Source organism: Pedobacter sp. UYP24, assembly GCF_054057295.1.
The window spans coordinates 57,672-173,014 of the sequence record NZ_JBSRZD010000003.1 but is presented as its reverse complement, the minus strand read 5'-3'; the positions used below and the strand labels follow the sequence as shown (position 1 = coordinate 173,014).

Genomic DNA, 115,343 nt, shown 5'->3' with positions numbered 1-115,343 from the left:
ATCACTAGGCATTTGAATTATAATGTTCAACTTTAGCTGGCGTTACTGGAATTGATGCAGTGGCATAAATTGAGATTGGCTAGAATCGTATCCAGATTACTATGAACAGAATAATGAAATTAAATCTCTTTTACATTGTAGGCGTTTTGCTTTTGTTATCCTGTAAACAGCCCGTTAGTACGACAATAGAAAAACCAACCATAGTATCTGGCACTGCTAAATTAACAGGGACAATAACTGTTCCTGATGGCGTAAACAGGGATAGCGTAATTGTTAAGATTGCTGTAACGCATCAAATTACTGGAGAGTTTGTTAAATACGAAGCTGTTGTTGATCCGTCAGGAAGATTCTCAATTGATGCTGATGTTGAAACCGCCATTACTTTTATACGCTTTGCTACAAGTTTAAATCCAGAGAAGGCCCTTCTTGTTAAATTGAAAAGTGGAGCTGTTACAAACCTCGATGTAACTTACAATTCCAATTCTGATATTGAAAGTATCGACGTAACACCTGCCATGGATCAAAATGATATGACCCAATGCTACGATCTTATTCGTAAAATGATCGAATATCCGGTGCTAAATAGGGTAGGACCGCTGTACGATAGGAGTACGGATGTTTTTTTAAATGATAGTAAATCTCGCCTGGCGGAAATATTAACGGTATTAAAAGATGATAAATCAATATCAAAAGAATTAAAAGGGATATTGTATAAGGATTTTGGTCTGCTTTATTACAAAGGGGCGGTGTTCGATTACGACAAAGCGATGGTAGTCAACTACCGGTTAAGTGATGGCGATAAAGACAAGAAGCCTGTTATTCAAAAGATTGACAGATCTTATTATCGGTTTTTGAAAGATCTAAAGCTTAACGATCCACAATATCTGTATGCTTTTGGATCATTCTGGGAGTTTCAAAGAAAGCTTCTTCAAAATGAAATATTACAAATACCTAAGATTGATGATACTGATATCCCTACCTGGCTGGTAAGTACAAAAGCCATTTTATCGGATTTGGTAGGTTTTAACGATGGGTTGTACTACGATATCCTGGCGGCCAATGCTTATGGCAGACAGCTAACCGAAGAATTGAGGCCATTAAGCGAGAAACAGAAGGCAAATATTTTGAATTATTGGGGAAAGGGTGACATCGCGAAAATACTGTTAAGAAAAAATCAGCAGGTTGCTGAGTTTGACAAATCAAAATCGCCAGTAGTTTTCAATGAGGTGTCTAAAATAGCTCCGGAAAAGATTGTAGAGGGTATTGTCGCCAGGCATCCGGGCAAAGTAATACTGATTGACCTTTGGGCAACGTGGTGCGGTCCTTGCCTGGAAGCGATGAAGCGTTTCAGAAGCACAAAAAATGAATTTCATGATAAGGATGTTGTATTTGTATACCTCTCAAACCGTTCATCACCCCGCAAACTCTGGGAAGAAAAGATAAAGGGGATAGGTAACGAACATTACTATTTGGACGACGCCCAGTGGACATACATTATGACGCAGTTTGATTTTGATGCAATCCCTTCCTATTTATTGTACAACAAAAAGGGGGTGCTTGTCAATAAATTTACAGCTTTCCCTCAAAATGATGATGTGAAAGCAATGATTAACAATTTGTTAAAATAATTATTTTTGGGTTGGTAGCTTAGGGAAGCTTTCGCCCTAGGGTATTAGAAACAAGAAAAACTTAATGGCAATTAAACAAAGGAAACTATGAATACAAAATTACTTATGACAGCGAGTGCAGCGTTAATGGGAGTTTTAGGAATTATCTTTTCTTTTTTACCTGAGGAAGCTTTATTGGCGTTCGGACAAACACCAACAGCAACATTAATTTTAATTCTTCAAATTTTGGGTGCTTTATATTTTGGTTTTGCAGTTATGAATTGGCTGGCTAAAACAGTATTAATGGGAGGAATTTATGCTAAACCATTGAGTACGGGTAATTTTGCCCATTTTGGAATTGCTGGAATCGCGCTTATAAAAGGCGCATTAAATAGCGGCACTACGTCAATATATATCTGGGCTTTGGCTATAATCTATGCGCTGTTTGCTTTATTATTTGGTAGGGTTTGGGTTACAAGTCCAAAGCAAGTTAAAGGGTAATTAAATCATAAACTTCTGAGTAAAACTTATCGTTGCAATAAAATGAAGCTATGGTCTTTTACCCTTTTTTATCTCCACGCGTATCAATATCGCATTGGTTATTTGATAGAGCTAAGTTCGAATGATCAATATTAGACCGTTTAAAAGCAAATGCTGCATTATATAAGCCCAGGCTAACTTAATAGGTTCTGTTTTAGCTTTTTGAATATGGGAAATTACGTGAAACTTTCCGCATCATATGCTCCACTAAATCGTCTGTAGACGTGGCAAGGTTGTCGTTCATTGTTTTGAAAAATCGCCAAAGTAGGTCGCCTGATTGGCCGCTACTTAAAGTGAGCGTCAAAGTACCTGTGCCAGTCTTCCCGCCAAAACCTCCGAAAACGATTGCAGAGGCGATAGCACCCGCTTCACTTTTAGTTTGCTCAGTTTCAAAAGAGCCGCCTAAAATGGCGTCTACTCCTAAGATTTTTGCAATTTCATCTTTTGTCATTTCGTCCATCTTATCTGCAACTCCGGCTTTTTTTAAAAGGATATTTGTTTTATCGGGATCCTGAAATTCAACGGTATAATTGCTTGCTTTCCTAAGTAAAAAGGTATACATGCTTGCCTGAATGGATTTTGACATGGTCTTCTCCTGATCCCTATTGGCTTCCACATTGAAATTTTTCGGCATCTTTTTGTAGGAAATCTTTGTTGCAAATGGTAGGATTGCAATTAGTTTGTGGTTAACTTTTTCTGTGTTGAGTTTTGGACTTTCAAATACCTGCTTTGAGCCTTCGAATTGTGCATTTGCCAAAAGAGTGGTCGTTACGATGAAGAGCGTAATTAAGATTTTTTTCATGTTTATGTTTGTTTGGTGGGACCAAATATATAATAAAAACTAATTCTATATGCAAGTTATGACTTACGACTAACGCAAGTGCTTTTGAAAGTTAGATTTAAGATGTTGTAAATTATATGGACTTTAAGTTGCAGTGTGCTATACTAAATATTTTTACATACATAATATTCTTATGTATGTAATTATATATACATTTGCATTATGGCGATGAATAATGAATTGTTTAAAGGCACGCTGCAAACCATCATTTTAAATCTTCTTTCTCAAAATGAAAAGATGTATGGTTATGAGATTACACAGAAGGTAAAGCTAATTACCCAGGGAGAGCTGATGTTAAAAGAAGGGGCACTTTACCCGGCATTGCATAAACTGGAAGCAGAAGGTTTGTTGGAAACCTCTACTGAAGTGGTTGATAACAGATTAAGGAAATATTATTCCTTATCTGAAAATGGGGAATTGGAGGTGGTGAGCAAATTACAGGAAGCAAAAGACTTTATTCAAAACTTGCAATTATTGTTAAATCTTAAACCTGCATTATAATGGTATTACAGGAAGAACAAAGGGCAGAAATAAGAATACATATCTACAGTAAGCCTACCTATCGTGAAACTTATTACGAAGTGTATGACCATATTTTGAATGCTCTTGAGGAGTATGAAGGTGAATTTAATATTAAGCTGGTGGAAGAGATTGTTAATTCTGATTTTGGTGGCTTTGGTCAGATTTTAGAAGATGAAAAGGAGTGCCAGAGGCAAGTTACTTTAAAGTATTGGAGGTTATTGCTTGCTGAAATGCTTTACACTTTTAAATTTCCCGCAATCTTTCAAAACCTTGCTGTACTATTTTTCTGCTATTTGTTTTATGATCATAGTATTCATCATTATGTAGAATTGAAACCTACCCAGCAAGCTGTAATTATTATTCTAACATTACCAGGTATTATTTACCTGATAAAGCGATTTGTCATAGATCGGAATCGGTCTAAAGTTTCAATAAAGTATGATTTTTTACACCAGTCATGGCTTGTAGGAATAATTTTATGGAGTACTATTTTGGCTTTATTTTTCAGCAAAATCAGCCAGGTTGAAATCAGCAATCATCAAAAGGTATTCATCATGATGATTTGCTATTTCCTAACTAATATTTATATAAGATCGTTAATTAAGCTTTATAAAAGAGATATTAAGGTACTCGCATTTTAATTTCATCCTGATCTTTTTTAACTTTCTTGTTTGCGCTAACAATATTAATCTCCATATTTGATAGTATCATATGATACTATCATGAAATACGATAAACCCTCCTATCAAATTACCGCAGAGGTATTAAACTTACTCGCATCAGTGTCAGAAAGGATAGGTGAGGTAAACGCCATACAACTTAATAGACCAGCCGCAGAACTGCGTAAAAGTAACCGAATCAAGACTATTCAATCTTCTCTTGCAATAGAAGGCAATACCATTACAGAGGAACAAATTACTGCGTTGCTAAATAACAAACATATCCTTGCGCCAAAAAAGGATATTCTTGAGGTCCAAAATGCAATTGCAGTATACGATCAGTTAGAAGAACTGAAACCTTATAAATTAACATCATTGCTAAAGGCACACAAGCAACTCATGACAGGATTAGTTAATAGCGCCGGACAGTTGCGTAGTGGTAATGTTGGTATTGTAAAGGGCTCTAAAATCACTCATGTTGCGCCGCCGGGAAATATGGTAAAACACCTCCTGAGTAATCTTATATTATATGCTCAGCACGATCCGGATCCTGTAATGATCAAAAGCTGTGTATTTCATTATGAATTTGAATTTATACATCCTTTTGCTGATGGCAATGGTAGGATGGGCAGGTTATGGCAAACAATTTTGCTAATGAACTCATACCCTGTTTTTCAATTTTTACCCATCGAAAGTATTATCAAAGCAGATCAGGATCAGTATTACCATGCCTTAAATCATTCAGATAGCATTGGACATTGTAGTCCTTTTTTAGTATTTATGCTAAAAAGCATGATCAAAGCTTTTGATGTATTGCTAGACGCTCGCGTTAAACCACTCACAACCGAAAGCAGGGTTGAGATCTATAAAGCTGTTGCGGCAAACAAGGAGTTCACCAGAAAGGAATACCTTAGTCACTTCAAAGTGATTTCCCAGGCAACAGCCAGTCGCGACCTTAAAGATGCTACGGAAAGGTCAATTCTCGTGAAAAAAGGAGATAAAAGGTTAGCGACTTACAAGTTTAGAATATAAGATGCGAACAAACTATTTGGCCTGAAAGCTCATATGTGCTTTCTTATTCTCTGTGATTTGCTATTTTTGACGTTTAAATAATAAAAAGAGATCAATGAAGCACTGGTTGGTAAAGTCTGAACCGTTTAAATATAGCTGGGATAAATTTAATGAAGATGGGCGTACTTTTTGGGACGGTGTTCGGAATTACCAGGCGCGCAATAACCTGAGGGAAATGCAGGAAGGCGATCTGGTTCTTTTTTATCATAGTAATGAAGGAAAGAATGTAGTAGGCATTGCAAAGGTGGTAAAAGAAGCTTATCAAGATCCTACAACGGAAGATACCAACTGGGTAGTAGTAGATTTATCGCCGGTTGAGGCTTTGAAGAATCCTGTTTCTTTGGAACAGATAAAGGCAGAGGAAAGCTTGAAAGATATCTCGCTGGTAAGACAGGGGAGGTTATCTGTGATGCCATTAAGGGCTACAGATTTTGATAAAATTCTGGAAATGGGTAGCTAACTGGCTGTCTTTATTCTGGATAGAATAGTGCTTTTAATTCCAACGCCTCATGTGCTTTCATTTTGCCGCTAAGTACTAATCTCAATTGTCTTCTGCGCAAAGCACCGGCAAATAATTCTTGCTCTTCATCAGACTCTGGAATCAATTCTGGAACAGGGATAGTGTTGCCAGCTTGCCCCACTGCAACAAAAGTATAGTAGGCCTCGTTGGATTTTACACGGGCACCTGATGGAATGTTTTCAGCCCATACATCCAATCGCACTTCTACAGAGGTATTAAAAGCACGTGTTACTTTAGCCTCTATTGTAATCACGTCGCCAAGTTTAATAGGGTGTTTAAATGATACATTATCTACAGATGCAGTAACCACTATATTGTTGCAATGTTTTTGTGCAGAAATAGCTGCCGCAATATCCATCCAGTGTAATAACCGGCCGCCCATTAAATTATTTAGTGTATTTGTATCATTTGGCAGCACCAATTCATTCATTATGGTGAAAGAATGGCTTGGGTTCTTTACTTTTAACGTCATACTGCAAAAATAAACAATTTGTAACACTTCATGTTATAGGACTATGACCAATCAACTACTTATCCAGTATTTTCACTGGTATTATAATGACGATCAAAAACTATGGGTTAAAGTTGCTGAGGAAGCAGGCCATATATCTGAACTTGGCGTAACTGGTGTATGGCTGCCTCCTGCGTATAAAGCTACATCTGGAGAGGCATCAGTAGGTTACGATTGTTATGATCTTTACGATTTAGGCGAGTTTGATCAAAAGGGTTCTGTAGGAGTAAGGTATGGTAGTAAAGATGAATATATAGCCGCTATTAATACACTGAAAGAAAAAGGAATATCTGTAATTGCAGATATCGTTTTTAATCATAAAGCCGGCGCTGATGAGCTGGAAAGGATAACTGTTAGAAAGGTTGATCCGGAAAACAGAAAGGAGTTTATTTCTGATGAGATGGAAATTGACGCCTGGACTAAATTTACTTTTCCGGGCAGGAAGGGTAAATACTCTGAATTTATATGGGATCACCAGTGTTTTAGCGGTATCGATTATGCAGATGATTTACACGAAGAAGGGATATTCTCCATTCAGAATGAATATGGTGATGCCTGGGAGGATGTACCTTCTCATGAATTGGGGAATTATGATTACCTCATGTTCAATGATATTGATTCCAGAAATCCTGCGGTAAGACAAGAGTTGAAGAATTGGGGAGAGTGGTATTATAAAACCTGTGGCATGGATGGTTTTAGGCTGGATGCCGTTAAACATATTTCTGCAGATTTTCTGAACGAGTGGTTGGATCACATGAAGAATACTTTTAACAGGGAATTTTTCATAGTGGCAGAAAACTGGGTAGTGAATGATGTGGAACAGCTATTAAACTATATCCAAGTTACGGAAGGCAGGATGCAGCTTTTTGATACCATGTTGCACCATAACCTATATCAGGCGGCACAAAATCATGAAGATTTTGACCTGAGCAAGATCTTTGACAATACGCTTGTACAATCTCACCCTACACTAGCTGTTACTTTTGTCGACAATCACGATTCTCAGCCCTTACAGGCTTTGGAGTCTTACGTGGATTTTTGGTTCCGTCCGTTGGCTTATAGTTTGATTTTATTAAGGGAACAGGGTATACCATGTTTATTTTTTCCAGATTTATATGGCTGTAAATACACAGATGTAGGTGCACATGGTGTAGAAACCGAAATAGAGATTATTGGTGTGCAGGAGTTGCACGAGTTGTGTAGGTTAAGAAAGGATTGTTCAACCGGACTGCAGCGCGACTATTTGAATCATCGAAATTGCATTGGCTGGACCAGAGAGGGCACTGATGACATTTCTTGTTCTGGTTTTGCTGTAATTATGTGCAATGGGGGAGATGGCTTTAAGGATATGGAAATTGGGATAAGGCATGCTGGCAAGATATTTATTGATGCATTGGGCCATTGTAAAGAGGAGATAGAAATTAACGAAATAGGTTGGGCAACCTTTAAATGTGAACACAAGAGTGTTTCTGTTTGGATAGCTAAGACTGAAGAGGAGAACTAACGTTTAACGTTGTTGATGTTGGTATAACCAATTAATTCCTCCCAACGGGAGCCCGGTTTTCGGTAGTATACATACACCTGATAAGTATTGTCGGTTTCAAAGAAAGATCCTTCAAAAACTGTTTGATCGGTTTTTTGTGAGTCTTTATCCAGCCAGACGTATTTGTAATCGTACAAGCCTTGTTTTAAGAAGATGTTCGTATAAAATTTTTTTCTGGAAGGCTCAAAGGTGAGTCGGCTGTTCTCGTTTAACACATAATTGTTAAACCGGCCAACTACATAAGCATCTCCATTTTTAGTTGGGGGTGTGGCATTGAGTGTAAATGCTATACCGGCATAGTCACTATCAGTTTCAGGTTCTCTGCCTTCGTTGTTACGGATAAAGAAATCTCCATTTTCATCTACCAGGTTGCTGTATTTTACTTTGCTGGTAACCGGATCATTGAACAGGATAACGTTGACTATTGAATCTTTAATGATATCTCTTACGTTCTCTGCTTTATAACGTAAGCTGCGGATGTCAAATTTCCTGAATTCGTTCCCGCCTGGGAAATCATTGGTATTTAGATCGTTATATACCAATGAGCCTTGCTTTATAAAGGAGGGTTTGGTGTTTACAATTGCGGTTTCTGGATTACCATTTTGCATAACTACTGCCTTTAAATCTGTGTAGGGATTTTGTATGGCTATTTTATGGAATATGGTAAAGTTGATTTTTTGGTTGGAAAATCTGAGTGATACCTGCTGACTAGGTACTACATCAACCGCTATGTTGACGATGTTTTCTACTACATAGAAACGTTGAGAGATTACCGGTTTCTTTAGATCGCCATCTTCATATACTTTTAAAAGGTAATTGCCTGATATTTTTGGCCTGATTTGACTGTTCGGCAAGGTAAGCTGGTAATGCGTATATTTTTGTAGGGTACCGAAAGAGTATTTGTAGTCCTGTATTCTATCTTCCGACAGGCTTTCCAGATAATCCATAGTTGATAGACGCGATGGTTTCCAATCGGACGTGCAATGCTCAATGGCATACCAATAGATCTTACTGCCGCCTTTCAGGTCGTCAAATGAAAACATCAGTTGTTCATTGGATTTCAGCGTAATGATGGGGATTGATTGTTCTTTTTGTACGTTGTAGCACTGAACCGTTTTAATATTTTGCTGGTAAACTTTGTTTTCATATACAAATTGCTGCTGCGCAGCAGCAATTTGTACGGTAATTAATAAGGTAAAAAACAAAGTTAGCCGACTGATCATTTTCCCTCCAACCCCATAATGTCAGATGCGAGATCTTCCCATGTGTTTTGAGCGGTATCCAGCAAAGTTTTTGCTGCCTGATAGCGTTTGTTAGCCTCAGAAAGCTTATTGGAATCTGTGTAAGTTTTCTCATCAGCTATTTCACTTTCGATAACCTTTACCTGGCTTTCAAATTCTGAAATATCCGTTTCAATCTTTTTTAGCTGATCGTTTAATTTTTTTAGCTGTTGTTGCAGGTTTGGACTGGCTGGCTTATTTTCAACTACTTTTTTTACTTCTTTATCTGGTCTTACAGGTACTGGAGTTGGTTTGGCTGGTATTCTTTTGCTATTCCACTCTTCATACTCGGCATAAGTTCCAGGATATTCCTTAATATCCATGTCTTCAATAAACCAGATTTTGTTGGCTACATTATCCAGGAAATACCTATCGTGAGATACGGCAACAAAAGTTCCTTCGTACTGCGTAAGCGCCTGTATCAGAATGTTTACAGATTGTATATCCAGGTGATTGGTAGGCTCATCCAGAATGAGGAAGTTGGAATCTGTTGTTAATGATTTGGCAAGTGCAACCCTTGATTTTTCTCCTCCAGAAAGTACACGGATCTTTTTAAATACATCATCACCAGTAAAAAGGAAACAGCCTAAAATTCCCCTTAGTTCTGTATCGGTATGTTTTGGCGCGAAAGCCTGCAATTCTTCTAATATGGTGTTCTCCAGGTGTAAGGACTCCAATTGGTGCTGTGCAAAGAAGGTGGTAGTTACGTTGTGGCCAGTTTCACATTTACCTTCAAAATCTTCTGCTCCAGCAATAATTCTCAGCAGGGTTGATTTACCCTTACCATTGGCACCGATCAAGGCTATTTTATCGCCTTTTTCAATTAATCCTTCGGCATTGGAAAGAATATCGATATTCGGATAGCTCTTATAAGCATCTTCAACTTTGATTACATGGCGCCCAGATGGCTTTGAAAACTTAAACTGGAAGTTTACTGTAGGGTTATCATCATCTACATCCTCTACACGTTCCATTTTGTCTAGTGCTTTCATACGCGACTGAGCCATTTTAGCTTTAGAAGCTTTGGCTCTGAAACGTTCTATAAGGCGCTCCTCTTGTTTGATCTTAGCCTGCTGGTTTTTAAATTCTCCTTTTTGAATTTCACCTCTCAATGATTTCTCTTCCAGGTAGAAGGAATAGTTTCCAGAGTAAGGTGTTAGCTTTCCTTTGCGGGATTCTACAATCTTGTTAACCACTTTATCAAGGAAGTACCTATCGTGAGAAACGATTACAATTGCGCCCTCAAAGCTGCCCAAATAAGTTTCCAGCCATTTGATGGAAGGTAAATCCATGTGGTTGGTAGGCTCATCCAGTAATAAAATATCAGGTGTTTGCAATAGGATTTTAGCCAGCATTACACGCATCCTCCATCCTCCGGAAAAGGTATTTAAAGGGCGGTGCTGATCTTCTGTGCTAAAACCAAGACCTGCAAGGATCTCGTTTGCGCGGTATTCAATGTTATAACCATCTAAGGCTTCAAACTCCTGCTGTTTATCGCTAAGTTTGTAAAGTATTTCTTCAGAATAATCAGTCTCAATTTTTTTTAGGAGTACTTCAATCTCGTCATGCAATTGGTTTTGGCGCTCAAAAGCTTCCATTGCAACATGTAAGATACTATGATGAGAATCGTAAGAAAGCAGATCCTGGTTCAGGTAGCCTATCTTCAATTCTTTCGACATAGAAATGCTGCCTGAAGAAGGTCCGTATTCTCCAACTATTATTTTTAAAAGTGTAGATTTTCCTGTTCCATTGGCACCAATAAGGCCAACCCTGTCGCCCGGTTTAATATGCCAGTTTGCCTCGTCGTATAAAGCTCTGGAGCCTATAAGGAATGTTAAGTCGTTTATCGAAATCATGTGATTGCAAAAATACAAACAAATGTGCATTTTTGGCATTATTTAATATCTTCGTTGCATGTATCGTCTAATTAAGCCTATTTTTTTCCAGTTTGATCCGGAGAAGGTTCACTATTTTGTGGTGAAGCGATTAAAATGGTTTCATGAGCACTTTCCACTGGGTAAGACTATCCTGCGAAGCAGTTTTGATATAAAGATCAAAGGACTGGAGCGCGAGGTTTTCGGCATAAAGTTCAAAAACCCTGTAGGTCTAGCAGCTGGATTTGATAAAAATGGCGAATATATTGAGGCCCTTAGTGATATCGGTTTCGGTTTTATTGAGGTTGGTACTGTAACTCCGCTGCCACAGCCTGGCAATGATAAGCCCCGGATGTTTAGGCTGGAAGAGGATAAAGCCCTGATTAATAGAATGGGTTTTAACAATAAAGGCGTTGATACACTGGCTGAAAGATTAAGGCTTTTAAAAAGTAAAAACACGGAAATTGTAATTGGCGGAAACATTGGTAAGAATAAGATTACGCCAAATGAAGAGGCTGTTAGCGATTATATCAAATGTTTCGACAGGTTGCATGAGGTTGTGGATTATTTTGTAGTGAATGTAAGCTCTCCAAATACACCCGGTTTAAGGGCTTTACAAGAGAAGGAGCCACTAATGGATTTGCTACACACCTTGGAGCAACGAAACCAGAAGAACCCAGTTAAGCGCCCAATTTTGTTAAAGATAGCTCCCGATTTAACGAATGAGCAGTTGGATGATATTGTTGAGATAATCTTGGAAACCGGAATTGCAGGGGTGATTGCTACCAATACCACGATTGATAGGGAAGGATTGCATAGTGAGTTTAAAAAGGAAGCAGGTGGTTTAAGTGGTAAACCTTTAACTGCACGCTCAACAGAGGTGATACGTTATCTCTCTCAAAAATCCAATAAGGCATTTCCTATTATTGGTGTTGGTGGTATTCATTCGCCACAAGATGCTAAAGACAAAATAGCGGCAGGAGCATCGTTAGTTCAGATTTATACCGGCTTTATTTATGAAGGCCCGGCATTGATCAAGCAGATCTGTAAAGCATTGATTAAATAAAAAAAGGGATACTTTATTCAAGTACCCCTTTTTTTATAGTTTAAGACTGAACTTATGCTTTTGCAGTAAGTTGATCTAAGATCGCATTGTTTTTAGCCAATTGATCTTTAGTAGATTGTCTTGAACGGCTTCCTAACTCAATGTTAGTAGCAAGTTTCAAGCTTTTAACATCCTGTTTTGCGAAATTTTTATTTCTTCTGTCTTTTCTTTTTAATCTTGTAACTGCCATGTCAATGTTTTTTATTTAAATATAAATCTGGAGGTCGAGAGCGGATTCGAACCGCTGTAGGAGGTTTTGCAGACCTCTGCCTAGCCACTCGGCCACTCGACCCTGTTAAAATTCAGGCTGCAAAAATAGTAATTATATGTTACTATGCAATTTATTTCTGTAAATTTCTATAGATATCTGCACATAATATAGCCGCGGAAATGGCAACGTTAAGTGATTCCGTTTTTCCGGCTCCTGGAATGTGAACCGGATTACTAATATAGGGTATCACTTCCCTACTGATTCCTTTACCTTCATTACCTAAAATTAGGAGGCCTTCTTTACCCCAGTCGGTATTATACATACTTTCCCCAGCTAATAAAGCGCCGTAAACAGGTAATTTGTTGATTTTTAAAAATTGGGGCAGATCTTCATAGTAAACATTTAGTCTGGCTAAGGATCCCATAGTTGCCTGCACAGTTTTTGGGTTGTACACTTCAACCGTGTCTAAAGAGCAGATAACGTGTATAATTCCAAACCAATCGGCCGTTCTTATGATCGTCCCTAAATTTCCAGGATCCTGTACCCCATCAAGTACCAGCGTAAAGTTGTTTTGTAACAGCTTAGTTTCCAATATTGGTTTTTTTGGAATAGATACCAATGCAAGTATGCCTTGCGGAGTTTGCAAAGTACTAATCTTGTCAAGTTCAGCGTTGTTTACTTCAAATAACTTTATATTTGATGGAAGATTAGTAAGTAAAGAGCTGTATTGAGGAAGAAAATAAATACTTTGAATATGGTAAGGAGAACTTTTAAACTCTGTGATAGATTTTATACCTTCAATAATGAACAGCTCATTTTCTTTACGGTACTTTTTTTGATGTAACGATTTAATAAAACCTAACTGAGACTTTGAAAGCATATCTATCTTATAAAAATTACCCCTTTTTTCCTGCAATATTACTATTAATTATTCTTTTTGTTACGGGTTGCTCTTCAACAAAGTACATTGCCGACTATCAATCCATCGTTAAGAAGGTAGATATAGACAGTGTTGATAAAACTTTTCACGAAGAAGCGTTAAATTATATACAAAAAGATATACGTCCTACCTCTACTATTGGGATCAATGTGATGATCTATAATATTTTTAATACCAAAGACGGACGGTATAAGACTTCGGGTATTAAGCCCTTAGGAACGCCTCCTCCCATTTTAGACAGTGCACTGGTAGAGATTTCCAGAGATCAAATTGAGAAATTCCTGAAAAGTAAAGGTTATTTTAAGGCTAAAGTAAAGTCGAGCATTACGATAAAGAATCAAAAGGCTAAGGTTCGTTTTACTGCAGATCAAGGTCCGTCTTTTAAGATCAACAAAATAGCATATAAAATTACGGATCCTGCTACAAAGGAGGTGTACCTAAAAAACAAAGCACTATTTACCCATTTTAAAGAGGGGATGCGGTACGATGATGATTCGTTATCCTATGAGCGCGACCAGATCTATCAGGTGATGAAAGAAAATGGCTACTTTGACTTTTCTAGACCGTACGTAAAGTTTGAACTGGACACGAACCTAAATGCCAGTAAAGTGAATGTTTCACTTCTGGTTGATAATCCGAAAGATAAAGACCATCATGTAAAATATAGCATAGGGGAGGCTAATTTGGTGATTGCTCCAAATTCAGATGGCTTTCCAAATGGTAGGGATACTGTAGTTTTAGAAAATAAGGTATTCAGAGGATTACGTTATACTGATTTTTCTGGCAAGTTTAGAAGAGGCCCAATTGCAAGATATAATTTTTTAAGGGACTCATCTGCTTACGATATCAGAAATGAAACCCTGACTTACGACAGGCTTTATGAATTGAATATTTTTAAGAACGTTAAAATAGATTATACTAAAGCAAAAGATAGCTCTAATAAGGTTTTGCCAGTTATTGAACTGATCCCACAAAAGATTATGAGCAATAGAATTGAGGGCGAAGTGCCTTTTAATGGTGGAACAGTTGGATTTACAATTAGTAATACTTATTCTAATAACAATCTTTTTAGAGGAGCAGAGCGATTTGAGTTTCAGGTTAAGGGAGGCTTACAGTCCAGGATTGGTAATGGGAGTAAGTTTTTAAGCGATATTTATCAGCGTGATTTTTCTATGAGTGCAAACTTGAGTGTGCCCAGACTCTTGTTGCCATTTATTTCGGCTCGGCCAGGAAGAAGAGGAGGAATGCCTCATACTATATTCTCTAGTAGCTATGCCTATGCTTTACAAACCGGCTTCTTTCAAAGGCACGTAGTGCTGAATTCCGTGACCTACGAGTTTGTAGAATCTAAATCTAAGTATCACTCTTTAACACCATTAAATTTTGAATACCGTTATGGTAATCTGAGTAAAGATTTGGCTGATAGCATAATTCAGAATAACCAATATTATGTGAGGTTGCTTAGTCGTAAAGATATCACCCTTGGTATTAAGTATACGTTTTCACTTAATGCTGATAAATTACTTACAAATAGTGATTTTATCTATTTTAGAGGAAACATAGATTTGGCAGGAAATATGCTGCAATTGGCTTCCAAAATATTGGGAAATAGGCACAATCCTCAAGCAAATGATTTTGCAACTATTTTTGGTTTACCGTTTAATCAATATGTACGACCTGAAGTTGATTTAAGGTGGTACAAAGGTTTTGGGGGAGACAAGCAACTGGTGTCCAGAATAAACGCAGGTGTTGGGTTTGCTTATGGAAATTCAGTAACCATGCCTTTTGAAAAGCTATTTTTTGCTGGAGGTTCTAGCGGAATCCGTGCCTGGCAAGCACGAACCTTAGGGCCAGGTAGCTATAACAGGGGCGAAAGCATCCCAGATTCGGCTACAAGACGTTCTTTGTTTGGGATAGACCAGCTGGGTGATATGCATATTGAGGCCAATTTGGAATATCGCTTTTTGTTGTTAAACAGGTTTTTTGGTGCGAAACTTAAAGGGGCAGTATTTGCAGATGGAGGTAATGTGTGGAATATTTCCAAGTCGAATACAGATCCGGCTAGCAGATTTGATTTTACTAAACTCGGTAAACAGATCGCCTTGGGAACAGGTATGGGATTTAGGTATGACGTTCAATACTTCGTTTTCAGGTTTGACGTAGGTTTAAAGCTTAAAGATCCTCAGTTTGATGGTTCGGAGCAATGGGTAATCAGTAAGTTCCTTGGTGGCGGTAAAGATTTTAAACGTGTTTACAATGCCGCCAATACGCCTTTTCAATACAGGTTTGTACAATATAACTTTGGTATAGGAATGCCTTTCTAGCTTAGAATACGTTTTTTAACCCATCAAATATGGTTTCGAAAAATGTAGATAGGTTTAATCCGTTGCTATGGTTAAAATAGATGAAGATCAGCATAAGTATTACGGCGACAATGATAAACTTGCGAAAAGCAAATGCTAATACTATTAAAATGACCGGAAATAGTACCATCCAAAAACTACTGAAGGCATAGGGAGATAAATTTCCTTCTTTTTTATATACATAAATTAGCTTACTGTGCGTCCCCTTATCATTCTGATGTTTAACATAGACGAAAGCAGAGCTTTCCAGTTGCATGGGTAGAATTGCGATACCATCGTGAAAAGTTACCTCTTGGGTAAAGCCGCTCACGGTAAAAGTGTAAAGTCCGTTTATGGTTTCAATTGGGCTACCCAAAGAATCAGCCGCTATAATCGCCAGTTTGCTATTCTTGAGCAGGCTCTCTTTTACTAAAAAGTTATTGATTTCAGAATTTTGAGCATAGCAGATGCTGAATGCAAATAGTAACAATATTAACAAGTAAACTTTTCTCATTCTAAGGATCGTTTATTATAAATTAGATAGCCCAAATGTAATAAAACGCCGTTTCTTTTTATTGGATCATTGTACATATTATAACTAAGGCTAATTGGACCTATAGGCGTATGGTATACTAAGCCTGCTGTACCGGCATACCCCCATTTTGTAAAGGGCTTATCGTGCTCCACACCCTGAAATCCGACTTTGTCGAATTTTTGGTAAGGTAGAAAAACATAACCCTCCGCTCTGATATCGAGGTGCCTTCTTATGGAATAGATGTTTTTTAATCCACCAGCCAGATAACTAGTTGCCCTGAAGTTTGTTAAAAACAACGACCTGCTGTCTTGCAATGGGTAGAAGGAGGGTGCTGCCAGCAATGTAGAATAATAGTTGCTGAACAATGGTTGATTAGATAATACTCCTTCTGCAGCGTAGCCTAGTACATATTTTCCGTTTCTAAAGAAATAGTTTTCATCACTAACCTTGAGGTTAAACCATTGTCTGTACTGGCTGATTACAATCATTTTTGTAGTGGGCAGCGCGCTCAATATGTTAGGATTGGTTTTGATGTTTCCTGATCTAAAACTCTCACGCCCAGCAAACAAGTTTAAACTGAATAGAAAATTACGCCCCTTATTTGCGTACTGTTTTCTATTTAAGGTATTTTGTTCAAATGTAAGTGAAGATCTGGATGCATTAAAAATGGTTTTATCCAATTCATCACCAACATTAAATTGGTTATCAGGACTATACTCGTCGCTGTTATTTACAAAAGAAGTACCCAGTGTAATGCGTGTATTGCGATTGAGTGGTATTCCCATTTTAAGCCCTATCTTTCTATCAGCCTGTTCAATGTACGTAGGGTTGGGGTTTTCTATGAAAATTGAACTGGAATTATAGTAGTCAAAGTGGTTGTAAGTTAAATCTGCAGCTAAAAACAGAGGTAATTTTGATGGATAATCGATACGGCCACTTAGCTGCACTGATTCATAGAACCTGCCGGAATAAAGATTAGTGCCAAATGTATATGACTTTTTATTAAGGTAATTATATTGTACACCTAAAAATACATTGCTAATTGGTCTTGTAGAAATATTTCCACCGAAATCTATTGTAAAGCTTTTCTGTGGTTTTGCTACAATCTCAAAATTATAGCTATCGGTAACTGGATTATATGATATTTTAGGATAAACTGTTTCAAAAGTTTCATCAGCTACCAATTTATAATAGCCTTTTTTAATATCATTCAGATTAAAGGTTTTTTGATCCCTTTTAAACAATCGCTCTATGTATTTTTTTTGCTGTGAATTTACCCCTGAGACAGTGACTCCACTAAATACTAAATTTGGCTTTTTATTATTGAAGCTGTTTCTTTTATCAATTAGGGTTTCCTGATCAACACGGCGTTTAATTTTTTCTTTTATCTGGGGCATCTCAGCAATTGTGGCATCATAACCTTGTTTAATTAATGCTGCTACAGGGTTGAAGTTAGAAACAGAATAATCTGCCAGATTTGGCTGAATATATACTCCATTTTTCCCAATCAATGTTGAATCTGATTTTGAAAGGAACATAAATACCATAAGGCGGTTCATTAACCGTTCATCGCCTGTTTTAGGATATTCATTAAATATTTTTGAAGATACGTTAGATCCGATCATAATATCAGGATGGAAACTTTTCTTCATCACATCGGCTGGAAAGTTATTGTACAATCCCCCGTCGAAAACATATTTATCGTCCAGCTTAATAGGTCTATATATCAAAGGAACTGTCATGGTTGCCCTTACAGCTTCTGCCAAGCTTCCTTTGCTTACTGTAATACTAGTTTGCGACAATACATCTGAAACCATGCATCTATAGGGAACAAATAGGTTATCGAAGTTGTCTTTAGAAATGGCAGATGCTTGGGAGAACAGTTCCAGTAAAGCGAAGTTTAGCGGGATATCATTAACCAGATTTGAACGGAAATTTAACCTAAGGTTGGTATCTATTGATAGTTTAGCAGTTAAAATGGAAGGATTAATACTTTTTTTCTGAAAAAAGAAGTTGTAATCGCTTGTGTAGCGTCCTCCAACCCAATCCTGGAAATCACTGCTCAAGGCAATTTTTTCTATTTGTGCCGGAGAATAGCCTGCGGCGTACATTGCTCCTACAATACCACCCATTGAAGTTCCAGTAATATAATCGATGGGAATTTGGTTTTCCTCCAACGCTTTTAAAATGCCAATATGAGCAATACCTTTAGCACCTCCTCCACTCAAAACCAGACCTACCTTTTGCCCATAACCTGCAATTGTACAGAAAACAGGTATTAGAAAAAGATATATTTTCCAGTTTAGCACATTTTAAAATTAAGGTTTTTTAATGTCCTTTTGAAACCTAGTTCAATTTATAAATGGTGTACATTAATACAGTTGCAAAGCTGACCCATGCAATATATGGAATGAATAGTAATCCGGCCGTTCTGTCTATCTTATAAAATATCCTTGCTGTAATAACTATAGCAATAAGAAGTGCAATAATTTCATAGAATGCTGCTCCTATTAAATGTGAATAGAAAAAAAGGAAAGACCAAAAGAGGTTTAAAACGAGTTGTATAATGTATGTCGCAATGGTTCGTGGAAAATGTTCAATTTGATCTCTTTTTTGCCAGACAAGGTAGGCTGATATTCCCATCAAAATATATAGCGTAGTCCACACTGGCCCAAAGATCCAATTAGGTGGATTAAATGATGGTTTATCAATAGTCAGGTACCATGTCTTTACCGATGCCTGTGTCAAAACTGCACCTATTACTCCAAAGCTTAGCGGAATAATCAAATTGATAATAAACGCTGGAATACTGAATTTTTTAGGTTTTATACCGTCTGATTTCATAGCTTATGTAGTTTAGTGCAATATAGGAAACCCAATATTATTTCTAGATTTATATTATGAAGAATACACACCCTCAACTAAAGATTGGGCTATTTGGAATCGGACTGGAAGCATATTGGGCGCAATTTGAAGGCCATGAATCAAGACTTTCAGGGTAAGTAGCGCAGTTAGCCGCAAACCTTTCAAATTTGGGAGCTGAAGTGGTTAACCTGGGATTGATAGATACTCCAGAAAAGGGCTTTAAAGCCCTACATATACGAATAGTCGCTATAAGTTTAGCGCAGGCGCTAAGGCATTTGTTGAGACCTGGAATTCTCACGGACCGGCACCATTATGCAATTGGAATTAGCCATATTTCATCCAAAATTATTAAATTAGGTCCCTTTATTGGGATAGAGACCATTAAGGTTTGCTAAAAAAAATCCCATGAAATACATCGTTGTAGTGCTCTTTTTAATGACTATAGTGCCTTGTTTGGCACAGACAGGAAGTCTGTCCACGGCCTCTTCAGAACAGTCATTTTTCCTTACTTCATCTGCTCTGCATGGTGGAAATTCGAATTGGCAAATGGAAAAGGTTAGTAAAGCTCAAGCTGGCGGAGAAATAATTTCCACGATTGGATACAACTCTATTGGCTGGAAAAGAGCGGTAGTGCCTGGTACAATCCTTACGAGCTTAATAGAAGACAAAACCTATCCTGATCCTTATTGGGGAGATGTGAATAGAAGAACAAACAATATTATACCTGACATTGCAGATGCTGGCCGGGATTTTTATCATTACTGGTACAGGACCGGATTTACATTGCCCGCCAGTTTTAAGGGGAAACGCATATGGATCAAGTTGCATGGTATCAACTACAAAAGCGAAGTTTGGTTTAATGGTGAAAAATTAGGAAATCTGAACGGTATGTTCAATACACGTTCTTTTGATGTAACGGAACTAATCAATTCTGGTAAACAAAATGTAATCGCGGTTAACGTTTCTCCTGTAGACATTACAGGGTAGTAGTGGTCCTAAGAATAAGAAAAGCAATGGAGCTGTAGGCGAGAATAGTAATGGTGGAAACGGTGAAATTGGAAAGAATGTTACTATGCTGATGAGCGTTGGATGGGACTTTACTTTGCCGGATGGCGTAAGAGATAGAAACACAGGTGTTTGGCGAGATGTAGAAGTATATGCTACCGGGAATGTTTTGTTGGAAAATCCTTTTGTGCAAACCAAATTACCGCTTCCTGATACAACATCTGCTAAGGAAACAGTTTCAGTAGAAGTTTACAACGCAACAGGAAGCCTGCAAAATGGGTTACTTAAGGGGCATGTAAAAGAATTAGCCATTAGTTTTGAACAAGAAGTAAAATTGCAACCTCACGAACGTAAAACAATAGTCTTCTCTGCAGAAAAATTTAAGGTCTTAAATATTTTAAATCCAAAACTGTGGTGGCCTGTTAATAAGGGCAAGCAAAATTTATATAATTTGCAACTTAGTTTTGTTCAAAAAGGTCAAGTTAGTCATGCTAAAAGCATAAGGTATGGAATAAGGGAGATCACATCAGATCAAAATACACCAGATAGATCCAGAAGATTTTTAGTGAATGGGTATCCGGTCTTTATCAGGGGTTCTAACTGGGTTCCTGAAGCCATGCTTAGAAATAATGTAAAGAGAACCCACGCTGAACTTCAGTATACTAAGCAGGCAGGTTTAAATTTATTGCGACTTTGGGGTGGTGGTATTGCCGAATCTGACTACTTTTTTGAACAATGTGATGAATTGGGTATTTTAGTGTGGAATGAGTACTGGTTAACCGGCGATACGCAGTTCCCAACAGAAGTTCCTTTGTACCTGGAAAACCTTGAGAGTACTGTTAAAAGAATCAGAAACCATGCTTCATTGGCTTATCATGTGTCATCCAATGAATCTACCGAAATTAAAGGAGCTGCCGATCTCATAAAATCCTTAGATCCAACAAGAGGTTATCAGATGCAATCTGAATGTTGTGGTGTGCATGACGGAAGTCCTTATAAGTATGAAAATCCAATGCAATATTTTGAAAATACTGCATCCAAAAGAGGCAGTAGGGTAGATGGCTTTAATCCAGAGTATGGTACACCTTGCTTGCCTACGGTAGAGTCGTTACGTGCAATGATGCCTGAAAAGGATCTCTGGCCAATTAACAAAAAGATATGGGATTATATGGATGGGAATGGCTTTCATCAGATAACAACTAAATACACCGATGCGGTTAATCAGTTTGGATTATCGAATTCCATAGATGAATTTGCTAAGAAAGCACAATTTGTAGGGGCGTTAAATTATCGCGCCATATGGGAGGTGTGGAATTACAACAAATTTTCCTTCGGTGATAGGTGGGCGTCGGGCTTTCTATTCTGGTACCACAATAGTCCCACTAGGCAAACTGGTGGAAGAATGTACGACTGGAGTCTTGAACCTACGGCAGCATTATATTATTCTGAGGATGGTCTTGAACCATTACATGCTCAATTTGATTATCTTAAAAATACGGTATCCGTGTATAATGACTACCGAATTGGTTTTAAAGATTATCAGCTTAGCGCTGATGTGTACGACATTAATTCTAAAAAAATTGAGACTAAGCTCGCTTTAATCGATATACCAGCCGATGGGTTAGTAAAAGATGCGATTAAACTAGCGTTTTCGGAGCCTATTTCGCAGGTTCACTTTATTAAACTAATCCTTAAAAACAGTAAAGGAAAAGCAGTGTCAGATTCCTTTTATTGGCGATCAAAAGATTCTTATAAGGGGGCTTGGACACTTACTGGTCCAGCAGTTTCAGGTTTTCAGTCTATTAAAGATATCGGATTAGCGCAATTAGATGTAAAGGCTTCCTTTACAAAAACAGGTAAAGTGACGGTAAAAATAAGAAACCCATCTAATGTCATTTCATTTTTTACGCAACTCAAACTACAAACCTCTAAAGGAACTAGTCTCAGTCCAGCTTTCTACACAGACAATTTTTTTAATTTATTACCAGGAGAATCAAAAACTATTAAAATTGAGTATAATGAAAATGATATAGAAGATGGTCAGGTTATTTTGTTAACTGATGGATTCAATGTTGGTAAAGTAATTAAGTACCAATATAAATTTAAACCTTAATCTATTTTGTTTGTTCTACATCTATAATTAAAATTAGCTGTTATGGAAACTAGAGATTTGAATAACCCAAATAAGCAAATTAATGATGATACAGCATTTGAGAATGCTGATGTAGACCCTGGTTTTTTAGGGCATCAAGAAAATAGCAAAGAACTTAGTGGTCGGGAAGACAAACGCGAGCATAATATCGATTCCAATTTAAGCATAAAGGAAATGCGTGAAGGGGAAAATGAGAAAGATAATGGTGATGAAGCCGACGCCTTAAACTATAAGAATGATAGGGAGCATGGCGCTTTCAATCCAAAGAATATTTAACTTTTGCGAAGGAGAATAAATAGAGCGGGTTTGCAAAAGCAACCCGTTTTTCTGTTAGTGAAAATTACTTTAAATATGGATAATTGGTTCGTATTTTTCTTTCACTGCATCTGCAATTCTTTTAATAAAAAGATAATTGATGGTGCCACCAATCACCGCGCCAACTACAGGAATTAAACGTTGAGCTGTTTTAGAACCTAAACTCATTAAGATCTTCTCTGCTACTTCTTCCATCACATTTTTCGAAATAGCGATCCCAGTATCTGCTTTCAATGATGAGGCTACAATTTTAAAAAAGTCTTCAAATGGAAATTGATAGCTGCCAGTATTGTGGTAAGCAATAGCCATAGTAACCCTAAACTGTTGCGTGATCAAATTGATTATATCCAAAGGTATACCAATCAAAACGGTACTCAAACCTCCTACACCTGTAACTATCCCAGATCCTGCAGCAAGGTAGGCACATTGATTAATGAATTTATCTATCCCCATTTTATCAACGCCCTTTTTGATGTTTAATTGATCTATATGGCTATAAATTTTATGGAAACCCCCTTCTGAAAGGTCTGATAAACCTGCTTTTAAGTCTCTTTTAATCTTAGTTGTGTTTAACCTAGGTATTCTCATACGATAAATGTTTTGATTGTATGTGTATGTACTACTTTCGTGCCACATGTTCTAAACGAATTCTTATCTTTGAAATATGACTCCAGACGAATACGAAGCATCATTTCATGGCATAGATCTGCCGCAATCAATTCATTTATTTCCAGGATCATATATACCAGATGTACCAGGGTATATTAAACAGCAGGTAGGAATTCTGAGGGTAAATACTTCCCCAAGGATTCAAGCGCCTATTGAATACAGATTAGAAGTTTTACTACAACTGATACAGGATAAAAATAATGTATAAATAAAAAGGGATGTCCCATCCAGGTACATCCCTTTTCTAACCAAATATAAACCTGTATGAACCAGGATATTTTAAAATTTCATTGTAGGGTACAAAACACACGATATACCCTTTAAGAAACACACAAAATCTTTTTGTCATTTAGCGACGCGTTGCATTGCTTAGATCATACTAACAACATTCATACCATAGTGTATTTTGTACACTCTTTGTTGAATATGGGCTTTTTGAATGGTTTTGCTAACTATTAAATAATCTGTTTTTCTGGACAGAACTATTAGAAGGGATTACATTGTTAATGCAGGACAGTGCATGACAGCTTTTTAAAAAATATTGCTGATACTAGTAAAGTTATCTTTTGTCATTAATTTTAAGACTAACCATTTATGAATCAGCAACTAAGTAGGCTATTAATAGCACTGTTATTCACATTATTATTTCCATTTGCCAATATTGCAGTGGCACAGAAGCTGAGTGTTTACGATTTAAAAGTAGAGCACCAAATTAATCCAATGAGTGTGGATAGTCCAAATCCAAGATTTAGCTGGAAAATAAATGCTTCTGCAAAAAATACTAACCAGACTAGCTATGAAATAAAACTTGGTAAAAGTGCAAAGATGGAAGGCAAAGGATCATGGATGAGTAACAAAGTTACAGACCAGTCTGTTCTAGTTGCTTATGATGGAGCATCTCTTTCCAGTAAGACCAAATACTACTGGCAGGTACGTGTAAAAGACAATCATGGAAATACTTCCCCCTGGTCTGCGGTACAATTTTTTCAAACAGGTTTAAAACTGGCAGACTGGACTGCCAAATGGATAACTGTTCCTGGTAAAGACGATTCACCTGTCAGTCCGCTATTCAGGAAAGCATTCTCTCTGTCTAAGTCTGTTCGCTCTGCAACAATTTACATCACTGCAAAAGGGCTCTACGAAGCTAATATAAACGGTCAACGTGTTAGCGATTATTATTTCGCACCAGGTTGGACAAGTTACAGGAAACACCTGCAATATCAAGTTTATGACGTAACCAGTTCTATAAAAAAAGGAAATAATGCAATTGGCGTTACTATTGGAAACGGTTGGTACAGGGGTAGAATAGGTTTTAGTTATCAGCACAATTTTTACGGTGACAGTAGGGCATTATTATTACAATTGGAAGTAGAATATACGGATGGTACTAAAGAAACCGTTAATAGTGATGATAGTTGGAAAACCAGTGATGGGCCAATATTGGCATCTGATATTTACGATGGTGAAACTTACGATGCAAGGATGGAAAAGCTGGGGTGGACAAACAAGGCTTACCAGGAAGATGCTTCATGGAAGACAGTCAGGATTATCGATAAAGGAACAGAACAATTAGTAGGTATGAGCGGCCCTCTTGTTAAAAAACATGAAACTTTTAAAGCACTAAAAATATTTAAAACGCCTAAAGGTGAAACTGTAGTTGATTTTGGACAAAATATGGTAGGCTGGGTGATGCTAAAAGCAAAAGGTCCGGCAGGTAAAAAAATAACTTTAAGTCATACAGAAGTTCTGGACAAAGAAGGTAACTTCTACACAGAAAACCTCCGCACTGCGAAAGCTCAGGATCATTACATTTTAAAAGGCGAACAGGAGCAAGTTTTTGAACCTCATTTTACTTTTCAGGGATTTAGGTATGTTAGGGTAGATGGTTATCCGGGGGAACTTAAATTAGAAGATCTAACTGGTGTGGCATTGTATTCAGATATGGAAGCTACAGGTAAATTCTCTACCTCTAATGCACTTTTAAATCAATTACAGCACAATATTCAATGGGGGCAAAAGGGAAATTTTGTTGATGTCCCAACAGATTGTCCGCAACGAGATGAACGTTTAGGCTGGACGGGTGATGCTCAGGCTTTTGCTGCAACTGCAGCTTATAATATGGATGTTTCAGGATTCTTTACCAAATGGTTGAAAGATGTTAAAGCAGATCAAACACCAACCGGGGCTATTCCTCACGTAATACCAAATGTAATGGACGACGGGCAAAGTGGCGCTGCAGGCTGGGCTGACGTTAGTACTATTATTCCATGGGAGATGTACGTAGCCTACGGCGATAAGAGAATACTAGAAGTGCAGTATGAAAGTATGCAGAAATGGGTTGGCTTTATCACATCAAGAGCTAAGGATAACCTATGGAATACAGGATTTCACTTTGGAGATTGGTTGTTTTATCGTCCTAATGATGATAATGACGGTCGCGCTGCGGTAACTGATAAATACATGATTGCTCAAACTTTTTACGCGCATTCTACACAACTACTGGTCAATGCCGCAACTGTGCTGGGCAAAATAGAAGACGTTGAAAAATATACCAATCTACTTCAAAATGTAAAGGCAGCATATGTTAAAGAATATATGACGCCTAATGGGAAACTAGTTTCTAATACGCAAACGGCATACGTACTGGCACTACAATTTGATATGCTGCCTGAGCCATTGAGGCAACAAGCTTCAGACAGATTGGTGGCTAATGTTAGAGATTATGGTAACCATTTAACAACTGGTTTTTTAGGTACTCCATATTTATGTCATGTGCTGAGCAGATTTGGTCACGAGGACGTTGCTTACGACTTACTAATGCAAGAAAGTTATCCGTCATGGTTATACCCTGTAAAAATGGGAGCAACCACTATATGGGAAAGATGGGACGGCATTAAGCCAGACGGGAGTTTTCAGACACCTGATATGAATTCTTTTAACCATTATGCTTATGGTGCAATTGGTGACTGGATGTATAAAAATGTGGCAGGTATCAATCCTGTTTCTGCTAAACCAGGTTATAAAGAAATCATGATCAAACCTATACCAGGAGGCAAACTTACAAGCGCATCGGGAGAGTTAAATACCTCATATGGTATTGTTAAATCATCTTGGACTTTAACAGATGGGCTGTTTAAGCTTGATGTAACTGTACCAGCAAATTCAAAAGCTACTGTTGTCCTGCCTAAGAGCGGAAAAACGGAGCAGATTGGCTCTGGTAATTATCATTTTGAATATAAATACTAAATAGCTTACCTTGTATCAGCACACATTAATATACATGAAATCTTTTATCCAAATTATCTTTAAACGTCACTACGTATTTCCTGGAGTTTTTCTGTTGACTATATTACTATCCTCAACTGTATATGGTCGTTCAGTTACTCAGCCCGTTAGCCTTCAAGTTGAGCATCTGGTAGCACCAATAGGAATTGACATGACAAATCCTCGTCTTTCATGGATGATGCAAGACACGCGACAGGGGGCAAAGCAACTTGCTTATCGAATTTTTGTTGGTAAAGATTCACTGGATGTGATTGGCAAGAAAGGTAATTCATGGGATTCAGGCAAGATGCTTTCTTCTACCAGCCTGGTAAACTATAAAGGTAAATCTCTTGAACCCTACACTAAATATTACTGGCTGTTGGAAATTTGGGGTAAAGATGGTTTAACAGTTTCTAGTACTGCTGTATCTACCTTTGAAACTGGACTAATGACTATGGCCAATTGGAAAGGGGCATGGATTAGTGATGGTAATGATATGAATGTTAAAGCTGCCCCATACTTTAGAAAAGTATTTAGTGCAGAAAAGAAGATAAAATCTGCAAGGGCTTATATCGCCTGCGGCGGATTATATGAATTGTACTTAAACGGCAGAAAAGTAGGTAATCACAGGATGGATCCTATGTTTACCCGGTATGATAGGCGTACCTTATATGTGTCTTATGATGTAACGTCGCAACTGCAGAATGGCAAGAATGCTGTAGGCGTACTGTTGGGTAATGGGTGGTACAACCACCAATCTACTGCCGTGTGGGATTTTCACAAAGCTCCCTGGAGAAATAGGCCAACCTTTTGTTTGGATATAAGAATAACTTATAGTGATGGAAGTGTGGAGACTGTCTCTACAGACCGTGATTGGAAAACATCTTTAAGCCCGATAGTATTCAATAGCATTTATACAGCGGAACATTATGATGCGCGCTTGGAGCAAATTGGCTGGAATATTGTAAACTTTGATGATGCTAAGTGGAAAAATGCAGGGCTGAGAACTGCACCTTCCGGTAACGTGGTATCGCAGCTAATGCACCCGATTCGAAACGTCGAAAAAATACCTGCAATTAGTGTAAATAAAATTAACGATACTGCATACGTATTTGATTTGGGCAGAAACATTGCAGGTGTAAGCCAAATCAGTTTAAGTGGTGAAGCAGGCACGGTGGTTAGGTTGAAACATGCGGAACGATTGTATAAAAATGGTCGCGCAGATATGTCTAACATAGACCAGCATTATCGACCTACGGATGATACTGATCCATTTCAAGTAGATATTGTAACCTTGAGTGGCAGGGGCGAAGAGTCTTTTACTCCACACTTTAACTATAAGGGTTTTCAGTATGTAGAAGTAACCAGCAGTAAGCCTATAAACCTCACTAAAAATAGCTTAGTTGGCTTTTTTATGCATAGCGACGTGCCAGTAGTTGGTGAGATCAAATCTTCTAATCCAACGCTTGAAAAGATCTGGTTTGCTGCTAACAACTCTTATTTGTCAAATCTTTTTGGCTACCCAACAGATTGCCCAACCAGGGAAAAGAATGGGTGGACAGGTGACGCACAGATAGCTGTAGAAACTGGTTTGTACAGCTTTGATGGGATTACAGTTTATGAAAAATGGCTATCAGATCACCGCGATGAGCAACAACCAAATGGTGTGCTTCCTTCCATAATTCCAACCGATGGGTGGGGGTATGATTGGGGTAATGGGCCAGACTGGACCAGCACCATTGCTGTTATTCCATGGAACATCTATTTGTATTATGGAGATGATAAGATTCTTTCTTCCAATTTCCCTAACATGAAACGCTACGTTGACCACATTACAGATATCAGTCCGAGTGGCCTAACTACTTGGGGATTGGGCGACTGGGTACCAGTTAGCGATAAGCCTCCTGTAGAATTTACCTCTTCAGTTTATTATTATGCAGATGCGGTTATACTGTCAAAAATTGCCAAGTTACTTGGAAAAATGGATGATTACCAAAAGTATGCTGCGCTTGCTATAAAGATAAAAAATGCATTTAACGCTAAATTTTTTAATACCACTACTGGTATTTACGGTGCAGGTATGCAAACAGAATTGTGCATGCCTTTGTACTGGAATGTAGTTCCTGATAATATGAGGGCCAAAGTTGCGGCTAACCTTGCTAAAAAAGTAGAAGCAAGTAATAATCACCTTGATGTTGGCTTATTAGGTACAAAAGCTATTCTGAATGCATTGAGTGAGAATGGATATTCAGACTTAGCCTATAAAATTGCTGCACAAGAAACCTACCCATCATGGGGCTGGTGGATTGTAAACGGAGCTACTACGCTATACGAGAATTGGAGAATTGATGCGAAGAGTGACATTTCATTAAACCACATTATGTTTGGCGAAGTAGGTGCCTGGCTTTATAAAGGCCTTGGTGGTATTAAAGCAGACGAGACAGCACCTGGCTTTAAAAATGTTTTACTGAAACCAAACTTTGCAACCGGATTAGATCAGTTTGAAGCAAAGCATACCGGTCCGTATGGCGAAATCATTTCTTCATGGAAGCGCAATGGCGATGCGGTGGTTTATAATGTAACTGTGCCTGCAAACTCAACTGCTACCGTTTACTTCCCATTTATGGCTGGTAAAAAGGCATATAGTGCTGGTAAGCCTGTACCCGATAAATTAAATATCACTGCAGGTCAATACCTATTTGAGATAAAATAATTATGAAGCCAGCATCTTTCTTCGATTTTATTAGCATTGACGAATATTCTGCAACACCTAAATATTTGCAATTGGGGAGTGCAGTTATTGATGCGATAGAACAAGGGAAGCTGGATAAAGAGAATTTGCTGCCTTCTATAAATGAGCTAAGTATTAAACTTGAAATATCTAGGGATACCGCAGAGAAGGGCTATAAATACCTTAAGAATATTGGGGTAATTAAATCTGTACCTGGTAAGGGGTATTACATTTCCAATGTAGACTTTAAACAGAAACTGAAAGTGTTTTTGCTTTTTAACAAGTTGAGTGCACATAAAAAAATTGTATACGATGCCTTCGTCGCCGCACTTGGTGATGAAGTATCGGTTGATTTTTATATCTACAACAATGATTTCAGGCTTTTTAAACGCTTTCTTACCAATAAAAAGGAAAACTATTCTCACTATGTTTTGATCCCGCATTTTATAGAAGGAGAGGAGCTTGCACGCGATATCATTAATCAGATTCCTAAAGAAAAGCTTATCCTGCTGGATAAAAAGATATCAGGAGTAGATGGAGAATATGCAGCTGCTTACGAGAACTTTGAGAAGAATATTTATGAGGCATTGGAGCAGGCTAAGGAAGAACTCAGTAAGTATCATACATTAAAGATCATTTTCCCTAAAAAAAGCTATTTCCCAAAAGAGATACTGGATGGTTTCCATCGTTTTTGTCAGCAATATGCCTTTTCTCACTATGTGGTCAACAATATTAGCGATGAGCCAATAAACGAAGGAGAGGTCTTTATTAATTTGATGGAAGCGGATTTGGTGATCCTGCTGGAGCGTCTGATTAGCCTCAACTTTAAAATAGGAAAAGATATAGGCGTGATCTCCTATAATGAAACACCATTAAAAAAGATCTTATTAAATGGCATCACTACTATATCTACAGATTTTAAGTTTATGGGAACTGTGGCGGCAAATCTAATCTTGGACAACAGCAAGCGGCACGTAGAAGTACCATTTTACTACACCAAAAGAGCGTCTTTGTAGCAATACATCAAAGTAACAGTCTTTTTCATGATAGTACAGGACAGTTTAGCAAAACTATAAGTATAAATTAGTAACCATATATTTCTAACCAAATTATAAAATAAACGTATGCAGGTCATCTTCGGAGTAATTTTTCATTTTATAGGGGGTTTTGCCTCTGGTAGTTTTTACGTTCCCTATAAAAAAGTTAAGGGCTGGGCCTGGGAAAGCTATTGGATAGTTGGGGGTATATTCTCCTGGCTATTGGTTCCGCCGATTGCTGCATACTTAACCATTCCAAATTTTAGCGATATCATAGCCCATACCAGTGGCAGCATTTTAATGCTTACCTATTTCTTTGGGGTGCTATGGGGTATCGGTGGTCTAACATATGGCTTGGGGGTCCGCTATTTGGGTGTTTCTCTAGGTAGTAGTATTATTTTGGGTCTGTGCATGGTTATCGGATCCATCCTTCCATCTATCTATTTTGAGTTCTTTCCCCAAGAAGGTAAAGATCCTTTTAGCGTGTTTTTAACTACCGACTGGGGCCGGATGGTTATGCTTGGCCTTGCAGTTTGCGTGCTTGGTATCATCATCTGCGGAAAAGCAGGTATGATGAAGGAAAAGGAGATTAAGTCTGACATTACAGATCCTCACGGACTAGAAATCAAAACTGAATATAAATTTGGATTGGGACTATTTGTAGGCATTATATCAGGAGTATTAAGCGCCTGTTTTAACTTTGGTATTGAGGCAGGTAAACCTATGGCTGATGCCGCAAATGAGATATGGAAAGCTGCAAATCCGTCAGAGACTGGTAATTTTCTTTACCAGAATAACGTAACTTATATCGTTGTACTTTGGGGCGGTCTGTCTACCAATTTTATCTGGTGTATGATCCTAAATGCAAGGAACAAGACCTTTGGAGATTACACTAAAAAAAGCACACCACTTTTAAAGAATTATATCTTTTCCGCTTTGGCGGGAACAACCTGGTTCTTACAATTCTTCTTCTATGGAATGGGCGAGAGTAAAATGGGTAATGGAGCCAGTTCATGGATCCTGCACATGGCTTTCATTATACTGGTTGCCAATGCATGGGGACTGGCATTAAAAGAATGGAGTGGTGTAAAGAAAAAAACATTTATTACAGTAATAGTCGGCATTTGTATCATTATACTTTCGGTGTTGATTGTAGGCTATGGTAACTCAATAAAATAATATTTAAATTCTATTTATGACTGTTAGAACGACTGATTTTAAACATGTAAGCTATTTATGGGACGATGCAAAAGCTGCTGAATTGGCAGGTGACGAGGTTGCATTATTAATTTACCGCTCCAATTTGCTGGGAGCAGACTTGCGCTTAACCAACTATGGTGGCGGAAACACTTCCTGCAAGGCCACAACCAAGCATCCACTTACTGGCGCAGATACCAGGGTGATGTGGGTTAAGGGATCTGGTGGTGACATTGGTACGTTGACGAAAAGTGGCTTAGCAGCTTTATATGTAGATCGTTTAGAGAGCCTAAAAAATATTTATCGCGGTCTTGCCTACGAAGATGAAATGGTAGAATTGTTTAACCATTGTATTTACGATCTTGCTTCAAAAGCACCTTCTATCGATACTGCTTTACATGGCTTTTTACCATTCAATCACATCGACCATTTGCATCCCGATGCTGCTATAGCAATCGCCGCTGCAAAAGATGGCAAAGAAATAACGGCTAAGTTATTTAATGGTGAAATAGGATGGGTAGAATGGCAAAAGCCAGGATTTGACCTGGGTTTACAACTAAGAGCTTGTCTTGACGAGAATCCAGGTATTAAAGGTATTATGTTGGGTTCTCATGGGCTGTTTACCTGGGGAAATACGGCCTATGAAAGCTACATCAATACTTTGGAAGTTGTAGAACGTTGCGCGCAATATCTGGAAGAAAACTACGGCACAAAAGGGCCTGTGTTTGGCGGACAAATAATCTCAAGTTTAGCAGAAGCTGACAGGAAAAAGCAAGCAGCTGTTTTAGCACCGGTTTTAAGGGGTTTATGTTCCAGTAAAAACCACATGATTGGGCATTTTACCGATGATGCACGCGTACTCGAATTTATCAATTCTAACGATTTAGCTACTTTAGCACCGCTTGGAACCAGCTGTCCTGATCACTTCTTGAGAACTAAAATCAGTCCCCTGGTTTTAAAACTTGATCCATCTGAAGACCTAACCGATCTAAAAGCACTTAAGGAAAAACTACTTCCTGAGTTTGAAGCTTACAGAGCGATGTATACTGAGTATTATGAAACATGCAAACATGCAAACAGTCCATCTATTCGTGATACCAACCCAGTTATCATCCTTTATCCTGGGGTAGGAATGTTCTCTTTCTCAAAAGATAAGCAAACAGCAAGAGTAGCGGCAGAGTTCTATATCAACGCAATCAATGTAATGAAGGGTGCGGAAGCCATTTCTTCTTATACCTCACTGCCACGCCAGGAAGCATTTAATATAGAATACTGGTTGTTGGAAGAAGCGAAGTTACAACGCATGCCAAAACCTAAAGCGTTATCTGGTAAAATTGCATTGGTTACAGGAAGTGCCGGAGGTATTGGAAAAGCAATAGCAAAGAAATTTATTGATGAAGGAGCTGTAGTTGTGGTTAATGATAATGATGCCGGTCGCCTTTCTGAAGCAGATGCCTGGTTTGGGAGTGCTTACAATAAAGACAGTTATACTACTGCCTTGCTTGATGTGACCAGTGCAGATCAAATTAAAGAAGCTTATAGTACCGCTGCTCTCGCTTTTGGTGGAGTGGACATTGTAGTAAATTGCGCAGGCTTGTCCATCTCTAAACCTATTGAAGAACACACTGAAAAAGATTGGGATATTTTATATGATGTGCTGGTAAAAGGACAATTCTTTGTTACCCAACAAGGTGTGGAAATAATGCGCAAGCAGGACATCGGAGGTGATGTTATTAACATAGTAAGTAAAAATGCATTAGTTTCCGGACCAAATAACGCAGGTTACGGATCGGCCAAGGCAGCACAGCTACATTTGAGCAGATTGAATGCAGCTGAGCTCGGTGCCGATAAAATAAAGGTAAACGTAGTGAACCCGGATGCCGTTATATCAGATAGTAAAATCTGGGCAGGTGCCTGGGCAGAGGGTAGGGCAAAAGCTTACGGTATTACTGTAGCAGAACTTCCTGGTTTTTATGCCAAACGTACTTTACTCAATGAGGTGATCTTGCCTGAAGATATTGCAAATGCCTGTTTTGCGGTAACAGGGGGCTTACTAAACAAATCAACAGGAAATGTTTTAAATGTAGACGGTGGTATTGCCACTGCCTTTGTACGTTAATTTTTGCATCATGAAATTAGAAAACTATCAAATAGAATCACATAACGAGAGTTTGTTGACCGGCCACCAGCGTAAGTTGGAATTTATAAGCGGTGAAATCGAGGGATCTCCAGCAATTATAAACAAACTTATTGATTTTCAAATTGCTATTCCCAGCTGGGCACTTGGTACTGGCGGTACTCGCTTTGGGCGTTTTTCATCCGGTGGTGAGCCCAGGAACATAGAGGAAAAGATTGAAGATATTGGATTGCTACATAAGCTAAATGCTTCCAGTGGAGCTATTTCACTACACATTCCATGGGATACAGCAACTAATCCATCCGCAGTTAAGGCACTTGCTGCTCAACACGGTTTACGTTTTGATGCTATGAATTCTAATACTTTCCAAGATCAGGCTAATCAAGAGAAAAGTTATAAGTTTGGTTCCCTGCAGCATGTAGACAAATCAGTTCGCCAGCAGGCAATAGACCACAACATCGAAGTGATCCGTCAGGGTATAGAACTAGGCTCTAAAGCCTTAACCGTATGGCTTGCCGATGGTTCATGCTTCCCCGGACAACTGAACTTTAGAAAGGCATTCCAAAATACGCTGGACAGCTTGAAAGTGATCTATGCCGCATTGCCAGACGATTGGAAGGTATTTGTAGAATACAAAGCATATGAGCCGAATTTTTATTCTACTACAGTGGGTGATTGGGGGCAATCGCTATTATACGCAAACAAGCTAGGGCCTAAAGCCTATACACTGGTAGATTTAGGGCACCATTTACCAAACGCCAATATTGAGCAAATTGTTTCCCTATTGTTAATGGAACAAAAGCTTGGTGGTTTCCATTTTAACGACTCTAAATATGGAGATGATGATTTGACGGCAGGTAGCATGAAGCCATACCAGTTATTCCTGATCTTTAACGAATTGGTTGAGGGTATGGATGCAAGAGGAATGAACCACCGGGAAGATTTGGGCTGGATGATCGATGCTTCTCACAATGTAAAAGATCCTTTAGAAGATTTGTTACAATCAGTAGAAGCTATCATGATCGCCTATGCTCAGGCATTATCGGTAGATCGCAAAGCATTGCAAGAAGCCCAGACTATAAATGATGTAGTACGTTGCCAGGAAATCCTACAGCAGGCCTACAGAACAGATGTACGTCCGCTTGTAGCAGAAGCACGTTTACAAGCAGGCGCAGCATTGAATCCGCTTGAAGTGTACAGAACACTGAAGGTTAGGGAAGAACTGATCAAGAACCGCGGTGCCAAAACCGTAGCAACCGGACTGTAAAGAATGAGTGTAAAAGTAAAGGCAATGCCTGTGGTGGCAGTTTTTGATGTGGGTAAAACCAATAAAAAGCTTTTTCTGTTCGACGAGAATTATAAGATCGTTTTCGAAAGAACGGCACGCTTTACGGAAACGGTAGACGAAGACGGCGACCCATGTGAAAACCTGGAGAGCCTAAGGCTGTCTGTATTTGATTCTCTCCGCGAAGTTTTTAAAGATCCGCAGTTTGAAGTAAAATCGATCAATTTTGCTACCTATGGTGCCAGTTTTATTTATATTGATGAAAATGGTAAGCCACTTGCCCCCTTATACAATTACCTTAAGGAATATCCTGAAGAGTTAAAAGCCAAATTCTATAACGATTATGGTGGAGAAGAGGAGTTTAGCAATAGAACAGCTTCTCCAGTACTTGGTAGTTTAAATTCAGGCATGCAGTTGTACCGTTTAAAGTACGAAAACCCAGAACTATTTGCCCAGATCAAGTATGCACTTCATTTACCGCAATATTTAAGCTACCTGATCTCTGGTGAAGCGTTTTCAGACTTAACCAGTATCGGCTGCCATACCAATCTTTGGGATTTTACTAAAAACCAATACCACGAATGGGTAGAAAAAGAAGGTATACTGGAAAAGTTGGCGCCTATTGTGTCGGCAGATCATGTGATGCCTGCTGCTTTTCCTGGTAATAACTATGCTGTTGGTCCGGGTTTTCACGATAGCTCCGCTGCGCTCATTCCTTATCTGGTTAGCTTTACTGAGCCATTTATTCTATTGAGTACAGGGACTTGGTGCATTAGTTTGAACCCTTTTAATTCATCTTCGTTAACGGCAGGAGAACTGAAGCAGGACTGCCTTTGTTACCTTCAATACCAAGGTAAGCCGGTAAAGGCATCAAGGCTATTTGCTGGTTATGAACATGAGCAACAGGTAAAGCGAATAGCAGCACATTACGGTACGGATGTTATTGCCTATCGAAATGTGAACTACGATCCGAAGCTGATTGATACAACAATAAAAGAAGATTCTTTTGCCAACCGCGACCTTTCACTATTCAAGTCGGATATTTCTGCTTACCATCAGCTAATTGCAGATCTGGTAAGGGCCCAACATGATTCTACTCAACTGGTATTAAAGGGTACAACCGTAAAAAGGATCTTTGTTGACGGGGGATTCAGTAAGAACTTGATATTTATGAACCTGCTAGCAAAGGTATTTCCTGAAGTAGAGGTGTTTGCGGCACACATGGCCCAGGCTACTGCATTGGGAGCAGCACTCGCTATTCACAAATCATGGAACAACAAGCCACTGCCAAATGATATTATTGGTTTAAAATACTATTCAGTACTTCAGCCACAAGCACTTTAACGTGACTTGCCACTATATTTAAGTTTAACAGATGGAGCTTTGGAGTAATCACTCCAGAGTTCATCTACCGTTTTACCGGTAAGATTTACCCATGATTTCTCAGTATAGGTATGGTCGCGTAACTCTTTATCAATGGTCATAATCAAGTCCTTCTTTACATGCTGCTCCATCCACTCGAAAAAGCGGGCTGTAATGCGATAGCTATTTTGGTAGTTCTGCCTCTCATTAAACTCCGGTAGTGCCCATTTAGAGCCAATATTGTCTACTCCATACTTATAGCGTATGTAATCTGCTATTCCCTCAGTAAGCCATACAGGTCCAGCACTATAGCCATATCCCTGTACCAGGTGCATTCCCTCGTGAGTAACAATATCTATGTCTGTTGGATGTGATTTCATGTAGGTAGCACTAAAGAGGATTCTGTTTCCACTTGCTTCCGCCACCCCTTTATATGCGGTATCTACAACGAAAAGAACTTCCTTAGTAGTTTTCTTGTTGAATTTTTTAACTAATTTAGGGTATACCTTAAAATAGGTGTTTATCAAATTTTGTTTAGTATTTGGGTCAAAATCTGGTGCTTTGCTAATGAATACCAATTGGTATCCGTGCTTCTTAATCGTATCAGCAGATACCCAATTACGGGAAAACTGGTACATTAAAGCTTTTTCAAAGCTGCTGCGATGAGTTTTTAACCATTCACTATTAACCACAATTTCTCCTGCTTTGGCACTCAAGGTTCCGTTAAATTTATCGGAGATTTCCATGCTCACTTCACGTTTGGTACGGTAACCATCAGCTTGTGCGAAGGCAGGGTAAACCTTATCAAAAACGGTCTTAAATTCCGCTTTGGCAACAGTGTCCAATACAAAGTCAGAATTATTTACAAATGTTAAAGAATAAGGTCTTGGCCCACGTCTTTGTTGAGACTTCGCGTCAGCTGCAGATTTAGTTGATGTGTCTTGTGCGAATAATGCAATAGACATTAAAAAAAGAGCAACCGAAAGAGTGATTTTTTTAAACATGTTGTAATAAATATTGTGCAAAGATACCTGTCATAGCAGTTTTTTTTCTGTAAAATTGAGGCTACACTGTTAGTTAAAATTGATCTGTTTATTTATACACTACTTTCTTGTATATTTTACCATCGCCATCACTAAGTGTTGGGTCTGCACTACCAACTCCTCTAGTGTAAGTTAATGTAAGATCTGCTACAGCACCTTGTCCAACATTGCCAGAAACAGAATTAAGCTTACCCATGACATGAATTTTAGGCGAGGCATAATTTGTGTCATCTATTGTAAAGCTCAATTTGGATCTACCTTGTGCAGTCATCAGCCTGTCTGAAGTAAAAGTGTTGTAAAAAACAACTTCAGTAGCCGAAACAAATTCTAATCGCTCATTCAAAACTACGGACCCTCCATTGGGAAATGAGGAGTTTTCCCAGCTGGTACCGATGATTGATATTTGAGCATTCTGATTTTCTTTTTTACAGCCAATGGCTGATGCTATTAATAGTAGGGATAATAATACTTTTCTCATTGATTAAATAGTCATTCGGGTTTTTAGAGTTCCTCAATTGCGCGAATTTAGTTAAACAAAGTAATCTTTAAAAAGAAAACTGTAAAAGTGCTGTATTTTTTGGGAGTAAGGTAGAAACTACAATTAAGCCCGCTAGTAAAAGTTTTTTTTGGGAACGCATGATGTTGCTTTAGTTTTGAAATCTAAAAATAAATAAATTAAAGGACAAAAAAATGCCTTCAATTAACAGAAGGCATTTGATTTGACTTACTTTGAAAGATTGCAAAATAAATTGAGTGTCCTCGAAGGGATTCGAACCCCCATCATCAGAACCGGAATCTGACATTCTATCCATTGAACTACGAAGACTGAATTCAGAATGCAAAAATAGGAAACTAATCGGTATAACGAAATGAGTTATTTTCATTCATTTACTTTGATGGGCTAATCAGAAACATTTGCGTGTTGATTTATCCATCACATGAAATATACCAGTTTTTAAAATTAAAAAGGCATTTTTGCAACTGCTGGCCCAATAATAGATAGGTTAATTATATTGCTTATGGAAGAAATTGTTGTAGAAGAAATCGAAGATCTGCTGAGACTTGGAGATGACTTAAAGCTAAAAAGTTATTTAGATGACCTGAATATTTCAGAAGTTGAGCATCTGATTGACGAGCTTCCAAAACATGCAGTAAAATTTATAGATACTTTGTCGCTTAAAAGGGCCGTAAACGTATTTCGTATCCTTGATTTTCCAACTCAGGAAAAGATCCTTAAAAAGCTACCAGGCGCCAAACTAGCAGAGCTGATTAACCTATTACCTCCTGATGATCGTACTTCGTTATTTAGTGAATTGAAAGGTGATGCTGTGACTAAACTGATCATCATGCTTCCTGCAAAAGACCGCGTAAAGGCACTTTCGCTACTTGGTTATGAAGAAGATAGCGTGGGAAGATTAATGACTCCAGATTATGTGGCCGTAAAGAAAAATTGGACGGTTAGTCGTGTTTTGGACCATATCAGGCGCTATGGCAAAAACTCGGAGACTATCGATGTTATTTATGTCATTGACAAGAATGGTGTATTGCTGGATGATATAAGAATCAGAGAAATATTACTTGCAGATCCAGAAGCTAAAATAGGAGTATTAACTGATCATAGACTTATTGCATTAAAGGTTACCGACCATCAGGAAGAAGCTATCAATGTTTTTAGAATGAATAACCGCGTTGCCCTTCCGGTTGTAGATGCAAATAATGTACTTCTGGGAATTGTAACGGTAGATGATATTTTATGGATTGCAAATGAGGAATATACAGAAGACATCCACAAGATAGGTGGTACCCAGGCACTGGATGAACCTTACCTTGACGTTCCTGTATTTGAACTTTATAAAAAGCGGGTGGTTTGGCTAATCGTACTCTTTTTTGGAGAATTGCTTACCATCTTTGCAATGTCTAGTTTTGAAGATCAGATTAGGAAAGTAGTGCTTCTGGCTACCTTTGTACCCTTGATCATTTCAAGCGGTGGAAATAGCGGCTCTCAGGCTGCAACATTAATTATCCAGGCTATGGCATTGGGAGAAATAACCATAAAAGACTGGTGGCGGGTAATGCGGAGAGAAATCTTTTCAGGAATATTCCTGGGAAGCACACTTTGCATCCTTAGCTTTTCTGTAATACTAACCTGGCAGTTTATCACTGGGAGCTTACAAGAACCGGTTCTTATTGGTCTCGTTGTGGGTTGTTCGTTGATTGGTGTAGTACTTTGGGGTACGCTAATGGGTTCCATGCTGCCATTGTTGTTAAAGAAACTGGGGGCTGACCCTGCAGTTTCTTCAACACCTTTTGTAGCAACCCTGGTTGATGTAACCGGATTGATTATCTATTTCTCTATGGCAATGTTATTTTTAAAAGGCGTATTGCTTTAGATTTGAGCGCCCCGGATTTACGCAAAAAAAATAACGCGTTCTCAGAGAAGACCTCAGCGTTCTTCGCTTTTTCAGCGAATAATGCAGTCTTCGAAGAGTAATCCTTTATTTTTAAGGCTTAAACGTTAAAGCGGAAGTGCATAATGTCGCCATCTTCCACAATGTAAGTCTTTCCTTCAACACCCAATTTACCCGCGTCTTTACAAGCTACTTCAGATCCAAGTGTTACAAAATCATTGTATTTAATCACCTCAGCACGGATAAAGCCTTTCTCAAAATCAGTATGGATCACACCTGCAGCCTGTGGTGCAGTAAATCCTTTAGTAATTGTCCAAGCCCTAACCTCCTGTACACCTGCAGTGAAATAAGTAAACAAATCCAGCAAACGATACGCTGCGCGAATCAGTTTGTTTACACCTGATTCCGTTAAACCCAGGTCAGCAAGAAACTCCTGACGGTCTTCATAGCTCTCCATTTCAGCAATCTCAGACTCGATCTTTGCAGAAATTACCAATACCTCTGCAAATTCATCTTTAACCGCTTCTCTAACTTTATCTACATAAGCATTACCTGTCACTACAGATGCTTCATCTACATTGCAAACATACATTACCGGCTTTTGGGTCAATAAACCAAGATCCTGGATAAATTCAAAATCTTCAGCAGATACGGATGCAGAGCGAGCAGAATTGCCGCTTTCCAGATGTATTTTAATCACGCTTAAGATGTCGAATGTCCTTTTGGCTTCCTTGTCAGTTTTCGCCATTTTCTCTACCTTTTGAATGCGTTTAGAAACGGTATCCAGGTCTTTTAACTGCAATTCAATATCAATAATCTCTTTATCTCTTATCGGATCTACAGAACCATCTACGTGTATTACATTTCCATCATCAAAGCACCTTAAAACATGTATAATGGCATTCGTTGCCCTAATGTTACCTAAAAATTGATTACCCAGGCCTTCACCTTTAGAGGCGCCTTTAACAAGACCGGCAATGTCCACAATCTCAATAGTATTTGGAACAACCCGGTTCGGTTTTACCAGTTCTTCAAGTTTGGTTAATCTGTCGTCAGGTACCGTAATTACGCCTATATTTGGTTCTATAGTACAAAAAGGAAAGTTTGCGGCCTGAGCTTTTGCGTTAGATAAACAGTTAAATAAGGTGGATTTACCAACATTTGGTAAACCAACTATACCACATTGTAATGCCATGTATGATTATTATTTTTCTTGATTTGCCCGCAAAGGTATCAAATTTTTAAAAATAATCTTTATGTTTATCCAGGCAAAGCCGTTTAAGATTTGCTTTTACTATGGAACAAGACGAACTAATATTACCCGATCACGACTCTCAGAAGCTTGTAGTTTCTGAGGACATCAGAAGCTATATCTACCAATCTTCAAAATGGACTAAGTTCCTATCTATAATAGGATTTGTATTTTCTACTATGATGGTATTGATTTCATTTAGTGTAGGTGCACTTATGACGGCAATGAACACTGCAGTAGGCCCGAAAAATAATCCTTATAACGCATTAGGTCCGGGAGTGCTGACCATAATTCTATTGCTGACTGCCGCTTTGTATTTCTATCCTAGTTTTGTGCTGTTTAAATTTAGCAATGCAGCAAAGCAGGGTGTTTTATATGGAGATCAGGAAAGTTTAAATAATGCCATGAGTAATTTGAAATCCTTCTTCAAATTCTGGGGCATTTTGCTGATCGTTGTTTTAGGTATTTATGCTTTGGCCATTTTGTTTGCAATTGTTGGGGCAGTAGCAGCAAATATCGGTTAACGTTTAAACCTAAAAGTACTCATTTCTTTATCCAAAAGCGCTTCAAGGTAGGGATTTACTAGCTTTGCTATTGTCATACCTAGCCCCCCAGCCGGTGGGTGGTAAGAGAAAACGACTTTCATAATGGTACCTGTACCGTCTGCTTTCTCTTCGAAAGTAACACGACCAACATGTTTAAGAAATGAACCAGGTAAAGAACTCCAGCCAATCAGCCGGCCAGGCTCATCTTTTACAATCTCTGCTTCCCAATGGAGATTAAATAATTTGCCTGGTAAATTTGATTTCCATTGGGAAATCTGCCCGTCTATCACTTTTACATTAGCCAAGTGTTTTAAGCTTCCTGGTAAGTTTTCCAGGTTTCTCCAATAAGCATAAAGCTCTGCTGCAGACTTATCTACTTCAAATTCTCCACGTATGTTAATGGCTTTAGAAGTACTTGCATCAATGCCTAATTGTTCATAAAACAAACATTTTCCTGTAGCACCTCTATAAGTTAAATACGCTCCATACAAAAAAGGTGTTTTAAAAGGTCTTGTGATGTACCTGCCAAGTAGCAAGCCGCCAAAAAATACGGAGATCAGTCGCTCAGACTTACCTAAATTTTGATAAGGATGCTTATCGTTGCTGGCTTTGCCTATTCTGCTTTGCAAAAGAAGATGCTGTAGTTTCATTTTGGTATTTATCAAATGGTTATCAGTACATTTTTAACAGTTTTGCTGCTTATTAGTTTTATCATTCTGTTTAATTGTATCGATTTAGTAAATTGGAGGACCAAAATAAATGCAATGAACAACAGATTTTGCTTGACCACCTTATTGATCATGCTTTTTAGTATGACCTATGCTCAAAAAGCGCCAGCACCTTATGGAGCATTGCCTACCAAATACCAGCTTAATTGGCAAGATTTGGAAACCTATATGTTTATACATTTTGGTCCTAATACTTTTACAGATAAAGAGTGGGGTCATGGCGATGAAGATCCTAAAGTTTTCAACCCAACCAAACTCGATGCCAGACAATGGGTACGCATTGCAAAAGCTGCAGGCATGAAGGGTATAATTATTACGGCAAAGCACCATGATGGATTTTGTTTATTTCCCAGTAAATACAGTACCCATACTGTTCGGGAGAGTGCATGGAAAAACGGTAAGGGAGATGTGCTTAAAGAGCTATCTGCAGCCTGTAAAGAATACGGGGTGAAGTTTGGTGTATATCTATCTCCATGGGACAGAAATCATCCAAAGTATGGAACACCGGAGTATAACGAGGTATTTGCCAACATGCTTACAGAAGTGCACTCAAACTACGGACCTATATTTGAACAATGGTTTGATGGTGCTAAAGGAGAAAATGAGAAAAAGCAAGAGTACGACTTTAAGCTATTTAACAGTATTGTTTATAAGCATAATCCTCAAGCCATCATCTTCAGTGATATTGGTCCTGGTACGCGCTGGATGGGCAATGAAAACGGCATAGTTGGAGAAACCAATTGGTCTACCTTAAATACCGAAGGGTTTGGCGTAGGAGCAGAGGCGCCCCCTACTAAATCACTAAATGAAGGCAATGAAAATGGAACTCACTGGTTACCTGCAGAAGTAGATGTATCTATAAGGCCAGGGTGGTTCTACAGTGCAACAACTAATGATAAAGTTAAGACACTGAAACAATTGGTATCCATTTACGAAACATCAGTTGGTCGCAATGCAAATATGCTGTTAAATGTTCCGGTAGATAGGGAAGGGTTAATTCATCCTGCAGATTCTGTACGATTGATGGAATTTAGGAACTACTTAGACAAGGCCTATCAATTAGACTTAGCGAAAGGTAAAAGCGTAACGGCAACAAATAGTAGGGGTAAAAATTACGCAGCGACAAACTTAACAGATGGAAAAAGCAATAGTTATTGGGCAACTGCTGATGGTATTACCAGTGCCACGGTGACCATTAATCTCAGTCCTAGCAAGAAGATTAACAGGGTGGTGTTGCAAGAGTATATTGCTTTAGGGCAGCGTATAAAATCGTTCTCGGTAGAATACTGGAATGGAAAGAAATTTGTCCTGTTGGATAAACAAACTACAATTGGTCATAAGAGGATTATTGCTTTTCCAGAGGTAGTTACTTCAAAAGTTAGGATAAACATACTTGCTTCCAATGCCTGTCCATTACTATCGTCTGTACAAGTGTTCCAAGTACCAGTTGTCTAGTTTCCAGCTAACTTGCGTAATTAATTGAAAATTAATGCGATCCAATTAAAATTTGCTGTATCTTTGCGCAAATTTTATGAAGAAGATAATAGATTACAGGAAGTTACTGGGTGTACAAAAGGATGCCGAACTAAAAGAACTAAAGACCATTTACAGGAATTTAATGAAAGATTGGCACCCTGATAAGTTTCAGGATAGTGAAGATGCAAAAGTTGAGGCCGAAACAAAGAGCAAAGAGATTATAGAAGCATATCACTTTTTGGTTAGCATTGCACCAGAAACTCTGGCTTTGTCTAAAGAGGAATATGATCAAACTACCGGAGCTTGCGGTATTGCAGACTATAACTGGGCAGGCTTAGTGCTTACTGTACATTTCCTGGATGGAAGTGCCTACGAATACTTTGGTGTTCCAAAGCAGATCTATGTTAAATTGGTAAATGCCGATTCTCCAGGAAGATTTGCCCGCAGGCATATCTTTACTTCTTTTCCATACAGAAATATAGCCAAGCTGGCTACTGCATAGTTAGCGGTAAAGAGTCCACCTAAAATATTTTAAATGTGGTCTGGTATATTTAATAAAACAAATACCCAGACCACATCATATTATTCTTTGTAGTCTGTCAACCCGGCGTATGCCATAAAATCAGCGGCTTCTGCATAGGCTTTGAAGCCGTTAATGTCCTCACGGATCATCTTTTCAAATACGCCATTAAAAAGAGAAACGATTCCTCTTCCTACACTTCCAGCTGGTGGAAAATAGTCAATTTCAATGTGTATTTCAGTCCCTATTCCGTTTAGCGTATCTTTAAACTCAATCTTGCCTGCATTTTCTATCATCGAATCTTCATTCGATTGCCATCCAAGATAGCTACCTTCATCCTCCCTTGTAATCTCTGCATTCCAATCTATCTCCATAAAGTTACCAGGTGTATTGGCTACCCAGTGAGATTCTGTACCACTAATTTCGTAAACACTTTTTAGGTGCTTCATGAATTTTGGGAGATTTGAAAGTTCCCTCCAAAAAGCATATACTTTGTCTCTTGGTGCAGCCACCACAATGTCTTCCGTAATATTAATTGCTTGAGGATCTGTAGTGTCTTTTCCTAACTTCTGGTAAATCGGACAAACTCCGGTTGCTCCCCGATAAAGCAGGTATCCGCCAGCCGCTGCGCCTTGTAACGCAAGAAGTGGATGGTCAATAATGTTCTTTAATCCTTTATACAATAAATAGGATCCTGCAACTACAGATAGTGCACGCTCACCTTGGTCAATATTTTCTTTTCCCGTAGCACTAAAGCTTAAATCCTTTAGCTCATCTACAATTTTTGTCTTTAATAAGTTGCTCATGTTTTTCTGGGGGTATGTGTTTAATGAACAATACCAGAAACTTAATGTTTTAAACTTATTTAAAAACAGGTCTATTTTTTTAAACTCATCGGATCAAGACTAATTAATTGAGCTTCATCCACATCTAAAATATTTGCAATCTGAAAAAACCTTTCCAAAGTTATTTTGCTATGCCCTAATTCTATTTTACTGTAGGCATTTTGAGATATGTTGAGCTTGGCAGCAATATAATCCTGAGAATAATTTTTAAAATGTCTAACCTTTTTGATGTTATTAATAACCCGCTCGGCAGTATGGCCTAATGTATTGCTCATAAGATTATGGTATAAAATTATTGATTCATATTATTTTAACAATCTGGCTTTAATTTTGTTTAGCTATAAAATGATGTCAGAATACAAAGAATCATTTCGGGTATTTGGTAATTTGGTAATTTTTGATATTTTTAGAAATTAATAGCAAACACTAAAAATTATTATGAAAAACGGTACAGTAAAATTTTTTAACTCTGAAAAAGGATTTGGGTTTATTAAAGAGGACAATGGAAGTGAGATTTTTGTTCACGTGTCAGGTCTAATCGATGAGATTCGTGAAAACGATCAAGTAGTTTATGAAGTTCAAGAAGGCAAGAAAGGATTGAATGCAGTAAAAGTTAAGCTAGCTTAACCTGTTATATATAATATACAACAGCACCGTCGCTTTTAAAACACTTTAAAGTCCTGAGGATAATTATATAAATTATTACTCAGGACTTTTTTTATTCTTTATAAATTATAACTAAAGCAGTTTGGCGGAGATTCCATCGTGCTATGGTTTCGGATTATTTAAAAGCAAAAGGTTTGCAGGTTCTTCATAATATACCGAAGGACAAAATTCAGTAACACCAGTATACTTCGCCAGATATTGTTATTGGTATTGAAGTTTCTTATGCTGATGGGAATTAACATCTATTTACAATCTATTGAAATAGCCAGTGAATTATCAAATGCAATTGACCCCATTTATTTTATCATAGCGAATAATGTCTGGTTCTTTCCACTTCTCTTCAGTTAGCTTCTGCATAGTAATTTAGAATTTAAGCACGATCACATTAACTATTTTATAAAAGTTAGATAAGACTAACAATTATAGTTATATGTATTGAATTATAAATGTATGTTTACATAAATTTATAATTTAGATGAAGTATATATTTATAGTTATTGCCATAACGCTGTTATGTTTCAAATCACAGGCGCAAAATGCCGCATTAAAAGGTAAAGTAACTACAGGCGGACAGACTTTGCCCTTTGCCACAGTCAGCATTGGTTCCACTAAACTTGGCGCAGCTACCGATAGTCTTGGTTTTTATACCATTTCCAAAATACCTGCTGGAACTTACAAAGTGACAGTGAGTGCCATCGGGAATACAAAATTGGAGAAAACGATTTCTTTGAAAGAAGGAGAAACGCGAAGGTTAGACTTTGAACTAACTGATAACAGTTCTGCCTTGGATCAGATTGTCGTCACTGGAACAAGAACCCCCAAAAGAAGAGTAAATTCTCCGGTTATTGTCAATTTGATCAATAGTAAAACATTGGATCAGGTGGTAGCCGCTAATCTCTCTGAAGGATTGAAATACCAACCAGGATTGCGCGTAGAAACAGATTGCCAGACTTGCAACTACACTCAACTGAGAATTAATGGGCTCCAAGGCGGTTATTCTCAAATCTTAATCAATAGCCGTCAAATATTCAGTCCGCTAATGGGGCTTTATGGTATGGAACAGATTCCTTCCAATATGATTGATCGAATAGAAGTGGTAAGAGGTGGTGTTTCTGCACTTTATGGCTCCAGCGCTATCGGCGGAACGGTGAATGTAATTACGAAGATCCCTATCGCAAACAGTTATGAAGTGACCAATACCTATCAGTATGTTGGCGGACAAACATCAGATAATTTGATTTCAGGAAATCTTTCTTTAATCAACGAAAATAGAAATGCGGGAGTGAGTTTGTTCGTTAATAATAGAAACAGGGCACACTATGATGCCAATGGAGACAATTTTTCAGAACTTCCTCAATTGAAAGACAATACCTTTGGGGCTAATTTTTTCTTTAAGCCAGCTGATCATCAGAAATTGGAATTGAGCCTTAGTAGTATTTACGAGTATCGCTTTGGAGGTGAAAATGTTAAAAAACCAGCATACCTGGCGCAACAATCTGAAGAAAGGATGCATAATATTTTAATGGGAAGTTTTGATTATTCCATCAGTTTTGATGACGATAAAAATTCTTTGAGTATTTATTATGGAGGTCAAAAAACAGATAGAAAGCATTATACAGGTACTATTCCAGATGACTCATTAGAAAGAAAAACCTTTTTTGAATTGCCTCCTTATGGAACTTCAGATGTAGTGACGCATCAGGGGGGCATTCAATTCAATAACAGATTTGATAAGTTTCTGGGTGGTAAGGCTACTTTAACTTCAGGAGTAGAATATGTTTATGATTCGGTGTTTGATGAAATAGAGGCTTACCACTATGAGATAGATCAAACCACCAAAAACCTTGGTGCTTTTGTTCAGAATGATTGGGATGTTATTCCTAATCTGAATTTTCTTGCAGGTTTCAGGATAGATAAGCATAACCTGGTTGATCATGCAATTTTTAGTCCCAGACTTTCGCTTTTGTATAAACTAAAGGACCGTACACAATTCAGATTAGGTTGGGGTACAGGGTTTAGGGCGCCACAGGCCTTTGATACCGACTTGCATATTGCATTTGCAGGAGGTGGTGTTTCCAGGATATCACTTGCTAAAAACCTGAAGGAAGAACGTTCCAATAGTTTTACCGGTTCTGTAAATTATGACAGGGCAACCGAACACTTCATTGCTGGTTTTACTTTGGAGGGCTTCTATACTACACTTAAAGACGCATTTTTTCAGTTCCCTTTAGGTGAGGATAAGTTTGGTAAAATCTTTGAAAAAAGAAATGGAAAAAGTGCTACAGTTAAAGGGATCACGCTGGAAACACGTGCAAATTTTGATTATGTAGTACAATTGGATGCCGGTTTTACAGTTCAGTCCAGTCAATATGCTAGCCCTGTAGAAAATATTGAAGGATTGGAAGCAAAAAAAGAATTTTTGCGGTCGCCTAAAGACTATGGCTACGCCACACTAACCTATACCCCAACCAAGAATTGGAACGTAAGCGCCAATGCTGTTTACACGGGCAAAATGCTGCTCGCGCATTTTGCAGGAGAGGGAACGGGTCAGAACATTGATGCGTATTTCAAGTCGCAGTCATTTATGGATTTAGGATTGCGGGTAGGTCACGTATTCAATTTTGAAAAAGTTAAGACGGGGATTGAAGTGTTTACTGGAATGAAAAATATCTTTAATGCTTACCAAAACAACTTTGATACCGGTAAAAACAGAGACAGTAATTTTATTTACGGTCCAAATATGCCAAGGACAATCTTCATCGGGTTAAAGCTGAAATCAATATAAACACAGTGAGGGTATGAAATCGTTAACCAGGATAAGCTTTTTGTTGCTTGCAGGGCTGCTTTTTAACTGTGGAAATCTGTTTTCTCAATCTTCAGTTAAGGTTAACTGGATAAGTTTTTCACAACTTGATGACGCATTAAAAGTAAAACCAAAGCCAGTGTTTATTGATTTTTATGCAGACTGGTGTACTTACTGTAAAGAAATGGACCGAACAACATTTCTGGATGAGAAAATTATAAATGTGCTCAATCAGGACTATTACGCTGTAAAAATGAATGTGGAAAGCAAAGACACGATATCCTTTGGAGAACAAACATATGTAAACAAAAGAGCTAGAAGAGTTAATCCCATTCATGAAATAGCACTATTAATGGCCAGTAGAAAGAACAAACCGTTCTCACTGCCTGTATATGTGGTATTGAATGAAAAATTTGTCGCCAAAGCAAGGTATTTTCAGTTTTTAGATGCCAAAAGTTTAGCTGGTATTCTTTCGCCGCGTTGACTGGAATTTTTGAGAATGACATGGAAATTTGTAAGCGCCAGAAGAAAATGGATGATTACAAGCTTAGGAAATCAACCTGCGATAACTGCATATTCTACCGTATTTAAAATATGAGGACCTATATATGGGCTTAAGGATTGTTTTGTAATTAGTTCTACTTTGCGCTTAAAAATGTCTTCTAAATAATAATTCAAGGCCAAAAAATTCCGGAAAGTCTTAAACTCTTTTTTAATATCAACTAGCAGATCAATATCACTATTTGAAGATGCTTCATCACGAACAAATGATCCAAAGAGTCCAATCTGCTCTACGCCAAAAGCTGAAAGCGCACTGCTTCTAGCCGTTAGTTCTTGTAAGATCTGCTCCTTTTTAAGTGATTCCATTCACAAATTTACTAAAAAAGATAACATTGGATGGCTCAAGATTCTTTTCTTGTTCATTAACCCTTTCTTCATGAAAAGCCTTTTTGGCTTAAATTTCTTATTTGTGTTGCAGTGATTTACAAGAACTTTGATAGTTGTAATGAGTTAGTATCTATACAGCAGGGTTAAGAATTCTAAAGATGATTGCCTATTAATCAGCTTAAATATGTGCTCTACTTCTTAATCGCACAACACATTCTCCATAATATTATAAAATGGCTGAAGGCAATTGAAATCTCTTTTTCGGGTTTCTAAGGGTAACAGTTAGGGTTTCAATTGGGATGTGTTCTAGGTAAGTCTGGTAAAAATCAAGATAATCTCCTATAAAAGTCTAGATCTTATACGAGTTTTATACTTATTATGTACAGGTTTGAAACGGGTTTCAGTCGATTGGAATCGTTTATAACCCGAACAAAACGCGAAGGAAACCCGAACAAAACCCGAGGGAAATCAATATTTTATCTTTATTCTTTCAAGACTATATAGCTACTTATTAGGAACAGTGCCCGAAGCTTTCTAAAGTGCTTGCCAAACTAAGGTAGGTTGGTTAAATGACGGAGTAATTTTTTAGAAAGACAAGCGTATAAACGGGGCTACAATTGAATATTTCTAGATTTGCACGTATCTTTGCAGCATGCTAAAATTGCTAAAACCTTACAGTGCCATCATCACGCTGTTGTTGTTACTGGCACTAGGTGGTAATGCCCTCAGTTTGATGCTGCCTAAAATTATTGGGGCGGTAATAGATGGTATTTCGCATCATCATTTTTCAATTGATCAGGCCATGATCAAGTTTTCAGTCATTACTGTTTCCGTATTTGTATTGGGATATTTTCAAAGTTTGATCCAGATTCATGCTTCTGAAAAGGTAGCGCTAAACTTACGCACAGAGTTAACAGCAAAAATATCCAGACAAAATACTGCTTTTATTGAGCAGCAAAGTCCTGCAAAGTTGTTAACCAACCTTACTTCTGATATTGATGCCATAAAAGCTTTCGTTTCGCAAGCCATTGTTTCTATGGTATCCTCTTTAGTCATCATTATTGGAGCCGCCATTTTGCTATTTAGTATTGATTGGGAACTCGGACTCATCGTCATCTGCATCACTTCAACTATAGGAGTAAGTTTTTATTTAGTCATTAGAAAAGTAAGAATCCATTATAAAAAGAGCAGGGAAGTCATTGATACACTCAATAAGGTGATCAATGAAAATATTATTGGCGCCTTCCTGGTGCGGGTAGTAAATTCTCAGGCCCTGGAATACAGTAAGTTTATGGAGGCCAGTATTAAAGGTAAAAATCTTGGCTTGTCTATTTTGCACCTGTTCGCCTGGCTCATTCCCATCATTACGTTTACTGCTAATATTGCCGCATTGGTAATTCTGGCCTATGGTGGGCACATGGTGATTACCGATAGGATGAGTATTGGTGATCTTGCCGCATTTAACAGTTACTTAGCGATGCTGATCTTTCCAATCATCATTATTGGGTTTATGAGTAACGTTATTGTACAGGCCAATGTATCTTTCGCCAGGGTTAGTAAAGTGCTTGAGGCAGAAGACATTCTGGATTTGGGCACTGTAGCACAAGAATTAACAGGGAAAATTGAAGTAGAAAAGGTCAACCTAAGCTATTCTGGTAAGCAGGTATTGAAGGATATTAATTTTTCTGTTGCTCCGGGTTCAAAGGTAGCTATAGTAGGACCAACAGTTGCCGGTAAGACCCAGCTTTTGCAATTACTTGCTGGAATGACACGGGCTGATAATGGCGCAATTAAGTACGACGGTGAGCTGATTACTGATTTTAAGAGTGAGGCTTTTTACAGACAACTAGCGTTTGTGTTTCAGGATAGCGTGTTATTTAATATGAGCGTGAGGGAAAACATTGCTTTTAGTGAGCAGGTAACACCCGAATATTTGGAAAAGGCCATTGAAACTGCAGAATTGGGTGGACTGATTGCTTCTTTTCCGGATGGTTTGGAAACTATTGTTTCTGAACGCGGACTTAGTCTCTCGGGCGGACAAAAACAGCGCATCATGCTCGCTCGTGCGCTTGCCATCAATCCAAAGATATTGTTACTGGATGATTTTACCGCCAGGGTAGACCAGCAAACGGAAACCAAGATATTGGCAAACATCGCCCGTAACTATCCTTCGATTACCTTAATCTCCGTTACACAAAAAATTGCTGCGGTAGTGGATTATGATCAGATCATCCTGATGATGCAAGGCGAAGTGCTGGATAAGGGTACGCATGAAGAATTAATGCAGCGCAGTCCGGAATACGTACAGATTTATGATTCTCAACAAAGCACCAGTAATTATGAACTATAACCTGAACATTGAAAAAGAGCCGCAGGTTAAAAAGCCGGTTCTAGGGGAAATCCGTAATATGCTGAATGTGGCCGTGGCAGAAAAGCGTAATCTGGTGATTGCACTAGGAATCATGCTGCTCAACACCACGCTTAACCTGTCTGGTCCGCTGCTCATTGGCTACACCATAGATCATTACATTCAAACCAAGCAGTTCAATGGCGTATTGCTGTTCTCCGCGATATTGCTTTGCATGTATGCAGTAGTTTTTGGAGGAAGTTATTTACAGACCCGCCTTGTTGGGGGTTCTGCACAACGCGTTGTTTTTGGACTCCGGAATGCGGTATTTCTAAAGATACAACAGCTGCCGGTTGCGTTTTTTAATCAGAATAAGGCTGGTGATCTCATCTCCAGGGTAAATACGGATACCGACCGCTTAAATCAGTTTTTCTCTCAGGCACTACTGCAGTTTCTAAGTAGCTTTTTTATGCTGGTTGCAGCAGGAACTTTCATGCTAATTATCAATTTTAAGTTGGGTTTGGTTACTATTTTACCTGCTGCATGTATTTGGTTATTTGTAAACAGGCTTTCCCCCTGGGTTAAAAGAAAAAATGTAGCCAACCTGAAAAGTGTGGGGATGTTGAGTGCAGAGATACAGGAGAGCTTAAATAATTTTAAGGTGGTAGTAGCATTTAACCGAAGAGATTATTTTAGAAAACGCTTTGATATTGCCAACCAGCAAAATTATAAAACGGCAACAGGCGCCGGAATTGCGAATACGGTATTTATGCCTGTCTTTAGTCTGTTTTCTAACATCGCTCAATTGTTGGTATTGATTTATGGCGTTTACCTGATTAGAAATGGTGGCCTAACTATTGGGCTGTTAATCAGTTACATCGCCTATGCGAATAACTTTTACAACCCGATCAGGCAACTAGCAACGTTGTGGGCCAGTTTTCAGACCGCACTTGCTTCCTGGGATCGGATTTCTCACTTATTAGGGTTGTCCAATGATCTGGAAGTGATACCAGCGGATGCTTTGGATGTGCTGCCGACTGCTCCAGTATTGGAATTTAAAGCCGTGCATTTTGGTTATCCCGGAGGAAAGGAAATATTAGCTGACATTAACTTTAAGTTGGAAGCAGGTAAAATGTATGCTTTCGTTGGTCCGACTGGTGGAGGAAAAACGACTACAGCTTCACTGATGGCACGACTATATGATCCTTTAAAGGGTAGCGTTTTGTTGAATGGAAGGGATATCAGATCTTATAATGATGCCGAACGTGCCAGTAAAATTGGTTTTATTTTACAAGAACCGCTTTTGTTTACCGGAACAGTGCGAGACAATATACTTTATGGCAATACTGCATTTCAACAGTTAGATACAGCGGGATTATTGAAAGTATTTGAGGATGCCGGGCTAACAGAACTACTGGCTGTTTTTGACGAGGGATTGGAGACCGAAGTGGCCAGTGGCGGTAATAGCATGAGCTTGGGTCAAAAGCAGTTGATTGCTTTTATGCGGGCATTTTTGAGGAAACCCGAGTTGTTGATTCTGGATGAAGCCACTGCAAATATTGATACCATTACAGAGCAATTATTGGGTAAGGTGCTTGAGAAATTAGGAGAAAGTACCACCCTGGTGGTGATTGCTCACCGGTTAAATACCATCCAAAATGCAGATGAGATCTTTTTTGTGAACTCTGGCGAAGTGACTAGGGCGGGTTCATTTGATGATGCGATGCAGAAGCTCATCCACGGTAAAAGAGTGAGTTGATCCATTGTGGAAGTTTCGTCAGAAATTGTCATCAGTAATGATATTTATCTTGGATAAGTTATATTTGCTAACACTGTTAACTTAACTATTAATGATATGGGAATTGCAGAAAGAAAGATCAGGCAAAAGGAAGAATTCAGGACGAGCATTCTGGAGGCTGCCTGGCTGCAGGTGCTAACTGATGGATGGCAATCGCTTTCTATCAGGAAAATTGCTGATGCGATTGAGTATAGCGTTCCGGTAATTTACAGTCATTTTGAGAACAAGGAAGCCATTTTACTAGAGTTTACAAAGGAGGGTTTTCAAAAATTAGCAGACCATCTTCAGCAAGTGAAAGACCAGCACAGCGATCCAGCTGAACAATTGGAGGCGATTGCACATGGCTATTGGGATTTCGCTTTTGCGCATAAAGAATATTATCAGCTGATGTTTGGTTTAGGTATTCCGCAATGTGAGCAGGTAAATTCCATCTCAGAAATGAAAAGTATGACTATGGTGATGATGTCTGCTATAAAAGATGCCATTTCCGTAAGTAAAAATAAGGAAGTAGATTTTTTTCTTAAATATCATACCTATTTGTCTATTCTGCATGGCCTGGTATCTATTGAGATGATTCAAAAAGTTGGGAAACCTGCAGAACACAAAAAAATGATCTTGCAGGATGCGATTTCAGGCTTTATACAGTCGCTCATTTCATAATAAATTTTATTTTGTTAGGTTTACTAAATCTAACTAGGTATTTTAATTAAGAATCTTCTATGAAACAAATTTTTAACACCAACTTTAATCACGGCAGTTTAAACGTTATATTGCTGATTTTTCGTGTGGTTTTAGGTGCATTTATGATGGTACACGGATATGCTAAATTGCAGGGCGTGCTTGCTGGTGGAGAGATTCAGTTTATGGATCCAATAGGTATCGGTCAGGCGGGTTCCTTATACCTCGCCATATTTGCAGAGTTTTTTTGTTCCATCTTTTTGATATTGGGGTTGGCAACCAGGCTTGCAGTAATTCCGCTGATCATTACTATGCTTGTGGTAATTTTTGTTGCTCTCGGTAGCGCTCCTTTTGAAAAGAAGGAACTTGCGTTACATTATCTGCTGGCTTATTTTTTAATCTTAATTATTGGAGCAGGAAAATATAGTCTTGATTTCTTTATCAGTCGTAATAACAGCAAACGCAGAAGATAAGTTATATTTTTAGCACACTTATTGCGTTATAGCTTTTATGAAAAGATTCCTAATGTTTTCCCTTTTGGTGATAGCGGTTTCCGGCTGCGGTATAAATAGACAGGCGCAACAGATTAAAGCGCTGGAGAAATGCACCTATAGAATTACCTCTGCGGAGGAAATATTTGTTGGCGGAACAAATGTTAAAAAACTATTTGAAAATCAGGAGCTAAACTTATCAGCATTGCCTGGTCTGGCATTAGGCTTATTGAGAAAAGACGTGCCGTTAAGGACTAAACTAAACCTGGAAATTAAGAACCCAAGCGGGGAAGATGCAGCGATTAATGAATTTGAATATAAAATATTGATCAATAATGCCCAGCTTGCAGAGGGCGTTGTTAACCAGGCGGTAAACGTCTTAGCCGGACAATCTGTGGTTGTTCCTGTAAATATGGACGTAAACCTTTATCCTTTTGTTTCCAATAGCAAAGTGATGGCAGAGATTGCCGAGTTTATGAAAGGCGGTAAAAATGGTGGCGCCGAAAAGAAAGGGATTCTGACACTTAAGATTAGACCCAGCATTAAAGTAGGTGGTGCATTGGTCAAATATCCTGGTTTTATTACCATAGATAAAGAGGTAAGTAGCAAGATTCTCCTATAAAAAGAGTAGTACTTTTGCACGATTGTTACTGAAATCGCTTATATATACGTAGCGGATTGATGATTTTTGGTTAATTTCGAAAACTAACATCTGCTTATGACTACCAAATTCTCTTTTCTTGTTTTTCTTGTTCTTCTTGCTCCGGTATTAAAGGCTCAAAATATGCAGCAATTGAACGCTGCAGAAATTAAACAGGGATTAGAAGCGCTAAATGTAACTGGAAGTGTGCTTTTTATTGCCGCCCATCCTGATGATGAAAATACGCGTTTGCTGGCCTATTTGGCTAAGGAAAAAAAGATGCGGACCGGTTACTTATCGATAACAAGAGGAGATGGCGGACAAAATCTAATTGGAAACGAACAAGGGGAATTGCTGGGCCTAATAAGGACTCAGGAACTTTTGGCAGCCAGAAGAACGGATGGAGCGGAGCAGTTCTTTACGCGGGCAAATGATTTTGGATTTTCAAAAAATCCGGAGGAGGCTTTTAAGATTTGGGATAAGGCAAAGATCTTATCTGATGTGGTTTGGGTAATCCGTAAGTTTCGTCCTGATGTGATCATTACACGTTTTCCTGAAGATTCAAGAGCAGGGCACGGTCACCATTCCGGCTCCGCTATATTGGCAAGAGAAGCTTTTGCTGCGGCTGCCGATCCGAAACAATTTCCGGAGCAACTTTCATTTGTAAAACCATGGCAGGCCAAAAGAATTGTATGGAATACGTTCAATTTTGGTGGCAATAATACAACGGCAGACGATCAGTTAAAGATTGATGTAGGTTTATTCAATCCCCTGTTGGGAAAAAGTTATGGAGAAATTGCGGCGGAAAGCAGAAGCAACCACAGGAGTCAGGGCTTTGGTTCTGCCAGACAGCGTGGTTCTGGAATAGAGTTTTTTACCCCTGTTGCCGGAGAAAAGGCAAATAAAGATTTATTTGAAGGCGTTGATTTTACACTGGCTAGAAATCCGAACAGTGCTGCAGCTCAACAACTGCTTAACGAGATCAATTCAGAATATCAGGCTTCAGATCCTTCAAAGTCGGTTGCCAAGCTGTTGAAACTAAAACAAATGGTTGCAGGTACACCTTTTAAGCAGGACTTGCTGGATAACCTGATTTTGGCCTGTGCCGGTATTTGGCTGGAAGCTGCTGCAGTAAACCCCTCTTATGCTTTGAACGAGCCTGTTAATTTGAGGCTGCAAGCCATATCAAGAGTAAAAGCAGATTTTTCTTTACCAGTTTCTTTGGAGGAGCAAACTTCTGGTACCTCAGTTTCTTTGCTTCCAAACCAGTTCTTATCTAAAGAAATAAAAATAAACGGTAGCGCTGTGTTAACGCAACCCTATTGGTTGGAGAAAGCACATCCTATTGGCAGTTATGTGGTTGATTCATTAAATAAGATTGGCCTTGCAGAAAATCCGATAGGTTTATCTGTACTTTTCAAGATAAAAATTGGCGATCAGCTTATAGAAAAGAGGATGCCAGTGGTTTATAAATATACAGATCAGGTGAAAGGGGAGGTTTACCAGCCACTTGTAATTGCACCTCCGGTGACAGCAACGCTAACTGAAAAGGCTTTTATTTTTAATGGCAATGAACCTAAAACGATAAGCATTCACCTCAAAAGTTTTAAAGACAATGCAAAGGGTAGCCTCTCCGCATCATTGCCATCGGGCTGGAAGTTATCGCCTGCAAGTGAAGAATTTAACCTTGCCAAAAAAGGAGATGAGCAGTTGTTTACTTTTACGGTTAGTCCTGCGGGAAATGCTGCTGGTGGAAAAATGGTGGTAAACGTAAACCTTGATGGTAAATCTTACAGTTATGGTTTAAGGGTAATAAACTATGAACATATCCCAGTTCAGACATTATTTCCAGCTGCTGAAGCCAGACTGGATAAGATTGATCTTAAAATTGCCGGACGTAAAATAGGATACATTGCCGGGGCAGGTGATTTGATCCCTGAATCACTTAAGCAAATCGGCTATGAGGTGATCAGTCTGACTGAAAACCAGGTGATCAATTCAGATCTTTCTGCTTTTGATGCTATTGTTACCGGTGTACGTTTGTATAATGTGAACGACCAGGTAAAAAACATGCAACCAAAACTAATGAAATACGTAGAGAACGGAGGTGTGTTGCTGGTGCAGTACAATGTGAACACACCATTGCGCATTGATAATCTTGGCCCGTATCCATTTAAAGTTGGTCGCGATCGTGTTACCGAAGAAGATGCTAAAGTAAGTTTTATAGCGCCAGATAACGCAGTATTGAATTACCCCAACAAGATTACGGCAAAGGATTTTGATGGCTGGATTCAGGAAAGAGGTTTGTACTTTGTATCAGACGTTGATCAGCATTATACACCCATCATAAGTATGAACGATACAGGAGAGGCGGCAAATAGCGGGTCACTGCTGGTAACAAATTATGGAAAAGGAAGGTATGTGTATACAGGACTGTCTTTCTTCAGGCAGTTGCCGGCAGGTGTGCCCGGTGCTTACCGCTTATTTGTTAACCTTCTTTCTATTAAGAAATAGTTCCAATGGAGGAACCGAAATATAAGAACTTTTACCGCTGGCTTATGGCCTGGCTGGTATTCCTTATTGTGGTGTTTTACGCTTTTACCAGATATTTTGGATGAGTAATTTAGACTGGGCGGTACTGATCCTTACCTTGGTTGTAATTGTTGTGTATGGCATTTACAAAAGCAGGGGGACGCACAATATACAAGGCTATTTATTGGGTAATCAATCTTTGCCCTGGTACCATGTATGCCTTTCTGTAATGGCCACACAAGCAAGTGCAATTACATTTTTATCGGCACCCGGTCTTGCCTATTCTTCGGGAATGAGCTTTGTGCAATTTTACCTTGGATTGCCATTGGCTATGATCGTCTTGTCCATCACTTTTGTGCCCATATTTCACCGCCTAAAAGTATATACTGCTTATGAATATCTGGAACAGCGGTTTGACCTGAAAACCCGTGCCTTAACAGCTTTCTTATTTTTGATCCAAAGGGGCTTGTCGACCGGAATTACCATCTATGCACCATCCATTATTTTATCAACTATTTTAAATATCAACACAACATACACCACACTTTTTATTGGTGGATTAGTGGTTTTCTATACTGTTTACGGGGGTACAAAAGCCGTTTCTTATACCCAAATGCTACAAATGAGCATTATATTTTGCGGGTTGTTTGCGGCTGGAATTATGGTTGTACACCTTTTACCTAAGGACGTTGGCTTTGTAAAAGCGATCAGCATTGCGGGTAAAATGGGCAGAACAAATGCCATAGATTTTAAGTTTGATCTGAATAATCAATATTCGGTATGGAGCGGTCTGCTTGGAGGATTCTTTCTGCAATTGTCCTACTTTGGTACTGATCAGAGTCAGGTAGGCAGATATTTATCAGGTGCATCAGTTAGCGAAAGCAGGATGGGCTTATTGATGAATGGACTGGTGAAAATACCGATGCAGTTTTTGATCCTGCTGATTGGCGTTTTGGTTTTTACCTTTTATCAATACAATAAGCCGCCTATATTTTTTAACAGTTTTGAATTGAATAAACTGGAGAAAAGTCGGTACGCTGGAGAGCTTAATGCAATTAAGGGAGCTTACGATAAAGCATTTGTAGCTAAACAGGCACAAATTGAGGTGATGAACAAAGCGCTGGAAGTGGGCGATAAAACAAAGATAGATGAGCAGCGAAAGGTTTTGCAAATAGCCGATACAGTTGATAAGTCCATTAGAGAAAAGGTAGTTCAGCTCATGGTAAAGAATGATGCCCAGGCAAATACGAAGGACAATAATTATATCTTTTTGAGTTTTGTAACCAAATATCTACCCCGTGGACTAATAGGACTGCTGATTGCCATCATATTCCTTGCTTCTATGGGCTCGACAGCAAGTGCGCTCAATTCCCTTGCATCAACTAGTGTTATAGACATTTATAAGCGATTAATTAAAAAAGATGGGAGCGATGGGCAATATTTGCAGGCATCAAGACTAGCAACCGTATTTTGGGGAGTGGTTTGCATAGTGATGGCACTTTATGCCAGTAAAATTGGGAATTTGCTGGAGGCCGTTAACATCCTCGGGTCTTATATCTATGGAACTATTTTAGGCGTGTTTCTGGTGGCATTCTATGTAAAACATGTAAATGGCAGAGCCGTATTTATTGCCGCATTGCTTGCAGAAACTGCCGTTATTATAATAGGACAATCGGACAAGATCGCCTATTTATGGCTTAACCTGATTGGTTGCTTACTGGTGGTGTTATTTGCCGTGTTATTACAAAGTTTTATGAAAAGAAAAGATAGTCAGGTTATTGCGGTTCTCCTGGTTTGTGTTTTCCTAACATCCTGTGCGGGTATTGGTAAATTGTCAGATCCAAAAGTAGAGACTGGAGTTTCCAGGAAACTGGCTATATACCGTAAATCAGTGCTGAGCAACATCAACTACAATCTTTCCTTCCATATTCCTAAGGTTAAGACGGATTCGATCAATGCATCTGAAGTATTGACTTTTCATTTGAATGATACAAGGTATCAGCTGCAGCTGGATTTTAGAGAGATCAGCTCCAAGCTGAAGCATTTGGAGGTAAACGGAAAAGCAATTACCATAAATCATATTGAGGAACACCTGATCATACCTGCGCGTGCACTTTTAAAAGGGAACAATAACATCCAATTGGATTTTGTGGCAGGGGAGGGCGCATTGAATAGAAATGCTGATTACCTCTATACTTTGTTTGTTCCCGATAGGGCCAGAACCGTTTTTCCATGTTTCGATCAACCAGACCTCAAAGCTACCTACACGCTCACATTGGAAATACCTGCCGATTGGAAAGCCATTACCAACGCGAGGCTTAATGAGGTAATCTCATCCGCTGAGCGTAATACTTTTCATTACCAGGAGTCGGATACCCTAAGTACCTATCTTTTTGCATTTGCAGCAGGTAAATTTGATTTGGCACAGGGGCAAACCGGTAGTTACCAATCTGACTTTCTTTATCGGGAAACCGATACCGCAAAAATAAACAGCAGTTTGCCCGAGGTATTTAGGCTTCATGATCATGCGCTAAAATACCTAGAGGGCTGGACAGGCATTCCTTATCCTTTTCAGAAGTTTGGATTTATTGCGATACCTGATTTCCAGTTTGGAGGAATGGAGCACGCTGGCAACATCCAGTATAAAGCGTCGGCTTTGTTTTTGGATGGCGGAGCAACTAAAGATCAGTTTAATGCCCGTAACAACGTGATTGCTCATGAAACTGCACACATGTGGTTTGGAGACATGGTAACCATGAACTGGTTTACGGATGTATGGATGAAAGAAGTATTTGCCAATTTTATGGCAGATAAGAGTACAGAATCCATTACCGGGAAAGCGGTATTTGATTTGAAGTTTCTGGTAGACCACTTTCCTTTAGCCTACGGCATAGATCGTACAACAGGCTCTAATCCAATAAGACAACAATTGGATAATTTAAAGGATGCCGGGACTATGTACGGAAACATCATTTACCATAAGGCGCCGATTATGATGCGACAGTTGGAACGGTTGATGGGAAAGGATAAGTTTCAGGAAGGTGTGAGGGTATATCTAAATAAATTTAGAAACAAGAATGCTTCCTGGCCTGACTTGATTGGTATACTTGATGAATATACCCCTCAAGACCTCAAAAAATGGAACAAGGTATGGGTAAACGAACCTGGTAGACCGGTGTTTGATTATGCTATGGAAAGTGAAAGCGGAAAGATCAGCAAGTTTAGCATACGTCAAAAGAGTGAATATGGTAGCTCCAGAGTTTGGCCACAGCTGGTAGAGATTACCTTATATTATCCGGGATCAAGTAAGGAATTAAGTGTTAACCTCAACGCTCTGGATGTTGAGTTGAAGGCAGCTGTTGGTCTTGAAGTCCCTGCATTTGTGGTATTTAATTCATCAGGACAGGGTTATGGGGTTTGGCCTTTGGACAGCGCAATGTTCAATGGAATATACCAGATTGAAAATCCAGTTAGCAGGGCTTCGTCTTATATTTCCATTTATGAGAATATGCTTGCAGGCAGAGCTATAAATCCTAAACAAGCGTTGGATCTTTTTATTACAGGCCTGTCTAAAGAAAAGGAAGAGCTGAACCTGAAGTTGATCACTGGATATATCAGTAACATTTACTGGATATTCATTGATGCCAAAGAACGTGAAGCCTACGCCACTGAATTAGAATCAGCCTTATGGAGCGGTGTGGGATCTGCTGAGCCAAGCAATAACAGAAAAATCTTATTTAAAACTTATCAGGATGTTTACTTGTCTGCCGCTGGACGGGAACGAATGTATAAGATTTGGAGCGATCAACAAGCACCAGCTGGAATAAAGCTAACGGAAGACGATTATACTTCAATAGCCTTTTCTCTTGCGCTGAGGGATGATGTAGACAATGAGCTATTGAATAAGCAATTGAAGCGTATTACAAATGAGGATAGAATAAAGCGGTTTAAGTTTATCATGCCCTCCGTTTCAGCTGATAGCAAAATAAGAGATGAATTCTTTAAAAGCTTATCGCAGAAATCCAACAGGGAAAAGGAGGCAAATGTGGCTACCGCGCTTAGTTATTTACACCATCCTTTAAGACAGGAAAGTTCCATAAAATACCTGCCTGAAAGTTTGGAATTGCTCCAGGAGATCCAGACTACTGGTGACATATTTTTTCCTCAAAACTGGCTTCAAGCTACCTTGGGTAGCTACCATAGCAAGGAGGCAGCAGATATGGTGCGGCGCTTTTTACGACAAAACCCACAATACAATTCAAAGCTTAAGGCAAAGATTCTTCAAACTTCAGATAACCTGTTTAAAGCAGTGCAGCTATTGGGTAAGTAATTATTTAAGCTCGATATAGCTGATTTTAAAAGTCTGCGTGCCACTTTGAGTTTTAAGGGTCAAACTTGCCGGATAGTTATCGGTATTGTAGGTGTATGTGTAGTCGCGGTCATCAGACTTTTTTCCACCACTAAACCGGATTAGGTTATTTGGTCCGGAAGTAAGGAATTGATATGGCAGCTCCAGCTGCAACACCTGAGCAAACTTTACCGAGCTAAAGATTCCTGATTTGGTATCGTAAGTATACAGAAAATTCGTTTTATCAGTTTTTTCAACAAATAAGGAAGTTAAATTGCCATCACTTCCGTAACTCAGCGTTCTGGTCTGAATGAGCACATTACTTACTGCATGGTTTTTGATTACGCTGATTTGATTACGACTGTTATATTCCAAATAGTATTTCTCCAGTGGGTTGCTTTGGGAAGGAAAGATTTCAAATTGCGAAACTCTGGTAATTATACCATTGGAGATTAGGTAATCGGCCGAGTAATTTTTGGTCCCATTTAAATAGCGGTCAAGTTTCACAGGTATCTGATTGCTGTATTTGAAGACATACTTGATGCCTGATGAAAATGTAAGTTCGCTGATGAGCGGAATGTTTTCTGTGTATTTAATTTCCAGGGTGAGGGCGGCAGATTCAAATTTAACAGGTACTAAGATTTTCTTTGTTGGCTCATTCGGTTTACTTTCAGGTTCTTCAGTTGCCGGCTTGGGTTCAATTACCGGAGTTTTAATTTTTTTACAGGCTGTGCTGATTAGTACGATTAGAATGAGGGTTAAGAAAGGCAAGCGTTTTATTAATTTCATATTTGTAACATTTGTTTAGTGCAATACTCTGTTACCTAAAAATAAAAAGCCAACTATCTGGCTATTTATTTGTTAAAATATTATTTTGGATTCCAAAAAAATGTGATGCAGGCATATTGTCCCGTTTAAATTTATGATAAAATTATATACCTTATTGGCCTTTTTAATGGTTGATATGGCGTATTTTTGGAAAGTCTTTTAGCAATTAATATTTTAAAGTGAACGCATGGACGATTTCTTAGCCGCCCGCCTACAAATGGCCTTCTCTCTGGGGTTCCACATTATATTTGCCTGTATCGGAATGGTGATGCCTTTTTTTATGTCTGTTGCTCATTTTTATTGGCTCCGTACCAAAAAGGCAGTCTACAAGGATGTTACCAAAGCATGGAGCAGGGGTGTAGCGATTTTCTTTGCCACCGGAGCAGTTTCTGGAACAGTGCTTTCCTTTGAACTTGGATTGCTATGGCCAAAGTTTATGGAGCATGCAGGCCCAATATTTGGAATGCCATTTTCTTTGGAAGGCACAGCATTTTTTATTGAGGCCATTGCATTGGGTTTTTACCTTTACGGATGGGACAAACTTAATAAATGGTTCCATTGGGTAACAGGAGTTATTGTGGGTATAAGTGGTTTATTATCCGGTATATTGGTGGTTGCTGCAAACTCATGGATGAACAGTCCGTCCGGCTTTGATTTTGTAGACGGTAACTATATTAACATTGATCCTATAAAAGCGATGTTTAACGAGGCATGGTTTTCACAAGCCTTGCACATGTCTATCGCCGCTTTCGTTTCCACAGGTTTTGCTGTGGCCGGTATCCATGCTTTAATGATTTTGAGAGGAAGTAACATCACTTTCCATCGTAAGGCCTTTAAGATTGCTGCTATTTTTGGTACAGTTGCCGCTTGTTTGCAACCATTGAGTGGCGATATATCGGCAAAGGACGTGGCACGTAGACAGCCGGCTAAATTGGCTGCTATGGAAGCGCATTTTCATACAGAAAAAAAAGCATCATTGATTATCGGTGGAATACCAGATACATTAAATAAGAAGGTCGATTTTGCGATCAAGTTGCCTGGTGTATTGAGCTTTATGGCGACAGGGGATTTTAATAAAGAAGTTACAGGTTTGGACCGTATCCCTAAAAAAGACCAACCGCCAATAGCTGTGACGCATTACGCATTTCAAATTATGGTAGGACTGGGAATGGCTATGGTGGCAATTGCTATCCTTTATTTCCTGGCCTTGTTTAAGAAAAAGCGCTGGCTGGAAACCAAATGGTTCCTGAAGCTTTTTGTAGCGGCTACACCCCTTGGTTTTATTGCCCTTGAAGCTGGTTGGACGGTAACCGAAGTAGGCAGACAGCCATGGATAATTCATGGAATATTGCGGACTGCTGACGCCGTTACGCCAATGCCTGGAATTGCCTATTCTTTTTACCTCTTTACTATAGTTTACCTTTCTCTTGCTATAATAGTGAGCATATTATTATACCGTCAAATTAAATATCTGCGTTCATGATCTATGTTGTAATTGTATTCTTGTGGACTTCTATATTATTGTACATTTTGCTAGGAGGTGCAGATTTTGGTGCGGGTATCATTGAGCTTTTCACTTCAAAAGTTAACCGCCCTAAAACCAGAAAGACAATGTATAATGCGATTGGTCCTATTTGGGAGGCCAACCACATGTGGCTGATTATTACTATCGTAATCTTATTTGTAGGGTTTCCTAAGATTTATACGACGATCTCTATTTATTTGCATATTCCGCTTGTATGTATGTTGCTTGGCATTATTGCGAGGGGAACAGCATTTGTATTTAGAAATTATGATGCAGTTAAAGATGATATGCAAAAGGTTTACACACCTATATTTATTTACTCTAGCCTGATCACACCATTTTTTCTGGGCATTATCGCTGCAAGCTCAGTTTCTGGAAGGATCGATCTGCAATCGGCCGACTTTCTTTCTGCTTACGTCTATAGCTGGTTGAACTGGTTCTCTATTTCTGTGGGCGTTTTTACAGTTAGTATTTGCGGCTTCCTTGCCACTATTTTTATTATCGGACAGACTGATCCGGGGGGAGATCGTATGCATTTTATTCGTAAAGCCAGGCGTACAATCTTTGTAGTAATGGTTAGTGGCGCCTTGGTTTTCTGGGCAGCTTATGTTGATCATGTTCCATTAATGTACTGGATATTTGGGGGACTACCTGGAATCATAGCCATATTTGCGGCAATTATTTCCCTGGTAATTATGTTCTATATTCTGAATAAAGATAAGCCTATTTTATTGCGGTTGCTGGCTGGTTTTCAGGTAACGATGATTCTATTTGCCGCCACCTATATCCATTTTCCGGATATCGTTTTGCTAAGCAATGGCGAGAATTTATCCCTCCTTACCCATCAGGGGCAGGCTAAGACAATCTCTTCATTGGCCTACGCATTGCTGATAGGTAGTGTTTTTATACTGCCCGCATTGTTTTATTTGATCTACATATTTCAACAAAAGCCTGGTTTCAAAAATAGTAAGGGTTAATATTTCATACTTATTATACAATATGGGTTGTTAGTCCTTGTATAATACATGGCTATGTATTTATATACATGTATATGCTAGACGCATTAAAACTTGTGAAGTCAGTCATTAATCATTGTAACATTTTCGCGTCATAGACAATCTTTTAAGTTGGTAAAAAGAGTTTTAAAAAGTGGTTTAGCATAGCACATAAAACGCTAATTACTTTTTTAATCCTATTTCTATGTGCTGGAATCTCGCTAAAAAGCCGTTTAGTGAATTTGTTACAGTTAATCTAAACTGTAACAAATTAAATTGGTTAGATCTAAAACACTAAAATTTGTATTTACTTCGCAGGCTATAAAATGTTAAACTCGTTTTTTAGCATTAAACCTCAGGCGAGGTATGCAGTCATAACCACACAACGAATAGAAATTGCGATTATTAATTTTATGAAAACTAGACTCTTTAACCACATCTTAGGACTGATCGTATTGTCAGGTCTGAGTTTTAAAGCTCAGGCACAAAAAGTTACAGAATTACAGGAAGTGAGTATCTATGCTCCCCAGCTTACCAAGGCTGACGGGAAGGACAATGAATGGGGTGGTGTAACTTTTTCTGTTAACAAACGTACAGGCATCTCTTACCTGATAAGTAATGACGATAAAAATCTTTATCTGGCGGTAAGATGTAGTGATGTAGCTACCAATACTAAAATTATGGCAGGTGGTATAACATTTTCTATCAATCCTGATGGCAAGAAGAAAGAAAAGGAAAGCATGTCGTTAACCTATCCTCTAGTTAATCGTGCGCAATTCAGAGGCGGCGGACAAGGTGGTCAGCGAAGAATTATGATGGGTGGTGGTTTTGGAGGAAACGGAGTGCAACCTACTCAGAAACAAAGAGATTCTACTATGGCTGCGATGCAAAAAACACAATTGGCAATGGTTAAAGAGATTAAGATTAAGGGTTTCAAGAAAACAACGGATACATTGCTGTCTATTTATAACGATCAGGGTGTAAAGGCTGCAGCTAGTATTGATAAAGAAAATGTATTCTTTTATGAGGCTGCGATCCCACTGGATCAATTGGGACTTACCGTAGAAAATGCCAAAGAATTTGCATATAATATCATGTTAAACGGATTGCAAATTCCCGGAATGGATTTTAACCGCGGTGGTGGTGGCGGTGGTAATAGAGGAGGAGGCAACTTTGGGGGCGGTAATAGAGGTGGCGGAATAGATTTTCAGGCGCTTACCAGTCCCACCGACTTTTGGGCTAAGTATACGCTGACTAAAAAATAATTAACACATTCTCATATCCACAAATAGACACAAATGAATAATCTATACCTGACATTAAGATCAGCTGCTAGTCTTATTTTTTTAGTAAGCTGTTCTTCAAGCCTTTTTGCCCAAAATCCAGCAAATAAACAAAATCCCCCCCCACCATTGCCTACGCGCGAGATCAGCGGTATTGTGAGAGACAGTACTGATCTCGGCGTTATAGGCGCTACGGTGAGCTTAACCTCTGAAAAGGACACGCTTAAAACGAGTACGAATAACGATGGTATTTTCATTTTTAAAAATGTTAAATCTGCAATCTATACTATTGTAGTGCAAAGTATTGGTTATAGGAGTACTCCGCCAATGCGCTTTAAACAAAATGATACTGCGCCCAGGATTGTAATGGATCCAATTGTACTCAAAGACGAAAGCAACACACTAAATACAGTAGTGATCAATGGTACCCCTTCTATCACTTATAAAACGGATACGGTAGAATATAAGGCGAGTGATTACGTGGTTAGGAAGAATGCGACTGTTGATGAACTCCTCAAGAAGATGGAGGGTATGGAAGTTGGTACAGATGGTTCTTTGGTGCACCAGGGGCAAACTGTTACTAAGGCAAAGGTAAATGGTAAAGATTTTATTGGAGGTGACATTGCAAACGCAATTAAAAATCTTCCGGCAGAAATTGTAGATAAAATTCAGATTGTTGATGATTACGGCGATCAAGCAGCGAGGACGGGTGTTAAAGATGGTGATCCGGCTAAAATTTTAAATATTACTACCCGCACTGATAAGTCGGTTGGTAATATGCTTAATGCCAGTGCTGCTGCGGGTAATAACGACCGTTATGAAGGTGATGTATTTGGTACACGAATAAATCAAAATCAAACCATTGGTTTAAGGGGAGACTTTAAAAATACCGTCAATGGGGTTGCCGGAGGCGAGGGATCTGCATCTAGCGGAGGTACCACTAAAGGTGGTAGTAGTTCTGTAAGTGTTAGAGATAAGATAGGGAAGAAGATTGATTACAATTTGAACTATCGTATAGGTGGAAACAATGTCAATTCCCTTACTGAAACAGAATCTCTATCCTTTGCAAGGCAACCAGATAGTACTTACAGCGTACGTTCTCAAAGCTCCAGAAATGGTGAAAATGATTCCAGAAGTCATGACCTTAAACTAGAACTGGAAATTTCGCTTGATTCACTAAATTATTTGAAGGTGATACCAACTTTCAGATACAATTCTGCTGATAACATGAATACTTCGTTAAATATTCAGCGCAGTAGTCTGGAATCTTTAAATCAAAATAGGAATACAAATAACCTCAGCAATAACAAAACTCCTGAACTTGGAGGATCAGTCTTTTACCAACATACCTTTAAAAATAACCGTAGAAGAAATATTTCTTTACAAGGTGATATCAATTCAAATGATTACAGTGCCGAGCAAAGCCAAGTTCAGAATACTGATTATCTAGACCAAAACGGCGATGTAATTTCTAATTTATACACAAATAGGCTAATCATCAGGAAAAATTTACGTGAAAATTATAGAGGTAGTTTTACCTATGTTGAGCCTTTATCGCTCAATACACAGTTGGAATTGAATACTCAATTGAATTATAACGGTTACGATAATAGTGCTACCACAAGGAATATTACTCCTGGTGGATTGTCATCTACAATAGATTCCTTAAGCAATATTTTTAAATACTCTTTTACGCAGGCCAGGGTGGCACTTAACTTTCGCTATGGTATATCAAATACTTCTAAAGTTAGATTTTCTGCAGGTTTAACAGGTATACCTGCTTTACTAAGCGGGACTAAATCCAGCTTAGGAACCAGCATAGATCGTAAAAGTTTTAATTTAATACCAATTGCAAGATTTGAATATTTATTCTCAAGACAACATCGCATATCTATTAATTATAGCGGAAATGCTAACGAACCATCCTTCGATCAAATACAACCTGTAAGGGATGTTTCCAATCCAAATAATCCTATTGTTGGTAATCCTAATCTGCAGGCTGCATTTACACATACGATACGTGGAGATTACAATAACTATATAGCTAACTCAAAAGTGAACTACAGCCTTAATTTAAATGCTAATTTTACAGATAATGCAGTAATAAGAAATAACGTATTAATACCAGATTACTCTGTTACTCCTGTGCCTGGAAAAAATCAGCCATTAATTACTGAAACACGTTTTGTTAATGTTAATGGTGTTTATAGTTTAAATGGTAGATACGCTATAAGCAAGCAACTAAATAATAGGAAATACAATTTAGCGTTCCGTGGAAATGTATTTTATGACCACAGGATTTCTTTGTTGAGAGGCGACTTAAACGTAAACACTGTTAAGACGTTTTATGAAAGATTTGGTCCGAGGATCAGTCCTAATGAATGGTTAGAGTTCAATCCGTTCGTGTCTTATAATCACACGACTTCAGAAAATTCATTGACTGCACTGACCGGAAATACAACGAATACACTTGCTTTAGGTGTTGATGGCCGTTTTATATTTTTTGATTCTTATTTATTGAACTATAATGCAAGTAAAAATTATGTGAAAGGAATTAATGCAAATATTAGTCAGAATCCTTTTGTGGTAAATGTATCACTGGAAAAGGAATTGTTTGAAAGAAGAGGTAAAATTGGCTTACAGGTATATGATTTACTAAACCAGAATAACTTTATTAATCGAGATCAAAGTTCTGATGGTGGCTATACAGATACTAAAACAAATGCCTTAAGTCGCTATTTTATGTTACGTTTTAGTATGAGATTGCAGAAATGGGGTGGTGCAAAAGGCCAAAATGGTAGAGATGTTCGAAGAAGAGGAGACGGAAGTTTCTTCTAAGGCTGATTTTTTCTATATTCGGAGTATAGAATAACGAAACTAAAATACTTGATGAAAGGGAGTAAGCGCCTGTTGGTAATATTTGCCACTATAGCCGGACTTGTTGTACTGTTTTCAAAGTGTATGAATACAGACACGAATAAAATTGATGTTGCTTTGGTGTCTGATAGTACAATTGCTGGCACTAAAACATGTGTGCAGTGCCATAAAGGCATTTATGATAATTATCTGAAGAACGTTCACAACAATACTTCCAGACCTATTTCCGGCCATTCTCTTTTTGAGGGCGACAGTGCTGTGTCTACCTCATATAATTTTGATGAACATCTTAAAATTAAAGTGGATAAGCGGGACTCAGGAATGTTCCAGTCAGTTTATGTGGATGGGGAAAAGTTATTTGATCGCAAGTTTGATGTTGCTTTTGGTTCTGGAAAGGATGCGATAACTTATGGTTCCTGGAAAAGGAACAATTTGCAGCAAATGCAACTAACTTATTTTAGCGGGATAAAAAGCTGGGCAAACAGTCCGGGATACTTAGATCGCCGGATTTATTTTTCGCGTAATATTGGCTCCCGGTGTTTACAATGCCATGCATCTTATGCAGATGAAAAAATAGAGAAGAGCGGCACACTGATTACATCCCAGGAACTTGTCAAAACATCATTAGTTTATGGAATTAATTGCGAACGCTGTCATGGTCCTGCAGGTAAGCATGTAGCGTTCCATATCAGTAACCCAAATGAAAAGGTAGCCAAGTACATTACTTTATATCAATCTTTGTCTAGAAAGCAGAAAGTTGATGCATGTTCCATATGCCATTCAGGAAGTGACAGGCCAGTGATAAAGAGCACATTTGAATTTAAACCTGGAGACGATCTTGACAAATATTTAGATAAAAATTCTGTTGCTGAGGGCGATCCAGATGTGCATGGACAGCAGAATCAGATGTTGTCTAGTAGTCAGTGTTACATTAAAAGTAATGCGATGGATTGCAATACTTGTCACAGTACGCACGATACCAATGCAATAGGGTTAACTGCGTACTCCAAAAAATGTATGAGCTGTCATCAAGCCCCTAAACATAGTGATAAGACACTGGCTAATGCAATGGTGAAGACAAATTGTATTGATTGTCACATGCCTTTTAAGCAATCAAAAGTAATCAGTTTTAAATTGGCAGGGAAAAAAGGGGTAGATCCATATCTATTGAGAACGCATAAAATAGCTGTCTATTAAGAAAAAACATCATTAACTAAAAAACCCCACTGATAGATGGGGTTTTTCTATGGGGTGTCGGTTTAGCGACAATGTTTTTAAAATGAAAAGTCGTCGTTTTGTGCTCTTGCAGACACTACCTCATGGTTTTCTGAGTATTCGTAGCGTTTCTCAACAACGTCCTGATGATTTTTAATGTAATCTACAGTTTCATTAAGGCCTTCTGTAAACTTCTCAAAGTCCTCTTTATATAAAAAGATCTTGTGTTTAACGAAAACGCCATCTTCCAGTCTTTTTTTACTTTCTGTTAAAGTCAAGTAATAATCTCCTGATCTTGTAGCTTTTACATCGAAAAAATAAGTTCTCTTACCGGCTCTTACTTTTTTTGAGAAAACCTCTTCTCTCTCTTTGTTGTCAAATTCTCCCATGGTTGCTTTAGCTCTTGGTTTTGGTTCTGGTAAATATAAAGCAATAATTGTCAAAGTTCAAAATAGAAATTACACAGAATGGCTTTCTTCTTCCAATAATTGATTCTGATACATTTCGGCATATGCACCATCCAGCTTGAGCAAATCAGCATGTGTTCCCTGTTCTATAACACGGCCTTCATCTAATACTAGAATTTTATCTGCATTTTTTATAGTTGATATTCTGTGGGCAATCAGGATGCTTGTTTTACCCAACATAATCTTACCAAGATTAGTAAGAATTTCTTCTTCCGTGCGTGTGTCTACAGCTGAGAGACAATCATCAAATACGAGCAAGCCAGGTGATTTGATTAAAGCGCGTGCTATGGAAACGCGTTGTTTTTGGCCACCAGATAATGTTACACCCCGCTCACCAAGCATGGTTTCAAACTTGAGGTCGAAATCTATGATGTTCGCATATACTGCTGCATTTTTAGCAGCATTTTCTATCGCTTCATCTGTAACAGTATCTAAACCAAAAGCGATATTATTTCTGATCGTGTCTGAAAACAGAAATACTTCCTGAGGCACAAAGCCGATCTGATTTCGATAATTCTGAAGGTTTAAATCCTTCAGTGACTTTCCATCTATGCTAATATTTCCACCATCTATATCGTACATCCGCATCAACAAATTTGCTAAAGTTGACTTTCCGGATCCAGTTCTTCCGATAATGGCTACAAACTGACCCTGTTCTATCTTAAAGCTAACATTTTGAAGTGCTTTAATTCCTGTGTCAGCATACGTAAAACTTACGTTTTCAAAAACAATATTTCCTTTAAGGGTATTCTTTTCTCCAGTGGATGAAACAATGTCTGGGGGTAATCTTAAGAATTCATTTATCCGTTTTTGTGATGCTGATGCTCTTTGAATAAGGGTAGTTACCCATCCAAGCATGGAGACAGGGAAGGTAAGCTGATTAACATACACAATGAATTCTGCAATATTACCTGGGGTTATAGAACCGCTAATTACCTGTTTTCCACCAATATAAATAGTTAATATTGTGCTTAATCCAACCAGTAGAAGCATAGTAGGGTAGAAGAGCGCCTGTACTTTTACGAGACTCATGGCACTTTTTTTATAGCCCTCGCTTTCCTCTGCAAATACAGCTTTTGTATATTCTTCGCGAACGTAAGATTTGATTACCCGAATTCCGGAAAAGCGTTCCTGTACAAAGCTGGATAGTTTAGAGAGTTGTTCCTGGATCTGCTCACTTTTACGGTTGATCATCGTATTCACATAATAAATGACTACAACGAGAACAGGTAATGGGAGTAAACAAAATATGGCCAGCGTAACATTCACCGAGAACATTGCATAAATAACAAGCAGGAAAAGTACAGCTGTATTTATAGTATACATTATGGCAGGACCCACATACATTCTTACACGATTCACATCTTCTGTAGCCCGGTTCATCAAGTCGCCCGTGTTATTTCTTCTGTAAAACCCTAAGCTTAATTTCTGATAGTGCGCATAAATTTCGTTCTTGATGTCATATTCAATGTGTCTTGACATCAAAATAATAGTTTGCCGCATAAAAAATAGAAACAATCCTCGCATTAGGTATAGTACAAGTATGAGTGAGCCGAAATACAAAAGGCTATAACTAAATATGTTGTAAATAATCGTCCTGCGCTCAAATCCGTTAAAAAGTGCGTATGTGCTGATGTTATCTGTGATCAGATTAAAGGCGTGTCCAATTACTTGCGCAGGTATAACAGCGAATATATTAGAGATGATAACAAAGAAAACACCTGGTATTATCCACCATTTATATTTATAGAAGTATTTATTTAAAAAACGCAAGTGTTTCATGAGCAGACAAAGTTAGCCAAATCAAACAGTCTTTTTTTAAAGACTTCAGTTATTACAATGTAAATAATGTTTTTTTAACTAGTTTTGCACCATATCCGATAACAAACAATCTTATGTCTGATAATAGTTCTAGTTCGAATTCAGTTTTAGATCAAATTGGTGCCTCAGGGCATAAAAAGGTGGTTTACTGCAACGACCCGGACACTGGTTTAAGGGCAATTATCGCTATTCATGATACTACACTGGGCCCTGCTTTAGGCGGAACGCGTATGTGGAGTTATGCTACAGAGGCTGAAGCACTCGAAGATGTACTCAGATTATCTAGAGCAATGACTTATAAAGCCGCCATTACTGGTTTAAATTTAGGTGGTGGAAATGCCGTTATTATTGGGGATTCCAGAAAGGGCAAATCAGAAGCCATGATGAGAAGTTATGGTCGCTTCATTAAAAACCTTAACGGAGAATTTATAACAGCAGAGGATGTAGGCACGAATACAAAAGATATGGAATATATCCGTATGGAAACTACTCATGTTACAGGAGTTCCTGAATCTTTGGGTGGCGCCGGTAATCCTGCACCAACGACTGCGAAAGGTGTTTTTTTAGGAATAAAGGCCTGTGTTAAAGAAGTGTTCGGCACGGATATGCTGGCAGGAAGGTCGGTTGTAGTACAGGGTATTGGTAATGTTGGTGAGCACCTGGTAGAATTGCTAAGAGCAGAGAATGTGGAGGTATACATTAGTGATATCAATGAGGAGCGTCTTCAGCATGTTGCACGTACTTATAAGGCAAAGCCTATTTCTGCAGACAAAATTTTTGCTTTAAATGCAGATATTTATGCACCCTGTGCTTTAGGGGCAACATTAAACGATAAAACTATTAATAAAATGAATTTTGCCATTATAGCTGGTTCAGCAAATAATCAGCTTGCTGATGAGCAGGTGCATGGGCAGCTACTTTTGGATAAAGGAATATTGTTTGCTCCTGATTATCTTATTAACGCCGGAGGATTGATTAGTTGTTACTCTGAGTTAACAGGATACGGAAAGAAACGTACCAATCAACTTACAGAGAACATCTATAATGCAACTAGAGACGTAATCAAAATGTCCAAGAAGGAAAACATCCCAACGGTACTTGCCGCCAACAGAATTGCAGAACAAAGAATAATAGATATAAAAAAAATTAAATCATCATTTTAAATAAACAGGTAATTTACCAATCGTTCTTACATTCATGTTAAATAGAAGGCACTTAAGAATTAAAGCTTTGCAAAATATTTTTGCTTGGCAAATGACAGACAAAAGAGATCTCCCATCCGCAAAAAAGGCGTTGATGTTGAGTATTGACAACGTATATGAAATGTATATATGGATGCTCTCTCTTTTAGTTGAAGTTACAGAATACACAGGAATTGACGCCGATGAGCGTGCAAACAAACATCTGCCTACTGCAGATGATCTTAACCCCAATTTGAAATTACTAAACAACAAGTTTGTGTTGGTATTGAAGACAAATCCTGAGTTCGTTTCTTCAATACACAAGTATAGGATGAATTGGATGGCTGACCCGGAGTTTGTTAGAACAATCTTTAATACGCTTAAAGTAACACCCGAATACCTGGCGTATCTGGCAGATGAAGACAATAGTCTTGAGGAATCGAAAAATATTATCAAATTTATTTTCAGAAAGATTATTCTAAAAAGCCACAACATTATTCAAGCATTTGAAGACAAATTTATCAGCTGGTCTGTTGATAAAGAGGTAATGCAGGGTATGGTAGCTAAAACTTTTAAGAACTTTACTTCAGAAAATCCTGCTTCAAACAAGCTTACGCCAATAAGCCAGGATTGGGTAGAGGACAGTAAGTTTGTTGAGGACCTGTTCTTATATACCCTAAAAAATGATAAAGAGTATCAGGCTTACATCGCAGAACGAACAAAAAATTGGGATTCAGAGCGTATAGCCCTTATGGATACAATCCTGATGAAGATGGCAATTTGCGAGTTACTCAATTTCCCTTCTATTCCAGTGAAGGTTACTATAAATGAGTATCTTGATCTATCAAAAGATTACAGTACACCCAAAAGTAATTCCTTTATTAACGGTATCTTAGACAAAATAATGGGAGACCTTAAAAGGAATAACAACATTAAAAAAATTGGTCGCGGACTTATAGAAGAATAAATTATGAAAAAAACCTATTTATTGGCATTTGCTGTCTTAGCATTTGCATCTTGCAAAAACAATAACAAATCTGCTGCGGTAACTACTCCAATTGCAGATACTACAACAGCTGTGGGTACACATACACCTGTACAAAACCCTAACGGCGGTATTCTTACTTTTGCTGATAATGTACACAACTTTGGTACAATCAAAAAAGGTGAAATAGTAACCTATGCTTTTAAGTTGACCAATACAGGTAAAGAACCTATAATTATCAAAGATGCTCTTGCTACTTGTGGATGTACAGTTCCTGAAATTCCTAAACAACCAATTAAACCAGGCGAGTCTAGTGAAATCAAAGTTGTTTTTAACAGTGCAGGTAAACCAGTTGGTCCAATTACCAAACCTATTACCGTTTCATCTAATGCTGTGAACAGCCCTGTCCAAATTACTTTGGTAGGTGAGATTAAATAATAATTAAACTTTATACATAAAATATGTTATCAACAATAATTTTGCAAGCTGCTGGCGGCTCGAATATGCTGAGCACGCTTGTTCCAATGGTACTGATCATGATAGTATTCTATTTTTTTATGATCAGACCACAAATGAAAAAAGCAAAAGACCATAAAAAGCTGGTAGAAGATTTAAAAAAGGGCGATAAAATTGTTACAACTGCTGGTATCCACGGTAGGATAGTAGATATGAATGATACCACCTTCCTAATAGAAGTAGAAGGCGGAACTAAGATTCGTTTTGATAAAACTGCTATTTCTTTGGACGCAACTAAAGCCGCTGCGCCTAAAATAGACATCGTAAAGTCTTAATTATTCAATATAGGTTTACAGCCGCTTCATTATTTGGAGCGGCTTTTTTGTTTTAGTATTTTTGAGTACTTTACAACCATGGCCCTGATCAAGCTCACCAAGATAGAAAGAAAGCGTTTTCTGGCACTGATAACCTGTTTACTATTGGCTATTGGTGCATGGCTATTTATGGCTTTAAATAAGAAGTATGTTTATACATCTAAAACAGTACTTTTTTATAGAAATTTTCCACAAAAGCGTGCTTTTCATCCACTTCAGTCAGATACTGTCGATCTCCAGGTTGAAGGCACCGGCTGGCAGTTATTATTTGCCAGACTAAGGGTTAAACCGCAGTCTATTGCTATTAATCTGGAAAAATTAAACACCCGAAATTATATTCTGTTTACCGAACAGTTACGCCAGGTAAATGGACAATTGGAAACTTCCCAGAATATTATTTCAGTTAGCCCAGATACACTGTATTTTGATTTTACACAACGCACTGTAAAAAGAGTACCCTTAAAACTGATTTCCAATGTAACTTTCGAAAAGCAATTTGGAGTAGCTGATGATATAGAGATTATTCCGCAATATATCACTTTGTCAGGTCCAGAGGATAAGCTTAGGTCTATCAAGGAATGGCCAACTGATACCTTAGTACTTGATCATATCCAAAATACAAGTGTTTCAAGAGTTGGCGTTGCTCGCAACAGAATGAAGAACGTAAGTATTTTCCCTACTAGTGCTGAGGTTAAAGTGCCTGTGGATGAATTCACTGAGAAGACCATGGATCTGCCTGTAAAAATTCTTAACAATAAGGAATATTATAATGTTAAGCTTTACCCTAAAAAAGTGCGCATAACTTTTTTGGTGGCATTGTCAAAGTATCAACAAATCAATGAAACCTATATAGATGCTGTGGTTGATTTGAACGAATGGAAAGTTAATAATCACAATCAGCTAAGGGTTAATGTTGCACGCTTTCCTGATTTCTGCAAACTCATCAGTATAGTTCCTTCAAAGATTGATTTTATAATTGAAAAGTAAATGTTAAAGATTGGAATAACAGGCGGAATTGGAAGCGGTAAAACCACTATAAGCAGAATCTTTGAAACACTAGGTATCCCAGTTTTTTTTGCAGATACAGTTGCCAAAAGTATTATGGTTAGTGATGATGTTCTGATAAATGATGTTAAGATTGCCTTTGGCGAATTAAGTTATTTCAAAGACGGGGGTTTAAATAACAAGCATATAGCCGCTATTGTATTTAATGATGCCGAACAACTAAACAGGTTGAATTCGCTGGTTCATCCAGCTGTATTTAGGGCATTTGATGCTTGGGTTGCCAACCTGCCTAAAAGTGTTCCCTACATTTTAAAAGAAGCAGCATTATTATTTGAAAGTGGTTCTTACAAAATGAGCGACAAGAATATTCTTGTCATCTCACAGCAAGAAGTAAGACTTAATCGGGTAATGGTACGCGACAATGTTAGCGCGGATCAGGTACAGGCAAGAATGGCTAAGCAATTTTCAGATGAAAAGAAACTTGCTATGGCAGATTATCTAATAAATAATGACGAGTCCGTGTCCCTAATTACCCAGACAATGGCTCTTCATCAACAATTTCTCAACTTAAAAATTTAATGATTTTAGACGATTTTATAGTCATCGATAAGACAGGTCTTTTTTGTCGCCATGGTAATTTTTACCTCGATCCTAAAGAACCTACTACTTATGCGGTTATTTCTCATGCTCATGGTGATCACGCAATTGGAGGCCATCAACATGTGGTTTGCACCGAAGCTACCTCCCTTTTCATGAAGCATAGGTACCGAAAGAATGCTGGTAATCATTTTGAAATTTTGAATTATCATGAAGAATATAACTTAAATGGAGTAAAAATTAGTTTTATTCCTGCTGGTCACATCTTAGGTTCTGCTATGATACTACTTGAATATGAGGGAGCAAGATACCTATATACAGGAGATTATAAGCTCCAGCCAGATCAAACTTGCGAGCCTATAGAATTTACCCGCGCAGACGTGTTGATTACGGAAACCACTTTTGCTGATCCGGCGACCGTTCACCCTACTGCTGAAGAGGAAATACTTAAACTCAATTCTACAGAAAGTAATATCATGCTTGGGGCCTATGCTTTGGGTAAATGCCAACGGCTCATTCATTTAATTAGTGAGTTTTGTCCGAAAAAAAGAATTCTTGTTCATTTCAGCATGTTGCCTTTTGTAAAAATATATGAACAAATGGGGATAGACGTGGGTAAGTATGAGGTTTACGACAGAAAAATTATGAAAAACAATGACAATAATCTTATCTATATGGTTCCCCCAATGGTTTTCAATAGCTATTTTAAAGCTATTAATGTGGTTAGGGTATTTGCTACAGGCTGGAAGCAACGTCAGCAGGGTAATGCAATAGAATTGTATATTTCAGATCATGCTGATTGGAATGACATTCTTAAAACAATAGATCAAGTCAATCCTAGTCAGGTTTGGACCAACCATGGCAATGGTTTGGCGCTAAAAGAATACTACGGAAAAAAAAGTTTGATTGTGAAATTGCTTAACTAATGATTGAAGGGGTAGATTATTACTTTAACTACCATGGATTTATGGACTGTCTTGGGCTTACGTTAGCATTAAACTCCCCAAAGATAAAGGCAATAGAACGGCTGTTGAAACTTAATGGGAATGCCCTGAGCCAAAATAACCAATTAGCGCTATACCGATGCCACAAAGGACTGCAATCATCTTTTTCCTGCTTACTTTATGATCAACACTTGATTCAAACAAAATAGTGGTCGAGATGTGGAGAAATATACCGATTACGATACCCATAATGCGGTTGAAGTAATTTTCCATACCGCCTATAGTTCCATTACTAAGTCCGTAACTTACATAAAAACCCAGTGGCGCCATCAGTGCAAAAATGCTCACGTACATCACAATTTTTGCACGGCTGAAATGATTTTGCATTAGGATACTGGCCAGCGCAAAGGCTGCAGGTATATGATGGAGTGCTATTCCGTAGATCAATGCGTTGTGCTGATCTTTAGCCAAAGGCATACCTTCAAGAAAGGCATGCAAGCATAGACTGATCATTATTCCCCATGGAAATGCAGTGGTTTCATCATGTTTGTGTATGTGCCCGTGTTCAACACCTTCAGAAAATTGCTCAAGAAATATTTGTAAAAGAAAACCAATCAAAATAAAGATACCGATCTCTTCATGTTCTCCGCCGTGGTAGGCATCAGGTATCAGGTGTAGCACAGTTATCGCAAACAAATAAGCGCCGCTAAAGGAAAGAATTAGCTTTAATAGCTGAGATTTGTCGCTCTTCACCAAAAATATTGCTGTTCCTCCTAAAAAGGCGCACAGAAAAAGAATAAGTAATTTCCAGATCTCCATTATAATTTTGATTCTAGGGCTTTATAAATCCTGGATGTACAGAAACCAATTAATGTACCCAATATAGCTCCTGCCAACACATCTAAAGGGTAATGTACCCCAACATAAACCTGTGAAAAAGAAATTATAAAAGCCCATGCCAAAGCTAAAGGTAAAATTGCTTTCCATTTGTCATAGAAAACAAAGATTAAAAAAACGGCTATAGCAAAATGATTTGTGGCATGTGCAGATGGAAAACTATAGCCGTTACCACACTCAACCCGATGGATAATATCACTGGTCAATGTAAATTCATTGCAAGGCCTAATTCGCATTACTACATTCTTAATCAGCCTGGAAGCCACCAAATCTCCTATGGCAAAAGTAAATAGCAACATTCCTATAATGTACCAGCCTTTTCTTTTATACTCTTTTACACAAAAAATAACAATGAATAAGTAAAGCGGCGACCAAAAATAACGGTTTCGCAACATCGGTAATAACCAATCAAAGAAAGGATTGGATAAACCCCGATGGATACTCAGAAAGAGGTCCACATCAAATTGATGTAAGCTTTCTATCATCCCTTATGGCATACTAAGATTAAGCGGTCAGATTTACACTCGTCGAAAGCCTCCAACCCGTAATCTCCAAATATAGCACTGATCTTTAATCCTGCCTGTTTAAACATACGCTCAAAATCAAGTAACGTAAAAGCTTGAACGCGTTCTTCAAAAGCATAAGCTTTACCTTTATGCTCAAAGTTGATGTGCTTTATAATTTTACCTTCTGATACAAATTTATGCAGGTGAAACTCAATACCATCCATAGTTTTGGTTTCCTGATTAGTAAGGTTCTTCAGGATCTTCTGTGTATTAAAATAATCGATTACTAATGTTCCTTCAGCTTTCAAGCCTTTTCTGAATGATTTTAATGCATTCACATGATCTTTTTCCGATTCAAAATAACCAAAGCTGGTAAACATATTGAGCGCAATATCAAAGTAATTGATAAAAGCCAGCTTACGCATGTCGTGTACAAAGAAATGAAGGTTTTTCTTCTCAAATTGTTGTGCATATTTTATGCTCTGCTCTGAAAGATCAATTCCTGTAACATCATAGCCTTTCTTGTTCAAATAGATAGCATGACGGCCACGTCCACAGGCTATGTCTAATATTCTTGCATCTGCTACAGGCTTTAAATAGGCAGATAGGTTATCTATAAGATATTCAGCCTCCTCGTCATTCCGCTGACTGTAAAGTATATGGTAAAAAGGAGAATTAAACCAGTACTGAAACCATTTACGTTGCATAGAGCCCTATTTAGGATATATTTAAAAACAGACAAATATAGTATTTGTAATGCAATAGACATGATTTAGCGCCTCCTTATGTTATAATCTCTGCAAGTCTTGTTTTTTTCCTAATTTTGAAAAAACTAAAAGAATTGACTTTAATTAAATCTATCTCCGGTATACGGGGAACAATTGGCGGTATTGCAGGTAATGGTTTAACGCCAATCGATATTGTAAAATTTACAGCAGCATATGGTTTCTGGATCATCAGCAAAACCAATAATAGGAAGATAGTTCTCGGTAAAGATGCCAGGATATCTGGTGATATGGTCAATAACCTGGTAACCGGAACCCTGCAGGGTTTGGGAATAGAGGTTGTCGACTTAGGCCTATCTACCACGCCAACAGTGGAGATAGCTGTTCCCATGGAAAATGCAGGTGGTGGTATTATCCTAACTGCAAGTCACAATCCCAAACAATGGAACGCTTTAAAATTACTCAATGCAGATGGCGAGTTCATCAGCGATGCAGACGGTAAAGAATTGCTGGATATTGCTGAAAGAGCAGAGTTCGACTTTGCTGATGTAGATCATCTTGGGAAAGTTACGCATAACAATACCTACCTTCAAAGGCACATTGATGTAATACTGGCACTTCCACTTGTTGATGTAGAGGCTATTAAAAAGGCCAACTTTAAGATTGCTATTGATTGTGTTAACTCTACCGGAGGCATCTTTGTGCCAGCATTACTAAAAGCATTGGGAGTAGAAACTGTATATGAATTGTATTGTGAACCAAACGGACAATTTCCACATAATCCAGAGCCGCTTCCTGAAAATTTAACAGAGATTTCTAAGGTTGTGCAAAGTAAAAATGCCGACTTAGGTATCGTTGTTGATCCTGATGTAGACAGGCTTTGTTTCGTTTGTGAAGACGGGGCTATGTTTGGAGAGGAGTATACACTGGTTGCAGTTGCAGATTATATATTGAAGAATACACCTGGAAATTCTGTATCCAATCTTTCATCAACTAGAGCTTTGAGAGATGTTACTGAAAGATCTGGTGGTGTTTATAATGCAGCTGCGGTTGGAGAAGTTAACGTAGTGAATAAAATGAAGGAAACCAATGCCATTATTGGAGGTGAAGGTAATGGAGGCGTGATTTATCCTGAATTGCACTACGGCCGTGATGCCCTGGTTGGTATTGCTTTATTCCTTACACACCTTGCTAAATTTGGAAAGCAAATATCACTTTTACGTAAAAGCTACCCAGAGTATTATATTTCGAAGAACAAAATCACCTTAACACCGGAAATGGATATAGATGCCCTACTGGTAAAAGTGCAGGAGAAATACAACAATCAACCTACAAGTACCATTGATGGCTTAAAGATAGAGTTTGATAAGGAGTGGGTGCACTTGCGTAGGTCTAATACAGAGCCTATTATACGAATTTATAGCGAGGCAGAAAGTGAAACTGTTGCAGAGGGACTGGCTAAAAAGATTATATCAGACATCAAGGAAATATTAAAGCTAAATTAACATGAAGAGGATTTATTTGGATAATGCTGCAACTACCCCTTTAGATGCAGTAGTTATTTCAGAAATGATTGATGTCATGAATAATTACTATGGCAATCCCTCTTCCATACATGCACAGGGAAGGGAAGTTAGAACACTTATTGAACGAGCCCGTAAAACGGTATCAGGGTTGCTGAATGCTACTCCTGCAGAAATTTTTTTCACTTCAGGAGGTACAGAGGCTGATAATACAGCCATACGCTGTGGAATTGCTGCATTTAACATCAAACACGTAATAACCTCCAAAATAGAACACCATGCTGTAGAACATACTTTAAATATGTTAATAAAGGATGGTGTAATTGATAAACTCAGCTTTGTTAATGTTGATGCAAAGGGTAACGTCGATTTTGAACATCTGGAAGAATTGCTGAAAGGCAATGAGCGCTCCTTCGTATCGTTGATGCATGCCAACAATGAATTGGGTACATTAACTGATATGGAACGTGTGGGTGATCTTTGCGAAGCATATCATGCCATTTATCACTGTGATACGGTACAAACCATGGGTCACTATAAGCATGATGTACGTAAGCTCAAGGCACATTTTATGGTGTGCGCAGCACACAAACTTCATGGACCAAAAGGCGTTGGCTTTTTGTTTGTCAATCATACGGTAAAGATCAGTCCTATGATATTTGGTGGTGCCCAGGAACGTAATATGCGTGGGGGTACTGAAAATGTTTATGGTATAGTTGGACTAGCTAAAGCACTGGAGATCGCATATGCAGAAATGGAGAAACATCAGAAACAAATTCAGGGATTAAAAGATTATATGAAAGACAGATTGCTGAGCGAAGTCCCTGATCTGTTTTTTAATGGCGAGACAGCTGCCGACAAAAGTCTATACACGGTGCTGAACGTGTCTTTCCCGGCAATGGATATGGCAGATATGTTATTATTTAATCTGGACATCAACGGTATTTCAGCCTCAGGCGGAAGCGCCTGTTCCTCCGGGTCAAATATTGGTTCACATGTTTTAACCGCTATTGGTGCAGATCCAAACCGCCCATCGATACGTTTTTCATTTAGCAAGTACAATACAAAAGAAGAAATTGATTTTGTAGTAGAAAAAGTAAAACAGATTGTTGAGCAGAACGTAAACTTATAAGTTATTAAACAAAACTGATTACCAGTTGTTATTTAGGATATTATTTAATCCTTAAACTACCAATTATGGAAACTTCAAATAACAATGAGAAAAAGAAGACGGTTTTGCCAGAAACAGATCATGTAATAGAAAATGAAACCAGCGGAGAAACTTCTTCAATATCTGGTTTCAGTCGCTCAACGTTAAGTCATACACCCACTCGAAAAAACAAACCACTAGGTGCCAGTCATGAACCAGGTGTTATGCCGGGTAGCGAGTTATAGAAGGTCTAAACATATCAAATTGAACACAGTCATGAAATAGGCTGTGTTTTTTTATTTTTCCATAATTAAACCTATATTGTTTCCGTATTTTATTTATTAATGTTTTATTTGTATTGTGCTAAAACGTTTTACAGAATTAACCAAAATTAACCAAACATCTAGAGTTCTTCAAGAACTTCTGTGCACTGATAATTAAAATGAAATCTAACAACATGATTAAAAAACTATTAACTGTTGCAGCTTTAGTTGCATCCTTTAGTGCATCTGCCCAACTTGTGGGTAAGATCACAGACCCGGTTGAATGGATCAATCCTTTGATGGGAACGGCAAGTAGCCCATCCCTTTCTAATGGTAATACTTATCCATCAATTGCATTGCCATGGGGCATGAACTTCTGGACACCACAAACCGGTAAAATGGGAGACGGATGGGCATATACCTACGATGCAGACAAAATAAGAGGTTTCAAGCAAACCCACCAGCCATCGCCATGGATGAATGACTACGGTCAGTTTTCTATAATGCCGGTAACAGGTAAAAAACGATGGATGCAAGATGATAGGGCCAGTTGGTTCTCTCACAAAGCAGAGGTTGTTAAGCCATATTATTACAGTGTTTATTTAGCTGATGCAAATGTTACTACCGAAATTACACCAACAGAAAGAGCAGCACAATTCCGTTTTACATTTCCTAAATCAGAAGAGTCTTTCGTTGTTATTGATGCTTTCGATAAAGGATCTTACATCAAAATTATTCCTTCCGAGCGTAAAATTATAGGTTATAGCACCAGGCATGCGCACAAAATACCAGAGAATTTTAAAAACTATTTTGTAATCTACTTTGATAAGCCTTTCACCTCAGCTGAAGGATGGAAAGGTGCCGATCTTGCTAAAGGTGAATTAGAGTTCACAGCAGATCACTCAGGTGCCATAGTTGGTTTCAAAACAGAAAAAGGCGAGCAGATTACCATGAAGGTAGCCTCATCTTTTATCAGTATTGAGCAGGCCGAAATCTCTTTAAAAAGAGAAGTAGGCTCTGACAGTTTTAATGATACTAAAACTAAAGCAAAAGCAGTTTGGAATAAAACCTTAAGTAGGGTAAGCGTAGAAGGAGGAACAGTAGATCAGACACGTACATTCTATTCCAGTTTATACCGCACATTGTTTTTCCCAAACAAACTTTATGAAATTGATGCCAATAACAAGATTATGCACTGGAGTCCTTACAATGGTAAAGTGCTGCCTGGGTATATGTTTGCTGGTACTGGATTTTGGGATACCTTCAGGGCACTATATCCGTTCTTGAACTTAATGTATCCTTCAATTAATAAGGAAATGCAAGAAGGCCTTGCTAACGATTTCAAAGAAGGTGGTTTCCTTCCAGAATGGTCAAGCCCTGGTTATTCAAACATCATGGTAGGTAACAACTCTGCCTCTGTAGTTTCTGATGCTTACATTAAAGGAATGAGAGGTTATGATATCAAGACATTATGGGCTGCGGTTAAGAATGGAGCTGATAATGAAGGTCCTGAAGGAACCGGACGTACCGGTGTTCAATATTATAACAAGTTAGGTTATGTGCCTTACAATGTAAAGATCAATGAAAATGCAGCAAGAACGTTAGAATACTCTTATGATGATTTTGCTATTTACCAATTAGGTAAGGCATTAGGTAAACCAGCATCAGAAATTGATATTTTCAAAAAGCGTGCAATGAACTACAAGAATCTTTTTGATCCTGCCAGCGGCCTTATGCGCGGTAAGAATGAAGATGGTAAGTTCCAGTCACCTTTCAATCCATTTAAGTGGGGAGATGCATTTACAGAAGGAAATAGCTGGCATTACTCATGGTCGGTATTCCAAGATATCGATGGTTTATCGAAACTAATGGGTGGTAAAGAGAAATTTGTTCAGAAACTAGATTCAGTATTCTCATTGCCACCAATATTTGATGATAGCTATTATGGTGGTGTAATTCACGAAATCCGCGAAATGCAAATTGCAAATATGGGTCAGTATGCACACGGTAACCAACCTATACAGCACATGATTTATTTGTATAATTATGGTGGTGCGCCATGGAAAACACAATATTGGGTGCGTGAAACAATGAACAGAATGTATAAAGCAACGCCTGATGGTTATTGTGGAGATGAGGATAATGGTCAGACTTCAGCCTGGTATGTGTTTTCTGCATTAGGTTTCTATCCGGTAACTCCTGCAACTGATCAATATGTATTAGGTGCTCCATTGTTCAGAAAAGTTACCTTAACACTTGAGAATGGTAAAGAAGTGATTATCAATGCTCCTGAAAACAGCGATACCAATCGTTACGTAGATATATTGAAATTTAACGGTAAAATCCGCACTCAGAACTGGTTAAGCCATTCTGAATTGCTAAAAGGAGCAAAGCTTGATTTCAACATGATTGCCTCACCAAATAAGGGTAGAGGTACCAATGAAGCAGATTTTCCTTACTCCTTGTCTACAGAAAAATAATCATTACGTTAGGTTTACTTAAAACTTAACTTCGAATAGCCCCTTTCATTAATTGGAAGGGGCTATTTTGCTTTTCCATATTTATCTTAAAAAGAGGTTGCTTTTTAGAAGTCTTTATCCTATTTTTATAAAAGACAGGGCAACTTGTCTACACAAGAAACCAAATGATTATTGTATGAACCGGAGGCTTATTTACTTAACGCTGGCGTTGCTGTGTATTGTATACATTATACAATCCTGTAACAATTCGCCTGTTCCGCAAAATACAGAGGAAGAATTACCGGATAGTATCAGCTATAATTTCCATGTAAGACCAATCCTTTCTGATAAGTGTTTTATCTGTCATGGTCCGGATGCCAATAAAAGAGAAGCAGGATTAAGATTAGATCTTCCTGATGAAGCTTTTAAAGCATTAAAGGATAATCCATCTGCCCATGCCTTAGTTCCTTTTAAACCCTCAGCTTCTGAAGTGTTTCTTAGGATTTCCTCTAAAGATTCTGCGATAATGATGCCTCCAAAGTCTTCCAACCTGAAATTAACCGCCTATGAGGTCGCGGTTCTTGAAAAATGGATCAAGCAAGGCGCCAGGTATGAAAAACACTGGGCATTTGTACCGCCCAAATCGCCCACTATACCAAAGGTGGTAAAGACCAATTGGGCAAAAAACGAGATCGATTATTTCATTCTTAAAAAACTAGAACAGAAACACCTGGAGCCTAATAATGAGGCTGATAAGGAAAGATTATTAAAAAGATTGAGCTATGATTTAACAGGACTGCCACCAACTATCCCAATGATGGACGAGTTTCTGGCAGATAACAGCAGTAATGCCTATGGTAAAATGATTGATCAGTTACTGCAAAGTCCTGCTTATGGAGAAAAAATGGCGCTTCACTGGTTAGATATTGCTCGCTTTGCTGATTCGCATGGTTACCAGGACGATAATTACCGGTCACAGTGGCCATGGAGAGATTGGGTAATTCATGCCTTCAATGAGAATATGCACTATGATCAGTTTATAAGCTGGCAGCTTGCTGGTGATCTTATGCCGAATTCCACTAAAGAACAATTACTGGCAACCGGATTCAACCGGAATCATAAGATTACAGAAGAGGGTGGCGTTGTTGATGAAGAATACAGAGTTGAGTATGTAACTGATCGTACCAATACATTCGGTAAGGCCATTATAGGCGTAACATTAGAATGTGCTCATTGTCATGATCATAAATATGACCCTTTTTCTCAAAAGGAATATTATCAGGTGTTCGCCTTTTTTAACAATGTAAAAGAAGTGGGAATTGAAAGCATTGTTGGAGGTCCGGAAACATACGCTAAGAAGCCGCTGATGGTGATCAGTAATGATGACGTGAAAAACATCCTAAGTTTTGTAAATAAGCAGGACACCAGCAGACTTATTGTTTCAGTTATGGGTGATCAGGATACGCTTAGGAAAACCTATGTACTCAACAGGGGTGGTTATGATGCACATGGTGAAGAAGTCACCGCAGGCACTCCTAAGTCGCTTTTAAGTTTCAGCGACAAATATCCTAAGAACAGACTTGGGTTAAGTCAGTGGTTATTTGATAAACAAAATCCGCTTACTGCAAGGGTTTTTGTTAACCAGATCTGGCAAGAGGTCTTCGGCAGAGGAATCGTAAAAACTTCTGGTGATTTTGGAATGCAGGGCGAACTACCAAGCCATCCTGAACTGCTGGACTGGCTTGCCGTTGATTTTATGAAACACAACTGGGACATCAAACGGCTTATGAAACAAATCGTTACTTCTGCCACCTACCGGCAATCGGCTGTTGTTACCCCGGAAAAGCTCAAGATTGATCCAGATAATATATTTATGGCCAGGTCTTCCCGCTATCGTGTGCCTGCAGAGATCGTTAAAGATGTAGTGCTGGCAAGTAGTGGCCTGCTGGTTAGAACCATTGGCGGACCAAGTGTTAAAGCTTATCAGCCTTCGGGTTTATGGGAGGGTGCAACATCCGGCCGCGGTCAGCTGGCCACCTATATACAGGATCATGGCGCAAGTCTTTACCGTAGAGGAATGTATAATTTTATCAAACGCACAGTGCCACCCCCTAACATGGGGATATTTGATGCCAGTAATAGAGATCAGTGTGAGGTGAGAAGAAATAGGACCAATACCCCACTTCAGGCATTGGTTATGCTAAATGACCCCACTGTATTGGAAGCCTCTCGAGTATTAGCCGGTAACCTATTGGAAGAAAAATCAACAACAGATGCAATGCTTATTAAAGCGTTTAGACTCATCGTTTGTCGCAAGCCAAGCGAGCAAGAAGAGCAAGTGCTTAGCGCTTATTATGTTGATCAGCTTAAAGTGTATTCAAAAAACAAGGATGACGCAGCTAAGGTGATTGCAGTTGGCGAATATCCGATGAATGATAAGGTGAACAAAATAAATTTGGCTGCCTTGATGGAGGTGGTTACGGCCATCTATAACCTGGAAGAAACCATAACAAGATCTTAACAATGGAGAAGGATATTTTAGAACATGGTTTAAACTTTAACAGAAGACGATTTTTATCAAGGCTAAGTCTTGGGCTAGGTAGCGTAGCACTCGGCTCTTTGCTGATACCAGATTTGTTTAGCGGCGCTATGGATGAAGCCGGATTACCACCTGGAATTCCTGATTTTGCACCCAAAGCAAAACGCGTTATTTACCTCTTTCAAAATGGCGCTCCTTCACAACTGGAAAGTTTTGATTATAAGCCCAAGCTGAGAGAAATGATGGGACAGGAATTACCTGCATCCATCAGGGCGGGGCAGCGATTAACTGGAATGACAGCCAATCAGGCATCGTTTCCATTGGTTGGCTCTTTTTACGATTTTAAACAATATGGAGAGTCCAGGGCCTGGATAAGCGACCTTTTTCCGCACACCGCTAAGGTAGTAGATGACATCTGTATCATCCGTTCTATGCATACGGAGGCTATTAATCATGATCCAGCATTAACGTTTTTTCAAACTGGGGCACAACAGGGCAACAGGCCAAGTATGGGTGCATGGCTCAGCTACGGTTTAGGTAGTGAGAATAAAAATCTACCTGCCTTTACTGTATTGTTATCACGCGGTAAAGGAAATGGTCAGGGGGTATATTCTAAGCTGTGGACTAACGGATTCCTTGATTCTACACATCAGGGTGTACAGTTTAGTGCTGGTGAAGACCCCGTACTATATCTTAAGGATCCTGCTGGGTTAAACCGTTTTGAACGTAGAAAGATGCTGGATAAGCTGGCAGAAATGAACACCATGTCTTACAAAGAGTTTGGTGATCCTGAAATCAATGCCAAAGTGCAGCAGTATGAAATGGCTTACAGAATGCAGACCGCTGTTCCGGAAATAACAGACGTTTCCAAAGAGCCGGATGATATTATAAAAATGTATGGGGCAGACTGTCTGGTTCCCGGAACTTTTGCAGCCAATTGTTTGCTGGCGCGTAAACTTAGTGAAAACGGTGTCCGGTTTGTTCAACTTTATCACCAGGGTTGGGATCAGCATGGCAACCTGCCTAATGAAATGGCTGGACAAGCTAAAGATGTTGATCAGGCTTCTGCCGCATTGATAACCGACTTAAAACAGCGCGGATTATTGGATGAAACTTTAGTGATTTGGGGAGGAGAGTTTGGAAGAACCAATTATAGTCAGGGTGCCATGACTAAAGAGAATTACGGTCGTGACCATCATCCCCGTTGTTTCAGTATCTGGATGGCCGGAGGCGGTATCAAACCAGGAGTCTATGGCGAGACCGATGAATTCGGTTACAATATAGTTAAAGATCCTGTACATGTGCACGATTTCCAGGCTACTGTATTACACCAGTTGGGATTAAACCACGAAAAATTAATTTTTAAACATTTAGGACGCCGATATAGATTAACAGATGTATCTGGAAAAGTAATAAATGACATTATTGCATAATATGGAAAGAAGAACTTTTATCAAAAGCGCAACTGTTTTTTCAGCAAGCTTTTTTATCGCTAAAGATATGCTGGCAAAACCAAAAGGACCAATATATGGACACAACAAAATGCAATACAGTATGGACGCAAAATGGGGACAGTTAAATCCGTCCATTAATCCAGTAAATGATTGCCATGAAATGGTTCAGGACGGTAAAGGCCGCATTATTTTACTTACTAATGAAACCAAAAATAATGTCTTGATTTATAATAAGTCAGGCAAACTACTGGAATCCTGGGGACATGATTTTCCGGGTGCCCATGGACTCACACTATCTAAAGAAAATGGTAAAGAATACCTTTTTATAACAGATACCAATCGCCATCAGGTTTACAAAACTACGCTGGATGGAAAGGTGATCATGACCATTGATTGTCCGATGGAGACAGGTCTCTATAAGAAAATTGAAGAGTTTTTGCCTACAGAAACTGCGGTTGCAGAAGATGGTAGCTTCTTTATTGCCGATGGGTATGGTCAGCAACATGTTTTTCACTATAGTGCTGATGGTAAACTCATCAGTCATTTCGGCGGGAGAGGTGAAGAAACCAAAAACCTGGATAACGCCCATGGTGTATGCATTGATAAGCGAAAAGGAAAGCCAACCTTATTGGTTACCGACCGTACGCGCAATTGCTTTAAAAGGTTTGATATGCAGGGTAATCTATTGGAGGTGATTGCATTGCCTGGTGCCTGTGTTTGTAGGGCAGTAATCCACAAAGATCATCTATATGCAGCTGTTCTGCGCTCGCCAGATCTTAATAAGGAAAATAGCGGCTTTGTAACCATTCTGGACAAAAATAATAAGGTGGTATCTAATCTGGGTGGCACAGCGTCTGTCTATAAAGATGGTGTGTTGCAGCCTATGGCACAAGCCGATAAGATCTTCGCTAATCCGCATGATGTTTGTGTAGATGATGATGAGAACATCTATGTAGCGCAATGGGCCTCCGGAAAAGTTTATCCCTATAAATTTACCCGCGTATAGCGTTCTATGAGATTGACCCTTAAAGGTTTTGCAGAAAACCTGTTACTGGCCGCTAATGTGCTTATTGTTTTCCTGCTGATAGCAGGAAGTAAAGTTGTCATTCCGGTGTGGTTAATGCCAATTGGCAGGATGCATCCTATGCTACTCCATTTTCCTATCGTACTGCTAATGCTGGCAATGGTACTTGAATTTTTCAGGTTCAAAACCATATACGCCAAAGAATACCTTTACCAAAGCTTCACGTCTGGCCTTTTGCTTACCTCTGTTGTGTTTTCTGCTATAACAGTCATCATGGGATTGTTCTTGTCTAAAGAGCCGGCCTATGGCGGTTCTCTGCTTAGCTTGCATAAATATACAGGAGCTAGTGTGGTATTTGTTGGCTCATTGATCTATTGGTGCAGAAATGCAACCTGGTATAAAACTGCAGCCGCAAAGTCTGGAGCAGTCTTGTTAACGTTCTTGTTAATCATAACGGGCCATTATGGAGCAACACTTACTCATGGAGATAATTTTGTACTGGAACCGGTAAGCAAACCAAAAGCAATACCTAAAGTTCCTATAGATCAAGCAAGAGTGTTTGAGGATGTGATATTGCCTATTTTTTCTCAAAAATGTCTAAACTGTCACAACCTGGAAAAAGCCAAAGGTGGTTTGGTACTTGCAGATGCACAATCTATTATAAAGGGTGGTAAAACCGGACCATTGTATGTTGCGGGTAATGCCCAGATCAGTCTGTTGTTACAGCGCATTCATCTTCCAATGGATGAAAAGAAACACATGCCACCTAAAGATGAGGCACAGCTGAGCGACGCCGAAATGGCCATCCTTAAACTTTGGATCCAGCAAAATGCAGAGATGAAGAATAAAGTACTGGAACTTGCAGAAACTGACTCTTTAAGGATTCTGGCAGCAACTTACCTTACACCTGTTGATACAATTGTAGATGAGGAAGAAGATTATGATTTTAGTGCGGCAAATGAAGAAGATATTAAGAAGTTAAATAACAATTACCGTGCAATATCTCCTTTGGCTAAAAACTCTCCGGCTTTATCTGTTACTATTTTTAATAAGGAAAGCTTTAAGTCAGGTATGCTTAAAGAACTGGAACCCATACGTAAACAAATCATTACTTTGAATTTAAGTGGTATGCCAGTTGCAGATGAAGACCTAAAGCAAATCAGTGAGTTGAAGAACCTGAGAAAGCTAAATCTTAATTTTACAAAAGTAAAGGGCGGCGGATTAAATTACCTTAAGAAGCTATCATTGCTGCGTTCGTTATCGCTTTCAGGTACTGATGTAACCTTTAAATTTATTAATGAATACGCAGCTAAAAGTACTATTAAACACCTCGCTTTATGGGAAACAAATTTGAGTCCGGCAGAAATTAAACAATTGCAAAAGCAATACAATAAGATCCTTATTGTTGGCGGTTTTGATGGCACAGGCCATTTTTCATCTAAGCTAAATCCACCAAAGCTTAATGTAGAATCCAATCTGTTTAAACAAGCCTTCAACTTAGAATTGAAGCATGTTATTAAAGGGGTGGAGATTAGGTATAGTTTGGATGGCTCAGATCCTGATAGTTTAAAAGCAATGCTTTACAAAGATCCTATTCCTATAAGCAGCAATGTGGTGCTCAAAACAAGGAGTTATAAGAAGGGCTGGATCAGTAGTGATCTGGTGGAGTTTCCACTGTATAGAAGCAGCTACAAGCCAGATAGCATTAGCAATATACTGCTTCCTGAGGAGAGCCTTAATGGAGGAAGAGCGCCAGCATTAATAGACGGTCAGCTAGGAACTGTCAATATTTTTCAGGTTAGATGGGCTGGGTACATCAAAAACAATATGGAAACCCTGATGCTATTTAAACAACCCGTTTTGGTACAGTTGGTAGGACTAAATGCCATTCGCCATTTGGAGAATAAGGCGCTATTACCGCAGTTGGTAGAAGTGTGGGGCGGTAAAGATTCAAAGCACTTAAAACTGTTGGGAACCAAACGTCCTGCAGCGGCAAAAAAGGGAGATCAGCCACTTATCGTAACGATGGAGATATCCTTCAAACCGCAAATGCTATCCTGTATTAAGCTGGTAGCAAAAACATTTAAGAAACTGCCCGATTGGCATCCAGACAAAGGAAATCCACCGGTATTATTTGTTGACGAGATTTTTATCAACTGAGGCTTTTGTTAGATAACGAATCACTATTTTTACAGGAGTGAAACCAAACAAACTGTTTTTTAATGTTCTTCTTCTTACCCTTTTTTACTGCTCGGCATTAGCGCAGCAAGTAGACAAGGTGATTAAGATGACGGCCTATAAGTCCTATTACTCCTACCAGGTTAAAAACCCATTATACGTAACTTATACACTTTCTAAAGGCGGTGGCGATTGTAACCGCGCAGCTTTTAGCTTTAAGAAATGTGATGAGAAGACGGCTGGAGATGCTGATTATTCCGGTACAGGGTATGACAAAGGTCATTTAGCCAACGCAGAAGATTTTGCTTATGATTGCAATTTAGATAAGGAAACTTTTTGTTATTACAACTGTGTACCTCAAACCATTAAGTTAAATCGCGGTATCTGGAAGCAGTGGGAAACTAAGGTACGGGAGCTTTCGCAACAGCAGCCTATATTTATAATTGCAGGTGCGATTTATAGCGATAAATTATTGAAACCGGGCCATAGCGTAATCAAACCAGATTACTGTTATAAGATCGTGGTAGATCCGCCCACACATCACATTTTATATTGCCTGCTATTTCCTAATGATGACAGTGGCAATGTACAGGAACTTACCTTAGTGGAGCTAAAGGCAAAGCTTCCTTACCCTTTAGTGCCTTAAAATTGAGTTCCTAATTTTTTACCATATTAAGAAACAAAGCCAGCTTGTTTTTCATCTGTCTACGGTCCACAATAAAATCAAGGAAACCATGTTCCAAAACAAATTCTGCAGTCTGGAAACCTTTAGGTAAGTCTTTCTTGATGGTTTCTTTAATTACACGCGGCCCAGCAAATCCAATTAATGCACCTGGCTCTGCTATATTTATATCACCCAACATGGCATAAGAGGCAGTAACACCACCGGTAGTAGGGTCTGTTAATAAAGAAATATAAGGGATTTTAGCCTGACTCAACAACGCAAGCTTAGCAGAAGTCTTGGCCATTTGCATTAAAGAAAATGCAGCTTCCATCATTCTTGCACCACCAGATTTGGAGATCATCAGAAATGGTATCTTATGTTTTATAGAATAATCAATTGATCGTGCAATCTTCTCACCAACTACAGAACCCATGGAACCACCAATAAAACTAAAGTCCATACAGGCAATAACCAAGTCTTGCCCGTTAATCTTACCATGCCCAGCTCTTATCGCATCCCTCAATCCCGTTTTAGCCATACTCTCTATAAGTCGGTCGGCATAAGGCTTGGTGTCTGTGAAATGAAGCGGATCGCCTGAAGTCAGGTTGCCAAATAGTTCAGTAAATTCATTATTATCAAAAAGAACCTGAAAATATTCTTTACTTCCAACCCTTAAATGATAATCACAGTACTGACAAACATATTTGTTCTCCAGTAAATCTGCGGTATGGAGTGCTTTCTTACAATTTGGGCACTTGTTCCATAAACCGTCCGGTGCTTCCTTCTTTTCTTCGGTAGTAGTACTTATACCTTTTTTTTCTCTCTTAAACCAAGCCATGTTATTTCCTGAAAAATGCGAGTACAAAGAAACGAAAAAAATCTATACTATGCGTTTCCAGTGAAGTAGTTTATATCTGCATCCTCCAATATGTAAAATAGTGGGGCGCAGACTTGTGCAAAGCGATTATTTTCAATAACTTCGGCCCACATTAAAATATTAAAGATGAGTTTAAAAGGCTATAAAGGCGTAATTTACGGAGATGCCGTTCAGGAATTATTTGAGCAGGCTAAAAAACACCAGTTTGCACTACCTGCGGTAAACATAACGGGAACAAATACCATTAATGCGGTAATGGAAACTGCTAAAGCGGTTAATTCACCTGTAATTATTCAGTTATCAAATGGCGGTGCACAATTTTACGCTGGTAAAACCCTAAATAACGATAACCTTAACGCATGTGTTCTTGGTGCAGTTTCTGCAGCTAAGCATGTACATTTATTAGCTGAGCATTATGGCGTTGCAGTTATCCTGCATACAGACCATGCAGCTAAAAAATTATTGCCATGGATAGATGGATTGTTAGATCATGGCGAAAAATTCTTTGCTGAAACTGGCAAACCATTATTCTCTTCACACATGTTAGACCTTTCAGAAGAATCTATCGAAGAAAACATGGAAATCTGCGTTAAGTATTTTGAGCGCATGGCGAAAATGGGAATGACTATCGAGATCGAGCTTGGTGTTACAGGCGGTGAAGAAGATGGTGTTGATAACAGCGATGTAGACAGTTCTAAATTATATACTCAACCATCTGAAGTGGCTTATGCTTACGAAGAATTGAGTAAAGTAAGCGATAAATTTACTATTGCTGCTGCATTTGGTAACGTTCACGGTGTATATAAACCAGGTAACGTTAAGTTACAACCGGTTATCCTTAAAAATTCTCAAGACTATATCAAAGAGAAAAAAGGGTTAACTGCAGAGAAGCCAATTAACTTTGTATTCCATGGTGGTTCAGGTTCTTCACAAGAAGAAATCAGAGAAGCCATTTCTTACGGTGCTATCAAAATGAATATCGATACGGACATGCAATGGGCATTCTGGGAAGGTATTTTGGATTACTATAAAGCAAACGAAGCTTATCTTCAGGCGCAAATTGGTAATCCTGATGGAGATGATAAGCCAAACAAAAAATATTATGATCCACGCGTTTGGTTGCGTAAAGGCGAAGAGCAATTTGTTGCCCGCTTAAAGCAAGCATTTGAGGATTTAAACTGTAAAGACGCCAGCGATAAAATCTAATCAAAGCTCCTTACAAACAATACAGGCGTTACAGGAGTTTATCTTGTAGCGCTTTTTTTTATTCTTGTCTACTGATTAAACGTACTCCTCAATCCCAGTAAGAAATTAAATGCCCATGGAACCATTAAAAATCATAAAGATCACAACAAAGGAAGAACTGGAACAGGCTTTTTTTATCAGAAAGATTGTCTTTGTAGAAGAACAGAACTGTCCACCAGAACTGGAATGGGAAAATGAAGAAGAATCTGTCCATTTCCTGGCAACGCTTAATCAACAACCTGTTGGGGCATGTCGGTGGCGCAAAACAGAACATGGGTATAAGCTCGAGCGCTTTGCGGTATTGAAAGAATACAGAGGAAAAAGGGTAGGACAGGCGTTAGTCGCAGCAGCACTGGCAGATTTACCTGAAGATGCGCATTATATTTACCTAAATGCTCAGCTGGACGCCATAGGATTATATGCAAAGTTTGGCTTTGCCGCCGAAGGCGATCAATTTGAAGAAGCAGGTATACAACACTTTAAAATGGTAAAGAAAGTGTAGCAAAATCTATCGCCTCTTGCCATTTTTCCATGTTGAGCTTCAACACCTCACCTTTACTTTCTAAATAGGCGATCACATCTTCCGTGGCCATGTTTCCTGTGAGTTCATCTGCTGCCATCGGACAGCCGCCAAAGCCTTTCAAGGCACTATCAAACCGCCTGCAGCCAGATAAATAGGCCGCATCTATCTTTTCTAGTCGCAAGCTCGGTGTGCTGTGCAAATGAACACCAATCTCAGTAGCAGGAAAATCATTTAACAAAGCAGGCAATATTTGTTTAATCTTTTCAGGTGTAGAAACTCCTGTTGTATCTGATAATGCCAAAATACTCGCTCCAGCTTGTACCAATTCCTGAGCCCAATGCGAAACAATTTCTTCGTTCCATTCGTCGCCATACGGATTTCCAAATCCCATGGATAGGTAGATTACAGCCTGCTTACGGGAAAGATCACAAAGCTCCAGTATACGTTTTACAGTCTCCATTGATTCCTCAATACTTGAGTTTGTATTCCTTTGTTGAAAGGTCTCAGAGATGGAGAATGGAAAACCCAGGTAACTAATCTCCTCATGCAATATCGCAGCTTCAGCACCCCTTATATTGGCTACAATGGCTAGCAGTTTAGACCTGCTTACAGTTAAATCCAGTTTATTTAAAACTTCTTGGGTATCCTTTAACTGAGGGATTGCTTTTTCAGAAACAAAGCTACCAAAATCAATGGTATCAAAACCCACCTGTAGCAGTAAGTTAATGTACTTTGCCTTAAGATCCGTATCAATAAAATGATGGATACCCTGCATGGCGTCCCTTGGGCATTCTATTAATTTTAGTGAATCATGAAGCATAAAACTGAAGTATATTTCTGATCAAATATAAGCAATCCCATGAATGGAAGTGCATAAAAAAAGGCACCCGATTTGGATGCCTTTTAAAATTCTATATTTCTTTTTTTTACTTGGTTTCTTTACCGCCTAAGTCGATAACGATAGGAGTAGAGATACAAAGTGATGAGTAAGTACCAATGATACGACCAATTAACAATGCGAATATAAACCCACGGATGCTATCACCTCCAAAAATGAAGATCACCAATAGTACGAAGAATACAGTCAACGAAGTTAGGATGGTACGACTCAATGTACTGTTCAACGCGAAGTTGATTAGTGTATTGCGCTCTTCACCATGTAGGTCTTCTTTACCCGCTTCTTTCAGACGCTCACGGATCCTGTCAAATACAACAACTGTTTCCGTCATGGTATAACCCATTACCGTTAAGATCGCTGCAATGAAATCCTGTCCAATCTCTAAAGAGAATGGCATTACACCATCTAATATGGTGTAGAAAGATAATACCATCAGCACATCATGGAACAATGCGATAACCGCACCCAATCCATATTGCCATTTCTTAAACCGAACTACGATGTAGATAAACATGAATAAACAAGAGATCAATACTGCATAGAATGCACCATTAACAATATCGCTGGCAATAATAGGAGTTACCTTTTGCGAGCTTACAATCTCATACTTATTACCCATTGGGTCAAGACCTTTTTTCAAAGCATCTTCAACCAGTTTATCAGTAGTTGTGTTTTGATCTTCAATGTGGTAAGTAGTAGTGATTTTAACCTGGCTGTCTTCACCTGCAGTTTTAACCTCTGGTGTTTCATTGCCAAATACAGGATTTAATTTTGCTTTAAGATCTTCCGTATTTACACCCTTATCGAAGTGAACTAAATAAGTTCTACCACCTTTAAAGTCTACACCAAGGTTTAATCCGCCATTCTTGAAATAGAAAACAGCTCCTAGGATAATGATAGCGGTAGAGATGATGTAGTATGTTTTACGGCGACCAACAAAGTTGAAGGCTACGTTTTTGAATGCATTACGCGTTACACTGTTATCAAATGTGATTTCTGATTTGCCTTGTAACATGGAATCAAATATTACTCTTGAAACCGCTACAGCAGCAAAAAGAGAAGAAAGGATACCGATACATAAAGTAGTTGCGAAACCTTGAACAGGACCGCTACCAAACACATAAAGAATTGAACCCAATATGAAAAGGGTAACGTTACTATCAATGATAGAAGGCATTGCATGTTTGAAACCTTCTTTAACAGCTATTGCAGTCGATTTACCTTGAGCAAGTTCCTCACGGATACGCTCAAAGATAAGGATGTTCGCATCCACCGATAAACCGATGGTTAGTACAATACCAGCAATACCAGGAAGTGTCAACACCGCACCTAATGAAATTAAGGTACCAATGATGAAGAATAAGTTTAATAACAAGGCAAAGTTGGCAACCCAACCAGCTTTATGGTAATATAAAGCCATAAAGATCAGGATTACAACAAAGGCAATCACGAAAGAGATCAAACCATCATGAATGGCCTGAGCACCTAAAGTCGGACCAACCACATAACTACCTGCAATACGAGCAGGAGCAGGTAATTTACCAGCTTTAAGGATGTTTGCTAAATCTTGAGTGTCATTAACTGTGAAGTTACCGGTAATTGATGAATTACCACCAGAGATCTCATCCTGAACAGTAGGAGCAGAATAAACGGTGTTATCCAATACAATAGCGATCGCTTTCTTATTGTTTGCATCAGCAGCAGCTTCCGCAGTAATTTTTTTCCATTTAGCAGCACCTTCACCAGTCATCCTCATGGTTACCTCAGGCTTGTTGCCTTGCTGAAAATCAGCACGGGCATCTGCTATCGCATCACCACCCAAATCAGGCTTACCATCAGTAGAAGTTACTTTAATCGCATAAAGCTCAAATATTTTAGCATTACCGCCACCTGCAGGTATACCAAGATCAGCAGCTTTAACACTCCACATGAATTTCATGCTCTGAGGAATGATACCGGCAATCTCAGGTCTTTTAAAGAAGGCGTTTACTTTAGCTGTATCTTTTTGAGCTACCCAACCCACAACAGCACCCGGACGCAGTTGTTGCTGACCGTTCTGTCCCTGATAGGTAGGGATGTTCAATACCGCAAACAAAGGGTTCTTTGCCATTGCATCAGTTCTAAGTGCTGCAGTATCTTTAGGGTTTTTACTTTTAGCTAAACCAGCTAATTTACTTCCTGAAGCAGCAGTTGTATCACTAGCAGCTTTAACAGTATCTGTTGATTTTAAAGTAGCAGCAAGGGTTTTGTTGATGTTTTCGAAAATAGGATATACTTCCTGACTTTCGTAAACCTTCCAGAACTGAAGTTCTGCAGATCCTTGTAGCAATTTATAAACACGTTCTTTATCTTGTACTCCTGGCATTTCAATCAGGATACGATTGGTACCTTCTTGTTTTTGCATGTTCGGACTTACTACACCGAAACCATCAATACGGCTTCTAATGATGATAAATGAACGATCGATTGCGCTGGTAGCTTCTTTAGATAAGTAATTTTTTACTTCACTATTAGTAGCATCAGGCTTTAAGATACTTGCATTATCCTGATTAGAAAAGAAATCAGCCAGTTTTACATTTGGCGAAAGCTTCTCGAAATCATTTACAAATAGATTGATATAATCTTTACCTCCTGCATTTAGCTTGGTTTGTGCACTAGACAACGCCTGATTAAAGTTTACATCATCAGTGTTATTGGCTAAAGATTTAACCAATTCTGATAACGATATCTCCATCGTTACGTTCATACCACCTTTAAGGTCTAGTCCAAGGTTAATTTCTTTTCCTTTACAGAACTCATAATCAAATCCGAAAATAGGATAAACTTTAACATTGGACATGGAATCCAAATAAGCTTTCTCTTTTAGAGGATCACCTTTGGCGTACGCTTTTGCGTCATTTTCAACCTTTGAAGTAACAAAGTTGAATGAGAGAGAATACACACAGACAATACATAATAGTATTGCCATAAATTTAATAAAACCTTTACCCTGCATTTTTTGTTTGTAATTATTAGTCTATATCAGCTATATCTTTTTTTAACAAGTCGGCAAATCTAATTATTTTTTTAATTAATAGACCACGTATTCAATTTTTTATTATGGGCGCTAAGTTATTTTCGCTCAAGGGTAGAAAACGTAAAGCTGATGTTGTGTTTTTCGTCTGGCAAGTGCGTTTCTGAAGCAGTTTCTGCCCACAAATCCATATTAATTTCAGGAAAATAAGCATCTCCATCAAAGCTTTGATGCACCCTGGTCAAATAGATCTTATCGGTCTTTGACAGGGCCATTTTATAGATTTCTGCACCACCTATTATGAACACTTCTTCATCCCCTTCGGCAATTTTTAATGCCCCTTCAACGGAATTCACGACCTCTGCACCTGCTATCTTTAAATCCTGATCTCTGGTGATCACGATGTTACGTCTGTGGGGTAGGGGCTTTTTGATGGAGTCAAAAGTTTTACGCCCCATTATAATGGTATGTCCTTTTGTTATTTCTTTAAAATGCTTTAAATCTTTAGGCAAATACCAAAGTAACTCATTGTTTTTTCCAATGGCATTGTTCTCCGCAATGGCTACAACTGCTGTTACTATCATATCGCAACTTGTGCTTTAATGTGTGGATGCGGCTCGTAATTGCTTAGTGTGAAATCCTCAAATTTAAAATCAAAGATGTTTTTTACTTCCGGATTGATGTGCATAAGCGGTAGTTGATGCGGCTCGCGACTCAATTGCAACCTCGCCTGATCAATGTGGTTATTGTATAAATGAGCATCACCAAGCGTATGCACAAAATCTCCATATTCCAGTCCGCAAACCTGGGCTACCATCATGGTCAGCAAGGCATAGGATGCAATATTAAAAGGCACACCCAGAAAAATATCTGCACTGCGCTGATACAACTGGCAACTTAGCTTACCATCTGCTACATAGAACTGAAAAAAGGCATGGCAGGGTGGGAGTGCCATGTTTTCAATCTCTGCCACATTCCAGGCAGAAACAATGATCCTTCTGGAATCCGGATTGTTTTTAATGGTTTTAATGATATTGGTAATTTGATCAATATGACCGCCATCAGGCTTAGGCCATGATCGCCATTGCGATCCATAAACCGGACCAAGGTTTCCATCGGCATCAGCCCATTCATCCCATATCTTAACCCCGTTGTCTTTAAGGTATTTAATATTGGTATCACCACTAAGAAACCAAATCAATTCATGTATAATAGATTTCAGGTGCAGCTTTTTGGTGGTTACCATCGGAAAACCTGCTTGCAGGTTAAAGCGCATTTGATACCCAAAAACACTAATAGTACCGGTACCTGTACGGTCATGCTTTTGAGCACCTTCGTCCAGCACATGCTGCATTAGATCTAAATATTGTTTCATTTATAACCTGATATTAGTAGAATTCAAAAGTAAGGAATTATAAACTGAGATTATGGACTATGGACCATTCCTTTGCATAGCTCCTGCCATTTTCCACCCTTGCCGCTGGCTCAATGAAGGTGCCTGGTGTTAGCGTCTGACCAACTATCGCTGCCGGGTTAAACTTCTTGCTGTTGTAAATGGTTTGTATGTTTTCATATTTGCTGAAGTACCCCAATCCCATTGCAACCACACATAAGCACCCTTCAGGTGCGGAGAAGCTGAACGCTTTGGCTTCGATCGTTTGCTGCATGTCTGTCACGGAGAATGTCTGTAATTCATAATGCCGGGTCAAACTTTGCTCAAGAACCACATAACATACACAAACCGATATTTCACAATAATTCGTGTTTTTTGGAAATTTCAATTGCTCAGGAATATTAAATTGAGGAATGGTAACCTTTAATATATTGTCCTCTTGTGCAATGGTCGGCGTTTCCCAGAAGAAATTTGAAAACAAGGAATTGATGTTGAATTCAAACCCCTTTAATTTATTAAAACTACTGTCGTCGAACGCGTATGTTTTACTGGCCTTATTAAAACAATGTTGCATAATATCGCGATTTACAGTTGTAAGCCGGTTAACCATCCCGCCATCCTGAAAATTAGCGTTTATAGCATAAAGTTTTAAGCGAAGAGCGAGCCCCAGAGCGCTGGCATTTCCAAATATGCTGGCGGCTGTTTTAGAAGCTTCTGTTTGCTTAACTTCAGTAGGGGCGGTTTGCAAAATTGTTTTTCCGTTCTTACCTTTTTTGGTTACCAGGTTGCCTATCAGGCCCGTTAATTGTTTTCCATCCAATATTGCCATTTCTTCATTTCTTTAATAAGTTAACTCTGCGTGTACTTCGCTCTGGTTCAAGTTTGGTTCAAGCCCACTATCAGTTTATTGTCAAACCACAGTGAGTCCACGTTTTTCCCGGTAAAACGTGGACTCACTGTGGGCTCACTGTGGCCTCAAGGTGGACTCACTTAGAGTAAGCACTTGACCCCGATCGAGCGGTAATACCCTGTAGCTGCTCTACAAGCATGGGCTAAATTAACTATTTTACATGAAATGTGAAAATTAGAATATAGGCGGATTGATATCTCTATTTTAAATTGGTACAATCTGATTTTAAAGTGCAAAAGGCTAAGCACTTTTTTAGCAAAAATCTTAAACAATCGTAAAAACAGGGTGTTGTCAGTTCGGTTAAAAAGACTAACAAAAAAACATGAGCAAAAAAAACTCACCTCCTAAAACCGGTACCGAAGCAGCAATAGATAAAAAGTTGGTGCCTCAGCCTGAAAATGATAAAACTGAAAAGCTGATGCCGCATACAGCGGATGCTACTGATGAATTGATGACTACCAATCATGGGGTAAAGATCAATGACGATCAAAATTCCTTGAAGGCTGGAGAACGTGGCGCTACTTTGCTTGAAGATTTTATCCTAAGGGAAAAAATAACCCACTTTGACCACGAACGTATACCTGAACGTATTGTACATGCAAGAGGATCAGGAGCACATGGTGTTTTTAAATTATATAAATCTCAGTCTGCCGTAACTAAAGCACAGTTTTTGAATGATACGGAAATTGAAACACCCGTGTTTGTGCGTTTCTCTACCGTTGCCGGATCCCGTGGATCAACAGATTTGGCAAGAGATGTAAGGGGTTTTGCGGTTAAGTTTTATACCCAGGAAGGAAATTTTGATTTGGTGGGTAATAACATGCCTGTATTCTTTATTCAAGATGCGATGAAGTTTCCAGACCTGGTGCATGCGGTTAAGCCTGAGCCTGATAATGAAATGCCACAGGCAGCGTCTGCTCATGATACCTTCTGGGATTTTATTTCCTTAATGCCAGAATCTGCACACATGGTGATGTGGACAATGAGTGATCGCGCAATACCACGTAGCTTAAGAATGATGGAGGGATTTGGTGTGCATACTTTTCGTTTGATAAACGAGGCAGGTGAAGCATGCTTTGTTAAATTTCACTGGAAACCACTTTTAGGTGTACATTCTGTAGCGTGGGATGAAGCACAGAACATCTCCGGTAAGGATTCTGATTTTCACAGGAGAGACCTTTGGGATGCGATTGAATCTGGCGCATTTCCTGAGTGGGAGCTGGGTGTACAGATTGTTTCTGAAGCGGATGAGTTTAAGTTTGAATTTGATCTCCTTGATCCTACTAAGTTGATACCTGAGGAGTTGGTTCCGGTACTTCGCATAGGCAAAATGACATTGAACAGAAATCCTGATAATTTCTTTGCAGAAACAGAACAGGTGGCATTCCACGTTGGGCATATTGTGCCGGGAATTGATTTCAGTAACGATCCACTAATGCAGGGCCGGTTGTTTTCTTATACAGATACGCAACTGATTAGGCTTGGCGGACCAAATTTTCATGAAATACCGATCAATAGACCAGTAGTACCTGTCCACAATAACCAGCGCGACGGGCACATGCGGCAGACCATCAATAAAGGTAAGGTAAGTTATAATCCCAACTCGTTGGGTAATAACGATCCAATGCAGGTTAAAGCTGCAGATGGAGGATTTACCAGTTACGCAGAACGAATAGACGCTAAAAAGATTAGGGCAAGAAGTAAGAGTTTCTTTGATCATTTTAGTCAGGCAACCTTGTTCTTCAATAGCCAGTCTGAACCCGAGCAAAACCACATTATAGATGCCTTAACCTTTGAGTTGGGTAAAGTAAAAACTGTTGCTATTAGAGCACGTATGCTTGGTGTTTTAACACAGATAGATGCTACACTGGCAAAAAAAGTTGCATTTGGTTTGGGTATTGAACTGCCTAAAGTGCCAGACTTCCCTGTAAATGGAAGCATACCTGCTGATGGTAAACAAGAAGACTATCAGTCGCTTAAAGTGGTAAGCACCCTAAAAAAATCACCTGCATTAAGTATGGCGAATACCATAAAAGATACCATTAAGAGCAGGAAGATTGCCATTTTGGCTGCCGATGGCGTAAACGATGCTTCATTGAATGCGGTTAAAGCCGCGTTGGAAGGAGCGGGGGCAATAGCAGAAATTATTGCACCACGATTGGGTACCATAACTACCGAAGGCAAGGCTAAAATCCCGGTAGATCAGAGTTTCCTGACCGCAGCATCTGTATTGTTTGATGCAGTCTATGTTCCAGGTGGTAAAGCAAGTGTTAAAGCAATACAAGCAGAGCCGAATGCGATACACTTTTTGAACGAGGCCTATAAACATTGTAAAGCGATAGCTACTGATGATGATGCTTCGCTAGTGATTAGTGCAACTTATATTGATGAAACTGAAGCTGGTATAGTAATAGATAAAGACGAGGAAAAGCTTGTAGAAAAATTTATAAAGGCAATTGCGAACCACAGATTCTGGGAGCGTGAAAAGCCAAGACAAGTGCCTGCTTAATAAGCAACTAATAGTTCAATATAGAAAAAGCCGGTAAACTTTAATTTACCGGCTTCTTCTGTTTAATAAAGGTAATTGGATTGATTTTCTATAGCGTAATTGATTATTTATTAAGTAGTTACTACTTATATTTCCAAAAATTCCAATGCTTCTGTATTTCCCTGCTGTGCGGCAATGTCGTAGACAGAAAGCCCTCTCTTATCTACAATAGTCTTATCAGCGCCTTCCGCTAAAAGAAGCTTTAAAACATCATGCCTACCGAACATTGCGGCAAACATTAATGCCGTTCCGCCATTTCCATGCTGCAGGTTTAAGTCGGCGCCATTCTTAATTAACAATTCGGCGATGTCCGAGTAGCCTTTGAAAGCAACGCCCATCAATGCGGTATTGCCACCCAGATCCATTGAGTTTACCGCTGCGCCGTTCTCTAACAGTAATTTTGCAGCATCGTATTTGTTGTTGTAACAGGCAATGATGAGGGGAGTATACCCTTTCTCATCCTGTATGTTTAAGTCGGCTTTTTGCCTTATGAGTTCCTGTAGTATTTCTATTTCGCCCAGGCGGGCGGCATGAATGGTAACTTGTGAAGTATCTGTCATGGTTAGCGTTGTTAAATTCAGATACTTAACACAACATATTGCAATTGGTTTTGAGTTATTCCGCTTTAGCGGCTTTTTATTATCCAGTTATTTCTGGTTAATATTTACAAGGTTTTTGCAAAGGTTGGTTAAATCAAATCATTTAATTATTTTTGTACTGTGAAAGCCCAAAACCCTAATAATACAGAGTCGTCTAAGATTAATCCATTTAAAAAATTAATGGAGGATAAGTTGCGTATTGATAAAGCAATTCAGGATAATAAACCTCTGTCTTCTTTAAAAGGGATTAAATTTGTCAAGCCAATATAAGGTTACTACGGCCGATGACGGCTTCGGGTATAATTTCAAACAGATTCAGGAGACTCCTATACTATATATTTTACGAGTTTTTTTCTAACTTCCTCAGATCATGAAGAAATCGAAATTGCATCTATTGGTTTCTCCTGTGCGAGATTTGTTTTGAAGAAATCTTATCCTCATGATATAAAAGTAATGATAACCATCTTGTCTGTTGTGGAAGAGTTTTACGGTAGAAATGGTGAAAATGCATTGCTATATATTTGTCTTGCCAATGATGGTTTCGCCAGAAATCGTCACATTACATTCAATAAATGGTTTAAATATGTTGCAAATCATGGCGACTATATTAGGGAACAAACTGGCGAAAAAGAGGGTCTATATTGCACTTTGTTGTTGAAAAAGGCTAATCCTGACAGAATCAAACTAATTGAGGCCTTTCATCACACCATACGTGTTTACTGGGGACTTAATTAAATTGGTTTATAGCAAAATGAGAAAGAAAAAATCTAATATTTAAAGCTTAATTATTCCGCTTTAGCGGCTTGCGGGTATAAAATATTTTGTTCTATTTGACAAAGGTAGGCAGCGGTGTTCTTGTTATCGCTTAGGGTTTGTTCCAGCAATAGTGCTGCAGCTTCCATTTTACGGGTAGAAGCGATGAAATGCAGAGATTCATAAACACCAATTTTTACGAGGATAATCATCTTGGCACATTGCAGCAGTTGTATGTCTTTAATTACGGATTGTTGCTTTTTAAATCCGGAAACCTCTTTAGCCATTTTCATCAATTCCTCACCAATTTCAGCGCTGATGCGGGAAGGCTTTAGCTTAAGGAGGTCCATGATTTGGCTTAGTCGTGAAATGTGATTTTCAATTTCAGTTCCTGCAGGTGATAGGGCGGCGCGCAACTCATCCGTATGTGAAGCATCAGCAAGTTGCTCAAATGTTTTTAAGTATTTTTTTTCTGTAGCATACAGCTCAGAAACCGTGTTACTAATAACTTCCAGAAGATTGAGCGGCGGTGTTTTCATAATGCCAAAGTTACGGCAATTGCAGCAAAAGTTATATTGGTTTTTATGCGGAAGTGAAGAATATCTCTTTCATAATTGAAAGCCCCATGTTATTTTTTAACCTGGTTCTAAACAATCGTATCCAATTCTGTGCCTGTTACTTCATATAAATCTTTAAGTGATTGATGAGAAGCATACATCAGTCTGCCGAATTCTTCTAAGCCTCCAGATAAGCTAGTCGTATGTTGGCTATTTTTGTTTACTTTAGATAGTATGAAAATTAAAAAACGCCTCTCTCTTGCTCATTATTTGATTTTACCCCTGGTGCTACTGGTAGGTTTCGGTTCAAAAAGTTTAGCACAACAAGCCGATGCTGGAATAAAAAAGCTAAAACCTTTTGTTGCCAATAAAGCCAAATCTGTTACCATTACAGGAAAAATTAACAAACTGCTAGTTTCATCCCCCAATGCGCTGGATGTGTTTACGTTTCAGTATCGTGATGCCACTAATGGTAAGCTGATTATCGTGCCCATCAATAAAGATACGGCAGGTAATTTTACTGCAACCATACCACTCCATGCCAAACAGCAGATTTTACTAAACCAAACTTATAAAAATGGCGACAGACTTGAAGAAAGCTTTGCTATAGAGTTTCTTTTCTTCGCTGCTCCCGGAGAAGATATGCAACTGGATTATTATTTGCCAGCTGGATTTGTAGGGAGAAGAATAGCATTTAAGGGTAATCTTGGTCTTATTAATAATCAGGATAGAGTTTACCAGGATAGCCTTGATCGATCGGAGTTTAGTCCCCTGATAGCTTTTAAGATTGCAGATTCAGTAAAAGCTGGCAATTATGAGGCATACAAAAAATATGTCGCTGAGCGATTAAAAGCCGGTTTAGCATTTAATGATGCGTATTTTAAGTCTGTAAAAAATCATCCTTATTTAAAAGAAATGTCTGATATTAATATGCGGTACAATGCTGCTAATATGATCTTGACGGGCTTATATAGGGCAAAGATGACCGATAGCCTGTTACTGGATTTCTTTAAAGAAAATGGCATTAGTTTAAACGACATAAAGGCCAGAGGTGATGATCGCTACGCGAATTTTGTAAGTATGTACTATTGGTTAATGGCTAGGGAATTTGAAAATAGTTATAAGGAGCCACACATTACTTTAGCGGGAATAGCAAGATATGTGGCTAGTGAATATCCTGAACTAAATAAGCAATATAATGCTTTGGCAATAAAACTACAGGATACCACTGTTAAAAGAAGTTTAGAAGAAAACAACGAGATCGTCCCTCTTTTTCAACCATATATAGATGACTATGAGCAAAGCATTCATTACAAACAGTTTTTTGATTATCTAATGGCTATTAAAGATCCCATTTTGCGAGATCAGTACGTGGCGAAGCAATTGAATGGATTGTTGAAAAATGGCGATGTAAGACAAGTTAGACGACTTATTGCTGCTTACAAAAGCAAGGTTAAACCAAGCCTTGTTAAAGATGATTTACTGAAAAAATACCAGCAGGAGTACGAAAAGGTTTATAACAGTAAATTGTCTGCGCGTTCTGTTTTAAATGTTTCTAATGACTTAAAAACAGATTCTTTATGGGCAGAGATATTGAACAAGCATAAAGGTAAAGTGATTTACGTAGATGTTTGGGCTACTTGGTGTAAGCCATGCCTGGCAGAAATGGGTAATTCTAAATTGTTAAGGGAGAAGTTGTTAGGTAAAGGTGTTGTGTTTTTATATTTGTGTATCAGTTCTCAGACGGAGACTTTATGGAAGAGTTTGATTGCACAAAACGAGATGGAGGGGCAGCATTATTTTTTCAATAAAAAGCAATCTGATGAGCTAATTCAGCAATTAAAGATTAAGGGCATTCCCCGTTATGTACTCATAGATAAATCAGGAAATATAGCAAATGCTGAGGCAGGAAGGCCTGGAAATATGCTAGCGCTAAAGGCCATTAAAGAATTAATACAGTAAACCCTAAGCTTCCGAAGCTTGCTTCATCGCTGCTAAAAATGTTTCAGGAGATTGAGCGCCAGATACCGCAAGCTTTTGGTTAAACACAAAGAAGGGTACGCCCTTAATGCTAATGTTCTGTGCAGTTTGCTCATCATAACGAACTTCGTCTGTAAAATCCTTACTCTTCAGCATGGTTTCAACAGTAAATTTATCAAGGCCGGCAGCAGCAGCAATTTCTAGGAGTGTAGCATGATTGCTAATGTCTGCACTGTTGGTAAAATAGGCTTTAAAAAGCTGCTCTTCCATCTCGTCTCCATGGCCTTCAGTTTTTGCGAGCTGTATTAAGCGGTGGGCATCAAAAGAATTGGCAACTACAGATTTGTCAAGATTAAATTCTAGACCTACTTCGGCAGCAGTATCCGTTACGTTCTGATGCATTTCTTCGGCCCATTCCCGTGGCCGGCCATACTTACTGGCCAGGTAATCTACAGCGTTTAACTCTGGTAAGGTTTCTGCATTTGGGTCTAGCTCAAAGCTGTGCCATTCTATTTCAACATTATCCTTTTGCTCGAATTGTGCAAGCGCAGTTTCAAATTTACGTTTACCTATGTAACAGAATGGGCAGCGTACGTCAGACCAGATATCAACTTTCATAGCGCAAAGGTACGGGTAACTTACTTTTTAACAAACACCAATTGCGTATTCTCATTATAATCAACAGGAACTGAAGGGTTAAAATTAGGAATACCAACCGTAAGCCTGGGAAGTCCCTTGCCCATAATTAATTTGTTTCCTTTCTTTAATAGCCTAATCGGGTCGCGGTACCAGGTAGGCTGCCTGTAATGTCTATAGTTGAAATCACCTATCAGTGTATCCCCCTTAATAAATCCACGAACATTTCCAGAGTCTTTAAAGGTGCTTTGATAACTGATCTCTAAAGTTCCTCTAAATATGGATTTAGAATGATTGAGCAGGAGTAGGGCAGTATCGCCTTTGCGATAAGCTGTATAGTTTTCCTTTACCATGCCCATATTTGTGTGGTTGTCGCTTTGGCTACAACCAGAAGCAAGCAAGACAATAAAAAACGAAGCCACAGCATATTTAACAAAAGCTATCATGTTATTTGTTTTCCTTTAAAAATTCGACAAAACTGTTGATTTCAATTCCACATTATGGGTAATCATGAATGCTATTAGTGTAAAACATTAACTTTTACTTTCATTGTTAACGTTAATCACTTGATAAGACTTGCCATCCGTCTAGCAGACAATCAAGGTCATAACCGAAATCGCACATGTTTTGGTTCCATTTATTGATCTCATCAATGTTCATTTGAATATTATCGGTATTTCCATGAATTTCCCAATAATCGTCTGTCTCTTCAACTTTAATTCCGGTATAGTTGGGATATGATGAAGATATATGACGTTCCAAAGATTTTGCTTTTCCTTCTGTGTCAGTTATAAAAACAAACTCTATTGGAAGCTGATCAGTAGGTTTGACTCCGTCGTTGTGTATTCTTTCAAGAACATCGTCGTTAACGTCTAACTGGATATCTTCATCATAAACTTCCTTAGTAAAGAAAGTATTTGTTTGGTTTTGCATGTCACAAGTTAAAAATAACATTTAAACTAAAGCTATTTAATTTCAGGTTACCAGTTATATCTTCAGTATTCAAATTGCCATTTTACATTTCACTCTCGTATGCGCAGATGAAAACTAAAAAAAATGAGTCTATTCGTATACCTAATCGTTTACGGATAATAACGTGCTTCATGCCTTTATAAAATGGTAGTTACAATTTGCCTAGTCATTCAGTTAATTATGTTAAATACTGCTATGAAATTTGGCTATTTCAATTTTTTTTATTCTTTTTAAGAAAAAAAAACCATGGCAAAGAGCTTTTTGATAACGTTGTTGTTAATTTTGGCATTGGGCTGTAAAAAGCTCAAATTTAGTGATGACGACACTAATCTTTATAAGTGGAAAAGAGATTTGTATAGAGCGCCAGTGGAAAAGGAGAAACCTGCAATCTTTTATTCCAGAGATGGAAGGGTTGGATCAAACCAGAAGGCTATCTTTTTAAGTTCTGACTTTGTTATTTTGACCGAATACCGCAAGGATTTACAGCAAGACAGTATTTATAATGCCAGTGGAAAAACGCAAGTGTATAAGTACGAGAAAGTAGAAAGGGTAGGCAATTAGTACCGACTATTGGTTCTTTTGATTTGCTTTTTAGTGCATATATTTACAAAACACTGTCTTTAAATATGGCTGTAATAGATAGAATCGAATTAAGGGCAAATTCGAAGAGCTTAAAAATTCTTAACATATGCGGGGCTGTATATTTAACAGTCTGGCTGTTCATTGTATTGCTAGCCGAAACTTTCAAAAGCGATCATATCAAAGCCTTAATTATGGGTGTGTTATTCTGGTCTTTGCTAAGTAAATTATGGTCTAAAGATGCTGGATTATTTATTGAATTTCGGGCTGACCAGATTGAATTTAAAACTCATAACGGATTTGGTGTTTTTGATATCAAGATGTTAAAGCAAATTGACGTCGGGCTGGATGAGATCACGGTATATCTGGAAAATGATGAAGTTCAGGTGATTAATATCGAGCATTTTTCAGATTATGATACACGATTGAAAATTAAAGCTTATTTCTCTCAACTCCAAAAAGAATTAAAAACTACTTAAGTCTATGGATTGTGAAGGAATTCACCAACCAGTCTGGATAAGATGCATCTTTTTTTATAAAATTAAGGCAAATTCATAGCAATTAACTAGAAAAAGTTGGTGATAAAATCTAAATAGTTTTTTAAAAGATTATGTATTTTGCAATTTAACCATTATGCTCATGAAATTTATTTTATTTGTTGTTTTCTTGTTGACTAACCAATGTTTGGCTCAGGATTTTACATTTAGTCAGGGTGGCCCGAGTTCAAAGCAACACTATGGAGAAATACCCTACGAGGAATTAAACGGTAAGCTTTTCGTAACCTGCGAAATTGGCGGTAAAAAGCACAGGTTTTTGTTTGATACAGGAGCTCCGGTTGCCATTGGTGTACAATTGGCAACTGAAATAAGGGCTAAAGTGTTAACGACCGTATCCATATCTGATGTCTTTCAAAAGGAAGATTCTACAAGAATTGTGGAGTTGAACGGTATCAAATTAGGGAATCTCGCATTTGATCACATTCCTGCAGCCATAATGACCCAGGAATTTTATAATTGTTTAAATGTGGATGGGGTAATTGGCAGCAATTTGCTGCGTAACTCTATAGTGAGAATTGATAGTAAAAAAAAGTTGATCATCATGACTGATGATAAAGATAGGCTTGGGCTTGATATCAAAAAAAGTACGCACATGTTGATCACTGCTACACAGAGTATTCCGCAAATAATGATGGTATTGGATAATCAAGGTACCGTTACTCTTGATTTTGATACTGGCGATAGCGATTTTATGCGGTTAAACAGTGATATAGTCAGTTATCTCAAACCTTTTCATGTGATTGATAGTTTAGATATTGGTTATGGATCTGTCGGTATAGGCGCTTTTGGTGCCCAAAAAAAAACCTATAGTATCTTAAATGGTTTGGTTCCTGTTGCGATTGGTAATGCAAAATTTAAGAACTTGAAGGTTACTAGTACTGACGACGTAGTTCCTGCTATTGGCACTAAATTGCTGGATTATGGAGTGATTACGCTTAACTTTCTGGACAGCACATTTTATTTCGATGCTTTTAAGCCTGAGGTTGATATGTTTCAGAAAAGGTGGACTACCAATTATGGTTTTATTGATGGAAAAATTGCTATCGCTATGTTGTGGGGAACATCAATCATTAGAAAGGATTCCATCGAACCGGGAAGCCAAATATTAGCCATTGATGGCCTGGACTGTACGCACATCACCTTTTGTGATTATATAAATGGCGCCGATTTATTGAAAGATAAAGAAACCGCCTTGCTGACAATAAAAAATAAGAAAGGTCAACAAAATAAGGTGAGGATATATAAACGGTAGGGATTATCTTGTAACATCCACCTAATTCTAGTTATTCTGCTTCCTTACGTATTTTGTAAGTATTACAATGGTTTGCCCCTCAATTTTACCTTCTATCTGACCAGTGTTATCTTCAACCAAGCGAATATTTTTAACTACTGTGCCTAATTTTGCGCTTAAAGAAGAACCTTTTACATCTAGGGTTTTTGTGATGACAACGCTATCGCCCGTTTCCAGTAAATTTCCGTTGGCATCCTTATGAAATTCTGCTACGGCTTCTGTTTCATCTTCTGCACCAGCTTTAGCCCAAGCCAGCGTCTCGTCATCAAGATATAACATGTCCAGACTATCAATCGCCCATCCTTCAGTGCTCAGTCTGCTGAGCATTCTCCAAGACACCACCTGAACAGCAGGAACTTCGCTCCACATGCTTGAGGTTAGGCAACGCCATAGGTTTTTATCCAACTCTTCTCTTTTTTCAATTTGAGCAATGCAGGTTTCAGTTATTAAGATGCAATTGTTAACAGTAGCCACTGTTTGCGGCTTGATCTTGTATACTGTAAGATTACCCGCTGAGCCTGATAACTCACATTTGTTGCTGCTTCTTCCTGCTAATTGTTCTTCTAAATTCATGTTGTTGTTTAAATAGTGGGCGAAGGTAAAGAATGAACTTTAGATTAGTTTACAATTTTGCCCTTGCCAGCATCAACTTTGATGTTCCTGATCTCTTCACCTGCTCCTGATTTGATGCTGATTTGAATGTAAATGATGCCTGATATCAATTCGAGTTTTTTGATTGTTGCTGTATTTCCATTAGTGGGGTAATCCATTAATTTTACCTCGAAAAGGAATTCATCTGGAGTTATTTTTTTCCCATACAACATATAACCTTCATTAACATAACAATAGGTATTTTCTGATATTGCTAAGTAATCAGATTTATTGATTTCTTGTATGTAAAAAGATCCAGTAATGGAATGGGTTGAGTCATAGATGTAGGCTTTATAATCTTGAACATCTCCCAGCCAATTACTTGTTGCTTTATCCATTCTATAAGTGTTACCAAACCACTTGTACATTTTCTTAATATATGTTAAGGAGTTATATCTGTCAGTTTCTGCGTAAGTGGTAATCATCGTTTTTGAAGCAATGTTTATCCTTGTTAGATCTTCAGAAAACAAATCTTGACTTGTTTCTTTCTCATACATCCTTCTATCCACCAAGATATTTCCATTGATCTCCAGAATATCATTGTACACATCAGAAACTAGTTTTATTTGTGAAAGACCTAAAAAGGTAGGTTCATCAAAATAAGTTTTTACAACTATTTCGTCGCCATTGCTGTTAAAACATCCCATCCAATGTTTCCCATTCTTCTTGCCAATGATAACGGAGTTCCCTTTACTGTCCACAAACAATCGTCTGTTTAATATTAATTGATTTTTGTCTATTATTTTAAGGTTTAGTCGGCCAGCAAGAGTAGTGTCTTTTGGAATTGGAACAACAGGCTCGGGAATAGGATCTGGCGCTGTGACTCCCTTGCTACATGAAGAGAGCGCAACAAGGACTACAAAGAGAAAGATAAGATGTGTTTTCATTTCGTTAAAATTTGACGAAAGATAAAAATTACTAGTGCAATCATGTCTATTTAATTTTAGATTTTTCTTTTTAATTGGATTAATCTTGGCAGGAGATTGTTTTTGAATTAACAGAGTTCAACCCTGTTAGGGGCTTTAAATGTTTACGTAAAAAAAATTACGGGCGGCTTTTTTTTTAGCAATTTAATGTTAAGGAAATATTATAATCTTACTTTCGGTTAAAATATTAGTCTCATTCCATGAAAAGAAGATCTGCGTTAATGAATTTAGGGGGATTGGTTTTGCTTCCCTCGTTAGGTTTTGGCCTTGTTAACGCAAATAAAAAGCCAGCGTTGCGCGTTGCTCACATCACCGATGTGCATTTAAAGAACGAATTAGGTGCACCTGCCAAATTTGTAAAGTGCTTGCATC

The 115,343-nt window shown here is 38.5% G+C and carries 100 protein-coding genes, 2 tRNA genes and 1 pseudogene (1 of these 103 only partly in view); 65 read left to right on the top strand and 38 right to left on the bottom strand.

What is annotated here, in order from left to right; translation table 11 throughout:
- The first annotated feature begins 101 nt into the window (after positions 1-101).
- Both ACVWYN_RS09050 and ACVWYN_RS09045 read left to right on the top strand, forming a co-directional pair.
- A complete protein-coding gene (locus ACVWYN_RS09050; RefSeq protein WP_457288526.1) occupies positions 102-1,628 on the top strand; it encodes a redoxin family protein in 1,527 nt (508 codons plus the stop codon).
- A gap of 87 nt (positions 1,629-1,715) precedes the next feature.
- Positions 1,716-2,108: a hypothetical protein gene (locus ACVWYN_RS09045; protein WP_457288525.1), complete on the top strand. Its 393-nt coding sequence runs from the start codon at positions 1,716-1,718 to the stop codon at positions 2,106-2,108.
- Positions 2,109-2,301: 193 nt separating this feature from the next.
- Here ACVWYN_RS09045 and ACVWYN_RS09040 read toward each other — a convergent pair whose 3' ends face one another.
- The gene (locus ACVWYN_RS09040) at positions 2,302-2,949 is read right to left on the bottom strand and encodes a hypothetical protein (RefSeq protein ID WP_457288524.1); all 648 of its coding nucleotides are present in this window, start codon (positions 2,947-2,949) and stop codon (positions 2,302-2,304) included.
- Positions 2,950-3,150: 201 nt separating this feature from the next.
- Between ACVWYN_RS09040 and ACVWYN_RS09035 the strand changes: the two genes are divergently transcribed.
- From ACVWYN_RS09035 to ACVWYN_RS09020, 4 genes are all read left to right on the top strand, one after another.
- Complete coding sequence (locus ACVWYN_RS09035) at positions 3,151-3,489, top strand: PadR family transcriptional regulator (RefSeq protein ID WP_457288523.1); 339 nt, start codon at positions 3,151-3,153, stop codon at positions 3,487-3,489.
- Positions 3,489-4,151, top strand: a complete 663-nt coding sequence (locus tag ACVWYN_RS09030) for a hypothetical protein (RefSeq protein ID WP_457288522.1) — start codon at positions 3,489-3,491, stop codon at positions 4,149-4,151. Before ACVWYN_RS09035 ends, ACVWYN_RS09030 begins: the two co-directional genes overlap by 1 nt.
- An 81-nt stretch (positions 4,152-4,232) precedes the next feature.
- Positions 4,233-5,201 carry a Fic family protein gene (locus ACVWYN_RS09025; protein ID WP_457288521.1) on the top strand — a complete coding sequence of 323 codons (969 nt, stop codon included), beginning with the start codon at positions 4,233-4,235 and terminating at the stop codon, positions 5,199-5,201.
- Between the two features lie 94 nt (positions 5,202-5,295).
- Positions 5,296-5,700, top strand: a complete 405-nt coding sequence (locus tag ACVWYN_RS09020) for an EVE domain-containing protein (RefSeq protein ID WP_457288520.1) — start codon at positions 5,296-5,298, stop codon at positions 5,698-5,700.
- Between the two features lie 10 nt (positions 5,701-5,710).
- On the opposite strand, the gene ACVWYN_RS09015 is transcribed toward ACVWYN_RS09020, so the two are convergent.
- Positions 5,711-6,232: an acyl-CoA thioesterase gene (locus ACVWYN_RS09015; RefSeq protein ID WP_457288519.1), complete on the bottom strand. Its 522-nt coding sequence runs from the start codon at positions 6,230-6,232 to the stop codon at positions 5,711-5,713.
- A 43-nt stretch (positions 6,233-6,275) separates the two neighbouring features.
- Here ACVWYN_RS09015 and ACVWYN_RS09010 point away from each other — a divergent pair, with 43 nt between their 5' ends.
- A complete protein-coding gene (locus tag ACVWYN_RS09010; RefSeq protein WP_457288518.1) occupies positions 6,276-7,775 on the top strand; it encodes an alpha-amylase in 1,500 nt (499 codons plus the stop codon).
- On the opposite strand, the gene ACVWYN_RS09005 is transcribed toward ACVWYN_RS09010, so the two are convergent.
- The gene (locus tag ACVWYN_RS09005) at positions 7,772-9,019 is read right to left on the bottom strand and encodes a type IX secretion system plug protein (protein ID WP_457288517.1); all 1,248 of its coding nucleotides are present in this window, start codon (positions 9,017-9,019) and stop codon (positions 7,772-7,774) included. The two genes, ACVWYN_RS09010 and ACVWYN_RS09005, sit on opposite strands and share 4 nt — an antisense overlap.
- A gap of 14 nt (positions 9,020-9,033) precedes the next feature.
- Positions 9,034-10,950 carry an ABC-F family ATP-binding cassette domain-containing protein gene (locus tag ACVWYN_RS09000; RefSeq protein WP_457288516.1) on the bottom strand — a complete coding sequence of 639 codons (1,917 nt, stop codon included), beginning with the start codon at positions 10,948-10,950 and terminating at the stop codon, positions 9,034-9,036.
- A 58-nt stretch (positions 10,951-11,008) separates the two neighbouring features.
- Between ACVWYN_RS09000 and ACVWYN_RS08995 the strand changes: the two genes are divergently transcribed.
- Positions 11,009-12,034: a quinone-dependent dihydroorotate dehydrogenase gene (locus ACVWYN_RS08995; protein ID WP_457288515.1), complete on the top strand. Its 1,026-nt coding sequence runs from the start codon at positions 11,009-11,011 to the stop codon at positions 12,032-12,034.
- Between the two features lie 52 nt (positions 12,035-12,086).
- Here the strand turns inward: ACVWYN_RS08995 and ACVWYN_RS08990 are convergent, their stop codons facing one another.
- The 3 genes from ACVWYN_RS08990 to ACVWYN_RS08980 all read right to left on the bottom strand — a co-directional run bounded on the left by ACVWYN_RS08990 (position 12,087) and on the right by ACVWYN_RS08980 (position 13,164).
- Positions 12,087-12,263 (bottom strand): spore protein, encoded by a 177-nt coding sequence (locus ACVWYN_RS08990; RefSeq protein ID WP_457288514.1) that lies wholly within the window; start codon positions 12,261-12,263, stop codon positions 12,087-12,089.
- Between the two features lie 28 nt (positions 12,264-12,291).
- Positions 12,292-12,365: transfer RNA gene (locus ACVWYN_RS08985), tRNA-Cys, on the bottom strand.
- 49 nt (positions 12,366-12,414) lie between these two features.
- Entirely contained in the window at positions 12,415-13,164 is a 750-nt protein-coding gene (locus ACVWYN_RS08980; protein WP_457288513.1) for a TrmH family RNA methyltransferase, read from the bottom strand.
- Between ACVWYN_RS08980 and tamL the strand changes: the two genes are divergently transcribed.
- Complete coding sequence (gene tamL, locus ACVWYN_RS08975) at positions 13,155-15,548, top strand: translocation and assembly module lipoprotein TamL (protein WP_457288512.1); 2,394 nt, start codon at positions 13,155-13,157, stop codon at positions 15,546-15,548. The two genes, ACVWYN_RS08980 and tamL, sit on opposite strands and share 10 nt — an antisense overlap.
- Position 15,549: 1 nt before the next feature.
- Here the strand turns inward: tamL and ACVWYN_RS08970 are convergent, their stop codons facing one another.
- From ACVWYN_RS08970 to ACVWYN_RS08960, 3 genes are read right to left on the bottom strand one after another with little or no spacing between them, the layout of a single operon-like run.
- Positions 15,550-16,080 (bottom strand): hypothetical protein, encoded by a 531-nt coding sequence (locus ACVWYN_RS08970; protein WP_457288511.1) that lies wholly within the window; start codon positions 16,078-16,080, stop codon positions 15,550-15,552.
- On the bottom strand, positions 16,077-18,410 hold the full coding sequence (locus ACVWYN_RS08965; protein WP_457288510.1) for a patatin-like phospholipase family protein: 2,334 nt from the start codon (positions 18,408-18,410) through the stop codon (positions 16,077-16,079). The genes ACVWYN_RS08970 and ACVWYN_RS08965 overlap by 4 nt, the downstream gene beginning before the upstream one ends.
- 37 nt (positions 18,411-18,447) lie before the next feature.
- A complete protein-coding gene (locus tag ACVWYN_RS08960; RefSeq protein WP_457288509.1) occupies positions 18,448-18,945 on the bottom strand; it encodes a TspO/MBR family protein in 498 nt (165 codons plus the stop codon).
- Between the two features lie 426 nt (positions 18,946-19,371).
- Between ACVWYN_RS08960 and ACVWYN_RS08955 the strand changes: the two genes are divergently transcribed.
- The 3 genes from ACVWYN_RS08955 (at position 19,372) to ACVWYN_RS08945 (ending at position 22,399) form a co-directional block, all read left to right on the top strand.
- A complete protein-coding gene (locus ACVWYN_RS08955; RefSeq protein WP_457288508.1) occupies positions 19,372-19,953 on the top strand; it encodes a glycosyl hydrolase 2 galactose-binding domain-containing protein in 582 nt (193 codons plus the stop codon).
- A gap of 85 nt (positions 19,954-20,038) precedes the next feature.
- Complete coding sequence (locus ACVWYN_RS08950) at positions 20,039-22,084, top strand: glycoside hydrolase family 2 protein (RefSeq protein WP_457288507.1); 2,046 nt, start codon at positions 20,039-20,041, stop codon at positions 22,082-22,084.
- A gap of 42 nt (positions 22,085-22,126) precedes the next feature.
- The gene (locus ACVWYN_RS08945) at positions 22,127-22,399 is read left to right on the top strand and encodes a hypothetical protein (protein WP_457288506.1); all 273 of its coding nucleotides are present in this window, start codon (positions 22,127-22,129) and stop codon (positions 22,397-22,399) included.
- Positions 22,400-22,468: 69 nt separating this feature from the next.
- Here ACVWYN_RS08945 and ACVWYN_RS08940 read toward each other — a convergent pair whose 3' ends face one another.
- Positions 22,469-23,026: a hypothetical protein gene (locus ACVWYN_RS08940; RefSeq protein WP_457288505.1), complete on the bottom strand. Its 558-nt coding sequence runs from the start codon at positions 23,024-23,026 to the stop codon at positions 22,469-22,471.
- A 76-nt stretch (positions 23,027-23,102) separates the two neighbouring features.
- Between ACVWYN_RS08940 and ACVWYN_RS08935 the strand changes: the two genes are divergently transcribed.
- The 8 genes from ACVWYN_RS08935 (at position 23,103) to ACVWYN_RS08900 (ending at position 36,102) form a co-directional block, all read left to right on the top strand.
- The gene (locus ACVWYN_RS08935; RefSeq protein ID WP_457288504.1) at positions 23,103-23,315 is read left to right on the top strand and encodes a DUF6965 family protein; all 213 of its coding nucleotides are present in this window, start codon (positions 23,103-23,105) and stop codon (positions 23,313-23,315) included.
- Positions 23,316-23,701: 386 nt separating this feature from the next.
- Positions 23,702-26,353, top strand: coding sequence for a family 78 glycoside hydrolase catalytic domain (locus ACVWYN_RS08930; protein ID WP_457288503.1), 2,652 nt, complete (start codon positions 23,702-23,704; stop codon positions 26,351-26,353).
- A 34-nt stretch (positions 26,354-26,387) separates the two neighbouring features.
- Positions 26,388-29,084: a family 78 glycoside hydrolase catalytic domain gene (locus ACVWYN_RS08925; RefSeq protein WP_457288502.1), complete on the top strand. Its 2,697-nt coding sequence runs from the start codon at positions 26,388-26,390 to the stop codon at positions 29,082-29,084.
- A 2-nt stretch (positions 29,085-29,086) separates the two neighbouring features.
- Entirely contained in the window at positions 29,087-30,118 is a 1,032-nt protein-coding gene (locus ACVWYN_RS08920) for a GntR family transcriptional regulator (protein ID WP_457288501.1), read from the top strand.
- 108 nt (positions 30,119-30,226) lie between these two features.
- Positions 30,227-31,318: an L-rhamnose/proton symporter RhaT gene (gene rhaT, locus ACVWYN_RS08915; protein ID WP_457288500.1), complete on the top strand. Its 1,092-nt coding sequence runs from the start codon at positions 30,227-30,229 to the stop codon at positions 31,316-31,318.
- A 16-nt stretch (positions 31,319-31,334) separates the two neighbouring features.
- Complete coding sequence (locus tag ACVWYN_RS08910; protein ID WP_457288499.1) at positions 31,335-33,455, top strand: bifunctional aldolase/short-chain dehydrogenase; 2,121 nt, start codon at positions 31,335-31,337, stop codon at positions 33,453-33,455.
- Positions 33,456-33,465: 10 nt separating this feature from the next.
- The gene (locus ACVWYN_RS08905) at positions 33,466-34,740 is read left to right on the top strand and encodes a sugar isomerase (RefSeq protein WP_457288498.1); all 1,275 of its coding nucleotides are present in this window, start codon (positions 33,466-33,468) and stop codon (positions 34,738-34,740) included.
- A 3-nt stretch (positions 34,741-34,743) separates the two neighbouring features.
- On the top strand, positions 34,744-36,102 hold the full coding sequence (locus ACVWYN_RS08900; RefSeq protein ID WP_457288497.1) for an FGGY-family carbohydrate kinase: 1,359 nt from the start codon (positions 34,744-34,746) through the stop codon (positions 36,100-36,102).
- On the opposite strand, the gene ACVWYN_RS08895 is transcribed toward ACVWYN_RS08900, so the two are convergent.
- From ACVWYN_RS08895 to ACVWYN_RS08885, 3 genes are all read right to left on the bottom strand, one after another.
- Positions 36,099-37,124 (bottom strand): basic secretory protein-like protein, encoded by a 1,026-nt coding sequence (locus tag ACVWYN_RS08895; protein ID WP_457288496.1) that lies wholly within the window; start codon positions 37,122-37,124, stop codon positions 36,099-36,101. The two genes, ACVWYN_RS08900 and ACVWYN_RS08895, sit on opposite strands and share 4 nt — an antisense overlap.
- 88 nt (positions 37,125-37,212) lie before the next feature.
- Entirely contained in the window at positions 37,213-37,641 is a 429-nt protein-coding gene (locus ACVWYN_RS08890; RefSeq protein ID WP_457288495.1) for a hypothetical protein, read from the bottom strand.
- Between the two features lie 276 nt (positions 37,642-37,917).
- Positions 37,918-37,989, bottom strand: a tRNA-Arg gene (locus tag ACVWYN_RS08885).
- 193 nt (positions 37,990-38,182) lie between these two features.
- Here ACVWYN_RS08885 and mgtE point away from each other — a divergent pair.
- A complete protein-coding gene (mgtE, locus tag ACVWYN_RS08880) occupies positions 38,183-39,553 on the top strand; it encodes a magnesium transporter (protein ID WP_457288494.1) in 1,371 nt (456 codons plus the stop codon).
- A gap of 118 nt (positions 39,554-39,671) precedes the next feature.
- On the opposite strand, the gene ychF is transcribed toward mgtE, so the two are convergent.
- Complete coding sequence (gene ychF, locus ACVWYN_RS08875; RefSeq protein WP_457288493.1) at positions 39,672-40,766, bottom strand: redox-regulated ATPase YchF; 1,095 nt, start codon at positions 40,764-40,766, stop codon at positions 39,672-39,674.
- A gap of 101 nt (positions 40,767-40,867) precedes the next feature.
- Between ychF and ACVWYN_RS08870 the strand changes: the two genes are divergently transcribed.
- Positions 40,868-41,347: a DUF5362 family protein gene (locus ACVWYN_RS08870; RefSeq protein WP_457288492.1), complete on the top strand. Its 480-nt coding sequence runs from the start codon at positions 40,868-40,870 to the stop codon at positions 41,345-41,347.
- Here ACVWYN_RS08870 and ACVWYN_RS08865 read toward each other — a convergent pair.
- A complete protein-coding gene (locus ACVWYN_RS08865) occupies positions 41,344-42,018 on the bottom strand; it encodes an SRPBCC family protein (RefSeq protein ID WP_457288491.1) in 675 nt (224 codons plus the stop codon). The two genes, ACVWYN_RS08870 and ACVWYN_RS08865, sit on opposite strands and share 4 nt — an antisense overlap.
- Positions 42,019-42,132: 114 nt before the next feature.
- On the opposite strand from ACVWYN_RS08865, the gene ACVWYN_RS08860 reads away from it, so the two are divergent.
- Together ACVWYN_RS08860 and ACVWYN_RS08855 are read left to right on the top strand one after the other, a co-directional pair.
- Positions 42,133-43,551, top strand: a complete 1,419-nt coding sequence (locus ACVWYN_RS08860; RefSeq protein WP_457288490.1) for an alpha-L-fucosidase — start codon at positions 42,133-42,135, stop codon at positions 43,549-43,551.
- Positions 43,552-43,627: 76 nt separating this feature from the next.
- Positions 43,628-44,074 (top strand): KTSC domain-containing protein, encoded by a 447-nt coding sequence (locus ACVWYN_RS08855; protein WP_457288489.1) that lies wholly within the window; start codon positions 43,628-43,630, stop codon positions 44,072-44,074.
- A gap of 80 nt (positions 44,075-44,154) precedes the next feature.
- On the opposite strand, the gene ACVWYN_RS08850 is transcribed toward ACVWYN_RS08855, so the two are convergent.
- Both ACVWYN_RS08850 and ACVWYN_RS08845 read right to left on the bottom strand, forming a co-directional pair.
- The gene (locus ACVWYN_RS08850; RefSeq protein ID WP_457288488.1) at positions 44,155-44,898 is read right to left on the bottom strand and encodes a YgaP-like transmembrane domain; all 744 of its coding nucleotides are present in this window, start codon (positions 44,896-44,898) and stop codon (positions 44,155-44,157) included.
- A gap of 71 nt (positions 44,899-44,969) precedes the next feature.
- Positions 44,970-45,212: a helix-turn-helix domain-containing protein gene (locus ACVWYN_RS08845; protein WP_457288487.1), complete on the bottom strand. Its 243-nt coding sequence runs from the start codon at positions 45,210-45,212 to the stop codon at positions 44,970-44,972.
- A gap of 163 nt (positions 45,213-45,375) precedes the next feature.
- Between ACVWYN_RS08845 and ACVWYN_RS08840 the strand changes: the two genes are divergently transcribed.
- The 3 genes from ACVWYN_RS08840 (at position 45,376) to ACVWYN_RS08830 (ending at position 48,890) form a co-directional block, all read left to right on the top strand.
- Positions 45,376-45,564 carry a cold-shock protein gene (locus ACVWYN_RS08840; RefSeq protein ID WP_457288486.1) on the top strand — a complete coding sequence of 63 codons (189 nt, stop codon included), beginning with the start codon at positions 45,376-45,378 and terminating at the stop codon, positions 45,562-45,564.
- 514 nt (positions 45,565-46,078) lie between these two features.
- Positions 46,079-48,388 (top strand): TonB-dependent receptor, encoded by a 2,310-nt coding sequence (locus ACVWYN_RS08835; RefSeq protein WP_457288485.1) that lies wholly within the window; start codon positions 46,079-46,081, stop codon positions 48,386-48,388.
- A gap of 13 nt (positions 48,389-48,401) precedes the next feature.
- On the top strand, positions 48,402-48,890 hold the full coding sequence (locus ACVWYN_RS08830; protein ID WP_457288484.1) for a thioredoxin family protein: 489 nt from the start codon (positions 48,402-48,404) through the stop codon (positions 48,888-48,890).
- A 71-nt stretch (positions 48,891-48,961) separates the two neighbouring features.
- On the opposite strand, the gene ACVWYN_RS08825 is transcribed toward ACVWYN_RS08830, so the two are convergent.
- Entirely contained in the window at positions 48,962-49,273 is a 312-nt protein-coding gene (locus ACVWYN_RS08825) for a nucleotidyltransferase family protein (protein ID WP_457288483.1), read from the bottom strand.
- Positions 49,274-49,946: 673 nt separating this feature from the next.
- On the opposite strand from ACVWYN_RS08825, the gene ACVWYN_RS08820 reads away from it, so the two are divergent.
- From ACVWYN_RS08820 to ACVWYN_RS08785, 8 genes and pseudogenes are all read left to right on the top strand, one after another.
- Entirely contained in the window at positions 49,947-51,644 is a 1,698-nt protein-coding gene (locus tag ACVWYN_RS08820; protein WP_457288482.1) for an ABC transporter ATP-binding protein, read from the top strand.
- Complete coding sequence (locus ACVWYN_RS08815; protein WP_457288481.1) at positions 51,634-53,400, top strand: ABC transporter ATP-binding protein; 1,767 nt, start codon at positions 51,634-51,636, stop codon at positions 53,398-53,400. Before ACVWYN_RS08820 ends, ACVWYN_RS08815 begins: the two co-directional genes overlap by 11 nt.
- 96 nt (positions 53,401-53,496) lie before the next feature.
- Positions 53,497-54,099: a TetR/AcrR family transcriptional regulator gene (locus ACVWYN_RS08810; protein WP_457288480.1), complete on the top strand. Its 603-nt coding sequence runs from the start codon at positions 53,497-53,499 to the stop codon at positions 54,097-54,099.
- A gap of 59 nt (positions 54,100-54,158) precedes the next feature.
- Entirely contained in the window at positions 54,159-54,590 is a 432-nt protein-coding gene (locus tag ACVWYN_RS08805; protein WP_457288479.1) for a DoxX family protein, read from the top strand.
- A 37-nt stretch (positions 54,591-54,627) separates the two neighbouring features.
- A complete protein-coding gene (locus ACVWYN_RS08800) occupies positions 54,628-55,230 on the top strand; it encodes a hypothetical protein (RefSeq protein WP_457288478.1) in 603 nt (200 codons plus the stop codon).
- 96 nt (positions 55,231-55,326) lie between these two features.
- A complete protein-coding gene (locus ACVWYN_RS08795) occupies positions 55,327-57,762 on the top strand; it encodes a PIG-L family deacetylase (RefSeq protein ID WP_457288477.1) in 2,436 nt (811 codons plus the stop codon).
- A 100-nt stretch (positions 57,763-57,862) separates the two neighbouring features.
- Positions 57,863-59,545: pseudogene (locus ACVWYN_RS08790) on the top strand (sodium:solute symporter); the annotation flags it as partial.
- A complete protein-coding gene (locus ACVWYN_RS08785) occupies positions 59,534-62,110 on the top strand; it encodes a M1 family aminopeptidase (protein WP_457288638.1) in 2,577 nt (858 codons plus the stop codon). The pseudogene ACVWYN_RS08790 and the gene ACVWYN_RS08785, both read left to right, overlap by 12 nt.
- Here the strand turns inward: ACVWYN_RS08785 and ACVWYN_RS08780 are convergent, their stop codons facing one another.
- Complete coding sequence (locus ACVWYN_RS08780) at positions 62,111-62,917, bottom strand: hypothetical protein (RefSeq protein ID WP_457288476.1); 807 nt, start codon at positions 62,915-62,917, stop codon at positions 62,111-62,113.
- Between the two features lie 226 nt (positions 62,918-63,143).
- Between ACVWYN_RS08780 and ACVWYN_RS08775 the strand changes: the two genes are divergently transcribed.
- The 5 genes from ACVWYN_RS08775 to ACVWYN_RS08755 all read left to right on the top strand — a co-directional run bounded on the left by ACVWYN_RS08775 (position 63,144) and on the right by ACVWYN_RS08755 (position 70,833).
- A complete protein-coding gene (locus ACVWYN_RS08775; protein ID WP_457288475.1) occupies positions 63,144-64,439 on the top strand; it encodes a cytochrome ubiquinol oxidase subunit I in 1,296 nt (431 codons plus the stop codon).
- The gene (locus tag ACVWYN_RS08770; protein ID WP_457288474.1) at positions 64,436-65,458 is read left to right on the top strand and encodes a cytochrome d ubiquinol oxidase subunit II; all 1,023 of its coding nucleotides are present in this window, start codon (positions 64,436-64,438) and stop codon (positions 65,456-65,458) included. The genes ACVWYN_RS08775 and ACVWYN_RS08770 overlap by 4 nt, the downstream gene beginning before the upstream one ends.
- Positions 65,459-65,889: 431 nt before the next feature.
- The gene (locus ACVWYN_RS08765) at positions 65,890-66,741 is read left to right on the top strand and encodes a hypothetical protein (RefSeq protein WP_457288473.1); all 852 of its coding nucleotides are present in this window, start codon (positions 65,890-65,892) and stop codon (positions 66,739-66,741) included.
- 33 nt (positions 66,742-66,774) lie between these two features.
- The gene (locus ACVWYN_RS08760) at positions 66,775-69,597 is read left to right on the top strand and encodes an outer membrane beta-barrel protein (protein ID WP_457288472.1); all 2,823 of its coding nucleotides are present in this window, start codon (positions 66,775-66,777) and stop codon (positions 69,595-69,597) included.
- A 51-nt stretch (positions 69,598-69,648) separates the two neighbouring features.
- Entirely contained in the window at positions 69,649-70,833 is a 1,185-nt protein-coding gene (locus ACVWYN_RS08755) for a multiheme c-type cytochrome (protein WP_457288471.1), read from the top strand.
- A 77-nt stretch (positions 70,834-70,910) separates the two neighbouring features.
- Here ACVWYN_RS08755 and ACVWYN_RS08750 read toward each other — a convergent pair whose 3' ends face one another.
- Together ACVWYN_RS08750 and ACVWYN_RS08745 are read right to left on the bottom strand one after the other, a co-directional pair.
- Complete coding sequence (locus tag ACVWYN_RS08750; RefSeq protein WP_457288470.1) at positions 70,911-71,240, bottom strand: DUF3276 family protein; 330 nt, start codon at positions 71,238-71,240, stop codon at positions 70,911-70,913.
- Positions 71,241-71,309: 69 nt separating this feature from the next.
- Positions 71,310-73,100, bottom strand: a complete 1,791-nt coding sequence (locus tag ACVWYN_RS08745; RefSeq protein WP_457288469.1) for an ABC transporter ATP-binding protein — start codon at positions 73,098-73,100, stop codon at positions 71,310-71,312.
- A 113-nt stretch (positions 73,101-73,213) separates the two neighbouring features.
- Between ACVWYN_RS08745 and ACVWYN_RS08740 the strand changes: the two genes are divergently transcribed.
- From ACVWYN_RS08740 to ACVWYN_RS08710, 7 genes are all read left to right on the top strand, one after another.
- Entirely contained in the window at positions 73,214-74,302 is a 1,089-nt protein-coding gene (locus ACVWYN_RS08740) for a Glu/Leu/Phe/Val family dehydrogenase (RefSeq protein WP_457288468.1), read from the top strand.
- A 91-nt stretch (positions 74,303-74,393) separates the two neighbouring features.
- The gene (gene nusB / locus ACVWYN_RS08735; protein WP_457288467.1) at positions 74,394-75,287 is read left to right on the top strand and encodes a transcription antitermination factor NusB; all 894 of its coding nucleotides are present in this window, start codon (positions 74,394-74,396) and stop codon (positions 75,285-75,287) included.
- 3 nt (positions 75,288-75,290) lie between these two features.
- On the top strand, positions 75,291-75,743 hold the full coding sequence (locus tag ACVWYN_RS08730; RefSeq protein ID WP_457288466.1) for a DUF1573 domain-containing protein: 453 nt from the start codon (positions 75,291-75,293) through the stop codon (positions 75,741-75,743).
- A gap of 23 nt (positions 75,744-75,766) precedes the next feature.
- Complete coding sequence (yajC, locus tag ACVWYN_RS08725) at positions 75,767-76,096, top strand: preprotein translocase subunit YajC (protein ID WP_457288465.1); 330 nt, start codon at positions 75,767-75,769, stop codon at positions 76,094-76,096.
- A gap of 78 nt (positions 76,097-76,174) precedes the next feature.
- Positions 76,175-77,122, top strand: a complete 948-nt coding sequence (locus ACVWYN_RS08720) for a CdaR family protein (protein ID WP_457288464.1) — start codon at positions 76,175-76,177, stop codon at positions 77,120-77,122.
- Complete coding sequence (gene coaE, locus ACVWYN_RS08715; RefSeq protein WP_457288463.1) at positions 77,123-77,719, top strand: dephospho-CoA kinase; 597 nt, start codon at positions 77,123-77,125, stop codon at positions 77,717-77,719. It abuts the gene before it with no gap.
- A complete protein-coding gene (locus ACVWYN_RS08710) occupies positions 77,719-78,663 on the top strand; it encodes an exonuclease (protein WP_457288462.1) in 945 nt (314 codons plus the stop codon). Before coaE ends, ACVWYN_RS08710 begins: the two co-directional genes overlap by 1 nt.
- A 111-nt stretch (positions 78,664-78,774) precedes the next feature.
- Here ACVWYN_RS08710 and ACVWYN_RS08705 read toward each other — a convergent pair whose 3' ends face one another.
- From ACVWYN_RS08705 to ACVWYN_RS08695, 3 genes are read right to left on the bottom strand one after another with little or no spacing between them, the layout of a single operon-like run.
- Positions 78,775-79,500 carry a ZIP family metal transporter gene (locus ACVWYN_RS08705; RefSeq protein ID WP_457288461.1) on the bottom strand — a complete coding sequence of 242 codons (726 nt, stop codon included), beginning with the start codon at positions 79,498-79,500 and terminating at the stop codon, positions 78,775-78,777.
- Positions 79,500-80,063: a phosphatase PAP2 family protein gene (locus ACVWYN_RS08700; protein WP_457288460.1), complete on the bottom strand. Its 564-nt coding sequence runs from the start codon at positions 80,061-80,063 to the stop codon at positions 79,500-79,502. The genes ACVWYN_RS08705 and ACVWYN_RS08700 overlap by 1 nt, the downstream gene beginning before the upstream one ends.
- A complete protein-coding gene (locus ACVWYN_RS08695) occupies positions 80,060-80,791 on the bottom strand; it encodes a class I SAM-dependent methyltransferase (RefSeq protein ID WP_457288459.1) in 732 nt (243 codons plus the stop codon). Before ACVWYN_RS08695 ends, ACVWYN_RS08700 begins: the two co-directional genes overlap by 4 nt.
- 134 nt (positions 80,792-80,925) lie before the next feature.
- Between ACVWYN_RS08695 and glmM the strand changes: the two genes are divergently transcribed.
- The 9 genes from glmM to ACVWYN_RS08650 all read left to right on the top strand — a co-directional run bounded on the left by glmM (position 80,926) and on the right by ACVWYN_RS08650 (position 94,045).
- A complete protein-coding gene (gene glmM / locus ACVWYN_RS08690) occupies positions 80,926-82,314 on the top strand; it encodes a phosphoglucosamine mutase (protein ID WP_457288637.1) in 1,389 nt (462 codons plus the stop codon).
- A 1-nt stretch (position 82,315) separates the two neighbouring features.
- The gene (locus ACVWYN_RS08685) at positions 82,316-83,464 is read left to right on the top strand and encodes a cysteine desulfurase family protein (protein WP_457288458.1); all 1,149 of its coding nucleotides are present in this window, start codon (positions 82,316-82,318) and stop codon (positions 83,462-83,464) included.
- Positions 83,465-83,529: 65 nt separating this feature from the next.
- Positions 83,530-83,727: a hypothetical protein gene (locus tag ACVWYN_RS08680; RefSeq protein WP_457288457.1), complete on the top strand. Its 198-nt coding sequence runs from the start codon at positions 83,530-83,532 to the stop codon at positions 83,725-83,727.
- A gap of 212 nt (positions 83,728-83,939) precedes the next feature.
- Complete coding sequence (locus ACVWYN_RS08675; RefSeq protein ID WP_457288456.1) at positions 83,940-86,225, top strand: GH92 family glycosyl hydrolase; 2,286 nt, start codon at positions 83,940-83,942, stop codon at positions 86,223-86,225.
- A 175-nt stretch (positions 86,226-86,400) separates the two neighbouring features.
- Positions 86,401-88,725, top strand: a complete 2,325-nt coding sequence (locus tag ACVWYN_RS08670) for a PSD1 and planctomycete cytochrome C domain-containing protein (protein WP_457288455.1) — start codon at positions 86,401-86,403, stop codon at positions 88,723-88,725.
- A 2-nt stretch (positions 88,726-88,727) separates the two neighbouring features.
- Positions 88,728-90,176, top strand: a complete 1,449-nt coding sequence (locus ACVWYN_RS08665; RefSeq protein WP_457288454.1) for a DUF1501 domain-containing protein — start codon at positions 88,728-88,730, stop codon at positions 90,174-90,176.
- Between the two features lies 1 nt (position 90,177).
- The gene (locus tag ACVWYN_RS08660; protein WP_457288453.1) at positions 90,178-91,203 is read left to right on the top strand and encodes a hypothetical protein; all 1,026 of its coding nucleotides are present in this window, start codon (positions 90,178-90,180) and stop codon (positions 91,201-91,203) included.
- A 6-nt stretch (positions 91,204-91,209) separates the two neighbouring features.
- Positions 91,210-93,381: a c-type cytochrome domain-containing protein gene (locus ACVWYN_RS08655; RefSeq protein ID WP_457288452.1), complete on the top strand. Its 2,172-nt coding sequence runs from the start codon at positions 91,210-91,212 to the stop codon at positions 93,379-93,381.
- A gap of 37 nt (positions 93,382-93,418) precedes the next feature.
- Positions 93,419-94,045: a DNA/RNA non-specific endonuclease gene (locus ACVWYN_RS08650; RefSeq protein WP_457288451.1), complete on the top strand. Its 627-nt coding sequence runs from the start codon at positions 93,419-93,421 to the stop codon at positions 94,043-94,045.
- A 10-nt stretch (positions 94,046-94,055) separates the two neighbouring features.
- Here ACVWYN_RS08650 and accD read toward each other — a convergent pair whose 3' ends face one another.
- Positions 94,056-94,901 carry an acetyl-CoA carboxylase, carboxyltransferase subunit beta gene (gene accD, locus ACVWYN_RS08645; RefSeq protein ID WP_457288450.1) on the bottom strand — a complete coding sequence of 282 codons (846 nt, stop codon included), beginning with the start codon at positions 94,899-94,901 and terminating at the stop codon, positions 94,056-94,058.
- A gap of 165 nt (positions 94,902-95,066) precedes the next feature.
- Between accD and fbaA the strand changes: the two genes are divergently transcribed.
- Together fbaA and ACVWYN_RS08635 are read left to right on the top strand one after the other, a co-directional pair.
- Positions 95,067-96,146, top strand: coding sequence for a class II fructose-bisphosphate aldolase (fbaA, locus tag ACVWYN_RS08640; protein WP_457288449.1), 1,080 nt, complete (start codon positions 95,067-95,069; stop codon positions 96,144-96,146).
- Positions 96,147-96,261: 115 nt separating this feature from the next.
- The gene (locus ACVWYN_RS08635) at positions 96,262-96,687 is read left to right on the top strand and encodes a GNAT family N-acetyltransferase (protein ID WP_457288448.1); all 426 of its coding nucleotides are present in this window, start codon (positions 96,262-96,264) and stop codon (positions 96,685-96,687) included.
- On the opposite strand, the gene ACVWYN_RS08630 is transcribed toward ACVWYN_RS08635, so the two are convergent.
- The 5 genes from ACVWYN_RS08630 to ACVWYN_RS08610 all read right to left on the bottom strand — a co-directional run bounded on the left by ACVWYN_RS08630 (position 96,665) and on the right by ACVWYN_RS08610 (position 102,841).
- On the bottom strand, positions 96,665-97,528 hold the full coding sequence (locus ACVWYN_RS08630; RefSeq protein ID WP_457288447.1) for a hydroxymethylglutaryl-CoA lyase: 864 nt from the start codon (positions 97,526-97,528) through the stop codon (positions 96,665-96,667). The two genes, ACVWYN_RS08635 and ACVWYN_RS08630, sit on opposite strands and share 23 nt — an antisense overlap.
- Positions 97,529-97,634: 106 nt before the next feature.
- Entirely contained in the window at positions 97,635-100,601 is a 2,967-nt protein-coding gene (gene secDF / locus ACVWYN_RS08625) for a protein translocase subunit SecDF (RefSeq protein ID WP_457288446.1), read from the bottom strand.
- A 116-nt stretch (positions 100,602-100,717) separates the two neighbouring features.
- Positions 100,718-101,203 (bottom strand): dihydrofolate reductase, encoded by a 486-nt coding sequence (locus ACVWYN_RS08620; protein ID WP_457288445.1) that lies wholly within the window; start codon positions 101,201-101,203, stop codon positions 100,718-100,720.
- Positions 101,200-101,994 (bottom strand): thymidylate synthase, encoded by a 795-nt coding sequence (locus tag ACVWYN_RS08615; RefSeq protein ID WP_457288444.1) that lies wholly within the window; start codon positions 101,992-101,994, stop codon positions 101,200-101,202. Before ACVWYN_RS08615 ends, ACVWYN_RS08620 begins: the two co-directional genes overlap by 4 nt.
- Before the next feature lie 37 nt (positions 101,995-102,031).
- A complete protein-coding gene (locus tag ACVWYN_RS08610) occupies positions 102,032-102,841 on the bottom strand; it encodes a hypothetical protein (protein ID WP_457288443.1) in 810 nt (269 codons plus the stop codon).
- 403 nt (positions 102,842-103,244) lie between these two features.
- Between ACVWYN_RS08610 and katE the strand changes: the two genes are divergently transcribed.
- Complete coding sequence (gene katE, locus ACVWYN_RS08605; RefSeq protein WP_457288442.1) at positions 103,245-105,431, top strand: catalase HPII; 2,187 nt, start codon at positions 103,245-103,247, stop codon at positions 105,429-105,431.
- 125 nt (positions 105,432-105,556) lie between these two features.
- On the opposite strand, the gene ACVWYN_RS08600 is transcribed toward katE, so the two are convergent.
- Positions 105,557-106,030: an ankyrin repeat domain-containing protein gene (locus tag ACVWYN_RS08600; protein WP_457288441.1), complete on the bottom strand. Its 474-nt coding sequence runs from the start codon at positions 106,028-106,030 to the stop codon at positions 105,557-105,559.
- A gap of 459 nt (positions 106,031-106,489) precedes the next feature.
- On the opposite strand from ACVWYN_RS08600, the gene ACVWYN_RS08595 reads away from it, so the two are divergent.
- Entirely contained in the window at positions 106,490-106,804 is a 315-nt protein-coding gene (locus tag ACVWYN_RS08595; RefSeq protein WP_457288440.1) for a DUF6169 family protein, read from the top strand.
- Between the two features lie 50 nt (positions 106,805-106,854).
- On the opposite strand, the gene ACVWYN_RS08590 is transcribed toward ACVWYN_RS08595, so the two are convergent.
- On the bottom strand, positions 106,855-107,361 hold the full coding sequence (locus tag ACVWYN_RS08590) for a YciE/YciF ferroxidase family protein (RefSeq protein ID WP_457288439.1): 507 nt from the start codon (positions 107,359-107,361) through the stop codon (positions 106,855-106,857).
- A 252-nt stretch (positions 107,362-107,613) separates the two neighbouring features.
- Between ACVWYN_RS08590 and ACVWYN_RS08585 the strand changes: the two genes are divergently transcribed.
- On the top strand, positions 107,614-109,341 hold the full coding sequence (locus tag ACVWYN_RS08585) for a TlpA family protein disulfide reductase (RefSeq protein WP_457288438.1): 1,728 nt from the start codon (positions 107,614-107,616) through the stop codon (positions 109,339-109,341).
- A 3-nt stretch (positions 109,342-109,344) separates the two neighbouring features.
- Here the strand turns inward: ACVWYN_RS08585 and ACVWYN_RS08580 are convergent, their stop codons facing one another.
- The 3 genes from ACVWYN_RS08580 to ACVWYN_RS08570 form a co-directional block, all read right to left on the bottom strand.
- Positions 109,345-109,977, bottom strand: coding sequence for a DsbA family oxidoreductase (locus tag ACVWYN_RS08580; protein ID WP_457288437.1), 633 nt, complete (start codon positions 109,975-109,977; stop codon positions 109,345-109,347).
- Between the two features lie 20 nt (positions 109,978-109,997).
- Positions 109,998-110,441, bottom strand: coding sequence for a hypothetical protein (locus tag ACVWYN_RS08575; RefSeq protein WP_457288436.1), 444 nt, complete (start codon positions 110,439-110,441; stop codon positions 109,998-110,000).
- 112 nt (positions 110,442-110,553) lie between these two features.
- Positions 110,554-110,928 (bottom strand): ribonuclease E inhibitor RraB, encoded by a 375-nt coding sequence (locus ACVWYN_RS08570; protein WP_457288435.1) that lies wholly within the window; start codon positions 110,926-110,928, stop codon positions 110,554-110,556.
- Positions 110,929-111,213: 285 nt separating this feature from the next.
- Here ACVWYN_RS08570 and ACVWYN_RS08565 point away from each other — a divergent pair, with 285 nt between their 5' ends.
- The 3 genes from ACVWYN_RS08565 (at position 111,214) to ACVWYN_RS08555 (ending at position 113,355) form a co-directional block, all read left to right on the top strand.
- Complete coding sequence (locus tag ACVWYN_RS08565; RefSeq protein WP_457288434.1) at positions 111,214-111,528, top strand: hypothetical protein; 315 nt, start codon at positions 111,214-111,216, stop codon at positions 111,526-111,528.
- A gap of 65 nt (positions 111,529-111,593) precedes the next feature.
- Positions 111,594-112,025 carry a hypothetical protein gene (locus ACVWYN_RS08560; RefSeq protein ID WP_457288433.1) on the top strand — a complete coding sequence of 144 codons (432 nt, stop codon included), beginning with the start codon at positions 111,594-111,596 and terminating at the stop codon, positions 112,023-112,025.
- Between the two features lie 160 nt (positions 112,026-112,185).
- Positions 112,186-113,355 (top strand): retropepsin-like aspartic protease, encoded by a 1,170-nt coding sequence (locus ACVWYN_RS08555; protein WP_457288432.1) that lies wholly within the window; start codon positions 112,186-112,188, stop codon positions 113,353-113,355.
- A gap of 27 nt (positions 113,356-113,382) precedes the next feature.
- Here ACVWYN_RS08555 and ACVWYN_RS08550 read toward each other — a convergent pair whose 3' ends face one another.
- The gene (locus tag ACVWYN_RS08550) at positions 113,383-113,967 is read right to left on the bottom strand and encodes a PhnA domain-containing protein (protein ID WP_457288431.1); all 585 of its coding nucleotides are present in this window, start codon (positions 113,965-113,967) and stop codon (positions 113,383-113,385) included.
- 44 nt (positions 113,968-114,011) lie between these two features.
- Entirely contained in the window at positions 114,012-114,932 is a 921-nt protein-coding gene (locus tag ACVWYN_RS08545) for a hypothetical protein (RefSeq protein ID WP_457288430.1), read from the bottom strand.
- Positions 114,933-115,171: 239 nt separating this feature from the next.
- Here ACVWYN_RS08545 and ACVWYN_RS08540 point away from each other — a divergent pair, with 239 nt between their 5' ends.
- A protein-coding gene (locus tag ACVWYN_RS08540; RefSeq protein ID WP_457288429.1) for a metallophosphoesterase family protein crosses the window boundary here: on the top strand, positions 115,172-115,343 show its start. It continues 734 nt past the right edge of the window; the window shows 172 of its 906 coding nt (coding positions 1-172); its start codon is at positions 115,172-115,174; its stop codon lies off the right edge, out of view.

Excerpts from the sequence above, each read along its gene's own strand:
- ACVWYN_RS09050 (WP_457288526.1), top strand. The coding sequence starts at position 102 with ATGAACAGAATAATGAAATTAAATCTCTTTTACATTGTAGGCGTTTTG.
- ACVWYN_RS09045 (WP_457288525.1), top strand. The coding sequence starts at position 1,716 with ATGAATACAAAATTACTTATGACAGCGAGTGCAGCGTTAATGGGAGTT.
- ACVWYN_RS09040 (WP_457288524.1), bottom strand. The coding sequence starts at position 2,949 with ATGAAAAAAATCTTAATTACGCTCTTCATCGTAACGACCACTCTTTTG.
- ACVWYN_RS09035 (WP_457288523.1), top strand. The coding sequence starts at position 3,151 with ATGGCGATGAATAATGAATTGTTTAAAGGCACGCTGCAAACCATCATT.
- ACVWYN_RS09030 (WP_457288522.1), top strand. The coding sequence starts at position 3,489 with ATGGTATTACAGGAAGAACAAAGGGCAGAAATAAGAATACATATCTAC.
- ACVWYN_RS09025 (WP_457288521.1), top strand. The coding sequence starts at position 4,233 with ATGAAATACGATAAACCCTCCTATCAAATTACCGCAGAGGTATTAAAC.
- ACVWYN_RS09020 (WP_457288520.1), top strand. The coding sequence starts at position 5,296 with ATGAAGCACTGGTTGGTAAAGTCTGAACCGTTTAAATATAGCTGGGAT.
- ACVWYN_RS09015 (WP_457288519.1), bottom strand. The coding sequence starts at position 6,232 with ATGACGTTAAAAGTAAAGAACCCAAGCCATTCTTTCACCATAATGAAT.
- ACVWYN_RS09010 (WP_457288518.1), top strand. The coding sequence starts at position 6,276 with ATGACCAATCAACTACTTATCCAGTATTTTCACTGGTATTATAATGAC.
- ACVWYN_RS09000 (WP_457288516.1), bottom strand. The coding sequence starts at position 10,950 with ATGATTTCGATAAACGACTTAACATTCCTTATAGGCTCCAGAGCTTTA.
- ACVWYN_RS08995 (WP_457288515.1), top strand. The coding sequence starts at position 11,009 with ATGTATCGTCTAATTAAGCCTATTTTTTTCCAGTTTGATCCGGAGAAG.
- ACVWYN_RS08990 (WP_457288514.1), bottom strand. The coding sequence starts at position 12,263 with ATGGCAGTTACAAGATTAAAAAGAAAAGACAGAAGAAATAAAAATTTC.
- ACVWYN_RS08980 (WP_457288513.1), bottom strand. The coding sequence starts at position 13,164 with ATGCTTTCAAAGTCTCAGTTAGGTTTTATTAAATCGTTACATCAAAAA.
- ACVWYN_RS08970 (WP_457288511.1), bottom strand. The coding sequence starts at position 16,080 with ATGAGAAAAGTTTACTTGTTAATATTGTTACTATTTGCATTCAGCATC.
- ACVWYN_RS08960 (WP_457288509.1), bottom strand. The coding sequence starts at position 18,945 with ATGAAATCAGACGGTATAAAACCTAAAAAATTCAGTATTCCAGCGTTT.
- ACVWYN_RS08955 (WP_457288508.1), top strand. The coding sequence starts at position 19,372 with ATGAAATACATCGTTGTAGTGCTCTTTTTAATGACTATAGTGCCTTGT.
- ACVWYN_RS08950 (WP_457288507.1), top strand. The coding sequence starts at position 20,039 with ATGCTGATGAGCGTTGGATGGGACTTTACTTTGCCGGATGGCGTAAGA.
- ACVWYN_RS08945 (WP_457288506.1), top strand. The coding sequence starts at position 22,127 with ATGGAAACTAGAGATTTGAATAACCCAAATAAGCAAATTAATGATGAT.
- ACVWYN_RS08940 (WP_457288505.1), bottom strand. The coding sequence starts at position 23,026 with ATGAGAATACCTAGGTTAAACACAACTAAGATTAAAAGAGACTTAAAA.
- ACVWYN_RS08935 (WP_457288504.1), top strand. The coding sequence starts at position 23,103 with ATGACTCCAGACGAATACGAAGCATCATTTCATGGCATAGATCTGCCG.
- ACVWYN_RS08930 (WP_457288503.1), top strand. The coding sequence starts at position 23,702 with ATGAATCAGCAACTAAGTAGGCTATTAATAGCACTGTTATTCACATTA.
- ACVWYN_RS08925 (WP_457288502.1), top strand. The coding sequence starts at position 26,388 with ATGAAATCTTTTATCCAAATTATCTTTAAACGTCACTACGTATTTCCT.
- ACVWYN_RS08920 (WP_457288501.1), top strand. The coding sequence starts at position 29,087 with ATGAAGCCAGCATCTTTCTTCGATTTTATTAGCATTGACGAATATTCT.
- rhaT (WP_457288500.1), top strand. The coding sequence starts at position 30,227 with ATGCAGGTCATCTTCGGAGTAATTTTTCATTTTATAGGGGGTTTTGCC.
- ACVWYN_RS08910 (WP_457288499.1), top strand. The coding sequence starts at position 31,335 with ATGACTGTTAGAACGACTGATTTTAAACATGTAAGCTATTTATGGGAC.
- ACVWYN_RS08905 (WP_457288498.1), top strand. The coding sequence starts at position 33,466 with ATGAAATTAGAAAACTATCAAATAGAATCACATAACGAGAGTTTGTTG.
- ACVWYN_RS08900 (WP_457288497.1), top strand. The coding sequence starts at position 34,744 with ATGAGTGTAAAAGTAAAGGCAATGCCTGTGGTGGCAGTTTTTGATGTG.
- ACVWYN_RS08895 (WP_457288496.1), bottom strand. The coding sequence starts at position 37,124 with ATGTTTAAAAAAATCACTCTTTCGGTTGCTCTTTTTTTAATGTCTATT.
- ACVWYN_RS08890 (WP_457288495.1), bottom strand. The coding sequence starts at position 37,641 with ATGAGAAAAGTATTATTATCCCTACTATTAATAGCATCAGCCATTGGC.
- mgtE (WP_457288494.1), top strand. The coding sequence starts at position 38,183 with ATGGAAGAAATTGTTGTAGAAGAAATCGAAGATCTGCTGAGACTTGGA.
- ychF (WP_457288493.1), bottom strand. The coding sequence starts at position 40,766 with ATGGCATTACAATGTGGTATAGTTGGTTTACCAAATGTTGGTAAATCC.
- ACVWYN_RS08870 (WP_457288492.1), top strand. The coding sequence starts at position 40,868 with ATGGAACAAGACGAACTAATATTACCCGATCACGACTCTCAGAAGCTT.
- ACVWYN_RS08865 (WP_457288491.1), bottom strand. The coding sequence starts at position 42,018 with ATGAAACTACAGCATCTTCTTTTGCAAAGCAGAATAGGCAAAGCCAGC.
- ACVWYN_RS08860 (WP_457288490.1), top strand. The coding sequence starts at position 42,133 with ATGAACAACAGATTTTGCTTGACCACCTTATTGATCATGCTTTTTAGT.
- ACVWYN_RS08855 (WP_457288489.1), top strand. The coding sequence starts at position 43,628 with ATGAAGAAGATAATAGATTACAGGAAGTTACTGGGTGTACAAAAGGAT.
- ACVWYN_RS08850 (WP_457288488.1), bottom strand. The coding sequence starts at position 44,898 with ATGAGCAACTTATTAAAGACAAAAATTGTAGATGAGCTAAAGGATTTA.
- ACVWYN_RS08845 (WP_457288487.1), bottom strand. The coding sequence starts at position 45,212 with ATGAGCAATACATTAGGCCATACTGCCGAGCGGGTTATTAATAACATC.
- ACVWYN_RS08840 (WP_457288486.1), top strand. The coding sequence starts at position 45,376 with ATGAAAAACGGTACAGTAAAATTTTTTAACTCTGAAAAAGGATTTGGG.
- ACVWYN_RS08835 (WP_457288485.1), top strand. The coding sequence starts at position 46,079 with ATGAAGTATATATTTATAGTTATTGCCATAACGCTGTTATGTTTCAAA.
- ACVWYN_RS08830 (WP_457288484.1), top strand. The coding sequence starts at position 48,402 with ATGAAATCGTTAACCAGGATAAGCTTTTTGTTGCTTGCAGGGCTGCTT.
- ACVWYN_RS08825 (WP_457288483.1), bottom strand. The coding sequence starts at position 49,273 with ATGGAATCACTTAAAAAGGAGCAGATCTTACAAGAACTAACGGCTAGA.
- ACVWYN_RS08820 (WP_457288482.1), top strand. The coding sequence starts at position 49,947 with ATGCTAAAATTGCTAAAACCTTACAGTGCCATCATCACGCTGTTGTTG.
- ACVWYN_RS08815 (WP_457288481.1), top strand. The coding sequence starts at position 51,634 with ATGAACTATAACCTGAACATTGAAAAAGAGCCGCAGGTTAAAAAGCCG.
- ACVWYN_RS08810 (WP_457288480.1), top strand. The coding sequence starts at position 53,497 with ATGGGAATTGCAGAAAGAAAGATCAGGCAAAAGGAAGAATTCAGGACG.
- ACVWYN_RS08805 (WP_457288479.1), top strand. The coding sequence starts at position 54,159 with ATGAAACAAATTTTTAACACCAACTTTAATCACGGCAGTTTAAACGTT.
- ACVWYN_RS08800 (WP_457288478.1), top strand. The coding sequence starts at position 54,628 with ATGAAAAGATTCCTAATGTTTTCCCTTTTGGTGATAGCGGTTTCCGGC.
- ACVWYN_RS08795 (WP_457288477.1), top strand. The coding sequence starts at position 55,327 with ATGACTACCAAATTCTCTTTTCTTGTTTTTCTTGTTCTTCTTGCTCCG.
- ACVWYN_RS08785 (WP_457288638.1), top strand. The coding sequence starts at position 59,534 with ATGAAAAGAAAAGATAGTCAGGTTATTGCGGTTCTCCTGGTTTGTGTT.
- ACVWYN_RS08780 (WP_457288476.1), bottom strand. The coding sequence starts at position 62,917 with ATGAAATTAATAAAACGCTTGCCTTTCTTAACCCTCATTCTAATCGTA.
- ACVWYN_RS08775 (WP_457288475.1), top strand. The coding sequence starts at position 63,144 with ATGGACGATTTCTTAGCCGCCCGCCTACAAATGGCCTTCTCTCTGGGG.
- ACVWYN_RS08770 (WP_457288474.1), top strand. The coding sequence starts at position 64,436 with ATGATCTATGTTGTAATTGTATTCTTGTGGACTTCTATATTATTGTAC.
- ACVWYN_RS08765 (WP_457288473.1), top strand. The coding sequence starts at position 65,890 with ATGAAAACTAGACTCTTTAACCACATCTTAGGACTGATCGTATTGTCA.
- ACVWYN_RS08760 (WP_457288472.1), top strand. The coding sequence starts at position 66,775 with ATGAATAATCTATACCTGACATTAAGATCAGCTGCTAGTCTTATTTTT.
- ACVWYN_RS08755 (WP_457288471.1), top strand. The coding sequence starts at position 69,649 with ATGAAAGGGAGTAAGCGCCTGTTGGTAATATTTGCCACTATAGCCGGA.
- ACVWYN_RS08750 (WP_457288470.1), bottom strand. The coding sequence starts at position 71,240 with ATGGGAGAATTTGACAACAAAGAGAGAGAAGAGGTTTTCTCAAAAAAA.
- ACVWYN_RS08745 (WP_457288469.1), bottom strand. The coding sequence starts at position 73,100 with ATGAAACACTTGCGTTTTTTAAATAAATACTTCTATAAATATAAATGG.
- ACVWYN_RS08740 (WP_457288468.1), top strand. The coding sequence starts at position 73,214 with ATGTCTGATAATAGTTCTAGTTCGAATTCAGTTTTAGATCAAATTGGT.
- nusB (WP_457288467.1), top strand. The coding sequence starts at position 74,394 with ATGACAGACAAAAGAGATCTCCCATCCGCAAAAAAGGCGTTGATGTTG.
- ACVWYN_RS08730 (WP_457288466.1), top strand. The coding sequence starts at position 75,291 with ATGAAAAAAACCTATTTATTGGCATTTGCTGTCTTAGCATTTGCATCT.
- yajC (WP_457288465.1), top strand. The coding sequence starts at position 75,767 with ATGTTATCAACAATAATTTTGCAAGCTGCTGGCGGCTCGAATATGCTG.
- ACVWYN_RS08720 (WP_457288464.1), top strand. The coding sequence starts at position 76,175 with ATGGCCCTGATCAAGCTCACCAAGATAGAAAGAAAGCGTTTTCTGGCA.
- coaE (WP_457288463.1), top strand. The coding sequence starts at position 77,123 with ATGTTAAAGATTGGAATAACAGGCGGAATTGGAAGCGGTAAAACCACT.
- ACVWYN_RS08710 (WP_457288462.1), top strand. The coding sequence starts at position 77,719 with ATGATTTTAGACGATTTTATAGTCATCGATAAGACAGGTCTTTTTTGT.
- ACVWYN_RS08705 (WP_457288461.1), bottom strand. The coding sequence starts at position 79,500 with ATGGAGATCTGGAAATTACTTATTCTTTTTCTGTGCGCCTTTTTAGGA.
- ACVWYN_RS08700 (WP_457288460.1), bottom strand. The coding sequence starts at position 80,063 with ATGATAGAAAGCTTACATCAATTTGATGTGGACCTCTTTCTGAGTATC.
- ACVWYN_RS08695 (WP_457288459.1), bottom strand. The coding sequence starts at position 80,791 with ATGCAACGTAAATGGTTTCAGTACTGGTTTAATTCTCCTTTTTACCAT.
- ACVWYN_RS08685 (WP_457288458.1), top strand. The coding sequence starts at position 82,316 with ATGAAGAGGATTTATTTGGATAATGCTGCAACTACCCCTTTAGATGCA.
- ACVWYN_RS08680 (WP_457288457.1), top strand. The coding sequence starts at position 83,530 with ATGGAAACTTCAAATAACAATGAGAAAAAGAAGACGGTTTTGCCAGAA.
- ACVWYN_RS08675 (WP_457288456.1), top strand. The coding sequence starts at position 83,940 with ATGATTAAAAAACTATTAACTGTTGCAGCTTTAGTTGCATCCTTTAGT.
- ACVWYN_RS08670 (WP_457288455.1), top strand. The coding sequence starts at position 86,401 with ATGAACCGGAGGCTTATTTACTTAACGCTGGCGTTGCTGTGTATTGTA.
- ACVWYN_RS08665 (WP_457288454.1), top strand. The coding sequence starts at position 88,728 with ATGGAGAAGGATATTTTAGAACATGGTTTAAACTTTAACAGAAGACGA.
- ACVWYN_RS08660 (WP_457288453.1), top strand. The coding sequence starts at position 90,178 with ATGGAAAGAAGAACTTTTATCAAAAGCGCAACTGTTTTTTCAGCAAGC.
- ACVWYN_RS08655 (WP_457288452.1), top strand. The coding sequence starts at position 91,210 with ATGAGATTGACCCTTAAAGGTTTTGCAGAAAACCTGTTACTGGCCGCT.
- accD (WP_457288450.1), bottom strand. The coding sequence starts at position 94,901 with ATGGCTTGGTTTAAGAGAGAAAAAAAAGGTATAAGTACTACTACCGAA.
- fbaA (WP_457288449.1), top strand. The coding sequence starts at position 95,067 with ATGAGTTTAAAAGGCTATAAAGGCGTAATTTACGGAGATGCCGTTCAG.
- ACVWYN_RS08635 (WP_457288448.1), top strand. The coding sequence starts at position 96,262 with ATGGAACCATTAAAAATCATAAAGATCACAACAAAGGAAGAACTGGAA.
- ACVWYN_RS08630 (WP_457288447.1), bottom strand. The coding sequence starts at position 97,528 with ATGCTTCATGATTCACTAAAATTAATAGAATGCCCAAGGGACGCCATG.
- secDF (WP_457288446.1), bottom strand. The coding sequence starts at position 100,601 with ATGCAGGGTAAAGGTTTTATTAAATTTATGGCAATACTATTATGTATT.
- ACVWYN_RS08620 (WP_457288445.1), bottom strand. The coding sequence starts at position 101,203 with ATGATAGTAACAGCAGTTGTAGCCATTGCGGAGAACAATGCCATTGGA.
- ACVWYN_RS08615 (WP_457288444.1), bottom strand. The coding sequence starts at position 101,994 with ATGAAACAATATTTAGATCTAATGCAGCATGTGCTGGACGAAGGTGCT.
- ACVWYN_RS08610 (WP_457288443.1), bottom strand. The coding sequence starts at position 102,841 with ATGGCAATATTGGATGGAAAACAATTAACGGGCCTGATAGGCAACCTG.
- katE (WP_457288442.1), top strand. The coding sequence starts at position 103,245 with ATGAGCAAAAAAAACTCACCTCCTAAAACCGGTACCGAAGCAGCAATA.
- ACVWYN_RS08600 (WP_457288441.1), bottom strand. The coding sequence starts at position 106,030 with ATGACAGATACTTCACAAGTTACCATTCATGCCGCCCGCCTGGGCGAA.
- ACVWYN_RS08590 (WP_457288439.1), bottom strand. The coding sequence starts at position 107,361 with ATGAAAACACCGCCGCTCAATCTTCTGGAAGTTATTAGTAACACGGTT.
- ACVWYN_RS08585 (WP_457288438.1), top strand. The coding sequence starts at position 107,614 with ATGAAAATTAAAAAACGCCTCTCTCTTGCTCATTATTTGATTTTACCC.
- ACVWYN_RS08580 (WP_457288437.1), bottom strand. The coding sequence starts at position 109,977 with ATGAAAGTTGATATCTGGTCTGACGTACGCTGCCCATTCTGTTACATA.
- ACVWYN_RS08575 (WP_457288436.1), bottom strand. The coding sequence starts at position 110,441 with ATGATAGCTTTTGTTAAATATGCTGTGGCTTCGTTTTTTATTGTCTTG.
- ACVWYN_RS08570 (WP_457288435.1), bottom strand. The coding sequence starts at position 110,928 with ATGCAAAACCAAACAAATACTTTCTTTACTAAGGAAGTTTATGATGAA.
- ACVWYN_RS08565 (WP_457288434.1), top strand. The coding sequence starts at position 111,214 with ATGGCAAAGAGCTTTTTGATAACGTTGTTGTTAATTTTGGCATTGGGC.
- ACVWYN_RS08560 (WP_457288433.1), top strand. The coding sequence starts at position 111,594 with ATGGCTGTAATAGATAGAATCGAATTAAGGGCAAATTCGAAGAGCTTA.
- ACVWYN_RS08555 (WP_457288432.1), top strand. The coding sequence starts at position 112,186 with ATGAAATTTATTTTATTTGTTGTTTTCTTGTTGACTAACCAATGTTTG.
- ACVWYN_RS08550 (WP_457288431.1), bottom strand. The coding sequence starts at position 113,967 with ATGAATTTAGAAGAACAATTAGCAGGAAGAAGCAGCAACAAATGTGAG.
- ACVWYN_RS08545 (WP_457288430.1), bottom strand. The coding sequence starts at position 114,932 with ATGAAAACACATCTTATCTTTCTCTTTGTAGTCCTTGTTGCGCTCTCT.